Here is a 102,664-nt window from a genome sequence, read left to right as displayed (position 1 = left end):
GAAGTGAAACGCCGTAGCGCCGATGGTAGTGTGGGGTCTCCCCATGTGAGAGTAGGGAACTGCCAGGCATCAAATTTAGCGTGCTGATATGGCTCAGTTGGTAGAGCGCACCCTTGGTAAGGGTGAGGTCCCCAGTTCGACTCTGGGTATCAGCACCACTTTATACTTAGGTTAAAGTTCGGCATGAAGTAAAAGAATTTGTCTGGCGGCTTTAGCGCGGTGGTCCCACCTGACCCCATGCCGAACTCAGAAGTGAAACGCCGTAGCGCCGATGGTAGTGTGGGGTCTCCCCATGTGAGAGTAGGGAACTGCCAGACATCAAACAAGTGAAGAGGCCATCCGAAAGGATGGCCTTTTTGCGTTATGTTTCCCGGAAAAAGTCAGACCCGGTAAGCGAAGCGCCACCGGGCTAAGACACGTTTAATGGATCACTTGTGACAGGAAAGCCCGTGTACGTTCAGATTTAGGATGTGCGAAGAACTCATCCGGCGGTGCCTGCTCAACGATTTCCCCACGATCCATAAAGATCACCCGATCGGCCACGGTTCTGGCAAACCCCATTTCGTGCGTCACACACAGCATGGTCATCCCGGACTGCGCCAGTCCAATCATGGTATCCAGTACCTCTTTCACCATTTCCGGATCCAGGGCGGATGTCGGTTCATCAAACAGCATAATTTTCGGTTTCATACAGAGCGAACGGGCGATAGCCACGCGCTGCTGCTGACCGCCTGATATCTGGCCGGGAAATTTATTGGCGTGCTCTGCGATACGTACCCGTTCCAGGTAGTGCATCGCCAGTGCTTCAGCCTCCTTTTTAGGCATCTTTCGTACCCAAATTGGCGCAAGCGTACAGTTCTGCAGAACGGTCAGATGGGGAAACAGGTTAAAGTGCTGAAACACCATTCCCACTTCCTGGCGCACCCGTTCGATGTTACGAATATCTTCATTCAGCTCGACGCCATCAACAACAATGCGCCCCTGCTGATGTTCTTCAAGGTGGTTAATACAGCGAATGGTCGTGGATTTTCCGGATCCGGAAGGGCCACAAAGAACGATCCGTTCGCCCTGCTTAACCTTGAGGTTAATGTCTTTCAAAACATGAAACTGCCCGTACCATTTATTCACGTTTTCCAGCGTAATCATCGCGTCGGCAGGTGTCATAGTAATCTGGCTCATAATTTCCTCAGTGCGGTGTACGCCCGGTGTTAAAGCGCTTTTCCAGATGCTGGCTATAGCGCGACATGCTAAAACAAAAGATCCAGTAGATCAGAGCAGCGAAGACATATCCCTCGGTGGACATACCCAGCCAGGCAGGGTCAACGGTCGCCTGTTGCACGCTGCTAAAGAGATCGAACAGCCCGATGATGATCACCAGGCTGGTATCTTTGAAGAGGGCAATGATGGTATTGACCAGGCCCGGGATAACCAGCTTGAGTGCTTGTGGCAATATCACCAGTCCCTGCGTTTTCCAGTAGCCAAGTGCCAGTGATTCCGCCGCTTCGTACTGACCTTTCGGCAGAGCCTGCAGGCCCCCACGCACCACTTCCGCAACGTAAGCGGACTGGAAAAGGATGACCCCGACCAGGGCACGGATCAGTTTGTCTATCGTTGTCCCTTCTGCCATAAACAGCGGCAACATGACCGAAGACATAAACAGAACGGTGATAAGCGGTACGCCACGCCAGAATTCAATGAAAATAACGGAAAGCACACGTACGACAGGCATTTTTGAGCGCCGCCCAAGCGCGAGCAAAATACCCCATGGCAGTGCGCCGGCTATCCCAACGGACGCGATAATCAGCGTCAGCGTTAACCCACCCCACTGACGTGTTTCAACACGTTCCAGCCCCAGGAAGCCGCCATACAATAGCACCCAAACAATAATGGGATACACCACTGCCCAACAGGCAATATAACGGCCCCGATGAGGCAGTTTTTTCCAGAACATTACGGCGATGGAGAGCAGCCCGATGGCCAGTGCCAGATTAATCCGCCAGCGCTGTTCATGCGGATACAATCCATACATGAACTGGCCAAAACGCTCATGAATAAACACCCAGCAGGCCCCTGCTTTTGTGCAGTCTGTGCGAGTGGATCCCGACCAGTTAGCCTGTAAAAAAGCCCAGTTCAGCAGCGGTGGAATTAATTCCCACATAAGCCACAAACATACAATTGTCAGCAGGCTGTTACTCCAGCTGGAGAACAGATTCTTACGCGCCCAGAGAATTAAACGTCCGCCTGTCGAACTGGCAGGGCGCGAGGAGTGCGACAGTATCGCTTTTGTCATCATAGATCCTTAGCGCTCGACCAGTGCTATACGACGGTTATAGAGGTTCATCAGCAACGAAATCACCAGGCTGATGATCAGATAGACAGACATTGTGATGGCAATAGTTTCAATGGCCTGTCCGGTCTGGTTAAGCACGGTTCCGGCAAACAGCGACACCATATCGGGGTAACCAATGGCGGCCGCCAGCGATGAGTTTTTGACAATATTGAGATATTGACTGGTCAGCGGCGGAATGATGACCCGTAACGCTTGCGGAATAATGACCTGACGAAGCGTCACCGTATGGGGTAATCCCAGCGAGCGTGCCGCCTCGTGTTGTCCGTAAGGAACGGCCTGGATCCCCGCACGAATAATCTCGGCGATAAATGCAGAGGTATAAATCGAAAGCGCCAGCGTCAGTGCTGCCAGCTCAGGAATTAAAACCATTCCGCCCTGGAAGTTAAAGCCACGCAGCTGCGGAATATCCCAGTGAAGGGCGGCCCCAAACAGCCAGTGTGTCAGGAGTGGCAGACCAATGATAAGGATGGCGGCGGTTGGCCAGGTTTTACGAAGCTGCCCGGTTTTGAACTGATGCTTGCGGTTATAGCGGAACATGGCCGCTGAGAGAGCAAGCGCTATTACAAGGGCGGCAATGAAGGCATACAACCCTTCACCCGGCTGCGGAGAAGGAATATACAACCCGCGATTACTCAGGAAAAACAGATCAAGAGCGTCAATAGCCTGACGTGGCCCCGGCAGGTTGCGCAGCACGGCAAAATACCAGAAAAAGATCTGCAGCAGCGGCGGGATATTACGGAACGTCTCAATATAAAAAGTAGACAGTTTGCGTAGCAGCCAGTTTTCGGACAAACGTGCCAGACCAATAAAGAAGCCCAGTATGGAGGCAAAAACAATACAAAGTGCAGAGACCAGCAGCGTATTCAGTAAACCGACCACGAACACGCGTCCATACGTGTCGCCTTCCTGATAATCAATAAGGTGTTGAACAATGCCAAACCCCGCGCTGCGATCCAGAAAAGCAAAGCCGGAGGTAATACCGCGATTATTCAGGTTGGTTATAGTGTTATGGATGAGATACACGGCGATAAGAACAACCGCAATAATCGCAATAACCTGGAATAGCCAGGCGCGGACCGCGGGATGAGAAAAGGATAGCGATCCTTTTACGGCTGAGCGGCGATGGGACATAAAGAAACCTCGGTAACCATGACTCTGGGGCGGGCACTGCCTTAACAGTGCCCGTTACAGCAATGTCTTAACGTACTGGTGGCGCGTACTGAATACCGCCGTTGTTCCAGAGATTGTTCTGGCCGCGTTTGATCTTCAGAGGGCTTTCCGATCCCACGTTGCGCTCAAAGATCTCAGCGTAGTTACCCACCTGTTTGATGATGTTGTAAGCCCACTTGTTATCCAGCTTCAGATCCTTCCCGAAATCGCCCTCTGTTCCCAGCAGATGAGCCATATCCGGCGTGGACGGTTTAGCGGCTTTCTCGTCGACGTTTTTCGAGTTGATACCCATCTCTTCGGCATTCAGCATGGCAAACAGCGTCCAGCGAACAATGGAGAACCAGTCTTCATCGCCACGACGCACAACCGGTCCAAGAGGCTCCTTGGAGATCACTTCAGGCAGGACAATCCACTCCGCCGGGTTGCTCAGCTTAATACGCAAGGCGTACAGCTGTGACTGGTCAGAAGCCAGCGTGTCGCAACGACCGGATTCCAGCGCTTTGGCCGATTCATCGGAGCGATCGAATGTCACAGGGGTATATTTCATGTTATTTGCTTTGAAATAATCCGCGACGTTCAGCTCGGTATCGGTACCGGCCTGGATACAAACGGTCGCGCCATCCAGCTCTTTGGCGCTTTTCAGGCCCGCTTTATTGTGGGTCAGGAAACCGATACCGTCATAATATGTCACGCCAGTAAATGCCATTCCCATGCCTGCATCACGGGAGGAGGTCCAGGTGGTATTACGGGAAAGCATGTCAACTTCGCCAGACTGTAATGCAGTAAAACGTTCTTTCGCCGTCAGCGGGGTATATTTTACTTTACTGTCGTCACCGAAAACGGCGGCGGCGACACCGCGACAGACATCAACATCAATACCGGTAAATTTGCCGTTTGCATCGGCATAAGAGAAGCCAGGTAAACCGTCACTGATCCCACATTGAACAAACCCTTTCTTTTTAACGGCATCCAGTGTCGTACCCGCATGGGCCTGACCGGCTACAGCAAACAACATGCCCGCGGCGGCCAGGCTGGCTATCATCGTCTTTTTCATAATGCATCCTGTGTGGCGAAATTTATCGTTATAGAGGCGTTTTAAACGCTTTACCTGTCTGTGGCTTTGGCCAACGTTTATAAAGCAAACGTAATGCCAGGTTTTGCGCTCAACAAAATAGGTGACCAGTGAACGCATAATGCTGAGTGTAGACAGGGTTAAATAAAGAGAGCGCCCCGAAACGGTGCGAAATTACAACCTGTGCCACAAATCGGAGCAAAACTTTCAGCGGCTATACCTTAAAAAGAAGAGATAGTTTCTGGGGTGAATATTGGCAGGGTATTAAATGTAATTAATATGTGAAAATCATCACGATAGAATATGTAATTTAACGCTGTGCATTAAAAATATGTGACTGCCCGCAGAATGAAATAAACAGTCTAGGTAAAGACGGGGCTATTTTTTTACTTATCTGAAAACGCTGCACTCTTTAAAAGCAAAAGCGCGGACAGAGCCGCGCTTTCTACACACATGATACGTTCTGATGTTACTTCGTCAGAGCAACGATACCCAGCGTCAAACCTGCCACTGCGGCAGCACCACCGGCGATAGCACCTGCTGTTTCCCAGTTGTCCTGAGTGGTGCCTTTCATACAGGTATTGGTATGAACCAGTCGGCCTTGATCGTCGTATACCGGTACACATGGAGAGTCGTGCGCGCATCCAGCAAGCAGCGCAGCGAGTAGTGCAACGGAAATGAATCTTTTCATGATGTTACCTCAGTATTATTTCTCATTCGCTATACAGCCAGGAGGGCTATTAACGAACTGGAGACTATTTTACCACCGGGATAAGGCAACGTTGCACGGGGAATAATCTCAAATTATGTTGTTTGTAAAAATCGTGGAGAAAAGTCGCTGTCAGGATGAATTAATGGAGAAAATATGAAGACGTAACGCGGCGTTTTTACTTAATGCAAATGGTTAACTATTGATGCTGTGAGTATGACATATCTAATCCATTGTTTATGCTAAAAATAAAAAAGGCACCTGAGGTGCCTTTTTTGAGAAACATTACTCTTTATGTTTCGTAAACCGGCGCCGGACAACCACAAAGAAGACGGGCACGAAGAAAATTGCCAGAAGCGTTGCGGAAAGCATCCCTCCCATAACACCTGTCCCGACAGCATTTTGCGCGCCGCTCCCGGCTCCTCTGCTGATGACCAGTGGCATCACGCCAAGGATAAAGGCCAGCGACGTCATCAGGATCGGTCGAAGGCGCATTCTGGATGCTTCCAGTGTGGCTTCAATGATCCCTTTACCTTCTTTATCCATCAGATCCTTAGCAAACTCGACGATCAGAATGGCGTTTTTCGCCGACAGACCAATCGTTGTCAGCAGGCCGACCTGGAAATAGACATCATTATTTAACCCGCGAATCGATGCGGCGAGAAGCGCGCCCGTGACACCCAGCGGCACAACCAGCATGACCGAGAAGGGAATAGACCAGCTTTCATAAAGCGCAGCCAGGCACAGGAACACCACAATCAGTGAAATGGCGTACAGGGCAGGTGCCTGGTTACCAGACAGTCGTTCCTGATAAGACATTCCCGTCCAGTCATGGCCGATACCGGAAGGCAGTTTTGCGGCGAGGTTCTCCATCAAGGCCATCGCCTCACCGGTACTTTTACCCGGCGCGGACTCACCGAGGATCTCCATCGAAGGCATTCCGTTGTAGCGCTCCAGGCGAGGCGAGCCATACACCCAGTGCGAGCTGCTAAAGGAGGAGAACGGCACCATTTCACCATTCGCGCTGCGCACGTAGAGGTTGTTGATGTCCCCTGGCAACATACGGAAGTGAGCGTCGGCCTGGACGTACACTTTTTTCACGCGTCCATGATCGATAAAGTCGTTCACATAGGTTCCCCCCAATGCCGTCGAGATCGTCTGGTTGACGTCAGAGAGGCTGACGCCCAGCGCCTGTGCCTTCTCCTGATCGACATCCAGTTTGAACTGTGGGGTATCTTCCAGACCGTTAGGACGAACGCGAACCAGCAGATCGGGGTGCGCTTTCACCATGCCGAGCAGTTGATTACGCGCCTGGGTCAGTTGGGTATGCCCCAGGTTAGCTTGATCAATCAACTCAAAGTCAAAGCCCGTTGCGGTACCCAGCTCGATAATCGCAGGCAGGTTAAACGGGAACACGAGGCCATCTTTAATCTGACTAAAGGCCTTTGTCGCACGCCTTACGATCGCCTCAACGCTATTTTCTGCTCCGGGACGCGCTTCCCAGGGCTTCAGGCTAACGAACGCAATACCGGAGTTCTGACCCTGACCACTAAAGCTAAAGCCGTTCACGGTAAACACCGATTCGACGTTAGCCTTCTCGTTGTTGAGATAATAATTTTGAACCTGGTCAAGTACCTGCTGGGTACGCATCTGGGTGGCTCCGGCGGGGAGCTGGACCATAGTCATAAATACCCCCTGATCCTCTTCGGGCAGGAAGGAGGTGGGTAAGCGCAGGAACAGTACGGCCATACCACCGACGATGATGACGTATACCACCAGATAGCGCCCGGTCTTACGCAAAATGCCGCTTACGCTGTTGCTGTAATGCTCCACGCTCCGGTCAAAGAGCGCATTAAACCAGCCGAAGAAGCCACCTTTCTTTTCGTGGTGATCGCTGGAAACGGGCTTAAGCAAGGTGGCGCACAGTGCCGGTGTCAGAATCAGAGCGACCAGCACTGACAGCGCCATAGCCGAGACAATGGTCAGCGAGAACTGACGATAGATGGCTCCCGTTGAACCGCCAAAAAAGGCCATGGGGATAAAGACCGCCGAGAGCACCATGGCGATACCCACCAGTGCGCCCTGTATCTGCCCCATCGACTTCTGCGTCGCCTCTTTTGGCGGCAGCTTGTCCTCAACCATGACGCGTTCGACGTTCTCAACCACCACGATGGCGTCATCAACCAGCAGGCCAATCGCCAGCACCATACCGAACATGGTCAGGGTGTTTATGGAGAAACCGAACGCCGCCAGGATCGCAAACGTACCCAACAGCACGACCGGCACCGCAATTGTCGGGATAAGCGTCGCCCGAAGGTTTTGCAGGAAAAGATACATCACCAGGAAGACGAGAATGATCGCTTCGAACAGCGTTTTCACCACTTCGTGGATAGAGATCTTCACAAAAGGCGTGGTGTCATAGGGGTAGACTACTTTCAGCCCTTGCGGGAAGAACTGCTGGAGCTGGGCCAGTTTGCTCTTGATGGCGGCGGCCGTGTCCAGTGCGTTTGCACCGGTAGCCAGCTTAATCCCCAGGCCGGTTGCCGCTTGCCCGTTGATTTTGGTGACCATATTGTAGTTTTCGCCCCCCAGCTCAATGCGGGCCACATCTTTCAGATGAACCATGGAGCCGTCCTGGTTCACCTTGAGCGTCACGCGGCCAAACTCTTCCGGAGATTTCAGACGCGTTTGTGCAATGATCGAGGCGTTCAACTGCTGCCCCGGTACTGACGGCGTTCCGCCTAACTGGCCGGCCGCTATCTGGTCGTTCTGCGTTTTCAGCTGATTAATCACATCCAGTGGCGTCAGCTGGTATTTGTTCATCGCGTTGCTGTCGAGCCAGATGCGCATCGCATACTGGGCACCAAACAGCTGCACATCACCAACTCCCGTGGTGCGGCTAATGGCATCTTTCACGTTAGACGCGACATAGTCAGAGATGTCATCCTGCGTGAGGTCTTTGTTATCGGAAACAAAGCCTGCGACCAGCAGGAAGCTGCTGCTGGACTTCTCAACACCGATCCCTTGCTGCTGGACCTCTTGGGGGAGCAGAGGCATGGCGAGCTGCAGTTTGTTCTGCACCTGTACCTGCGCAATGTCCGGGTCTGTTCCAGACTGGAAGGTCAGCGTGATGGTGACATTACCTGCGGAATCGCTGGTGGATGACATATACATCAGGTTATCGATACCGTTCATGTTCTGTTCGATAACCTGCGTTACGGTATCCTGCACCGTTTGCGCATCAGCACCCGGATACGTTGCGGTGATAGCCACGGCGGGAGGGGCAATGGTCGGATACTGCGCAATGGGCAGTTTGAGAATGGCCAGCCCGCCTGCAATCATCAAAATGATGGCAAGCACCCAGGCGAAAACCGGCCGTTGGATAAAGAAATTAGCCATGTCGTCGTCCCTTAACCGGCTGGAGTCGTGGTGGTATCAGGCGTCGCGACGACGGTAGCGCCCGGTCTGACTTTTTGTAAGCCGCTGACAATGACGCGGTCGCCATTTTTCAGCCCTTCCGTCACCAGCCAGCGATCGCCAATCGCCTGAGGGGCAACGACGGTACGTGACTCAACCTGGTTTTTATCGTTAACCACCAGAACGGATGCATCACCGCGCGGCGTGCGGGTCACGCCTTGTTGTGGGACCAGAATCGCATCAGGCTGTGTACCTTCATCAATGCGGGCCCGGACAAACATGCCAGGCAACAGCAGGTGCTGTGGGTTTGGGAAAATCGCGCGCAAGGTGATAGAGCCGGTACTTTCGTCAACCGTGACATCCGAGAACTGCAGCGTACCTTTCAACGGGTAGGGCTGACCATTCTCCATCACCAGCTCAACGGTGCTGGTGGCCTCTCCTTTTTGCAGGCTCGTCTGCTTCAGACGCATAAAATCACTGCTGGACTGGGTGACGTCGACATACATCGGATCAAGCTGCTGAACCGTTGCCAGGGCTGCGGCTTGCCCGTTGGTCACCAGTGCGCCTTCGGTGACGCTGGATTTACCGATGCGACCCTCGACGGGAGACGTCACTTTGGTATAGGCAAGATTAATGCGCGCGCTTTCAACGCCTGCCTGTGCGGCAACGACGCTGGCATCTGCTTGCTGCGCTGTCGCCACGGCCTGGTCGTATTCCTGCTTGCTGACATACTGCGTGCCAACCAGCGTGAGATAGCGTTTTACCGTCAGGTGCGCAATGTTAGCCGCCGCCTGGGCCTTCGCGAGTTCACCTTTCGCGTTGTCATACGCGGCCTGATAGGTGGCAGGATCGATCTGATAAAGTGACTCACCGGCTTTTACATCACTTCCCTCTGTGAAGTTACGACGCAATATGATGCCGCTCACCTGAGGACGAACCTCCGCAACGCGAAAGGCATCTGTTCTGCCCGGGAGTTCGGTGGTGACAGCCAGAGGGGCGCTTTTCACAATATGCACGCTGACCTGAGGTGCCTGCGGATGCGGTGGTTGGTTTTCCTGACCATCGCATCCAGTGAGCAGTACCGCGCAGACAATAAAACCGGATAAGGGCAAACGTCTGAAATAATTCGTCATTACTGTTCCTTTAAATACCCATGAACCGATATTTGCCGTGAATCGGTAGCAGGGCAGAGGGATAAAAATAAAATGTAGGGCGTATAATAATGAGGGTAATTAATGTTTTTTAATTTATAAGTGCGAATGAACAGGCCTTAAGGCAAAAATCAGAATCAAACCTGGTGTTAGCGGGGATATAGTTCTGGCTGGTTAATCAGATAAATGGCATTTAACGTGGCTCAATTATTCATCTCATGAATTTAATTATATCTATGCATTTGTCTAAATTATTAATTAAGCGATTTGACTTTTTTTGTGCAAAATTAAAACGCAAAGTAGTGAATACTTTCGTGTACCTGATCTGTGTAAATATAAACCTTGTGAGTAACGAGTAGTCGTCTATGGCGCGTAAAAAGAAAGAAGAGGCTCAACAGACCCGTCAGCAGCTGATTGAAGCGGCTATTGGGCAATTTGCGACGCGGGGCGTGGCGAACACGACGCTGACGGATATCGCGGATGCAGCAAATGTTACACGGGGTGCCATCTATTGGCATTTTACCAGTAAATCAGAAATATTTAATGCCATCTGGGAACAGCAATTACCGTTTCGTGACATCATTCGTGACAGACTTTCTCTTTCTGCGGGCAGCGATCCTTTGTTAATGCTTCGTGAGCAATTTATTGCTGCGTTGCAATATATTGCACATGAGCCTCGGCAATGCGCTCTTTTGCAAATTTTGTATCATAAGTGTGAATTTAATAGCGATATGATTTCAGAGTGTGAAATCAGAAAACGTATTGGTTTTAATTATGAGTCTTTACGTACCACGTTGCAGGACTGTATTTCTCTGAACCTCATTTCGTCACAGGTAAATGTTGATCTGACCCTGATTGTTTTCCACGGTTTTTTCAGCGGAATCATTAAAAACTGGTTAATGAATAACAGCAGCTTTAATCTTTATCAGCAGGCTCCTGCGCTGGTTGATAGCATTCTGGCGACACTCCCTGTCGTGCGGGTGTCGCCTCATGAGGATGATTTTAGCTCAGCGCCAGGTAACATTTCCCCTTGCGCGCAGAGCGTTTCGATGGTCTGAGCACTGACCGGTTTGCCCAACAGATAGCCCTGAAGCGTGTTGCAGCCCAGCGCCGTCAAAAAGGTTTGCTGTGCTTCGGTTTCCACTCCTTCCGCCACGACTTTCAGATTTAGCGTTTTTGCCAGGGCCACAATCGCTGAGACAATGGTGGCGTCTTCGCTTTCACCGCTTAACTCTTTCACGAACGCTCTGTCGATTTTCAATTCACAGGCCGGCAGGCGCTTGAGATAAAGCAGGCTGGAGTAGCCGGTACCAAAATCATCAATGGACGCTTTCACGCCCGCGTCCGTCAGCTCTGTCAGCACGCGCACACTCTCATCCGGGTTGCTCATCGCCGTGGTTTCCGTCACTTCAAGGATCAGCATCTCCGGCGGTACGTTGTGACGTGTCAGGCAGTCGAGCACCGTTTTAACCAGTGAAGGTTGCTCAAACTGCAGTGTCGACAGGTTCACCGCCATCGACCAGTTTTGATGCCCCTGAAGGTGCCACTCCCGCAACTGACGGCAGGCCTCATTAAGCACCCAGTTACCAATCGGGATGATCAGCCCCGTTTTTTCCGCCAGCGGCAGGAACAGGTCTGGCGTCAGCAATCCCTGCTTCGGGTGTTGCCAGCGCAATAGCGCCTCGAACCCAAGGACAGGACCCGCCGGTGCGTGGAATTTTGGCTGATAAAGCAGGCGCAGTTCATTACGATCGATAGCCAGCCACAGATCGTTCATCAACTGGAGATGGGTCTGCGCCAGGGTGTTCATGGAGGGCTGGAAAAAGTGATAACCGTTTCGGCCCATGTGCTTCGTGTGGTACATCGCCGCATCGGCGTTAAACATCAGCTCGCGCTCGGTTTTACCATCGTGGGGATAGAGCGCGATACCAATGCTAAGGGTTACCACCAGTTCATAGGGATCCAGATTGAACGGGCTATCGATAGCGCGAACCAGCGAGTTGGCCAGCGAGGCCGCATCATCCGGACCTTCTCCTTCCGCCAGCAGAACAAACTCATCACCACCGATACGGGCAAGGGTGAACTGACCCTTCAGGGGCGTGAGCAGGCGCTGCGTCACGGCGACAAGCAGTCTGTCACCGACATCATGGCCGTACGCATCGTTGATGGTTTTAAACCCGTCGAGATCCATGAACATCAGTGCAAAATGGGTGCCTTCACGGTCAGCTTTGCTGATGGCCTGATCGAGTCGGTCCTCCAGCAAAACACGGTTCGGCAGACGCGTCAGCGTATCCTGCAAAGCCAGTTGAGCGAGTTCGCGGTTCGCTTCTGCAAGGGATGAGGCCAGAAGGGAGGTTCGTGCCTGAAGGCGGGCATCCAGCATCGAGACCAGCAGCGTGATCCCCAGTATGGAGAGTGCGACGACGCTGACCAGTACTGCCAGCCAGCTGCCGTTAATACCTTCATGGTGTGTCATGGTCGACATTGGAAACTGAGCGGCTTTCATCCCGGCATAGTGCATACCGGCAATGGCGATCCCCATCGTAACGGCGGCGGCAAAACGCATCAGCGACACCTGAGACGCTTCATGCCGCAAGCGGAACGTCAGCCATAATGCGGCGAGCGAAGCCGCAAGCGCAATGACAACCGAAATGGCCACCCATGTTTTGTCCCAGATAATACCGGGAGAGACTTCCAGCGCCGCCATGCCGGTGTAATGCATCGCCACAATGCCGCAGCCCATCACTAACGCACCGGGCAGCAGACGGCGCAAACGTAACTGCTCACAGCTAACGAGCCACAGTGCAAACAGTGACGAGCCCACGGCGATAACCATGGATAGCACCGTCAGGGTCGCGTTGTAGCGCATGCTCATGGAGAGGTCCATCGCCAGCATGCCGATAAAATGCATGGCCCACACGCCAATCCCCATGGCAATACCGCCGCCGGCCAGCCAGACGCGCGCAGCCACGCCCTGACTCCCGGCAACACGTGCAGCCATATTCAGCGCGGTATAGGCAGCAAGGATAGCAACAACAAAGGAGAGGACGACGAGGATATGGTTGTATTGGCTAACCAGCATGATCGGTTCTACTCGAGTGTGAAGTTACGCAGGCGCGGTTGAGAAGGGCGAGACATTATCATCGTAAGGTAACGGCTCAAAGGGATTTAAATCCCCGTTTTTAGTGGGTCATAACAGTGAGTTTAGCGACGTCAGGCGGTTAGTCGAGTTCTGAGCAGTTCACTAATTTTAGCGGATTTACGGAATTCATATTACGACACTTATCGGCTTCAGTGCTCATCAGTTCAATCCACTGCATCAGGAGCGCGTCGAAGAGGAAAACCGAGACAGCAAATACAACCAGCCACCAGTATTTACGAATCATGCGTGTCATTCCGGGTAAAGAGGTTCAGTGAGGTGGTGGAAATATACACGAAAAGTTGCGGTTTAAAAGGGGGATAAACGAAGGTTTACACAGCCTTGACGGTGACAGGCGCGGGCAATAAAAAAGGCGCATCCCCATGCCAGGTAGCGCCTTTTTAAACAAGCATTTCGCTAACCGAAATTAGTTCATGCCGTATTTTTTCAGTTTCTTACGCAGTGTACCACGGTTGATACCCATCATCAGGGCAGCGCGGGTTTGGTTACCGCGGGTGTATTGCATCACCATGTCCAACAGTGGCTGTTCAACTTCAGCCAGTACCAGCTCATACAGGTCATTAACATCCTGACCGTTCAGTTGAGCAAAATAGTTCTTCAGTGCCTGTTTAACCGAGTCACGCAGGGGCTTTTGAGTTACCTGATCCTGAGAGTTAACGGTAGAAACGGTCAGTACGTCAGAATTTACGCGTTGTTCGAACATAGTTCTGTCAGCTCTTTATTTCATTACGCAAGATTTTCGAAGTATGCCTCCAACGCCTCCAGCTGTACGCTGGCATCCTCTATGGCGTTGAATGTGCGCCGAAACTGGTCATTTGGAGCGTGCTCCTGGAGATACCAGGATACGTGTTTACGCGCAATTCGGTACCCTTTTGCCTGACCATAAAAGTCATGCAATTCCCGAACATGCGAACAAAGCAAGCGCTTTACCTCTGCCAGTGGCAGTGGGGCAAGCAACTCCCCAGTGTCCAGATAATGCTGGATTTCCCGAAAGATCCAGGGTCTTCCCTGAGCGGCACGTCCTATCATCAGAGCATCAGCTCCCGTATAGTCGAGCACAGCTCTGGCTTTAAGCGGGTCAGTAATGTCACCATTCGCGATAACCGGAATGGAAACTTTCTGCTTAACTGCCCGAATGCTGTCGTATTCAGCTTCACCATTGAACAAACAGGCGCGAGTGCGTCCATGGATGGTCAGGGCCTGAATGCCACAGTCTTCGGCCAGTTGGGCAATCTCTACACAGTTACGGTGTTCCGGCGACCAACCCGTGCGAATCTTCAACGTAACAGGAACGTCCACTGCGCTGACAACCGCGGTCAGGATAGACTTCACCTGGTCGGGGTATTGCAGAAGGGCTGAACCTGCAAGCTTGCGATTCACTTTCTTGGCCGGGCAACCCATATTGATATCAATAATCTGGGCGCCACTTTCCACGTTAATCCGCGCGGCATCTGCCATCTCTTCAGGCACGCTTCCGGCAATTTGCACGGTGCGAATACCTGGTTCATCAACGTGCACCATCCGAAGGCGGGACTTATCGCTTTCCCACACTTGTGGGTTAGACGACATCATCTCGGAAACGGTTAAACCTGCCCCCATCTCATAACACAGCGTCCTGAACGGCCGGTCGGTAATACCTGCCATTGGGGCTGCGATCAGGCGATTTCTGAGCTGGTAGTGTCCGATGCGCATGAGTTAAGAAATGACCATACTGTGACTGCAAGGCGGCGTATATTACGCATTTTTTGCATGAGATGAAAGGCCAAACTTTGAACAATCCACTGTTGTAGATCAAGGAATCGCCGCTCTGTCCTTCAGGTGAAAATTATAAACCTGTTAAATCATAAAGTTATGATGGAATGATTATTTTATAGCCGCTTACAATTTCCCGTAACTTCTCATCATTTCTGAATAAATGCATCACTTGAGCGGGATAATCTGCTGTTTTTAGCAGCAGATTATCCCGCTTGTTTGCGATCTGAGTCGCATTTTAGAACATGATCTGCATGCGAAAAATGCGCATTATTCGACGACTACGCGACCATGAAGGGGTTGTACCGGGCGGTTATTTTCGTGGTGCATCGTGTGGGAGAATTTCTCAAGCTGCTCTGCAGAGACGGTCAGCGGGTGCTTCAGTACAATCCAGGTTACCCCCTCTGAGCACGGCGGTGTGGTCAGCGAGCCGCTAAAGCGCCAGTACGTTTTATCTTTTGGAATCAGCTTGTTCAGATTGAGATCCTGCTTAATCGAGACGTTCTGTTCGGCCTGCTCAGGCATGACGCTCCACAGCTTATTCAGTTCCGGGTTTGCGGCCCCTTTATCGAACATAACCGCCACCACCGCCAGTTCACCGGCCGCGTTTTTGTGCACCAGATGCATTTCCATCGCAAATTTCTTGCCATGCACGGTATTTTCGCTCGGCGCGTGGAAATGGAACTGTTGCAGGGTCCAGGTTTGCTTATCGAGAGTAAGGGTATCGCGGGTTTCCGGCTTTTCACTTGCCTGAATGGTGTGGCCGTTGTTCGTCAGCGTCACAGGGCCATCAATGTAATGCGTTTGCAGCGGGGAAAGGTGCGCGTTCGCGGTGGATTCAATGTTGATGGGGGACTGGTTCATCCCGCTTTGACAGGTTTTGTAGGCCTCGTCCAGTTCGCCCCAGTGTTCCGGTGCACCTTCGCCTTCGTAGCTCCAGTGTGATGCGCAGGCTGAAGCCGAGATAATGCTCAGCGCGAAGAGCGCTGCCTTGCCAGTAAAGTGCGTCATAGTATTCTTCCGGTGAATTATTGTGGTTCAAACCATTTTTATCAATATGATTTGTGTGGGTATTTTACCGGAGAAGGGCACGGGAAGAGAGGATTATCGGAGGAAGAGAGGCGTGGTCAGATGACCACGCCAATGGCTTACTTTTTACGGCCCGTAATACGACACCACTCTTCTTTTTCGACCACCGGGTCGAGGGCGAAAAGATCGGCGTAGGCTTCGCAAACGCTGTCAGCCTGGCTTGCCAGGATCCCGGAAAGCCCCAGCAGACCGCCGTCAACGGGCAGCACGCTGATTAACGGGGCCAGTTCGCGTAATGGGCCGGCCAGAATGTTCGCCACCACCACATCGGCTTTCATGGCTTCTGGCTGCGCATCCGGCAGATACAGTTCAAGGCGGTCAGAAACGCCGTTGCGTTCAGCGTTATCACGGCTGGCCTGAATAGCCTGTGGATCGATATCGATCCCAATGGCTTTGGCCGCGCCCAGTTTCAGCGCCGCGATAGCGAGGATCCCGGATCCGCATCCGAAGTCGATCACCGTCTTGCCGTCCAGATCCAGACTGTCCAGCCACTGCAGGCACAGAGAAGTCGTCGGGTGAGTACCGGTCCCAAATGCCAGGCCCGGATCCAGCATCACGTTTACCGCGTTTTCATCCGGAACGTCACGCCAGCTCGGGCAGATCCACAGACGTTTACCGAACTGCATCGGGTGGAAGTTATCCATCCACTCACGTTCCCAGTCTTTGTCTTCCAGCTGTTCGATTTTGTGTGCAAAACCCGCACCCAGCAGCGGATGATTTTCCAGGATCGCGACAACCTCTTTCATGTCAGTTTCTGCATCAAACAGGCCAATAACGTCGGTATCACCCCACAGGCGGGTTTCGCCCGGCAGTGGCTCAAACACCGGCGTGTCATGCGTGTCCTGGAAGGTGATGGAGACCGAACCGGCTTCCATCAGCGCATCGCTTAGCTCTTCGGCGTTAGCGCCGGTTGTATTCAGTTTTAGTTGGATCCACGGCATGGCAAAACTCTTTATTTATCAGTAGAAATCGTAGCGGGCTGTGGGACAGGCTGACCGAAACGGTTCCCGACCACAAACGCCAGTAAACTTAACAGTAACGAAGGCACAATAGGATGGAAGCCCAGGTACTGAATTTTAAATGTAGCTAGCACGGCATACAGCACACCGCCGACAATCATGCCGCTCAGGGCACCGGCAGCGTTGGCGCGCTCCCAGTAGAGGCCCAATACCAGCGGCCACAGGAAGACGGCTTCAAGGCCGCCAAACGCCAGCAGGTTCAGCCAGATGATCATCTCCGGCGGACGCCATGCGGCTAACAGCAGCAGCGCGCCTAAAACGAGCGTAATCACCGCCGACATACGCTTCAGGCGTCGTTCATTTTGAACCTGCTCAGGACGCAGGTTCAGATAGAGATCTTTAATGATCGTAGCGGAACTCTGCAGTAGCTGGGCGTTAATGGTCGACATTATGGCGGCCATTGGCGCGGCGAGGAATATCCCCGCGGCAAAAGGCGGAAGCACTTTGACCATCAGGGTCGGGATCACCAAATCGGGAACCGTAAGGTCGGGGATAACCGCACGTCCTAACGCACCCGCCAGATGCATGCCGAACATCAGGATTGCAACAACGACCGTCCCGATAATAATACCCCGGTGAACGGCTTTGCTGTCTTTATATGAGATACAACGCACGGCGGTATGCGGCAGGCCAATAACACCAAAGCACACCAGCACCCAGAACGACGTCATAAATGTTGGCGAAAGGATATCATCCGCACCTTGTGGGGAAATCAGTTTCGGGTCAATCGCTTCCAGAGTTTCAACGGCATGGCTCAGACCACCTGCGGCGTGAACAATTCCCACCAGCAGAACGATTGTGCCAACGAGCATCACCATCCCCTGCAGCGTATCGTTCAGCACGCTGGCGCGAAATCCGCCAAACGCGGTATACAGCGCAATGCTCACCCCAAAGATGATAAGGCCCGTCTCATAGGGGATCCCTGCAGCGGTTTCCAGCAGACGTGCCCCGCCGATGAACTGCACCGTCATTGCACCAATAAACGCGACCAGCAGGCTTAAGCTTGCCAGCCACACCAGCAGACGGCTCTGGTAGCGCGCAAACAGCATATCGTTGAGCGTCACGGCGTTATAACGGCGTGCCAGAATGGCAAACTTTTTACCCAGTATACCCAGTGAGAGCCAGACGGCAGGCAGCTGAATCATTGCCAGCAGCACCCAGCCTAACCCGTATTTATAGGCTGCACCGGGGCCACCGATAAACGAGCTGGCGCTGATATAGGTGGCGGTAAGCGTCATGGCCAGCACGACACCGCCCATCGAGCGACTGCCGAGGAAATACTCATTCAGGAAAGTGCCGGTGGTTCTCTTACGCATTGCATAAACGGACAAACCAAACACGACCACCAGATACGCGACCAGCGGCAGAATGACTTCAAGCTGCATCATCATCCTCCAGCGGGATATCCCGGTAGATAAATTTCACCATTGCCCAGCACAGCAGGATAAAGACCAGCGGCACCAGCAGGCAGGCCATTTCGAACCAGTGAGGCAGGCCGGTAATGCCAATAGCCGAGTCAGGTAAGTAAGCGGTCACCAACCATGCGGCAAGATAGAGAAGGGTCAGCCACAGCGCCCATCGCGCTTCTTTATGGGCCTGAACAAAACGCTTGTCCATTTTTTGTCCCTTGTGGATGAATAAAGCGGGGATTGTACATGATGGGGCTTTCCGATCCCCAGAAATAAAAAAAGGCCGGATTATCCGGCCTTTTTGGCGTGACTGCGCGATTACTTCTCTTGCAGACCGAGTTTTTTCTCCAGATAGTGGATGTTAGTCCCACCATTCTGGAAGTGCTCGTCGCTCATGATACGCATCTGCAGTTCAACGTTGGTTTTGATACCGTCGATGATCAGCTCCTGCAGGGCGTTCTTCATGCGGGCAATTGCCACGTCACGGTTTTCGCCGTAGCAGATAAGCTTACCGATCATGGAGTCATAGTACGGGGGTACGGTGTAACCCGCGTAGATATGAGACTCCCAACGCACACCAAAGCCACCCGGCGCGTGGAAACGCGTGATTTTACCCGGGCTTGGCAGGAAGGTATTCGGGTCTTCGGCGTTGATACGGCATTCCACCGCATGGCCTTTGACCACAACTTCTTCCTGTTTGATGGACAGAGGCTGACCCGCAGCGATACGCAGCTGTTCTTTGATCAGGTCAACGCCGGTAATCATTTCGGTAACCGGGTGTTCTACCTGAATACGGGTGTTCATCTCAATGAAGTAGAACTCGCCGTTTTCGAACAGGAACTCGAAAGTACCCGCACCGCGATAGCCGATATCGACACAGGCTTTAGCACAACGCTCGCCGATGTAGCGACGCAGTTCCGGCGTAATGCCCGGTGCTGGCGCTTCTTCAACCACTTTCTGGTGACGACGCTGCATGGAGCAGTCACGTTCTGCCAGATAGATAGCGTTACCCTGACCGTCAGCCAGCACCTGAATTTCGATGTGGCGTGGGTTTTCAAGGTATTTTTCCATGTACACCATGTCATTGCTGAAAGCTGCTTTCGCTTCCGCTTTGGTCATGGAGATGGACTGAGCCAGTTCAGCATCGCTACGCACAACGCGCATACCGCGACCGCCGCCGCCGCCGGACGCCTTGATGATAACCGGATAGCCAATGCGTTTCGCATGAGCACGGTTAGCATCCATGTCGTCGGTCAGAGGACCGTCAGAGCCCGGTACGGTTGGAACACCGGCTTTTTTCATCGCGGTGATTGCGGACACTTTGTCGCCCATCAGGCGGATAGTGTCAGCTTTCGGGCCGATGAAGATAAAGCCAGAGCGCTCAACCTGCTCAGCAAAGTTGGCGTTCTCAGAGAGGAAGCCATAACCCGGATGAATTGCCACCGCGCCGGTGATTTCAGCGGCGCTGATGATAGCCGGGATGTTCAGATAGCTTTTTACGGACGGAGCCGGGCCAATACAGACCGTCTCATCCGCCAGCAATACGTGTTTTAAATCGCGATCCGCGCTTGAGTGCACAGCGACGGTCTTGATGCCCAGTTCTTTACAGGCACGAAGAATACGCAGTGCAATCTCGCCGCGGTTGGCGATAACAATTTTATCCAGCATGTTCGCCTCGTTACTCGATGACGACCAGCGGCTCGTCAAATTCAACCGGCTGACCACTTTCGACCAGAATCGCTTTCACAGTGCCTGATTTGTCTGCTTCGATCTGGTTCATCATTTTCATCGCTTCAACGATGCACAGGGTATCGCCTGCGTTGACTTTCTGACCCACTTCGATGAACGCTTTCGCATCCGGGCTCGGGGTGCGGTAGAAAGTACCAACCATTGGGGAACGTACGATGTGACCACTGATTTCTGCTGCAGCGGCAGGTGCGGCTTCAGCTGCTGGTGCAACGGCTGCGGAAAGCGCAGGCTGCTGCACTGGCGCAGCATAAGCCTGCTGCATTACCGGGAAGCTAGCGGCTGGGGCTGCACGGCTGATGCGTACAGACTCTTCGCCTTCAGAAATTTCCAGTTCGGAGATGCCTGATTCTTCAACCAGCTCGATCAGTTTTTTAATCTTACGAATATCCATGAGTGGGTTCCGTACTCTTGTTTAGTGTGATTGTGACAAGCGTTTTACCGCTGTCTGTAAAGCGTATGAATAGCCGTCAGCGCCCAGTCCGCAAATAACGCCAGCGGCGATATCTGATAGATAGGAATGGTGGCGGAACGGCTCTCGGGCGTGCACATTGCTTAGGTGGATCTCGATAAACGGGATACTCACTGCGAGCAGTGCGTCGCGAATAGCAACACTGGTGTGCGTAAACGCGGCCGGATTGATCAGGATATAGTCCACAGTGTCTTTAGCCTGATGAATACGGTCGATGATTGCGTACTCCGCGTTCGACTGAAAATGATCCAAATCCACATTCAGCGACGTTGCTTCCGTGCTCAGACGGTTAACAATTTCACTCAATGTTAGCGAGCCGTACTTCTCTGGCTCGCGGGTGCCGAGCATGTTCAGGTTCGGTCCGTTTAAAACTAAGATATGGAACTTATCAGCCATTGTGCCGCTATCTCCTGCGATTCTCCGGTAAAAAACAAAATATACCTTCGAAGCACGATTGTCACCTTTTCAGAGGCCTAAAACCGCTGTCGGGTAAACCAAAGTCGCACATTATAACGATTTCGTAGCATTTGGCAGCTAAATACTGGTCTTATCAGGGAAGATTATCAACCGCTATCCGAAAAAGATTCGCGGTTGACAGGGATTCTGCGGGAAAACGCACAGTTTCGCGAATTATCGCAACCACTGACGGAACTTCTTGTAACGCCATGCTAAAAGCGCCACAGCCAGCAGCGCGTAGAGTATGGGCTGCGGGGAGAGGATCTTCACCGACCACAGATAATGGATGGGAGCGAGGATCGCGACAAGATAGACGAAGTTGTGCAGCAGTTGCCAGCGCCTGCCCAATGTACGTTGTGCATATTGCGTTGATGTCAGTGCTAATGCCAGTAACACCAGCCAGCTCACGATACCTAACGTCAGGTACGGACGGGTGACCAGTTCGCGGCCCAGCAGTGCCAGGTTGTTAATGCCCAGTTCCAGCAAGGCGTAGCTGGTCAAATGGAGCGTCGCCCAGGCAAAACACCATAGTCCCAAAAGCCGGCGGGTGCGTATCAATAATGGCTGTTTAGCGTAGCGCGCTAACGGTGACACCAGCAAGGTCGCCAGTAAAAATTTCAGAGCCATCCGACCGGTAAAGTGCTGGATATCCTTTGCCGGATCAGCGCTAAAAAGCCCCTGGCTGGCGGCCCAGAATAACCAGATAAAAGGAAGCAACCCGGCTAAGTGCAACAGCACTTTCAGCCAGGTTATCTGTTTTGCCGTTAAACGCACTCAGAAGTTCTCCCGTAAATTAAGGCCACGGTAAAGCGACTCCACTTCATCAGCGTAGCCGTTAAACAGCAGTGTCGGCTGACGCTTCACATCCAGCGCGCCGCCGGAACCGATAAATCGCTCGGTGGCCTGTGACCAGCGGGGATGATCGACGTGCGGGTTCACATTGGCAAAAAAGCCATATTCGTCGGGCGCCGCCAGGTTCCAGGTCGTGGGGGGACGTTCGCGGGTGAGCTTAATGCTGACGATAGATTTAATCCCTTTAAAACCGTACTTCCACGGCACCGTTAAGCGAACAGGCGCACCGTTCTGCGGCGGGAGTGCTTTGCCGTAAACACCGACGGTCAGCAGCGTAAGAGGATGCATCGCTTCGTCGAGCCGTAACCCTTCGACATACGGATACGCAAGCCCACCGCCGATAAACCGATCTTTCTGGCCCGGCATCTCGTCCGGAGCGTAGCGCGTCTGGAAAGAGACATATTTTGCGTTGCTGGTGGGTTCAACCATCGCCAGCAGTTTATGCAACGGGAAGCCTACCCAGGGCACAACCATCGACCAGGCTTCCACGCAGCGCATGCGGTAGATACGCTCTTCCAGTGGAAAACGGGTGGTGAGATCGTGATGGTCCAGCGTCAGCGGTTTTGCCACTTCACCGTCGATTTTCAGCGTCCACGGATCGGTTTTCATACTCCCCGCGTTGGCCGCAGGATCGGCCTTATCGAGACCAAATTCGTAGAAATTGTTATAGCCGGTCACTTTGTCTTCCGGCGTGAGCGTCAGTGTGTTTTGCCACTGAGCGGGCTTCGTAAAGGTGAGTGGGGCGCCAGAAGGGGCTTTGGGGCGATCGTTACCTTTAAACCAGTCGAGCAGGTCGGCATGAGCCGCAGGGGAAAGCGTCAGTGCGGTGGCGCTGATGCCAAGCATTTTCAGGATTTGGCGGCGCTGTAACATAAAGACAGATTCAGACGTTACGTCGGCTTCCGTCAGTTTTCGGGTTTTCATGGCATCCTCCGTCATGCGTTTTTCTAAGCATGACGGAGGAGAGGGATTAGCGCGAATATGTCACGAAAATTTGAAGATTAGGCAATTTTCACCAGCGCGCGGCCGTGGAACTGGTTGTCCATGATCTTGCTGGCATATTCAGGCGCCTGGCTAAGCGTGATTTCGGTTGCGCTCTGAGTAAAGAACGTGTCCGGCAAATCGCGCTGCAGACGTTCCCAGGCTGCAATGCGGCGCGCCGCCGGGGTCATCACGGAATCAACACCCTGCAGGCGAACGTTACGCAGAATAAAGGGCATCACGGTGGTGGGCAGGGCAAAACCGCCCGCCAGACCACAGGCTGCCACGCAGCCGCCGTAGTTCATCTGCGCCAGCACTTTTGCCAGCACTTTGTCACCGACGGTATCTACCGCACCTGCCCAGAGCTGTTTTTCCAGTGGACGTGTTTCGGCAAACTCGTCGCGGCTCAGGATGCGATTAGCGCCGAGCTGACGCAAGTATGCATGGGTGCTCTCGCGCCCGGAAACTGCCGCAACCTGGTAACCCAGTTTGTGCAGCAATGTCACCGCCGTGCTGCCCACACCACCGCTGGCACCGGTCACGACGATCTCACCCGATTCAGGGCGAATACCTGCATCTTCCAGCGCCATCACGCACAGCATGGCGGTAAAGCCTGCGGTACCGATGATCATCGCTTTACGACCATCCAGGCCTTGTGGCATCGGCACCAGCCAGTCGCCTTTCACGCGCGCCTGTGTCGCCAGCCCACCCCAGTGATTTTCACCCACGCCCCAGCCCGTGAGCAGCACCTGCTGGCCGGCATGGAAGCGTGGATCTTCGCTCGCATGAACCCGGCCCGCAAAATCGATACCTGGCACCATAGGGAAATTTCGGATGATTTTACCCTTCCCGGTAATAGCCAGCGCATCTTTATAATTTAAACTGGACCAGTCGATGTCGACGGTCACTTCGCCTGCCGGCAGTCGGCTCTCTTCAACGGCCTGCACCGAGGCAAGCGTTTTGCCGTCCTGCTGTTCTAAGATCAAAGCCTGCATACAGGGTCCTCACGACTCAGATGATTGGAAAATAGCTCCTGAAGACTATACTCCCTCAGGGAAAAGCAATGCCGATTTAACGCAATAAATTGCCAGATACGCCAGGTTTGATAGTATGCCGCATTTGAAATGCAAGTTAGCGCTTACTCGCTACCCCCTCAACCCACGGAGTTATCTCAAGGATGCGATTAACGACGAAGTTCTCGGCTTTTATCACCTTACTGACGGGGCTAACCATTTTTGTCACGCTCCTTGGCTGTTCTCTGAGCTTTTATAACGCCATTCAGGACAAGCTGGTTAATCGGGTGCAGTCTGTCGCGTCGGTGATTGATAATCGTCTCCTCACCACCCCGCTGCCGGCGCTGTCCCGCGAGCTGGATGAGTTGATGGTGCCTGTCGATATTGTCCAAATCGACATTCTGCAGGGAAAGCATAACGTTTTAAGCCATGCCCGGCAGGACAGCTATCGGCCTGCGGGCGTGGTAAGCCAGTACCGGGAAGTGACGGTGCACTCCCTTAAAAACCCCGGCATGACCATAAACATGGTCTACCTCGATCCAATGGCCAGCTACTTCCGCTCAATGATGACCACCGCGCCGCTCACCGTCGCCGTCGCGTTTATTGTCCTGCTGATTTTCCTCGCGGTTCGCTGGCTGCGCCGTCAGCTCTCTGGTCAGGAACTGCTGGAGATGCGCTCCGTGCGTATACTGAACGGTGAACGCGGCCCGCAGGTGCGTGGCTCGATCCATGAATGGCCTGCACGTGCCAGCAGTGCGCTGGATACGCTGCTCTCAGAAATTCAGTTCGCCAGCGACCAGCGCAGCCGTATGGACACACTGATCCGCTCTTACGCTGCGCAGGATAATAAAACCGGGCTGAACAACCGTCTTTTCTTTGATAATCAACTGGCCACGTTGCTGGACGATCCGGAAAAAGTCGGGACGCACGGTGTTGTCATGATGATTCGCCTGCCCGATTTCGATCTGCTGCGCGACACCTGGGGACAGCGCGTGGCGGAAGAGAATCTCTTTACGCTGATCAACCTGCTCTCCACCTTTATTATGCGTTATCCGGGAGCGCTGCTGGCCCGTTATCACCGCAGCGACTTTGCCGTGCTGCTGCCTCACCGTACGCTGAAAGAGTCAGAAAGCATCGCCAGCCAGCTGCTGAAAGCGGTGGATGCGCTGCCGCAGAGCAAAATGCTCGACAGGGACGATATGGTTCATATGGGCATCTGTGCCTGGCGCGGCGGCCAGTCGACGGAACAGGTGATGGAACATGCTGAAGCGGCAACCCGCAACGCCGTGTTGCAGGGCGCTAACGGCTGGGCAGTATACGACGATTCGTTACCAGAAAAAGGGCGCGGCAATGTGCGCTGGAGAACGTTAATAGAGCAAATGCTCAGCCGCGGCGGGCCGCGCATTTATCAAAAACCGGCGGTGATGAAAAACGGGAACGTTCATCACCGTGAGCTGATGTGCCGTATTTTTGACGGTACGGAAGAGGTCATCTCCGCGGAATATTTGCCGATGGTGCTGCAGTTTGGGCTTTCTGAAGAGTATGACCGCCAGCAGATCACCCGACTCATGCCGTTTTTATCCTTCTGGCCCGAAGAAAACCTGGCGCTACAGGTTACCGTGGAGTCGTTAATTCGCCCGCGTTTTCAGCGCTGGTTGCGTGATACATTAATGCAATGCGAAAAATCGCAACGCAAACACATTATTTTTGAACTTGCTGAGGCGGATGTGGGTCAACACATCAGCCGGTTACGTCCGGTAGTACGGTTGATTAATGCGCTAGGTGCCCGTGTCGCGGTCACGCAGGCGGGTTTAACGCTGGTCAGTACTAACTGGATTAAGGAACTGGATGTGGAGTTATTAAAGCTGCATCCGGGGCTGGTAAGGAACATTGAAAAGCGCACGGAAAACCAGCTGCTGGTACAGAGTCTGGTAGAAGCGTGCAAGGGAACGCGAACACAAGTCTTTGCCACGGGCGTGCGCTCCAGAAGCGAATGGCAGATGTTGACAGAGCGCGGTGTGACGGGCGGTCAGGGGGATTTTTTTGCCTCCTCTCAGCCGCTTGACACCAATGTGAAAAAATATTTGCAAAGATACTCTGTTTGACCTGCCGTTTAATCCGTTTTCACGTAGAATATCGCGCCTGTAGCTTTGAGTATGACGAGCAAAAAGCCAGTGAACGACCTTTAGCGGGTTACAAATGTCAGTGAGGGACGCTACTGTGTACTCAGCCCTGAGGGAATCAGGGAAAGATTTGTAACATCAGGATACGTACTGCACAAATTTTCACCGCTGCAGATGATTTTTGCGCCTTGTCGCTGCTGCGTGTGGTTGGTAAAGTAAGCGGATTTTGTTTTCCGCCCCAGCTTTCAGGATTATCCCTTAGTATGTTGAAAAAATTTCGTGGCATGTTTTCCAATGACCTGTCCATTGACCTGGGTACCGCGAATACCCTTATTTACGTTAAAGGACAAGGCATCGTATTGAATGAGCCTTCCGTTGTGGCCATTCGTCAGGATCGTGCCGGCTCGCCGAAAAGCGTAGCCGCTGTGGGTCATGACGCGAAGCAGATGCTGGGACGTACCCCTGGCAACATCGCCGCAATCCGCCCAATGAAAGACGGCGTTATCGCTGACTTCTTCGTGACTGAAAAAATGCTTCAGCACTTCATCAAGCAGGTTCACAGCAACAGCTTCATGCGCCCAAGCCCGCGTGTTCTGGTGTGTGTGCCGGTTGGTGCCACCCAGGTTGAACGTCGCGCAATCCGTGAATCAGCCCAGGGTGCAGGCGCGCGTGAAGTGTTCCTGATTGAAGAGCCAATGGCGGCGGCAATCGGTGCGGGTCTGCCTGTTTCTGAAGCGACCGGTTCTATGGTGGTGGATATCGGTGGTGGTACCACTGAAGTGGCCGTTATCTCCCTGAACGGCGTGGTGTACTCCTCTTCCGTGCGTATCGGTGGCGATCGTTTCGACGAAGCCATCATTAATTATGTGCGTCGTAACTACGGTTCCCTGATCGGCGAAGCGACCGCTGAGCGTATCAAGCATGAAATCGGTTCCGCTTACCCGGGCGATGAAGTGCGTGAAATCGAAGTTCGCGGCCGTAACCTGGCTGAAGGTGTTCCACGCGGCTTTACCCTGAACTCCAACGAAATTCTGGAAGCGCTGCAGGAACCTCTGACCGGTATCGTGAGCGCAGTGATGGTTGCCCTGGAACAGTGCCCACCAGAACTGGCGTCTGATATCTCCGAGCGCGGTATGGTTCTGACCGGTGGTGGTGCGCTGCTGCGTAACCTCGACCGCCTGTTAATGGAAGAGACAGGTATTCCTGTCGTAGTTGCAGAAGATCCACTGACTTGCGTCGCCCGTGGTGGTGGCAAGGCGCTGGAAATGATCGACATGCACGGCGGCGACTTGTTCAGCGAAGAGTAGTCATTGTGAAAGGGTAGCGTATCGCTACCCTTTCTCTCTGACACGAGAATACGCATAGCCTATGAAGCCAATTTTTAGCCGTGGCCCATCGCTACAGTTTCGCCTCATTCTGGCGGTCCTGGTTGCGCTTGGGGTCATTATTGCCGATAGCCGCCTCGGTACGTTCAGTCAGATCAGAACGTACATGGATACCGCCGTCAGTCCTTTCTACTTTATTTCAAATGGTCCCCGTGAGTTGCTCGACTCCGTTTCTCAAACGTTGTCTTCACGTGACCAACTCGAACTCGAAAACCGGGCATTACGTCAGGAACTGCTGTTGAAAAACAGCGAGCTGCTGATGCTGGGACAATATAAGCAGGAAAACGCGCGTCTGCGTGAGCTGCTTGGCTCGCCGCTGCGTCAGGATGAGCAGAAGATGGTGACGCAGGTGATCTCCACCGTCAACGATCCCTACAGCGATCAGGTTGTGATCGACAAAGGAAGCGTGAACGGTGTGTATGAAGGTCAGCCTGTTATCAGTGATAAAGGCGTTGTAGGCCAGGTTGTTGCTGTGGCCAAACTGACCAGCCGCGTTCTGCTGATCTGCGATGCCACGCATGCGTTGCCGATTCAGGTACTGCGTAATGACATTCGCGTCATCGCGGCCGGTAACGGGTGTACCGACGATCTCCAGCTGGAACATCTGCCGGCTAACACGGACATTCGTGTGGGCGACGTTCTGGTGACGTCGGGTCTGGGTGGACGTTTCCCTGAAGGGTATCCGGTTGCGGTTGTCTCTTCGGTGAAGCTTGATACGCAGCGTGCCTATACCGTGATTCAGGCGCGTCCAACCGCGGGTTTACAGCGTCTTCGCTACCTGCTGCTGCTGTGGGGCGCCGACCGCAATGGTGCTAACCCCATGACGCCTGAAGATGTTCATCGCGTCGCGAATGAACGCCTGATGCAAATGATGCCGCAGGTTCTGCCGGCACCGGATGCCATGGGACCCCCTGCGCCAGTACCGGCCCCTGCTACGGGGCTAACGCAACCGCTGCCGGATGCACCGCCACCGCCTAAACTCTCCTCGGGAGGGCAGTAGTGGCAAGTTACCGTAGCCAGGGACGCTGGGTTATCTGGCTCTCATTTCTCATTGCGCTGTTACTGCAAATCATGCCCTGGCCGGACGACATTCTCGTTTTCCGGCCAAACTGGGTATTGCTCATTTTGCTCTACTGGATCCTTGCCCTGCCGCACCGCGTAAATGTCGGCACAGGTTTTGTGATGGGTGCCATACTGGATCTCATTAGTGGCTCTACGCTTGGCGTGCGCGCCTTGTCCATGAGTATTATTGCGTACCTCGTCGCACTTAAATTCCAGCTCTTTCGTAACCTCGCGCTCTGGCAACAGGCGCTGGTGGTGATGTTGTTGTCGCTTGCTGCGGATATCGTTGTTTTCTGGGCAGAGTTTTTAGTGATCAACGTCTCTTTCCGACCGGAAGTGTTCTGGAGTAGTGTAGTAAACGGTGTGCTCTGGCCGTGGCTGTTCCTGCTGATGCGTAAGGTTCGCCAGCAGTTTGCTGTGCAATAAAAGGTTTCTATGACGTCTCTATATCTTGCTTCTGGTTCTCCGCGTCGTCAGGAGTTGCTCACTCAGTTGGGCGTCTCCTTTGAACGCATTGTTACGGGCATCGAAGAGAAACGCGCTGAAGGCGAAAGTGCCCAGCAGTACGTTTCTCGACTGGCGCGTGAGAAAGCGCAGGCAGGCGTAGCGCAAACGCCGCGTGACTTGCCGGTGCTGGGGGCAGATACCATCGTTATTCTTAACGGTGTAGTGCTTGAGAAACCGCACGACGCTGAACATGCGGCGCGCATGCTGCGCAAAATGTCCGGACAAACACATCAGGTAATGACCGCCGTCGCGCTGGCGGACAGCCAGCACGTGCTGGATTGCCTGGTGGTGACGGACGTGACATTCAGAGTGCTTACCGACGACGAGATCGCCGCTTATATCACCAGCGGTGAACCGATGGATAAGGCAGGTGCATACGGTATTCAGGGGCTGGGTGGCTGTTTTGTCAGGAAGATTAATGGCAGCTATCACGCCGTAGTCGGCTTACCGCTGGTGGAAACGTATGAGTTGCTGAGCAATTTTAACTCACTGCGTGAGGGAAGGGATAATTATGACGGCTGAATTGTTGGTAAACGTAACGCCATCGGAAACCCGTGTGGCCTATATTGATGGTGGCATTCTTCAGGAAATTCATATTGAGCGTGAAGCGCGGCGCGGAATAGTAGGCAATATCTACAAAGGTCGTGTCAGTCGTGTACTACCGGGTATGCAGGCGGCTTTTGTAGATATTGGACTGGATAAGGCGGCATTTTTACATGCCTCCGACATTATGCCGCATACCGAGTGCGTCGCGGGCGAAGAGCAAAAGCAGTTTGCCGTGCGCGATATCTCCGAACTGGTGCGTCAGGGCCAGGATCTGATGGTGCAGGTCGTCAAAGATCCGCTGGGCACGAAAGGCGCCCGTCTGACGACCGACATTACCTTGCCTTCCCGTTATCTGGTCTTTATGCCTGGCGCGTCGCACGTGGGCGTTTCGCAGCGCATTGAGAGCGAAAGCGAGCGCGAGCGTCTTAAAAAAGTGGTCAGCGCTTACTGCGATGAACAGGGCGGGTTTATCATCCGTACCGCCGCAGAAGGGATCAGTGAAGACGATCTGGCGTCTGATGCGGCTTATCTCAAGCGCGTCTGGACCAAAGTCATGGAGCGTAAAAAACGCAACCAGACCCGCTACCAGCTTTACGGCGAACTGGCGCTTGCTCAGCGCGTCCTGCGTGATTTTGCCGATGCACAGCTCGACAGAATTCGCGTGGATTCCCGCCTGACCTATGAAGCACTGCTGGAATTTACCGCCGAATACATTCCCGAAATGCCTGGCCTGCTGGAGCATTACACGGGGCGTCAGCCTATCTTCGATCTCTATGACGTCGAAAATGAGATCCAGCGAGCGCTGGAACGCAAGGTTGAACTGAAGTCCGGCGGCTATCTGATCATCGATCAGACCGAAGCGATGACGACGGTGGATATCAACACCGGCGCGTTTGTCGGCCATCGCAACCTGGATGACACCATCTTTAATACCAACATCGAAGCCACGCAGGCCATCGCCCGCCAGCTTCGCCTGCGCAATCTGGGTGGCATTATCATCATCGACTTTATCGATATGAGTAATGAAGACCATCGCCGTCGTGTGCTGCACTCGCTGGAGCAGGCGCTGAGTAAAGATCGCGTGAAAACCAGCATCAACGGCTTCTCACAGCTGGGGCTGGTGGAAATGACGCGTAAGCGTACCCGCGAAAGCGTGGAGCACGTGCTGTGCAATGAATGCCCAACCTGCCACGGACGTGGCACAGTAAAGACGGTTGAGACCGTCTGCTACGAGATCATGCGTGAAATCGTTCGCGTTCATCATGCCTACGACTCCGATCGTTTTCTGGTCTATGCTTCCCCTGCGGTGGCTGAAGCGCTGAAAGGCGAAGAGTCGCACGCGCTGGCGGAAGTGGAAATCTTTGTCGGCAAACAGGTAAAAGTTCAAATCGAACCGCTCTATAACCAGGAGCAGTTTGACGTCGTGATGATGTAAGACGCGGTACGCCGCGTGACCAAAGCTGACAAGGAGAGATGAGTGAGGCGATTGCCGGGGATTTTATTGCTTACAGGGGCAACGCTGGTCGTGATTGTCGCGTTGCTCGTGAGCGGGCTGCGCCTCGTTTTACCGCATCTGGACAGCTGGCGTCCGCAGCTGCTGGCAAAAATCGAATCCACCACCGGTGTCCCGGTGGACGTGAGCCAGATAAGCGCCAGCTGGCAGAATTTTGGTCCGACGCTTGATGTCCGGGATATCAATGCCAGCCTGAAAGATGGCGGCTATCTGAAAATCAAACGCGTCACCCTGGCGCTGGATGTCTGGCAAAGCCTGCTCCATTTTCGCTGGCAGTTCCGCGATCTCACCTTTTATCAGCTTCAGTTTCTGACCAATACCCCGCTGTCCGGCGGCGATAGCAATCAGAGCCTTGAAACCAACCGCTTCAGCGATCTCTTCCTGCGTCAGTTCGATCATTTCGATCTGCGCGACAGCGAAGTGAGCTTTATTACCCTCTCCGGGCAGCGCGCTGAACTGGCGATCCCACAGCTGACCTGGCTTAACGGCAAAGAACGCCATCGCGCGGAAGGACAGGTGAATCTCTCCAGCCTGAACGGCCAGCATGGCGTGATGCAGGTTCGTATGGATCTGCGCGACGACGACGGTTTGTTAAATAACGGCAAGGTATGGCTGCAGGCCGACGACGTGGATGTTAAGCCGTGGCTCGGCGACTGGTTACAGCAAAATATGCAGCTGGAAACCGCCCGTTTTAGCCTTGAAGGCTGGATGACCCTGACGAAAGGGGAATTTGCCAGCGGCGATATCTGGCTTAAGCAGGGGGGCGCAAGCTGGAAGGGCGAAAAACAGCAGCATCAACTTTCGGTCGACAACCTCACCGCGCACGTGACGAAAGAGAAAGAGGGGTGGCAGTTTGCCATTCCGGACACACGCATCACCATGGATAACAAACCCTGGCCGCGCGGTGCTCTGACGCTGGCCTGGATGCCGGAACAGGATGTCGGTGGGGCGACCAGCAAACGCAGTGACGAGCTGCGTATTCGCGCCAGCAACCTTGATCTGGCCGCAATAGAAGGTCTGCGCTCGATGGCCGCCAAGCTCTCTCCGGACCTGGGGGAGATCTGGCTGGCAACGCAGCCAAGCGGAAAGATAGATTCGCTGGCGCTGGATATCCCGCTTCAGGCCACGGAAAAGACCCGTTTTCAGGCCGCATGGAAAGGTCTGGCCTGGAAGCAGTGGAAGATGTTACCGGGGGCGGAAAACTTCAGCGGTAAGCTGGAAGGGAGCGTTGAGAACGGCAGGCTAACGGTCGATATGCATGACGCCAGAATGCCTTACGAAACGGTCTTCCGTGCGCCGCTGGAAATTGAACAAGGCAATGCGGTGCTCAACTGGCTGCGTAACGATAAAGGCTTACAGCTGGATGGGCGCCATATCGATGTGAAAGCCAAAGCGGTGCATGCGCGTGGCGATTTCCGCTATCTGCAGCCTGAAGGTGAAGAGCCGTGGCTGGGTATTCTGGCCGGGATCAGCACTAACGACGGTTCTCAGGCCTGGCGCTACTTCCCCGAGAACCTGATGGGCAAAGCGCTGGTGGACTATCTGAGCGGCGCGATCCAGGGCGGTCAGGCGGATAATGCCACCCTGGTCTACGGCGGTAACCCGCATCTTTTCCCGTACAAGCACAATGAAGGTCAATTCCAGGTGCTGGTGCCGCTACACAACGCCACCTTCGCCTTCCAGCCGGGCTGGCCTGCGCTGAAAAATCTCGACATTGAACTTAATTTTATCAATGACGGATTATGGATGAAGGCAGACAACGTGGCGCTGGGCGGCGTAACGGCCAGTAACCTGACGGCAAACATTCCGGATTACTCAAAAGAGAAGCTTTTGATTGATGCCGACATTAACGGCCCCGGGAAAGCGGTCGGCCCCTATTTTGAAGACACGCCGCTGAAAGAGTCACTGGCAGCCACCCTTCAGCAGCTGCAGCTGGATGGCGATGTGAGTGCTCGCTTACATCTTGATATCCCGCTCGACGGTGAAATGACCACCGCCAAAGGCGACGTCCGTCTCAATAACAACAGCCTGTATATTAAGCCGCTTGAAAGCACCCTGAAGAACCTCAGCGGGCAGTTTAGCTTTGAGAACGGTAACCTGAAGAGCGAGCCGCTCACGGCCAGCTGGTTTAATCAGCCTGTGAATATTGATTTCTCGACCACCGAGGGCGAGAAAGCTTATCAGGTAGCCGTCAACCTGGACGGCAACTGGCAGCCATCGCGCATGGATGTTCTGCCGAAGCCGATTGAGGAGTCCGTTAACGGTGCAGTCTCCTGGAATGGCAAGGTGGCAATTGAACTGCCTTATCACGCCGGTGCGCGCTATAAAGTTGATATCACCGGCGATCTGAAAAACATTCAGAGCCAGTTGCCTGCACCGCTGGATAAATCGTCCGGTCAACCGCTGCCAATAAAGGTTAACGTCGATGGCAATCTTAACAGCTTCGCGCTGACCGGCAGTGCGGGTGAGAAAAACCATTTCAACAGCCGCTGGCTGCTTAACCGTAAGCTCACGCTCGACAGAGCCATCTGGACGACGGACAGCCGCACCACGCCGCCGCTGCCCGATCACACCGGCATTGAGCTTAATCTGCCGCCAATGGACGGGGCCGAGTGGCTGGCCCTGTTCCAGAAGGGCGTGGGCCAAAACGTTGATGAGGCTGCCCAGTTCCCGCAGAGCATTACTGTTCGTACGCCATCGCTGATGCTGGGTGGACAGCAGTGGAATAACCTGAGCATTGTTTCGCAGCCGACGGCGAACGGGTCAAAAGTCGAAGCCCAGGGGCGGGAGATCAATGGCACGTTGACCATGCGCGACAACGCGCCGTGGCAGGCGGCGATTCGCTATCTTTACTACAACCCGGCCACCGCGAGCGGAAAAGATCGTCCGTCAAATACGGCGCCGTTGAATAACCCAACCCGTATCGACTTCAGCGGCTGGCCCGATCTCCAGCTACGCTGTGCTGAGTGCTGGCTTTGGGGTCAAAAGTATGGCCGTATTGACGGCGATTTCGCCATTAAGGGGAATACGCTGAGCCTTGCGGGCGGACTTATCGACACCGGCTTTGGCCGTCTGAGGGCCGCCGGGGAGTGGGTTAATAACCCGGGCGAGCAGCGAACCTCTTTGAAGGGCGACATCAAGGGCAATAAACTGGATTCCGTGGCTAACTTCTTTGGCATCAGCACGCCGCTGCGGGGTTCATCATTTGACGTGAATTACGATCTCCACTGGCGTGCGGCACCGTGGACGCCGGATGAAGCCTCACTGAACGGCATTCTGAAAACCCGCTTTGGCAAGGGTGAGATTGCCGATGTGAGTACCGGGCATGCGGGCCAGATACTGCGTCTGTTGAGCTTTGATGCCCTGCTGCGTAAGCTGCGTTTCGACTTTAGCGATACCTTCAGCGAAGGTTTCTATTACGACTCCATCCGCAGTACGGCATGGATCAAAGACGGGGTGCTGCATACCGACGATACGCTGGTGGACGGCCTGGAAGCGGATATTGCGATGAAAGGCTCGGTCAACCTCGTGCGCCGCGAACTGGATATGGAAGCGGTGGTGGCACCTGAAATTTCTGCTACCGTCGGCGTCGCGGCGGCTTTTGTGGTGAACCCGATTGTCGGTGCGGCGGTGTTTGCCGCCAGTAAAGTGCTGGGGCCGCTGTGGAGCAAAGTCTCTATTCTGCGCTATCGCATCACCGGGCCGGTGGATAAACCGCAGATTAATGAAGTGTTGCGCCAGCCGCGCAAAGATGCACAGCAATGATTTGACGTGGGCAGGTAATTGCCTCACTCTCAATAAATACGATTTATATACCGCCACGGGCGGCAACGAACGAGTAGCAATACGATGAGTCTGAACCTGGTAAGTGAACATTTGCTCGCAGCGAACGGCCTGAGCCATCAGGACCTGTTCTCCATTCTTGGTCAACTAACCGAACGCCGTCTCGACTACGGCGATCTCTATTTCCAGTCGAGCTATCACGAATCCTGGGTTTTAGAAGACAGCATCATTAAAGATGGCTCTTATAATATTGACCAGGGTGTCGGTGTACGTGCCGTCAGCGGCGAGAAAACCGGTTTTGCTTATGCCGACCAGATTAGCCTGGCCGCACTGGAGCAGAGCGCGCTGGCTGCGCGGACTATCGTGCGCGAAACCGGTGACGGTCGCGTGAAGACGCTGGGCGAAGTGCAGCACTCTGCGCTCTATACCAGTATCGATCCCCTGCAGAGCATGAGCCGTGAAGAGAAACTGGATATCCTGCGTCGCGTGGATAAAGTCGCACGCGCTGCGGATAAACGCGTGCAGGAAGTTTCTGCCAGCCTGAGCGGTGTCTATGAACTGATCCTGGTCGCGGCGACAGACGGCACGCTGGCAGCGGATGTGCGTCCGCTGGTACGTCTTTCTGTCAGCGTGCAGGTTGAAGACGACGGTAAACGTGAGCGCGGTTCAAGCGGTGGCGGCGGTCGTTTTGGTTATGACTGGTTCCTGGGCGATGTTGACGGTGAAGCACGCGCTGACGCGTGGGCAAAAGAAGCCGTGCGCATGGCGCTGGTGAACCTGTCTGCCGTGGCGGCACCCGCCGGTACATTGCCGGTGGTACTTGGCGCAGGCTGGCCTGGCGTGCTGCTGCACGAAGCGGTGGGCCACGGTCTGGAAGGCGATTTTAACCGTCGCGGCACCTCCGTATTCAGCGGCCAGATGGGACAACGCGTCTCATCTGAACTCTGTACCGTGGTTGATGACGGCACGATGCAGGATCGCCGTGGCTCGATTTCAATCGACGATGAAGGTACGCCCGGGCAGTACAACGTGCTGATCGAAAATGGCGTACTGAAAGGCTACATGCAGGACAAACTCAACGCGCGTCTGATGGGCGTTGCGCCAACGGGCAACGGCCGTCGTGAATCCTACGCGCATCTGCCGATGCCGCGTATGACGAACACTTACATGTTGCCGGGTAAATCCACACCGCAGGAGATCATCGAGTCCGTTGATTACGGCATCTTCGCGCCAAACTTTGGTGGCGGTCAGGTAGATATCACCTCCGGTAAGTTCGTCTTCTCCACTTCAGAAGCGTATCTGATTGAGAAAGGCAAAGTGACCAAAGCGGTGAAGGGGGCGACCCTGATTGGCTCCGGTATTGAAGCCATGCAGCAAATCTCCATGGTCGGTAACGATCTGAAGCTGGATAACGGCGTTGGTGTTTGCGGTAAAGAGGGCCAGAGCCTGCCGGTTGGCGTCGGTCAGCCAACGCTGAAAGTGGATAACCTGACGGTGGGCGGCACCGCCTGACCTGAACCAATCTGAAAAATGGCGCGACTGTAAAAGTCGCGCCATTTTTTTTAACGTGCGTTACCCAGCGGGATTTCCGGGTCGGGCTCGTGCGTGATGCGGTTACGTAGGTCACGACGAATGATTTCAATCGACCAGAACCAGATCAAATGCCCCACGATCTCTGAGACGTGTTCGTACCAGGGCAGTTCGAACAGCGGGGGTGTCAGCCCCATCAGCGGGAAGGAGATCATGTGAACAAAAAGCTGCGCTAACGCACCCGCCAGTAAACCTTGCCAGAGTTTAATTTTCGGGAAGACTTCAGCAACTACACAATACCCTACAGCAAAGACGATAGAGAAAATAATATGTGTTACGCCGACCGCGTTAAATATATGTCCGGCAAAGGTATAAACCGCGGCGTTAGGGTCAGCAATGCCCAGCCAGTCGCGTAAAAATACATAAGGAGGATTTAAAAAATTGCGGGAACAATCAATCTGACCTGCGGCTCTTATTAATTGCTCCGGTCCGCATGCGCTGGTGAATAAATCGGTAGGGCTTCGCGGCGGAAGCGGCACCTCTGCTCCCCATTTTACGAAGGCGGAGACAATCCCTGCAATCAAACCAATGAACGCGGCGAGTCCATAGCGCCTGCGTGAAGGCGGTGTTTGTTCAAATATATTCATTTCTTTTCCTTGTTTAACGTCATCCTGAGAAATACATTTTATTATTCATATCGGTAACAAATTAATAACAGCCTGACTGTCAGACTGTTTATAAGGTAAGGCGCAGATGGCGGCAGTGTCAATTCGCTATTCCTGGCAGGGGTGAAGGAATATTCCTGAATGACGGTCTGTATCATCCTGGAATATTCACCACAAATATACTTTTGGGAAATTAAAGGTTATTCCTTTCGTCTTTCGCGCATTCCCTGAAACAACTCCGCTACGTCCACAAAATACTCGGTCAGATAGTTTATGCATACCTGAACCTTGAGCGGCAGTTTGTCTTTCTCGGTATACAACGCGTACACCGGACGCGGATCGGACTGATAGCGCGGGAAGAGGATCTCCAGTACACCGCTGTTGATCTCGTTGATCACCCACATTAACGGCACATACGCGATCCCGGCGCCGGCCACCAGCCAGCGCGAGATGGTCATCGGATCGTTGGTGACGAACCGTCCTTCCGGCAGCAGTCTGGTGGAAATCCCTTCCGGGGCAATCAGCTCAAATTCATTGTCGGGGCGAACGCTGTACTCCAGCCAGGAGTGGTTGGTGAGATCGGCAGGTTTCTCCGGCACCCCATACTGAGCCAGATAGCTTTTCGAGGCGCAGACCACCATTGGCATACTGCCCAGCCGCCGGGAGAAGAGGCTGGAGTCCTGCAATGCCCCCACGCGGATCACCACGTCCAGCCCGTCGGCAATCAGGTCCGGGGCGGGAATGCCCGTGACCAGATTGACGGTTAATCCCGGGTACTCTTTCAGCATGTCAGCGGTCATGGCGGCGAGAACATTTTGTGCCATAGTTGAAGAACAACCGATGCGCAGCGTACCGATAGGCGTGTTGTTGAAGGCGTAAAGTTGTTCGTGCACATCCTGTACTTCGAGCAGCATGCGGCGACAACCCTGATAGTAAATCTTACCCGCTTCCGTCAGCCCAATGCTGCGGGTGCTGCGGTTGAGTAGCTTGACCTGCAGCTCATCTTCCAGTTTGGACACGGTCTGGCTGATGGAAGAGACGCTCATCTGAAGCTGACGTGCAGCGGCGGTAAAAGAGCCAAGTTCAACCACTTTGGCAAAGACCGACATCCGTTTTAGACGTTCCATTGTTAACTCTGACTTAAAAGTGATTTAGATCACATATTATAGATAACAGTATAACAGTTACGTTAATATATTATTAATTACATAACGGCTGCGCCATTCTCGCCCGGCGTTTCTTGCTCTCCTGCGGTGGCGTGCGCTAAAAAAGTCTGAAGCCTGCACTCTCTCTAATCAAGGTCAACATGAGTCTGTTTCCCGTTATCGTGGTGTTCGGTTTGTCGTTCCCACCGATATTTTTCGAGCTTCTTTTATCACTGGCGATTTTCTGGCTGGTGCGCAAGGTGCTGGTCCCCACCGGGATCTACGATTTTGTCTGGCATCCTGCATTGTTCAATACCGCGCTGTATTGCTGCCTGTTTTACCTGATATCGCGCATGTTTGTCTGAGGTTGATGTGAAAACGCTAACAAGAAAAATCTCCCGCACTGCCATCACCATGGCGCTCGTTATCCTCGCGTTCATCGCTATTTTCCGCGCCTGGGTCTATTACACTGAATCACCGTGGACGCGTGATGCACGCTTTAGCGCCGATGTCGTGGCAATCGCCCCCGACGTGGCGGGTCTCATCACTGCGGTCAATGTCCACGATAACCAGCTGGTGAAAAAAGATCAGGTACTGTTCACCATCGACCAGCCGCGTTATCAGAAAGCGTTAGAAGAAGCCGAAGCGGATGTGGCCTATTATCAGGCGCTGGCTTCCGAGAAACGTCGTGAGGCAGGTCGCCGTAACCAACTGGGTGTTCAGGCGATGTCCCGCGAAGAGATTGACCAGTCCAATAACGTCCTGCAAACCGTGCTGCATCAGCTGGCCAAAGCGCAAGCGACGCGCGATCTTGCCCGGCTCGATCTTGAGCGCACCGTGATCCGCGCACCAGCCGATGGTTGGATCACCAACCTGAATGTTTATGCCGGGGAGTTTATCACCCGCGGCTCAACCGCCGTGGCGCTGGTTAAACAGAACTCCTTCTACGTGCTCGCCTATATGGAAGAGACCAAACTGGAAGGCGTGCGTCCGGGGTTCCGGGCTGAAATTACGCCGCTTGGCAGTAACCGAGTGCTGAAAGGTACCGTCGACAGCGTAGCCGCAGGGGTCACTAACTCCAGCAGCTCTAACGATACTAAAGGGATGGCGACGGTGGATTCCAACCTGGAATGGGTACGTCTGGCCCAGCGTGTGCCGGTGCGTATCCACCTGGATGAACAGCAGGGCAATCTGTGGCCTGCCGGGACCACAGCGACGGTGGTGATCACCGGTGAAAAAGACCGTGATGCCAGCCAGGACTCCATCTTCCGTAAAATTGCCCATCGCCTGCGCGAGTTTGGTTAATCGTTATGGGTATCTTTTCCATCGCCAGCCAGCACATTCGCTTCGCCGTTAAGCTGGCGTGTGCCATTGTGCTGGCGCTGTTTGTCGGCTTCCACTTTCAGCTGGAAACCCCCCGCTGGGCCGTACTGACGGCGGCGATTGTCGCGGCAGGGCCTGCCTTTGCTGCGGGCGGGGAACCTTACTCCGGGGCGATCCGCTACCGTGGGATGCTGCGCATCATCGGGACATTTATTGGTTGTTTCGCCGCACTGACCATCATCATATTGATGATCCGCACGCCGCTACTGATGCTGATGGTGTGCTGTATCTGGGCGGGCTTCTGCACCTGGCTCTCGTCGCTGGTGAAAGTGGAGAACTCCTACGCCTGGGGGCTGGCCGGTTATACCGCGCTGATTATTATCATCACCATTCAAAGCGAACCGCTGCTTGCCCCACAGTTTGCCGTGGAACGCTGCAGTGAGATTGTCATTGGTATTGTCAGTGCCATTGTCGCTGACCTGCTTTTCTCTCCTCGCTCCATTAAGCAGGAAGTGGATCGTGAACTGGATGCGCTGATTGTTGCTCAGTATCAGTTGATGCAGCTCTGTATTAAGCATGGTGACAGCGAAGAGGTGGATAAAGCCTGGAGCGCTCTGGTGCGCCGCACCACGGCGCTGGAAGGGATGCGCAGCAATCTGAACATGGAGTCTTCGCGCTGGGCCCGTGCCAACCGCCGCCTTAAAGCCATCAACACCGTCTCCTTAACGCTGATTACCCAAGCGTGTGAAACCTATCTGATCCAAAACACCCGCCCGGACGCGGTAACCGATACCTTCCGCGAGCTGTTTGCGGAGCCGGTGGAAACCGTGCAGGACGTACACAAACAGCTTAAACGCATGCGCCGGGTCATTGCCTGGACCGGGGATCGTGATACGCCAGTGACGATCTATACCTGGGTCGGGGCCGCGACGCGCTACCTGTTGCTGAAACGCGGTGTGATCAGTAACACCAAAATCAGCGCGGTGGAGGAAGAGGTGCTGCAGGGTGAAGTGGTGATCAAGGCAGAATCCGCCGAACGCCATCACGCGATGGTTAACTTCTGGCGAACAACGCTTGCCTGTATGCTCGGCACGCTGTTCTGGCTGTGGACCGGCTGGACCTCCGGCAGCGGCGCGATGGTGATGATCGCCGTCGTTACCGCGCTGGCGATGCGTCTTCCGAATCCGCGCATGGTGGCCATTGATTTCCTGTTCGGCACAATTGCTGCACTGCCGATTGGCGCGTTCTATTTTCTGGTGATCATTCCCTCGACCCAGCAGAGCATGTTACTGCTCTGTATTAGCCTCGCGGTGATGGCGTTCTTTATCGGAATCGAAGTGCAAAAACGTCGGCTGGGTTCATTGGGTGCCCTGGCCAGTACGATTAACATCATTGTGCTGGATAACCCGATGACCTTCCATTTCAGCCAGTTCTTAGACAGCGCTTTAGGTCAGCTGGTGGGTTGTTTCCTGGCGATGATGGTCATTCTGCTGGTGCGGGATAACTCTCAGGCACGGACGGGCCGCGTGCTGTTGAATCAGTTTGTCTCGGCTGCCGTGTCCTCCATGACCACCAATACCGCGCGTCGCAAAGAGAACCACCTGCCGGCGCTCTATCAGCAGCTGTTTTTACTGCTGAACAAGTTCCCGGGTGACATCGCCAAGTTCCGTCTCGCCTTGACCATGATTATCGCGCACCAGCGTTTGCGTAATGCCCCCGTGCCCATCAATGACGATCTGTCGGCTTTCCACCGCCAGCTGCGTCGGACGGCCGACCACGTGCTTTCCGCCTCCAGCGATGACAAACGACGTCGTTACTTTAAGCAACTGCTTGAAGAGCTGGATATCTACCAGGAGAAGCTGAAAGTCTGGGAAGCACCGCCTCAGGTGACAGAGCCGGTAGGACGGCTGGTGTTTATGCTGCATCGCTATCAGAACGCCCTTACGGATAACTGACTGAAGTAAAAAAGCCGACGCCAAAAGCGTCGGTTTTTTTGTGGCTATACTTATTCCAGCATGCTCTTACATTCAGGAAGGGAGGACACATGACAACCCAGGCGCTTCAGGATAATCACCTTTTTCAGACCGGTTATCTGGTCAACGGCATATGGAAAACGCTGGACACGACGTTTGATGTGCTGAACCCGGCTACCGGTGAGGTCATCGCCAGAGTAGCCAAAGCCGGCAAAGCAGAAACCGAAGACGCCATTGCCGCGGCGGCCAAAGCTTTCCCGGCATGGCGCGCCAAAACCGCGAAAGCGCGTTCGGCAATTCTCTACCGCTGGTACGAACTGATCATTGAGAACAAAAGCTGGCTCGGGCGTTTAATGACCACCGAACAGGGCAAGCCCCTGAAAGAAGCGGAAGGCGAGGTGGAATACGCCGCGAGTTTTATCCAGTGGTTCGCCGAAGAGGCCAAGCGCGCGAACGGCGAAATTATTCCACCGATCAAACCGGGCTCCCGCATCCTGGCGACCCGCGAGCCCATCGGCGTGGTCGCGGCGATTACGCCGTGGAACTTCCCGATGGCCATGCTCACCCGTAAATTAGGTCCGGCGCTGGCGGCAGGGTGTACCGGGGTAATCAAACCGGCAAATAACACACCTCTCAGCGCCTTCGCGCTGCTTACGCTGGCAAAACAGGCCGGCGTACCGGATGGGGTACTCAACGCCGTAGCCGGGAATACGCATGAAATCAGTGACGCGATTATGGCGAGCCATGAGGTGCGGAAAATCTCCTTTACCGGCTCGACTTCCGTCGGCAAAACGCTGGTGCGTAACGCCGCAGAAACCATGAAGAAAGTGTCGATGGAGCTGGGGGGCAATGCGCCGTATATCGTCTTTGAAGATGCGGATATCGAGGCTGCCGTTAAAGGGGCTATCGCCAATAAATTCCGCAATGCCGGCCAGGTCTGCGTCAGCGTTAACCGTTTCTATATTCAGGAAACCGTCTACGACAAATTTGTGAATAAGCTTGCCGATGCGGTGAATGCCCTGAAGGTCGGGAATGGTCTGGAAGAGGGCGTCATCGTGGGGCCGCTGATCGAATCCTCCGCCGTCGATAAGGTGCGTGAACACGTTGAAGATGCCGTGGCCCGGGGGGCGACCGTTCTGGCGGGCGGTAAACCCCATTCGCTTGGCGGCAATTTCTGGATGCCAACTGTCCTGGGCGATTGCCATGAAGGCATGAAACTGGCTGAAGAAGAGACGTTTGGGCCGGTTGCGGCCTGCTTCCGTTTTACCTCGGAAGATGAGGTTATCCAGCGTGCCAACAACACGCCATATGGCCTGGCGGCTTACTTCTATACCCAAAATCTGGCACGTGTCTTCCGCGTGTCGCAGGCCATCGAAAGCGGGATGATAGGAATTAACGAATGTGCCGTCTCCACAGAGCTGGGGCCGTTTGGTGGGGTAAAAGAGTCTGGCCTTGGGCGTGAAGGGTCCGTGCTGGGGCTGGAAGAGTATCTGGAAGTCAAAACCCTGCATATTGGGGGATTATAATAATCAGGGCGGCGAAGGCCGCTCGCCTGGACTGGGTGACTGGCAATGAAAACCTATACCTTTGATTTTGACGAGATCGACAGTCAGGATGACTTCTATCGTGAATTTATCCGGGTGTTTGATCTTGAACGGGAAAGCGTCACCAATCTGGACACGCTGTGGGACGTGGTGACCGGCAGCCTGCTGCCGTTACCGCTGGAAATTGAGTTTATCCATCTGCCTGAAAAGTTGCGTAGACGGTTTGGCGCACTCATTTTGCTGTTTGATGAAGCGGAAGAAGAGCTGGAAGGGCAGCTACGCTTCAACGCGCGCCATTGATCAAGCCATAAAAAAGCCCCTGACCAGAAGGCCAGGGGCAAGTCGTATGATGAGATACGACGAGGGTTTATTTATACAGTTGAGCCGTTGCATGCCAGTGGTCACCCTGGTTCAGCTCGGTGACGCGATAGCTGCTGGCGCCTGCTTTTTCAGCTTTAGCGGCCAGTGCCTGACGGATATCCATTGGAGAGCCGGTAACGGAGGTCACAGACACACTCCCCATAGACTGCAGATTCTGCGCCTGGTCAGCGTTCACTTGCTGTACGGCTGCACTTGCGCCGAAAGAGAGAACGGATGCCAGACCGAGGGTTGCGATGATGAATTTGGTTTTCATAGTTTTTGCTCCTGAATAGGGTTTTTGCTCAACGGCGAGAAGGGTTGAACTGCTATTTTTATGCCTGGTGCTGTTGAGTAGAGATTTTGGTCTTCAGTTATTACTAAAACTTATTTGTACAGCTCAGCGGTGGCGTGCCAGTGGTCACCTGAACGCGCTTCAATGATGCGATAAGATGACGCACCTTGTTCTTCCGCTTTTTTGTTCAGCATCTCATGCATGTCCATTGGAGACGTGCCGATTGCGCCCACGGAAACCGTACCGATTGCCTGGCGGGATTGTGCCTGCTCGGCATTGATAGCGTCAGCGGCGAAAGCACCGAATGACAGGACAGACAGGACGCTGAGCGCCGCTACAGTAGTTTTGATTTTCATGATTCTTTACCTCGTCGAATTTTTAGTGGGGTCTTTGTTTCGTGACCCTCATCACAAAATCAAGTATACACTAATAACGGTAAAAATTAATACCAGACTAATTGTTTCTGTTGTTATTACGTATTAACTAACCTGTTTTTTATAACCTAATGGCATAAAATTGTGCGTTTATTGTTCAATGGGGTGGCTGTATATCTAAGAAAATCATATGGATATCAGCTTTTGATTTTTTGTGCGATTTTTTGATTTATCATTCACCAAATGAATGTTAATGGGCGGTAAAAAGCACTATTTGTTAAAGTAAAGGGCGGGATAAAACAGGGGGAAACGCGGCAGAAGCAGAATGATCCCCGCAGCAGGACGCCACGGGGAGGGTAATCAGAGTTCCTGCTCGAACAGGTCCAGAATCGCTTCGTAGAGATCTTTCACTGAGAAGCCATTGGCGGGGGTAGTGAAGATGGTATCGTCACCCGCAATCGTCCCAAGGATGCCTTTGGGCTTACCCAGCGAGTCCAACATACGTGCAATCAACTGTGCAGCACCCGGGCTGGTATGGATCACAACAACGGCATCGTTGTAATCGATATCGAGAACCAGATTCTTTAACGGACTGGAGGTGGTTGGCACGCCAAGTTCTGCAGGCAGGCAGTAGACCATCTCCATTTTGGCGTTACGCGTACGTACCGCACCAAATTTGGTTAACATGCGGGAGACTTTCGACTGGTTGATGTTATCGAAGCCTTGTTCCTGTAAAGCCTGAACAATTTCTCCCTGAGAACTGAATATCTCTTCTTTGAGTAGCGCTTTAAACGCCTTCACTAAATCTTCTTGCTTAGACGAGCTTCGCATAAGTCACCCGGAATATGACGAAAGAAACAACATTATTATGCATGTGGATGAATTTTTATGCAAATTATCTGCCAGCGGTTAGGCTGAAATAATGTTATGAAAGGGAGTGATTTTATCAGATTTCGTTATCAGAAAACATGCCTGGGTCACGGCAAGCAAATAAGCTTAAAAGTAAATTAAATGTTATCAAAATGATGTTGTTTTGGTGGCGTGGCAGGGTGTATTGTAACCCCCTCTTAATTCGTTGTCGTCTGTCGTCAGATAGCCTTCTGGTGAGAGATAAAGTCGCGCGACCTCAAATTATTTAGTGACGAAAATTGTAATTAATTACCTGCTGAATTATGGTCGCCGCAACGGAGTTACAGATACTTAAGTTAACCATAATAAGGAGTTTAGGATGAAAGTCGCAGTCCTCGGCGCTGCTGGTGGTATCGGCCAGGCGCTTGCCCTACTACTGAAAACCCAACTGCCTTCAGGCTCAGAACTCTCCCTGTACGATATTGCTCCGGTAACCCCAGGTGTGGCGGTTGACCTGAGCCACATCCCGACAGCTGTGAAAATCAAAGGCTTCTCCGGTGAAGATGCTCGTCCTGCCCTGCAGGGCGCGGACGTGGTGCTGATCTCCGCTGGTGTGGCGCGTAAGCCAGGCATGGATCGTTCAGACCTGTTCAACGTCAACGCGGGTATTGTGAAAAACCTGGTGCAGCAGATTGCTGAAACCTGCCCGAAAGCGTGCATTGGTATCATCACTAACCCGGTGAACACCACGGTCGCTATCGCGGCAGAAGTGCTGAAAAAAGCCGGTGTTTACGATAAGAACAAACTGTTCGGCGTAACCACGCTGGACATCATCCGTTCCAACACCTTTGTGGCTGAACTGAAAGGCAAACAGCCTTCAGAAGTTGAAGTGCCGGTTATCGGCGGTCACTCTGGTGTCACCATTCTGCCTCTGCTGTCGCAGATCCCTGGTGTTAGCTTCACCGAGCAGGAAGTGGCTGACCTGACCAAACGCATCCAGAACGCGGGCACCGAAGTGGTGGAAGCGAAGGCGGGTGGCGGTTCTGCAACCCTGTCTATGGGTCAGGCGGCGGCACGTTTTGGTCTGTCACTGGTTCGTGCACTGCAGGGCGAGAAAGGCGTTGTTGAATGCGCGTATGTTGAAGGCGACGGAGAACACGCTCGTTTCTTCTCTCAGCCGCTGCTGCTGGGTAAAAACGGTATCGAAGAACATCAGCCGATTGGCAAGCTGAGCGCGTTTGAACAGAACGCGATGGAAGGCATGCTGGATACGCTGAAGAAAGATATCACTCTGGGCGAAGAGTTCGTTAACAAGTAAAACGGATGTCCCCATAGGCCGGGTAAGCCGTCATGCCGCCCGGCAAAAAAAACGGAGCAATGCGCTCCGTTTTTTTATGCCTGTCAGTTGGTGGCCGGGTATTCCTGAATCGTCACCTGCAGCGTCAGCTTCTTATCGTTACGCATGACTTCAACCGGGATGATAGAGCCAGGACGGATCTCCGCAACCTGATCCATGGTCTCCAGCGCCGATACCGCTGGTATGCCGTTGACCGACACGATGACATCATTAACCTGAATTCCCGCGTTAGCCGCCGGGCCGCCAGGCGACACTTCGTTGACCACGATGCCCTGAATCTGATCGATGCCACCGCCCTGCGAATGCATAGGCGCAATTTCACGACCGCCAATACCAATATAACCGCGGATCACACGGCCATCGCGGATCAATTTATCCATGATCTTGGTCGCCAGCTGGAATGGAATGGCGAACCCAATCCCTTCCGGCGTCTCACCGTCATTGCTTTTATCGAACGAGAGGGTATTGATACCCATCAGTTCGCCCAGCGAGTTGACCAGCGCACCGCCGGAGTTACCGTGGTTGATGGACGCATCGGTTTGCAGGAAGTTCTGCCGTCCCGACGGGTTGAGGCCAATGCGACCGGTGGCGCTGATAATCCCCTGGGTGATCGTCTGGCCCAGGTTATAAGGGTTACCGATAGCCAGCACGACGTCGCCAATATGAGGGGTTCGTTTACGGTTGATAGGAATAACCGGTAAACCGCCCGTGGCGTTGATCTTCAAAACAGCCAGGTCGGTCAGGCTATCCGAGCCCACCAGCAGGGCCTCAAACACGCGGCCATCCTGCAGGGCAACGATGATCTGGTCGGCATCGTTAATCACGTGTTTGTTGGTAATGATGTAGCCGCGCTCGTCCATAATTACCCCGGAGCCGAGAGTGCGGATCTCCAGCTGGTTATGGGCTGAGCTATTGAGGCCACGGTTATAAACGTTAACCACGGCAGGCGCGGCACGGCGAACGGCCTGGTTGTAGGTCGCAGGCGTTTCATCCGCACTGTCGAACTGAGGCGCCGACAGCTTATTGAACTGGCGTAAAGACGGCATGACGACCAGCAGCAGGCCGGCAACAATCAAACCGATGACAATTGAACGAAAGAGCTTTAAAAGCATGATGCGCGTGTCGTTAATAAAGGAACGATTTGCAGCATAACATGAGTTATCCGGACATCACACGCAGCGGTGATGTCCGGAATCGCAAATGCTTAGCGCAACAGAATATAGATAGACTCGTTGCCGCGCATAACCTGCAGGGCAATGACCGCCGGTTTGCTTTCCAGCACCTTGCGCAGTTCTGCGATGGATTGCACGCGATTGCGGTTCACGCCGATGATCACATCATCCTGATGCAATCCGGCCTGCGCGGCAGGGCTGCTCTTCTCGACGGTATCGACACTAATCCCTTTCGTCCCGTCTTTCAGCTGTCCATCGCTCAGCGTTGCCCCTTGCAGCGCCGGGGCGATAAGCTCCGCGCTGGCAGAGGATGAGGTGCTCTTATCAAGCGTCACTTCGACATCCAGCGGCTTACCATCACGAATCAGGCCTAACTTCACTTTGGCACCCGGTTCGGTGGTGGCAATACGCGAGCGCAGTTCCGCAAAGCTGCTCAGCGGTTTATCGTTCAGGCTGACAATCACATCGCCCGACTTCACGCCAGCTTTTGCCGAGCCGGAGTTTGGCAGCACTTCACTGACAAACGCACCGCGCTGCACATTGATGTTGAACGCTTTCGCGATGTCAGCGCTCATCTCCATCCCTTTGATGCCCAACAGCCCGCGTTTGACCTCACCGAACTGAATGAGCTGCTGCGCCAGCGTTTTGGCCATATTGCTGGGGATGGCAAAACCGATGCCGATACTGCCGCCGCCCGGCGCCAGGATAGCGGTGTTAATCCCAATCAGCTCGCCGTTGAGATTGAGCAATGCCCCGCCGGAGTTCCCTCGGTTGATTGAGGCATCGGTCTGGATAAAGTTTTCCAGACCTTCCAGATTCAGACCGCTGCGACCCAGCGCCGAGATTATCCCGGAGGTGGCGGTTTGCCCTAAACCAAACGGATTTCCCACGGCGACAGCAAAATCACCGACACGCAGTTTATCGGAGTCCGCAATGGCAATTTGAGTCAGATTGCTCGGGTTTTGCACCTGCAGCAGTGCGATGTCGCTCTGGTCATCGCCGCCAATCAGTTTGGCCTCAAACTCACGCCCATCGTTCAGCTGTACGCTGATTTTATCGGCCTGACTGATAACATGATTGTTGGTCAGAATATAACCTTTGGCCGCATCAATAATGACGCCAGAACCCAGACCTTCAAAAGGCTGCGCCTGCTGGTCGGGCGACTCATCGCCAAAATATTTTTTCAGTTCTTCAGGTACGCGTTGATTTTGTAATGCCGTGCCTTCTACCTGCACGCTCACTACCGCAGGCAGAACTTTTTCCAGCATTGGCGCAAGGCTTGGAATTGCCGCCTGGCCGGGTACCTGGGAAGGCAGGGCGGCAGATGCAGGGAAGGACGCCGAGAGAGATAACCCGACACTTAACGCTATAGCGCTCAACAGCTGGTTTTTTTTCTTCATCGATGCTGACTCTCGTAACCTGGAATAAAGGAAAAACGGCCCTAAAACACGTTGATGTTATTGAATTTTAAACCGCTGAACAATGAAGTGCTTACTCAATAATAGCTGGGGTCATGAAGAAAGGACGGGCGCAATAGCAGCGCCCGTAAAATAAATTCAGGTTGTGCGATTAATCGCGTTTTGCACCGCCGCGCAGCAGGCCAGACGCGCCATCTGAATAGTCGCGTGGCATCTGAACAGGGGCCTGATCGTTACCGGCTTCAGAGTCGGCCAGACGGTTACGGAATGGATTGGATTCCGCGGTCATTTCTGGCAGCAGGCTGCTGGAGCTTTTTGCCATATGTTGATAGAGCTGACGATAGTCGGTCGCCATGTTGTCCAGCAGCTCGGCGCTACGGGCAAAGTGGCTGACCAGCTCTTCACGATACTCTTCCAGTTCGGCTTTGTTCTTTTCCAGTTCGTACTGCAGTGACTGCTGCTGACGCAATTTGCGATTACCGAAACGCATGGCCACAGCACCAATGACGATGCCGACGACTAAACCGATTAGCGCATATTCCCAGGTCATGAACTTCTCCCGTTGTCTTGTTGTTCCGTAGGGTGTTGGCTCGGCTCCTGCCTGTGCCTGATATTGCCACTATAACCGCTATTTCCGCAGAAGTGGAATCCTGACGTATCATCGCGTAGTGTAGAACGGCCTTTTTTTCATCAGTCACGTCTGCTGGTGAGTATTATTTGAAGGAATAACAATACGTTTATGCAAAACCTGTCCCCTGCATCGCGATACCAACTTGCCCTAAATGAGGGTACACATCAGCCGGATGACGTTCAGCGTGAAGCGGTGAATCGTCTGGATACGATTTATCAGGAGCTCACGGCAAAACCTGCAGAGGGTGAACAGACCGGTGGGTTGAAGGCGGCTCTGGGGCGGTTGCTCGGAAAAAAAGAGCCACAGACTCATGCGCCGGTGCGCGGTTTGTATATGTGGGGCGGCGTCGGGCGCGGGAAAACCTGGCTGATGGACCTCTTTTATCTGAGCCTGCCGGGTACCCGTAAGCAGCGTCTGCATTTCCACCGCTTTATGCTGCGGGTTCATGAAGAGCTGACGGCACTGCAGGGCAAAAGCGATCCGCTGGAGATTGTGGCCGACAGGTTCAAGGCGGAAACGGACATACTCTGTTTTGACGAGTTTTTTGTCTCCGATATTACCGACGCCATGCTGCTGGGTGGCCTGATGAAAGCGCTGTTCGCGCGCGGGATAACGCTGGTGGCGACCTCGAATATCCCGCCGGATGAGCTTTACCGCAATGGCCTGCAGCGCGCGCGTTTCCTGCCCGCTATTGATGCCATCAAACAGCACTGCGACATCATGAATGTTGATGCCGGGGTGGATTACCGCCTGCGTACCTTAACTCAGGCGCATCTGTGGCTCTCTCCCTTAAACGATGAGACCACGCAGCAGATGGATAAACTGTGGCTGGCGCTGGCGGGGGCAAAACGGGCTCATGCCCCTGAGCTCGAGATTAACCATCGCCCGCTGCAAACCCTGGGTGTCGAAAATCAAACCCTGGCCGTCTCCTTTGCAACGCTCTGTGTGGATGCCCGCAGCCAGCATGACTACATCGCGCTCTCGCGTTTGTTCCATACCGTGATGCTGCTCAACGTGCCGGTCATGACGCCGCTGATGGAAAGCGAAGCGCGCCGCTTCATTGCGCTGGTCGATGAGTTCTATGAGCGTCACGTGAAGCTTGTGGTCAGCGCCGAGGTACCTTTATATGAGGTGTATAAAGGCGAGCGGCTGAAGTTTGAGTTCCAGCGCTGTCTGTCGCGCCTGCAGGAGATGCAAAGCGAGGAGTATCTTAAGCTTCAGCATATGCCATAAATGCGACCTTCTCCCTGTGGGAGAGGGGCTGGGGGTGAGGGCGGCAGACCGCAAAAACCTTACCCCCGAAAAACCCGCCTCGAATCACATTTAAGGGTCGATCTTTGACCTCAACTTCTCTATAATCTTGCGACCCCACGTTACGAGAAGGTTTTTTTCCCGAAACTTTCTATGTGTCGGCATTAGCTATTCGAAGGGGTAGGTTTGCCGGACTTTGTCGTGTGAACCTCAACTGACTAAACGTTTGGGTGTTCACCAACGTGTAACTTATTATTTGGGTAAGCTTTTAATGAAAACTTTTACAGCTAAACCAGAAACCGTTCAGCGCGACTGGTATGTTGTTGACGCGACCGGTAAAACTCTGGGCCGTCTGGCTACTGAACTGGCTCGTCGCCTGCGCGGTAAGCATAAAGCGGAATACACTCCGCACGTTGATACGGGTGATTACATCATCGTTCTGAACGCAGATAAAGTTGCTGTAACCGGCAACAAGCGTACAGACAAAATGTACTACCATCACACTGGCCACATCGGTGGTATCAAAGAAGCGACCTTTGAAGAGATGATTGCTCGCCGTCCTGAGCGTGTGATTGAAATCGCGGTTAAAGGCATGCTGCCAAAAGGCCCGCTGGGTCGTGCTATGTTCCGTAAACTGAAAGTTTACGCAGGTAACGAGCACAACCACGCGGCACAGCAACCGCAAGTTCTTGACATCTAATCGGGATTATAGGCAATGGCTGAAAATCAATACTACGGCACTGGTCGCCGCAAAAGTTCCGCAGCTCGCGTGTTCATCAAACCGGGCAGTGGTAAAATCGTAATCAACCAACGTTCTCTGGAACAGTACTTCGGTCGTGAAACTGCCCGCATGGTAGTTCGCCAGCCGCTGGAACTGGTTGATATGGTAGAAAAACTGGATCTGTACATCACCGTTAAAGGTGGTGGTATCTCCGGTCAGGCAGGTGCGATCCGTCACGGTATCACCCGCGCTCTGATGGAGTACGACGAATCCCTGCGTTCTGAACTGCGTAAAGCTGGCTTCGTTACTCGTGACGCTCGTCAGGTTGAACGTAAGAAAGTGGGTCTGCGTAAAGCACGTCGTCGTCCACAGTTCTCCAAACGTTAATCCTTTTCTGCTTACGCAGAAACGATTGGCGAAAAACCCGCTTCGGCGGGTTTTTTTTTATGGATAATGTGCAGGTTATCCACAGCATCACTGCATATATCTTCTCTTTTTCCACATTTCCAGAATCCCCTCACCACAAAGCCATCAAAATCTGGTAAACTATCATCCAATTTTCTGCCCAAATATCGGTGAATACTCGTTTTTTGTTCGATTCTTGAACAATGTGTTTTCTCTGGGATGGGCGATACAACATCTGGCTGGCCCTGTTTGGGCTGGTAGCAGTAAAAATTCTGAATATACCTGGAGGTTTTCATGGCTGTCGCTGCCAACAAACGTTCGGTAATGACGCTGTTTTCTGGTCCTACTGACATTTATAGCCATCAGGTTCGTATCGTGCTGGCCGAGAAGGGTGTCAGTTTTGAGATCGAGCATGTGGAAAAGGATAACCCGCCTCAGGATCTGATCGATCTCAACCCGAGCCAAAGCGTACCGACGCTGGTGGATCGCGAGCTGACCCTGTGGGAATCCCGTATCATTATGGAATATCTGGATGAGCGTTTCCCGCATCCACCACTGATGCCTGTTTACCCTGTTGCACGTGGTGAAAGCCGCCTGTACATGCAGCGTATCGAAAAAGACTGGTACACGCTGATGAACGTTATCGTCAACGGTTCCTCTGCTGAAGCAGACGCTGCACGTAAGCAACTGCGTGAAGAGCTGCTGGCGATTGCCCCTGTGTTTGGTCAGAAACCATTCTTCCTGAGCGATGAGTTCAGCCTGGTAGATTGCTACCTGGCGCCGTTGCTGTGGCGTCTGCCAACCCTGGGCGTAGAGTTCAGCGGTCCGGGCGCGAAAGAGCTGAAGGGCTACATGACTCGCGTATTTGAACGCGATTCTTTCCTGGCATCTTTAACTGAACCGGAACGTGAAATGCGTCTCGGCCGAGGCTAATGACTGTGGAAATGTCACAACTTACCCCACGCCGTCCGTATCTGCTGCGCGCCTTCTATGAATGGCTGCTGGATAACCAGCTCACGCCGCACCTGGTTGTGGATGTGACGTTGCCGGGCGTGCAGGTTCCTATGGAATATGCACGTGACGGGCAGATCGTACTGAACATCGCGCCGCGCGCGGTGGGTAACCTTGAACTGGCCAACGACGAAGTGCGCTTTAACGCGCGTTTCGGCGGTGTGCCGCGTCAGGTTTCTGTACCGCTGGCTGCGGTGCTGGCGATTTATGCGCGTGAAAACGGTGCAGGCACCATGTTTGAGCCGGAAGCGGCTTATGACGAGGATGTTGTCGGCCTGAATGACGAAAACGGCGCTTCGGAAAACGAAAGCGAAACGCTGATGTCGGTCATTGAGGGGGACAAGCCCGATCACAATGACGATCCTGATGACGATCCGCCGCCGCGCGGAGGCCGTCCGGCACTGCGCGTTGTGAAGTAGTAAAAGCATTTTTATCGACTATCCAGTTAGTTATTCAGACTAGCTGGATTTTTTTATGTCTTTTTATGTCAAAACGTTTAATAAAGTAAATTATATACATCCCTTCTTTTTTGCCTGCCCCCACCGTTCGGATAATTTCAAGCTATATCTCCGCTGAATATAATATGTCGTTTTAAAGCTATATGCACTCTTATAAATAAATATCACTTATTGATAACGTTATTCTAAATCCATAAATTAATTTTTCTAAATTGCTTGTATTTATAAAGATTATATTATCTACGCATGCTCTCAAGCATGACGATAAACAGTATGGGGTAAATTTATTTATCCCTGCTGTATTTAATATTGCAATTACTCATATGTTAAGGAATAACAAGTGAAAAAGGTTTTACTCGCTACTGCGCTCTCTCTGTGTGTGACATCCGCTTTTGCGGCTAACCCGACTGCCGTTCTGAAAGTCAAAGGTACGCTGACTAATTCAGCCTGTACGCCTCAGTTAAGCAACGGCGGAACGGTTGACTACGGCACAGTTAGTTTGGGTGGTTTAAGCTCAACGGCAGTTAACCAGCTGGGCCAGAAAGACATCGATCTGACTATTACCTGCACCGCAGCAACAAAAGTGTCCTGGAATATGATTGACGATCGCGCTGATTCTAACGCGAAACTCACCGTTGAGAATGGCATGTTTGGTGGTGGTTCTAATTCGTCTGAAAGCCAGACTTACGGTGTAGGTAAAACAACAGGTACAACACCAGTGAACATCGGAACATACTCGCTGTTCGTTAAAACTGACAGCGTAATGGCTGACGGCGCTAAAGTTGACCCAATTTACCAGCAGAATGCTACGGGTAACTGGTCGAAGAGCACCAACGGTACAACTCAGGGCGATAACTATCGTGATTTCACCGTTGCGACTGTTGGCACCCTGGCTCCACTGGCGTTCCAGACCGCAACCTTCCCACTGGTGACCTCTCTGGCGATCCAGGATACCACCACGCTGGCGATCACTGATGACACCCAGCTTGATGGTCAGGTGACTATCAGCCTGCGTTATCTGTAAGACTTTTAATCGAGTAAACGTAATTTAATTAACCGGAGAGTAAATGCGCTGCATTTACTCTCTTTTTAACGGCGCGATAAACATGGACTGTTCTGTTGTTGCTTTCAAGGAGATATTATTATGCATTGTTTAAAATCCACTTTATTTAACACGCTTATTACTGCCGCGTTATTATCTGCCAGTGTTGCTGTACATGCAGAAGGCATGGTGCCTGAAACCAGTCTGTTAATCATTGATGAAGCAACGCACAGTGGAACCATTAACGTCAAGAATACCGATTCGCATCCTTCACTTTTATATACAAATGTCGTTGACCTGCCGGACGATACCGGTCTTAAGCTTATTGCAACGCAGCCGGTGGTACGTCTTGAGCCAGGTCAGACGCAGCAGCTGCGCTTTATTCTTCAGAACAAACAGCCATTGGATGTAGAGCATTATAAACGCGTCACATTCGACGGTATTCCGCCTAAAAACGATGATAAAAAAATAAAGATTGGCATTAACATTCGCCAGGATATCCCCGTGCTTATTCGTCCGACATCCCTGGGAGTGGTCACTGATGCCTGGAAGTTCCTGAAGTGGTCCTCAAACGGCACATCCGTCACCGTGAACAATCCCAGCAAATATGTGGTCCGTCTTGGGCAGAACGTAATGCTGCTGCCTTCAGGTGTGAGTGCCTCTCTGTCCAAAACCTACATTCTTCCTGGCGAAACGCTAACGGCTGATATGAGTAAGAAAGTCAGCGGTGACAGCAGCGTTAAGTTTTTCCCGGCCAGTCGCTATGGCGTTGAGGTACCGAGCTTTACGTCGGAATTAAATAAATAAAATAGGGATATGACGGTGAGTAAACAAAGCCGCCTTGCACTTTGTGTCCGCGCCATTCTTTGCGGCACATTACCTCTGGTGTTACTTGATTCAACATCCGTACTGGCGAGGGAGGTCACCTTCGACACGGGGATAATGCAAACGCTGGGGTTGAATAAAGATCTCAACCATTACTTCGCAGAAGCACCACGCTTTTTACCCGGAACCCACTCCGTTTCGGTGAAGGTAAACGGGAAAGAGCGAGGAATGGCTGCAGTTCGTTTCAACAAAGACGGCATGCTTTGCTTTGATAACGATCTCATGGAGTTTGCTGGGCTGATGCCTGTGTCAATAAAGTCCGGTGAGGAGTGTCATGATATTCGGGATAACTATCCTAAAGCCGTCATCAACGCCTTGCCTAACCAGGAGGCCGTTGAACTCTATCTGCCAGCTGAAGCGCTGAACAGTCTGTCGTCGGATATCAAAAACTTCCAGCATGGCGGAACGGCGGCGCTGCTGAACTATTCATTGTTCAGCACCCATAACGACTATGGTGACGATGACAGCAGCCGCTACTCTCAGGCCAGCCTGGAAGCCGGATTCAACACGATGGACTGGGCGCTGCGCAGCCGTTATATCCTGACGGATGACGACGGTAGCCGAAATGCCGAAAGCATTTACACCTATGCAGAGCATGTCTTTACCGCGCAAAAAATGACGATGCAGGTGGGTGAAATCAACGCCATGTCCAACGTGTTGAGCGGGGTGCCGATTACCGGCGTTCAGTTTATGCCGACCAGCGGTCTGGCGAGAGCAAGCTCTGGCGTGAGCGTTTCCGGTATTGCCCAGTCTTCCCAGGCACGTGTCGAAATCCGCCAGAACGGTCAACTGGTCTTCAGTACCCTTGTGCCAGCCGGCCCCTTCACGCTGGATGACGTGCCCGTGGTTCGCAACAATGTAGATCTGGACGTCTCGGTGGTGGAATCCGACGGCGCGACTAACCGTTTCATCGTCCCGGCGTCTCAGGTAAGGGCGCGCAACCTTTCACGCCCGCAGGGTCTAACCCTTTCTGTAGGTCAGGTGCGCAGCATCGACAGCGACTATAACGATCCGCTGGTGATGAACATCTCTGACGGCTGGCGTGTCTCTCCGTGGATGAATCTCCTGGCTTCAGGTGCCGCTGCGGAAAACTATCAGGCGGCAGGCGGCAGGACAGAGTTCCTGATAAGCGATGACTGGACCCTTTCAACGGGTGCGGCAGTCAGCAATGCGAGCTTTGCTGACAGCAGCAGCGGGGTAAAAACCGAGCTGCAAAGTGATTACATCCTGAACGAGTACGTCGGTTTTTCAGGCAGTGCGACGCATTACAGCGGAGAGTATCGCGAACTGGCTGATGCGATGGACGATGATTATCAGGGATATGACAACACCTATTCCGGCAACGTTCGCTTCTCCTCCCCTCTGGCGGGGGTGTTTAGCGCAGGGTTCAACTACAACCAGACCAGCGGTGACGGTGAAGATTCACGTTACCTCTTGCTGTCATGGGGCAAGACCTTTACGTACGCGTCAGTATCCATGAACTGGCAAAGTGCGGTCGGTAATGTCGATGACGATCAGGACAATGAGATGTTCTACGTCAACGTGAGCATCCCGCTCGGCGGCAGTCAGTCCATCAGTACCTATATGCGTAAACAGGGTGATAGCACCTCCTATGGCGCGTCTAACAGCGGCTCGCTGGGAGACAATACGAACTATTACATCTCAGCCGATCGCGATCAGGATTCGAAAGACAACAGCTTCAACGGCAACATCAACACTAACCTGCGCTATACGCAACTGAGCGTGGGGGGCGGAACCAGTGGGGATAATCAGCGGAACTACAATGCGACATTGTCGGGTGGCGTGGCCATGCATAAAGAGGGTGTGACTTTCTCGCCGTATACGATTCAGGACACCTTCGCGATTGCCAGACTGAGCGAGAAGAAGAGCGGCGTTGAAATCTCCACTCCGCAAGGTACCGTCTGGACCGATCCATGGGGCCAGGCCGTGGTACCTTCACTCAACGAATGGCATAACTCCCGCATAGAAATTGATGCTAATAAGCTGCCGCAGAGTATGACGCTGGCTAACGGCACGAAATATATTGCCGCAGGCCATGCCTCGGTCAGCGAGATTGATTTCAAAGTACTCAACAGCCGCCGCGTCATGCTAAGCGTTAAGCAGGCTGACGGTCAGCCCCTGAGTAAAGGGATCTCGATTGTTGATGAGAAAGGTAACTATATCGTGACCACGGTTGATGATGGCCACGTCTTTATTAACGATGCCGATCAGCTGAGTGCGCTCTACGCGCTAGACGGTGACAATAACCGACTGTGTAAGATTGATTACACCCTGGCTGATAAGCGTGACGAAAATGCCTTCTATGAAGAAGTGAACGGAGTCTGCCGATGAACAGTCGACACTTATCGGGCTTAGTGGCCTTGCTGATGCTCGGTGTGACAGGAATAACCCATGCTGAAGAGTGCCAGCTCAGTCTCTCACAGCCGGTGGTGGATTATCATGAGATGCGCCGGGATACGATCGAAACGACGCAGCAGGACTGGCATAAAATGGCCGATCGTGACATCACGGTAAACGTTTTCTGCCCTCAGTCTCAGCAGATGGCGGTGATACTGCGCGGTACAGCGGGAGATAAGGGGCGGTTTCTTTTTGGGCAGTCCGGCGGTGTCGCAGTCAAAATTGACAACATGACCGTCGATGGCAAAAGTTACACCGTGGGTAAAACGGTCGATCAGCTGAATTTTACGCCGGAAAACGGTACACCGACGCCGTTCTATCTGCGTAATAACGAGGCGGTGATTGCGCTTGAGAATAACCAGGTCCCTTCCGGCCAGCAGATGAGTTTCAACGTAACGCTCTCACCGGTTCTCAACGAAAGCGCGTTCAGCCATCTGACAGATCAAACTACGCTGGAAAGTGATTTGACCTGGAGCTTATTGACGAAGTAACCCTTCTTTTTGCGGCACCACAGAAAAGCGGAGCTGCAGGGGGAAAATCAACGGCGGTTAACCGCATAAAAAAAGCCGGATGGTATTTGCCATCCGGCTTATTTTTTTACACTTCCAGGTAGTTCAGAATACCGTCAGCGGCTTTACGGCCTTCGGCAATCGCGGTAACGACCAGGTCGGAACCGCGAACGATATCACCGCCAGCAAAGATTTTCGGGTTGCTGGTCTGGAACGCGTTTTCGTTGCCTTCCGGCGCAATAACACGACCCTGAGAGTCCAGCTCTACGCTGTGCTTCGCCAGCCACTCCATGCTGTGAGGACGGAAACCGAACGCCATTACTACGGCATCGGCCGGGATCACATGCTCGGAGCCTGCCACGATCTCTGCGCGACGACGACCTTTCGCATCCGGTGCACCCATCTCAGTGCGCGCCATTTTCACGCCGCTCACTTTGCCGTTGGCATTCACTTCAATACCCAGAGGCTGGATGTTGAACTGGAATTCCACGCCCTCTTCACGCGCGTTTTTCACTTCGCGTTTAGAGCCCGGCATGTTCTCTTCGTCACGACGGTAGGCGCAGATCACGTGTGCCGCATTCTGGCGAATGGAGGTACGCACGCAGTCCATCGCGGTATCACCCCCGCCCAGCACCACCACGCGTTTGCCTTCCATGCTGACATACGGCTCATCGGCGGTTTCGCCATAGCCCATGATCTGTTTGGTATTGGCAATCAGGAACGGCAGTGCGTCGAATACGCCCGGCGCATCTTCGTTTTCCAGACCACCGCGCATGGACTGATAGGTTCCCACGCCCAGGAAGACGGCGTCGTAATCCTTCAGCAGGTCGTCGAGCTGCACGTCGCGACCGACTTCCACGTTCAGTTTGAACTCAATACCCATACCGGTGAAGATTTCACGGCGGCGGGTCATGACCTCTTTTTCCAGCTTGAAGGCCGGAATACCGAAGGTCAGCAGACCGCCGATTTCCGGATGGCGGTCAAAGACCACCGCCTTCACGCCGTTACGGGTCAGAACGTCCGCACAGGCCAGGCCCGCCGGGCCCGCACCGATGATCGCCACACGCTTGTCGGTTTGCTTAACGCCGGTCATATCCGGACGCCAGCCCATTTCGAAGGCTTTATCGTTGATATAGCGTTCGATATTACCGATGGTCACCGCGCCAAATTCGTCGTTCAGCGTACAGGAACCTTCACACAGACGGTCCTGAGGACACACGCGGCCGCACACTTCCGGCAGGGTGTTTGTCTGGTGAGACAGCTCGGCAGCTTCAAAAATACGTCCTTCGTTGGCCAGTTTCAGCCAGTTCGGGATGTAGTTATGGACCGGACATTTCCATTCGCAGTAAGGGTTACCGCAGGACAGGCAGCGGTCTGCCTGTGCTTTGGCCTGGCCTTCTGAAAACGGCTCATAGATTTCTACAAATTCAATTTTACGGATCTTCAGCGGTTTCTTTGGCGGATCAACACGCTGCAGGTCGATAAACTGGTATACGTTCTGGCTCATCTGAATTCCTTACTGCGCCTGCACACGCAGCTCTGCTGCGCTACGACTACGGTGACCCAACAGGGCTTTAACATCGCTGGACTTCGGTTTAACCAGCGCGAATTTCGCAGAGAACGCCGGCCAGTTGGCCAGGATCTCTTCGCCGCGCGAAGAACCGGTATGCTGCACGTGTTCGGTAATCAAACCGCGCAGGTGTTCTTCGTGGATAGCCAGCGTTTCAACGTCCAGCACTTCCACCAGTTCAGGGTTCACGCGTTTGCGGAACTCACCGTCTTCATCCAGGACGTAAGCAAAACCGCCCGTCATGCCTGCGCCAAAGTTCACGCCGGTTTTACCCAGGACGCACACAATCCCGCCCGTCATGTATTCACAACCGTTATCACCGATACCTTCAACCACGGTGATGGCACCGGAGTTACGTACGGCGAAACGTTCACCTGCACGACCCGCTGCAAACAGACGACCACCGGTCGCGCCGTACAGACAGGTGTTACCGATGATGCTGGCATCGCAGCTACGGAAGGCAGAACCGACCGGCGGACGCACCGCCAGCAGACCACCCGCCATGCCTTTACCGACGTAGTCGTTGGCATCACCGGTCAGATACAGTTCAACGCCGCCGGCGTTCCACACGCCGAAGCTCTGACCCGCGGTACCGCTGAAGTGTGCGGTAATCGGGTCGGCCGCCAGGCCCTGGTCACCGTGCGTTTGCGCGATGTAACCGGAAAGCGATGCACCGACAGAACGGTCAGTGTTGCGAATATCAAACCAGAACGTTTTGCTCTGCTTGTCATCCACATACGGCTTCGCTTGCTGCAGCAGCTGCGCGTTCAGCACGCCATTGTCGAACGGCGGGTTATTCTCGGTGCAGTAGACCGCTTTGCCAGGATGTGGCTCGGCAGTTTCCAGCAACTTAGACAGCTCAAGCTTCTGCTGTTTGGCTGTGAAACCTTCCAGCTCTTTGAGCAGGTCGGTACGGCCAATCAGATCCACCAGGCGTTTCACGCCCAGCTGTGCCATCAGCTCACGGGTTTCGCGGGCGATGAAATCAAAGTAGTTCGTCACTTTGAACGGCAGGCCGTGGTAATGGTTCTTACGCAGCTTCTCGTCCTGGGTTGCAACACCGGTTGCACAGTTGTTCAGGTGGCAAATACGCAGGTATTTACAGCCGAGCGCGACCATAGGGCCCGTGCCGAAACCAAAGCTTTCCGCACCCAGAATCGCCGCCTTGATGATGTCGAGGCCGGTTTTCAGGCCGCCATCCACCTGCAGACGGATCTTATGACGCAGACCGTTAGCCACCAGCGCCTGCTGGGTTTCCACCAGGCCAAGCTCCCACGGACAGCCCGCGTATTTTACGGAGGAGAGTGGGCTTGCCCCGGTACCACCGTCATAACCGGCGATGGTGATCAGGTCCGCATAGGCTTTTGCCACACCGGTCGCGATGGTGCCAACGCCCGGTTCGGAAACCAGCTTCACGGAGATCATCGCTTTCGGGTTGACCTGTTTCAGGTCGAAAATCAGCTGCGCCAGATCCTCGATAGAATAAATATCGTGATGTGGTGGCGGCGAAATCAGCGTCACACCAGGTACGGAGTAGCGTAATTTGGCGATATACGGCGTGACTTTATCACCCGGTAACTGGCCGCCTTCGCCCGGTTTTGCACCCTGAGCGACTTTAATCTGAATCACGTCGGCGTTAACCAGATACGCTGGCGTGACGCCAAAGCGACCGGATGCAACCTGCTTGATACGTGAGACTTTGTTGGTGCCATAACGGGCAGGGTCTTCACCACCTTCACCGGAGTTTGAATTGCCGCCGATGCTGTTCATCGCTTCAGCCAGCGCTTCGTGAGCTTCCGGGCTGAGCGCACCGATGGACATTGCCGCGGTGTCAAAGCGTTTAAACAGTTCAGTGGCAGGCTCAACGTCGTCAATGCTGACGGCTTCATCACCCGGGTTCAGCGCCAGCAGGTCGCGCAGCGTCGCCGCCGGACGGCTGTTCACCAGTTCAGCATACTGCTGGTAATCGCTGTACTCGCCGCTCTGAACGGCCTGTTGCAGCGTACGCACCACGTCCGGGTTATAAGCGTGATATTCACCGCCGTGGACATACTTCAGCAGGCCACCTTGATCCAGCGGCTTACGTGCCAGCCAGGCGCGTTTCGACAGGTTCATCAGATCCTGCTGGAAGTCAGCGAATCCGGCACCGCCGATACGGCTGATAACACCCTGGAAGCAAAGTGTCGCCACGTCGTCATGCAGACCGACCGCTTCAAACAGCTTCGAGCAGCGGTAGGAGGCGATGGTCGAGATGCCCATTTTGGACATAATTTTGTACAGGCCTTTGTTGATGCCGTTACGGTAGTTCAGCATCACCGTGCGGTAATCTTTGTCGATAGCACGGGTATCCACGAGACGCGCCAGCGTTTCGTAGGCCAGGTACGGGTAAATAGCCGTCGCACCAAAGCCTAACAGCACGGCAAAGTGGTGCGGATCGCGGGCGCTGGCGGTTTCAACAATGATGTTGGCGTCGCAGCGCAGGCTCTTATCGACCAGACGCGTCTGGATAGCACCTACCGCCATTGGAGCCGGTACCGGCAGACGGTTTTTCGCAATATTGCGGTCAGAGAGCACCAGCAGAACGGTACCGTTACGCACCATCTGTTCCGCTTTGTCACACAGCGCGTTCACCGTCTCTTCGAGGGTCACTTCGGTCACGTCGAAAGTGATATCGAGCGTGTCGGCGCGGTAGTGATCCTCTTTCAGGGTGGTGAGCTGTTTGAAATCAGAGTACAGCAGGATCGGCGATTTAAAGGTCAGGCGGTGCGCCTGGCCTTCAGCTTCGCAGAAGACGTTCATCTCGCGACCAATGCTGGTGGCCAGTGACATCACGTGTGCTTCACGCAGCGGATCGATTGGCGGGTTGGTCACCTGCGCAAACTGCTGACGGAAGTAATCATAAATGATGCGTGGCTGGCTGGAGAGCACGGCAAACGGGGTATCGTCACCCATGGAGCCGACCGCTTCCTGGCCATTTTCACCGAGTACGCGGATCACGGAATCCAGCTCTTCGGCGCTGTAGTTAAACTGTTTCTGGAAGCTGGCGAGCGTATCGTCGTCCAGCTCACGACTGCCCACTTCTTCATCCGGCAGATCTTCGAATGGCACCAGGCGACGAACGTTTTTCTCCATCCACTCTTTGTACGGATGGCGGCTCTTCAGATCGTTATCGGTTTCAGCAGAGTGCAGAATGCGCCCACCGCGGGTGTCGATAACCATCAGCTCGCCCGGGCCAACGCGGCCTTTCTCAACCACTTCGTCAGGCTGGTAATCCCAGATACCGACTTCAGAGGCGCAGGTGATGAGCTTATCTTTGGTGATGACGTAGCGTGCCGGACGCAGACCGTTACGGTCCAGGTTACAGGCAGCAAAGCGACCGTCGGACATAACGATGCCCGCCGGGCCATCCCACGGCTCCATGTGCATGGAGTTAAAGTCGAAGAACGCGCGCAGCTCTGGATCCATATCCGGGTTGTTCTGCCATGCCGGTGGCACGAGCAGACGCATGGCGCGCACGATATCCATACCGCCTGCCAGCAGCAGCTCCAGCATGTTATCCATGGAGCTGGAGTCAGAGCCGGTTTCGTTAACGAACGGCGCGGCATCATGCAGGTCAGGGATCAGTGGCGTCTGGAACTTATAGGTACGAGCACGCGCCCACTGGCGGTTACCGGTAATGGTATTGATCTCGCCGTTGTGCGCCAGGTAGCGGAACGGCTGTGCCAGCGGCCAGCGAGGGACGGTGTTGGTGGAGAAGCGCTGGTGGAAGAGGCAGATGGCCGATTCCAGACGCAGGTCCGCCAGGTCCAGGTAGAAGCGCGGCAGGTCAGCCGGCATACACAGACCTTTATAGATGTTCACCAGGTTAGAGAGGCTACAGACGTAGAACTCTTTGTCATCCTGGAGACGTTTTTCAATGCGACGACGGGCGATAAACAGACGGCGTTCCATATCACGCGGACGCCAGCCCGCAGGGGCATTAACAAAAATCTGTTCAATTCGAGGCAGCGAGGAGAGGGCGATTTCGCCGAGTACCCCTTCGTTGGTTGGCACATCGCGCCAGCCAACAATAGACAGGGTTTCACGTTGAAGTTCTTCTTCGACGATGCGGCGTGAGGCGGCAGCTTTTTCAGGATCCTGATTCAGGAACAGCATACCGACAGCGTAGTTTTTGGCTAAACGCCAGCCGCGCTCTTCCGCAACGATACGGAAGAAACGATCCGGTTTTTGCAGCAGCAGACCGCAACCGTCGCCGGTTTTACCATCAGCAAGGATGGCACCACGGTGCTGCATGCGGGCCAGTGCGTGAATAGCAGTACGCACTACCTTGTGGCTAGGTTCGCCTTCTATGTGGGCGATCAGGCCGAAACCACAGTTATCCTTCTCAAGGGATTTATCGTACAACATATCAGTGAACCTCCCCAGGCTCGTCGGGCTTCCCACTGAACCGTGGCGCACAGGCACAGAAAGAGCATGGCGACGGGGTTTGCGTTTCATACGCGTACCTCGCATTCGCCCTCTTTTTCATCCTTTCGCGCAGGTAAACAAGTTTGAGGACTTGCTTCAGAGGGAATCTCAATTACTGCATAAATATGATGAGCAGGCTGCTCATCCAGAAAGCTTCCAGCGGATTTCCAACTTATCGGGAATTGGTACACAGGTCAAATGGCAATCTTATTTATACAAAAATGTGCTAAAGCGTAGTTAACTATTTGTATATAAAAGAAATTCAACTCTATTTACAACGTTTGTAAGCTGTGGCGAGACGCAGCGGAGTGTGATCTGACTCACTATATGAAAGCGGTATTATCGATGTAGCGTGCTGAATAGCCGTTTTTTAGCAGAATAATTCTCTACGATGAAATGCAAACCCGCATAAAGTCACTGTTTTTCAGTGCTGGCGCTATAAGTGAAAAAAACAATCAGAACATAAGGAAAAGTAATCACAACTGGCGTGAATGAAATTGCAGTAATCCTGAGTATTTATTCATAGAGGTAAAGGCCGTCCAGGGCGATTGATCCAGGTCATCGCCGACAGAGGCTAAAAATGGCAGGCTTGTCCCCTTTCTTTGGGACGGTCTATCAGATTATGCAGTTACAGAAATTAGTCAACATGTTTGGTGGGGATCTTTTGCAGCGTTATGGGCAAAAGGTTCACAAGCTGACGCTGCATGGCGGTTTTAGCTGCCCGAACCGTGACGGGACGATCGGGCGCGGGGGCTGTACTTTCTGTAATGTGGCGTCTTTTGCTGACGAAGCGCAGCAGCATCGTTCTATCGTCGAACAGCTGTCCCATCAGGCGAGTCTGGTCAACCGTGCGAAACAGTATCTGGCCTATTTCCAGGCCTACACCAGCACATGGGCGGAAGTACAGGTCTTGCGTTCCATGTATCAGCAGGCGGTAAGTCAGGCCAGTATCGTAGGGCTGTGTGTGGGCACCCGCCCGGACTGCGTGCCGGAAGCGGTACTGGACCTGCTCAGCGAGTACAAGGAGCAGGGGTATGAGATCTGGCTGGAGCTGGGCCTGCAAAGTGCGCACGACAAAACTCTGCACCGCATCAACCGTGGACATGATTTTGCCTGTTACCAGCGCACCACACGTCTCGCGCGTGAGCGTGGGCTAAAGGTGTGCTCGCACCTGATTGTCGGCCTGCCAGGCGAAGGGCAGCAGCACGGTCTTGAGACACTGGAAAAGGTGGTCGAGACCGGTGTGGACGGAATTAAGCTGCATCCACTGCACATCGTGAAGGGCAGTATCATGGCCAAAGCCTGGGAAGCCGGGCGCTTAACCGGTATTGAGCTTGATGCGTATACGATGACGGCGGGGGAGATGATTCGGCACACCCCGCCGGAGATTGTCTACCACCGCATCTCCGCCAGCGCCCGCCGTCCAACGCTTCTTGCACCGCTCTGGTGTGAGAACCGCTGGACGGGGATGGTGGAAATCGACCGTTATCTGCAAGATCACGGCGTACAGGGATCGGCGCTTGGTCGCCCCTGGGTTCCCCGCTTACCGGCGACGACCGCCTAACAGGCTCCCCAGCATGCCGCGTACAATCTGATTCGTGACCTGACGCGCTGCACTTTTCGCCATGGTCTGCACGACGCCATCGCGTTTGCCGCCGCGTGGTCCGGTTGTACCAAACAGGATATCCTTAAGCCCGCCCAGGATGCCGTCGTCCACGGCAACAGACTGGCCTTTGGCGGCAGGCGCGTCCTGGGATTCGGTGGTGGCCTGTACCCCTTTTTGCAGCATCTCGAATGCCGACTCGCGATCCACGTCGTCCTCATACTTACCATACAGCGGGGAGCGGTTAATCAGGCCGTTGCGTTCATCGTCCGTCACGGGCCCCATCCGGGAGCAAGGGGCAATCACCATTGCGCGCTCCACAACGGACGGGCTGCCTTTTGCATCCAGGAAAGAGATAAGCGCTTCACCGGTGCCCAACGCCTGGATGGCCGCTTCGGTATCAAATGCCGGGTTCGCTCGCATGGTTTGCGCGGCGGCTTTGACGGCCTTCTGATCTTTCGGCGTAAAGGCGCGCAGGGCATGCTGTACGCGGTTACCAAGCTGTCCTAGCACGTTGTCAGGAATATCGGACGGGTTTTGCGAAACAAACCAGACGCCGACGCCTTTAGAGCGGATCAGGCGGATCACCTGTTCAATCTTATCCAGCAGAACCTGTGGCGCATCGTTAAACAGCAGGTGCGCTTCGTCGAAGAAGAAGACCAGCTTGGGCTTGTCGAGATCGCCGGCTTCAGGTAACTGCTCGTACAGTTCAGAGAGCATCCACAGCAGGCTGGCGGCGTAGAGCTTCGGCATCTGGTAGAGCTTCTCTGAGCTCAGAATATTGATGATGCCTTTCCCGTTGCTGTCGGTGCGCATCCAGTCCTTGATATCCAGCATCGGTTCGCCAAAGAAATGTTCGGCACCCTGTTGCTCCAGGGTCAGTAACCCGCGCTGGATGGCCCCGACTGAGGCGCTGCTGATATTACCGTACTGGTTCTGGAACGATTTGGCGTTATCACCGATGTACTGGGTAATGGCCCGCAGATCTTTGAAATCAAGCAGCAGCAGACCCTGGTCGTCGGCAATACGGAAGATGATGTTCAGCACACCGGACTGCACGTCGTTGAGGTTGAGCAGACGAGCCAGCAGCAGCGGACCGAGATCGGAGACGGTTGCACGTACCGGGTGACCTTTCTCACCAAAGATATCCCATAACACGACCGGATTGTTGTGCGGTGTCCAGTCCGTGATGCCGATATTTTTGAGTCGGTCGAGCAGTTTTTCGGACGGAGTGCCTTCCTGAGCCACACCGGTTAAATCGCCTTTTACATCGGCCATAAAGACCGGTACGCCAATCTCTGAAAGCGACTCTGCCAGCTTCTGCAGGGTCACGGTTTTCCCCGTCCCGGTGGCCCCGGTGATGAGACCGTGGCGGTTGGCCATCGCGGGCAGTAAAAACAGCTCTTTGTCCAGCGTGCGGGCAATTAACAATGGTGTACTCATAATGCGCTTCCTCTCTTAGTCCTCGGTCGAGTATAGGCAACCTGACGGCAAAATGGCTGAGTAAATTGCTGACTTTGCGGCGCATTATCCAGCGCGGACTATGCTTTTGCATACGGTTCACAAAATTTTGGAAAACTATGTCCAGATTCTTCTTTAACGATCGCAAACAGCTGGTCAACGACGCCATCGAAGGCATACTGATTTCGGCACCACACGCTAATCTCGTCAAACTTGATATCGACCCGGCCATTCGGGTGGTGGCGCGCAGCGACTGGGATAAAAGCCGGGTGGCGGTCATTTCAGGCGGTGGCTCTGGTCACGAACCTGCACACGCCGGGTTTGTCGGCAAAGGGATGCTCACGGCAGCGGTGTGCGGGGATCTTTTTGCTTCGCCGAGCGTTGATGCGGTGCTGAACGCCATTGTGGCGGTAACGGGCGATCGGGGTTGTCTGCTGATCGTGAAAAATTACACCGGCGACCGGCTTAATTTCGGCCTGGCGGCAGAAAAAGCCAAGCGCTATGGCCTGAAGGTCGAGATGGTCATTGTCGCCGATGATATTGCCCTGCCGGATAACAAGCAGCCGCGCGGTATCGCCGGTACGGCACTGGTTCATAAAATCGCGGGCTATGCGGCAGAGCATGGCAAATCACTGACCGAGGTGCGCGATATCGCGCAGCAGGCTTGCGATAATCTCTGGAGCCTGGGCGTGGCAATGCAAACCTGTAACCTGCCGGGCAGCGATGATGAAGAGGGGCGGATCAAGCAGGGGCACGTGGAGCTGGGGCTCGGGATCCACGGGGAGCCTGGTGCCTCGGTTGTCGATACGCAAAACAGCAAAGCCATCATCGAGACGCTGGTCGAGCCGCTCAAAGCGCAGGCCGGTAACGGGCGTTTTGCGGTGCTTATCAATAACCTCGGCGGCGTGTCGGCGCTGGAGATGGCGTTGCTCACCAAAGAGCTCGCCCACTCGGCGCTGAAAGAGAATATCGCTTATCTGATTGGTCCGGTACCGCTGGTGAGTGCCCTGGATATGAAAGGCTTTTCGCTGACGTTGCTGAAGCTTAACGATCTGTTCGAAAAAGCTCTCCATGAAGAGGTGGAGACGTTGGGCTGGCAGAAGCCGGTGGCGTTTGCGCCGCTGCGCGTGCAGGAACATAGCGCGATCCATGACCGCGTGGAATATACCGCCTCGGACAATCCACGGGTCGCAGAGATCGTCTCCACGGTCACGCAGACGCTGATCCAGCTGGAAAACCGCCTCAATGCGCTGGATGCCAAAGTGGGTGATGGCGATACGGGCTCTACCTTTGCGCAAGGGGCGCGGGATATTGCGCAGCGTCTGGAGAAGAAACAGCTTCCGCTAAATGATGTGTCGACGCTGTTGCTGCTGGTTGGCGAGCGGCTGGCAACGGTTATGGGGGGCTCAAGCGGTGTGCTGATGTCGATCTTTTTTACCGCTGCCGGGCAGACGTTGCACGACGGTCAGCCGTTGCCGGAAGCACTCTTAAGCGGGCTGGCGCAGATGAAGCAGTATGGTGGGGCAGATCTTGGCGATCGCACCTTGATCGATGCCCTGCAACCGGCGCTGGAGGCATTGCAGAAAGGCGACCTTCAGGCTGCTGCGCAGGCTGCGAACGCGGGCGCTGAGGCGACAGCGAATATGGTGAAAGCGGGTGCTGGACGTTCGTCGTATGTCAACAAAGAGAACCTGGAGGGGGTGACCGACCCGGGGGCCGTGGCGGTAGCAGAGGTGTTCAAGGCAATGACCGCAGCAAAACGGTAGCGTTTTGAGTATTACACCCTCTCCCGACGGGAGAGGGTGGCGATGCGTGCAATCAGGCCGCACGCATCCCGCGAGTTCACATCAAAAATCCGCTTTCAACACCACGCGATAACGGGCTTTACCGTCACGCACATGCTGGATAGCTTCGTTGATTTTAGACATCGGATACAGTTCGGTGGTGGGCGCCACTTTAGTGCGTCCGGCAAACTTCATCAGTTTGCGCAATTCGAACGGCGTACCGGTTGCTGAACCGGAGACGCTGCGATCCCCCCCGATCAGCGTAAACGCAGGCACCGGCAGCGGTTTCATCACTGCACCGACGGTGTGGAAGTTACCGCCGTGGGCCAGCGCTTCAAAGTACGGTTGCCAGTCGAGATCGACGTTAACGGTATTGATGATCAGATCAAACTGACCTGCCAGCGATTTAAGCGCTTGCGGATCGCGGCTGTTGACTACCTTATCCGCCCCCATCGCCAGCACTTCTTTCTCTTTGGCCGCGTTCGAGCTAAACGCCGTGACTTCACAGCCCATCGCGTGCAGCAGTTTAATTGCGATATGGCCCAGACCACCAATCCCGATGACACCCACACGGCTGGTGGCGGTGACATGATGCATCAGCAGCGGTTTGAATACGGTGATACCGCCGCACAGCAGCGGACCGGCAGATTCGATATCAATGCTGTCCGGCAGGGGAATAACCCATTGCCAGTCGGCACGCAGTTTATCGGCGAAACCGCCTTTGTTCAGAATGGTAGGGACTGCGCCTTCGAGGCAGTTAATTTGGTTACCGCTGATACAGGCATCGCAGTGACCACAGCTGCGCGCCGTCCAGCCAATACCCACGCGCTGGCCGACCTTCAGCCCTTTGTCCTGTGCGGCGCTACCGAGCGCCACAACGCGGCCAATGACTTCGTGGCCGGCAATCAGTGGATACTGTGAGAAGCCCCATTCATTGTCGATCATGGAGAGATCGGAGTGGCAGATCCCGCAGTAATCAACCTGCACTTCGACGTCTTCTGCTTTTAGGTCGCCCGCATCGTATTCGTACAGCTCAAGTTCTGCACCCGCCTGCGGTGCGGCGTAGCTTTTTATCTTCGACATCGTGTTTCCCCCGTTATGGTGTGAACTGAGAGTGTAGAGCATTCAGTTTACAGTCGCTTAACAGAAGAGGGCAGGAATGCCCTTTACAGAGTTTTCAGCATCCTGACTTCGCAATCGACGTGGCCGGTACAGCCCAGCGGCGCATCAATATGCGTAAAGCCCAGATGTTCATACAGGCCAATGGCCTCTTTGAGGAAGGCGGTTGTTTCCAGGTAACAGCGTTTAAAACCCTGAGTACGCGCATGTTCAAGGGCGATAAGCGCCAGCTTTTTCGCCAGCCCTTGCCCGCGTACCGACGGCAGAAAATACATTTTTTGCAGTTCGCAGATATCCGGCTCGCTGCAGCTTAAAGGCGCCACGCCACCGCCGCCCACCACCTGGCCGTTCTGCTCAATAACCCAATAGGCGTAGCCCGGCTGGCTGTACAACTGAAACAGCTCATCCAGATTCGGGTCGGCAACGGTATAGCCTTTGTCGGCGGTCAGGCCATACTCTGCGGAAACCGTTCGGATAACGGCGGCAATAGCCGGGTTGTCCTGCTCAGTGATCCGACGCATCGTCGTCGCGACGGGGGTAATCACGCTCATAGTCTTACTCATTACAAAAATTGACACACAACTGCTGTTAATAGCACCGCAGTAAAGGGAGCGCAAGCGAGGAGTTTTCAGGAAGGATACCCCTTACGCCCTGAAGCGTAAGGGGTAAAAGCATTACAGGGCTGCAATAACCGCCTGCTGCTCGATCAGTTTGGTCTTAGCATCGGCGAAGGCAACCAGACGCTCACGTTCTTTCGCGATAACCGCTTCCGGCGCACGGGCAACAAAGCCTTCATTCGCCAGTTTGCTTTCGATTTTGCCAATTTCCACATCGACCTTAGCCACTTCTTTTGCCAGACGAGCCAGCTCAGCGTCTTTGTCGATAAGACCTGCCATCGGGATCAGCAGCTCGGCGCCGTCGATGATTTTGGTCACGGATACCGGACCTTTGTCATCCGCAGGCAGCACGGTGATGCTTTCCAGACGCGCCATGGTTTTCAGAAAGGTGTTGTTCTCGGTGACACGGCGAACAGCAGCCTCACTGCAACCGCGCAGCAGCAGCTCCAGAGGTTTACCCGGGGCGATGTTCATTTCGGCACGGATATTACGTACCGCCACGATCGCCTGTTTCAGCCATTCGGTATCGGCTGACGCCGCTTCATCGACCTTCGCTGCATCGAATTCCGGGAACGGCTGCAGCATGATGGTGTCGGCGTTGATGCCGGCAATCACTTTCACACGCTGCCAGATGGTTTCGGTGATGAATGGAATAATCGGGTGCGCCAGACGCAGCAGACCTTCCAGAACGGTAATCAGCGTGTTGCGCGTACCGCGCAGTTCCGCGTCAGAACCGCCGTTCATTACCGGTTTTGCCAGCTCAAGGTACCAGTCACAGAACTGGTTCCAGGTGAATTCATACAGAATGCCCGCCGCGATATCGAAGCGGTAACTGTCCAGCGCTTCGCGGAAGGCTTTCACCGTCTGGTTGAACTCTGCCAGGATCCAGCGATCGGCCAGAGACAGGGTCATCTCGCCGCCGTTGAAGCCGCAATCCTGATCTTCGGTGTTCATCAGCACGAAGCGGCTGGCGTTCCACAGCTTGTTACAGAAGTTACGGTAACCTTCCAGGCGCTTCATGTCCCAGTTGATGTCACGACCGGTTGAAGCCAGTGCCGCCAGAGTGAAACGCAGGGCGTCAGTACCGTGAGGTTCGATCCCATTCGGGAACTGTTTCTCAGTACGCTTGCGGATCTTCTCTGCCAGCTGCGGTTGCATCATGTTGCCGGTACGTTTTTCCAGCAGCTCTTCGAGGGAGATACCGTCAACCATGTCCAGCGGGTCGATAACGTTACCCTTGGACTTGGACATCTTCTGGCCTTCGTCGTCACGAATCAGACCGGTCATGTAGACGGTATGGAACGGAACCTGTGGCTTGCCGTTTTCATCTTTGATGAAGTGCATGGTCATCATGATCATGCGGGCGATCCAGAAGAAGATGATGTCGAAGCCGGACACCATCACGCTGGTTGGGTGGAACTGACGCAGCGCGTCGGTGTTCTCCGGCCAGCCCAGCGTGGAGAAGGTCCACAGTGCGGAGGAGAACCAGGTGTCCAGTACGTCTTCGTCCTGACGCAGGGCGACATCGGCACTCAGGTTGTTTTCCTGACGAACTTCATCTTCGCTGCGGCCAACATAGACGTTGCCTTCGCTGTCGTACCAGGCCGGGATACGGTGGCCCCACCACAGCTGACGGGAGATACACCAGTCCTGAATATCACGCATCCAGGAGAAGTACATGTTTTCATACTGCTTCGGCACGAACTGGATGTCGCCGTTCTCAACCGCTTCAACAGCCGGTTTCGCCAGCACGTCGGCGCGCACGTACCACTGGTCGGTCAGCATTGGCTCGATAACAACACCACCACGGTCACCGTACGGCACGGTCAGATCGTGAGGTTTGATCTCTTCCAGCAGGCCGAGTGCATCCACTGCAGCGACAATCGCTTTACGCGCGGCAAAACGTTCCATTTTCTGGAATTCAGCCGGAATGTCGCTGGAGTAAACGTCGGATTCGTTACCTTTGGTGTCATACACTTCCGCGCTTTCACGGATATCACCGTCGAACGTCAGAATGTTGATCATTGGCAGGGCGTGACGACGGCCCACTTCGTAGTCGTTGAAGTCGTGTGCCGGGGTGATTTTCACACAGCCGGTGCCTTTTTCCATGTCGGCGTGTTCATCGCCCACAACGGGAATGCGGCGGTTAACCAGTGGCAGCACCACGAATTTGCCAATCAGATCTTTATAACGCGGATCTTCCGGGTTAACGGCCACGCCGGTATCGCCCAGCAGGGTTTCCGGACGGGTGGTCGCTACCACCAGGTAATCTTTACCGTCTGCCGTTTTAGCGCCGTCGGCCAGCGGATAGCGGATATGCCACATGGAGCCTTTAGACTCACGGTTTTCCACTTCCAGGTCGGAGATAGCGGTGCGCAGTTTAGGGTCCCAGTTTACCAGGCGCTTGCCACGGTAAATCAGGTCTTCTTTGTACAGACGGACAAACACTTCTTTAACGGCGTTGGAAAGGCCTTCGTCCATGGTGAAGCGCTCGCGCTCCCAGTCCACGGAGTTGCCAAGACGGCGCATCTGACGGGTGATGGTACCGCCGGATTCTGCTTTCCACTGCCAGATTTTATCGATGAACGCGTCGCGACCGTAGTCGTGGCGGGTTTTACCTTCTTCAGCGGCAATTTTACGCTCAACCACCATCTGGGTCGCGATACCCGCGTGGTCAGTCCCCGCCTGCCACAGGGTGTTTTTGCCCTGCATGCGCTGGTAGCGGATCATGGTATCCATGATGGTCTGCTGGAAGGCATGACCCATATGCAAACTGCCGGTGACGTTCGGCGGTGGGATCATGATGCAGAAGGACTCTTTGCTTTCATCGCCGTTAGGCTTGAAATAGCCCTGCTGTTCCCAGTGCTCGTAAAGCGGCTGTTCGATATCGCGTGGGTTATATGTCTTTTCCATTATTTCCAGGTTGCCGTATTCAGGTTAAAACCAGCCAGGCGGTACGCTTTATAGCGTTCGCGCGCCAGTTGTTTCAAAGATTCTTCGTAAGGGACAAAGTCTACCACTTCTGTGAAAGCGGTGGCAAAATCTGCAAAATCTATCCGCAGGCTAATCAGAATATCGCGCGCGCTGCTGTTGCGCTTTTGCGGCCAGGCAATCTCTACCGGTGCGCCGCCACGAGGGCCTTCGCCAGACAGATTATGCGGAACAAAACTCTCCGGCGGGCGTGCCCAGAGTGCTTCGTCAAGGCGGATGGCCTGCTGCTCATCTTCGCAGGCAATCAAAACGCGTTTACCTGCGCGCCAACGTTCTGCGGCAATTTCACACACCAGCTGTTCAACTGCGCTGAGGCCGTCCTGATGGGTGTCGTTGTCCAGAAGGTAGAACGTTGCATTCTTCATATATGGGGCTTCTTGTTGTGGATTTAAATGCAAGGCCGGGCTGACCCGGCCTACAAACGGCATCTTTCCGTAGGCCCGGTAAGCGTAGCGCTACCGGGCATCTGACGGCAATTACTCTTCGCCGTTAAAACCCGCACGATTGAGCAGGAACTGCGACAGTAACGCGACCGGACGACCGGTTGCGCCTTTGGCCTTACCGGAACGCCAGGCGGTACCTGCGATATCCAGATGCGCCCAGTTGTACTTACGGGTAAAGCGCGCCAGGAAGCAGCCCGCAGTAATTGCCCCGCCAGGACGACCGCCGATGTTCGCCATATCGGCGAAATTAGACTCCAGCTGTTCCTGGTACTCGTCACCCAGCGGCAGACGCCATGCGCGGTCACCGGCCTGTTCGGACGCGCCAATTAGCTCGTGCGCCAGAGGATTGTGGTTCGACATCAGCCCGGTGATGTGATGACCCAGCGCAATCACACAGGCACCGGTCAGCGTGGCCACGTCAATGACCGCTTCAGGCTCGAAGCGCTCAACGTAGGTCAGCACGTCGCACAGCACCAGACGGCCCTCGGCGTCGGTGTTCAGCACTTCAACGGTCTGGCCGGACATGGTCGTCAGAACGTCACCCGGACGGTACGCACGACCGCCAGGCATGTTTTCACAGCCCGCCAGCACGCCAATGACGTTTATCGGCAGCTGAAGTTCCGCCACCATACGCATCACGCCATACACTGCTGCTGCACCACACATGTCGTACTTCATCTCGTCCATGCCTTCGGCAGGCTTGATGGAGATACCGCCGGAATCGAAGGTCAGACCCTTACCAACCAGCACAATCGGACGCGCATCTTCAGACGGGTTACCTTTGTACTCGATAACCGACATCAGCGACTCATTCTGGGAGCCGTTGCCGACTGCCAGATAGGAGTGCATTCCCAGCTCTTTCATCTGCTGTTCGCCGATGACGCGGGTGATGACATTTTTACTGTAGGCGTCAGCCAACTGACGTGCCTGAGAGGCCAGATACGCTGCGTTACAGATGTTAGGCGGCATATTGCCCAGATCTTTTGCGGCTTTAATCCCGGCAGCAATCGCCAGGCCGTGCTGAATAGCGCGTTCACCGCTGGTCAGCTCGCGACGGGTCGGTACGTTAAAGACCATCTTACGCAGCGGACGACGTGGCTCGCTTTTGTTGGTTTTCAGCTGATCGAAACTGTACAGGCTCTCTTTTGCCGTTTCGACCGCCTGACGCACTTTCCAGTAGGTGTTACGGCCTTTGACGTGCAGCTCGGTCAGGAAGCAAACGGCTTCCATTGAGCCGGTATCATTCAGCGTATTAATCGTTTTCTGAATAACCTGCTTATACTGACGTTCATCCAGCTCGCGCTCTTTACCGCAGCCAATCAGCAGAATACGTTCAGACAGTACGTTTGGAACATGGTGCAGTAACAGCGTCTGCCCAGGTTTGCCTTCCAGTTCGCCACGGCGCAGCAGGGCGCTGATGTAGCCATCACTGATCTTATCGAGTTGCTCGGCGATCGGGGAGAGTCGGCGTGGTTCAAAGACGCCCACAACGATGCAGGCACTCCGCTGTTTCTCCGGGCTACCGCTTTTTACACTGAACTCCATGCACTACGCTCCTGAATCTTAAAGACAACAGCGGCTGCTACAGATAGAATTGAAACCTTTCGTAACTCATGTCCGCTGTTGTGGTGACTTCGTGTTAATCTTACGTTACTACGGTTTCGACACGTCAGAAAAAGTCCTGAAGCGTGAATCCGCCGGATGTTTTAATCTTAGCGATGATTTCGACGACTCAAGAGAATAAATGACGTTTAAGCCATGAAACAAGCGATTTTCCAGCAAAGAGACGGGTTTTTACGGGCGTATTTAAAGTGATAATCATAAGATATCTGGTGCGGGAGACGCTCAAAAGCCAGCTGGCGATCCTCTTCATCCTGCTGCTGATTTTTTTCTGTCAGAAGCTGGTCAGGATCCTCGGTGCGGCCGTTGACGGCGAAATTCCTACGAATCTGGTGCTTTCCCTGCTTGGTTTAGGGATCCCGGAAATGGCGCAGCTTATCCTGCCGCTAAGTCTTTTCCTCGGTCTGCTCATGACGCTCGGCAAGCTTTATACCGAGAGTGAAATCACCGTGATGCACGCCTGCGGCTTGAGTAAAGCCGTACTGGTGAAAGCCGCTATGGTTCTGGCGCTTTTCACAGGTATCGTTGCGGCGGTGAATGTGATGTGGGCGGGCCCAACGTCTTCCCGTCACCAGGATGAAGTGCTGGCAGAAGCCAAAGCAAACCCGGGTATGGCCGCACTGGCGCAGGGCCAGTTCCAGCAGGCGACGGACGGGAATTCTGTTCTCTTTATCGAAAGCGTGGATGGTAGCCGCTTTAACGATGTGTTCCTTGCGCAGCTCCGCACCAAAGGGAATGCCCGTCCTTCCGTCGTGGTGGCCGATTCGGGTCAACTGTCACAGCGTAAAGATGGCTCTCAGGTAGTGACGCTGAATAAAGGCACGCGCTTCGAAGGCACTGCGATGCTGCGCGATTTCCGCATCACCGATTTCCAGAACTACCAGGCCATTATTGGTCACCAGACCGTGGCGCTCGATCCAAGTGATACCGAGCAAATGGATATGCGTACCCTGTTCAATACGGACAACAACCGTGCGCGTGCCGAACTGCACTGGCGTATCACGCTAGTATTCGCCGTATTTATGATGGCTCTGATGGTCGTTCCGCTGAGTGTGGTTAACCCACGTCAGGGACGCGTGCTGTCAATGTTGCCAGCCATGCTGCTGTACCTGGTGTTCTTCCTGTTGCAGACCTCAATTAAGTCTAACGGTGGTAAAGGTAAAATTGACCCGTTCGTCTGGACCTGGGTGGTCAATGGTCTGTATCTGCTGCTGGCGGTGGGACTCAACCTGTGGGATACGGTGCCTGTGCGCCGCATTCGTGCCCGCTTCTCGCGTAAAGGAGCCCTCTAATGCAGGCGTTTGGCGTTCTTGACCGCTATATCGGTAAAACTATTTTTTCCACCATCATGATGACGTTGTTCATGCTGGTGTCGCTCTCCGGCATTATCAAATTTGTCGATCAGTTGAAAAAAGCCGGGCAGGGGAGCTATGACGCGCTGGGTGCGGGCATGTATACCCTGCTCAGCGTGCCAAAAGATGTGCAGATCTTCTTCCCGATGGCGGCCCTGCTGGGTGCGCTGTTGGGCTTAGGGATGCTGGCACAGCGCAGTGAACTGGTTGTTATGCAGGCTTCGGGCTTCACCCGTATGCAGGTTGCGCTGTCGGTGATGAAAACCGCGATCCCGCTGGTGCTGTTGACCATGGCAATTGGCGAGTGGGTGGCACCGCAGGGTGAGCAGATGGCGCGTAACTATCGTGCGCAGGCGATGTACGGTGGCTCATTGCTCTCAACGCAGCAAGGGTTGTGGGCAAAAGATGGTGACAGCTTCGTCTATATCGAACGTGTGAAGGGCGATGACGAACTGGGGGGCGTGAGTATTTACACCTTCAATAACGATCGTCGTTTGCTCTCCGTGCGTCACGCCTCTTCGGCCAAGTTTGACGCCGAGCATAAGCAATGGCGGTTGTCGCAGGTGGATGAGTCAGACCTGACCGATCCAAAACAGATCTCCGGCTCTCAGACGGTGTCGGGCATGTGGAAAACCAAACTCACGCCGGACAAACTCGGCGTGGTGGCGCTGGATCCTGACGCTCTCTCCATCAGTGGTTTGCACAACTACGTGAAATACCTGAAGTCGAGCGGACAGGACGCCGGACGTTATCAGCTCAACATGTGGAGCAAAATCTTCCAGCCGTTGTCCGTGGCGGTGATGATGCTGATGGCACTGTCGTTTATCTTTGGCCCGTTGCGTAGCGTGCCGATGGGCGTGCGCGTGGTGACCGGGATCAGCTTCGGCTTTGTGTTCTACGTTCTCGATCAGATCTTCGGCCCGCTGACGCTGGTTTATGGTATTCCGCCTGTTATCGGCGCGCTGCTGCCGAGTGCCAGCTTCTTCCTGATCAGCCTCTGGCTGATGCTGAAACGCTCCTGACAGACCTCTCCTCGCTTCCGGAGAACCGGAAGCGAGGCTAATCTCCTGTTTCACCCCGCACTTTTTCTCACAACCTTCAACGCCCCGCCGCGAATTTGAGTATTATTGAGCGATAAAGTCGTGAAGGGATCCTCTATGAAGCAAATTCGAATGCTGGCCCAGTACTACGTCGATCTGATGATGAAGCTTGGGCTGGTGCGTTTCTCCATGCTGCTGGCACTGGCGCTGGTCGTTCTGGCCATTGTCGTGCAGATGGCCGTAACCATGGTTCTACACGGTCAGGTCGAGAGTATCGACGTGATCCGCTCCATCTTCTTTGGCTTGCTGATTACACCCTGGGCGGTCTATTTCCTCTCCGTGGTGGTTGAACAACTGGAGGAGTCCCGTCAGCGCCTGTCAAAACTGGTCGATAAACTGGAAGAGATGCGCGATCGCGATCTGAAGCTCAACGTTCAGCTAAAGGATAATATCGCCCAACTGAACCAGGAGATTTCGGATCGTGAGAAGGCGGAGGCTGAACGCCAGGCGACGCTGGAGCAGCTGAAAATCGAAATGAAAGAGCGCGAGGTGACGCAGATCCAGCTTGAGCAGCAATCCTCTTTCCTGCGCTCGTTCCTTGATGCATCACCGGATCTGGTTTTCTACCGTAATGAAGACAAAGAGTTTTCCGGCTGTAACCGGGCGATGGAACTGCTGACCGGGAAGAGCGAGAAGCAGCTGATTCACCTGAAGCCGCAGGACGTATACTCCGAAGAGGCGGCCGCCAAAGTGATGGAGACGGACGAAAAAGTGTTCCGTCATAACGTTTCGCTGACCTATGAACAGTGGCTGGATTACCCGGACGGGCGCAAAGCCTGCTTTGAGATCCGTAAGGTGCCGTACTACGACCGCGTGGGGAAACGCCACGGTCTGATGGGGTTTGGCCGTGATATCACCGAGCGTAAGCGCTATCAGGATGCCCTTGAACGTGCCAGCCGCGATAAAACCACCTTCATCTCCACCATCAGCCATGAACTGCGTACGCCACTTAACGGAATTGTCGGCCTGAGCCGCATTCTGCTGGACACCGATCTCACCGCAGAACAGGAAAAATACCTTAAAACCATCCATGTCTCAGCGGTCACGCTGGGGAATATCTTCAACGATATTATCGATATGGATAAGATGGAACGCCGCAAAGTGCAGCTTGATAACCAGCCGGTTGATTTCACCGGTTTCCTTGCCGATCTGGAAAACCTGTCGGGTTTGCAGGCGCAGCAGAAGGGGCTGAGCTTTGTCATGGATCCCACGCTGCCGCTGCCGCACAAGGTGGTTACCGACGGCACGCGTCTGCGCCAGATCCTGTGGAACCTTATCAGCAATGCGGTCAAATTTACCCAGAAGGGGCAGGTCTCGGTACGTATTCGCTATGACCAGGGCGACATGCTGCACTTTGAGGTAGAAGACTCCGGCATTGGTATTCCGCAGGAAGAGCAGGACAAAATCTTTGCGATGTACTATCAGGTGAAGGACAGCAACGGTGGCAAGCCCGCTACCGGCACGGGAATTGGTCTGGCGGTGTCTAAACGCCTTGCGAAGAGCATGGGCGGTGATATTACCGTCGCCAGCCATCCGGGCAAAGGCTCAACCTTCACGCTGACGGTGCACGCGCCGGCGGTGGCGGAAGAGGTGGAAGATACCTTCGAAAACGACGATATGCCGCTGCCTGCGCTGCATGTCCTGCTGGTGGAAGATATTGAGCTTAACGTAATTGTCGCACGCTCTGTCCTGGAAAAACTGGGCAACAGCGTGGATGTGGCGATGACCGGTAAAGCCGCGCTGGAGATGTTTAAGCCGGGTGAATATGATCTCGTTCTGCTGGATATTCAGTTGCCGGATATGACCGGGCTGGATATTTCCCGTGAACTGACGAGCCAGTACGCTGCCGACGAACTGCCGCCGCTGGTGGCGTTGACGGCGAACGTGCTGAAAGATAAAAAAGAGTACCTCGATGCCGGTATGGATGATGTACTTAGCAAGCCGCTGGCGGTGCCTGCCCTGACCGCCATGATCAAGAAGTTCTGGGATACCCATGATGAAGAGGAGAACACCATGACGTCTGTGGATAGCGCGAAAGCCCAAACGATACTCGATACCGCGATGCTGGAGCAGTACATCGATCTGGTTGGTCCAAAACTGATTACCGACGGTCTGGCGGTATTTGAAAAAATGATGCCGGGCTATCTGAGCGTGCTGGAGTCAAATCTGACAGCGCGGGATCAGAAAGGCATTGTGGAAGAAGGGCATAAAATCAAAGGTGCGGCCGGCTCGGTCGGCTTACGTCACCTGCAGCAGCTGGGACAACAGATTCAGTCACCTGATTTACCTGCCTGGGAAGATAACGTAGGTGATTGGGTTGAAGAGATGAAACAAGAGTGGCAGAACGATGTGGCGGTGCTTAAAGCCTGGGTGGACGCCAGAAAAAAATGACCCCGGCTTAACCGGGGTGCGCGAATACTGCGCCAACACCAGGGAAATTGTGGCTGCGCCTGTTTTTTGTGTTGTTTTCGTATGGACGCCGCCTGAAAATTTAGGCTGCACGCAAATAAGATAGCAAATCTTAAATGGTTTGTTACAGGAATCAGTGAAATGTGTGAAGCATAGCGTTTTAATCAAAATTAATTATGTGCTTCAGCGAGTTGCAGAGAAGGATCGTCATGATGAAAAAGATTGGTGTCGTACTGAGCGGATGTGGCGTTTACGATGGTTCTGAGATACACGAAGCCGTCATCACATTGCTGGCCCTGGCAAGAGAGGGGGCTGAAGTCATTTGCTTCGCGCCAGATAAAAATCAGGCTGATGTCATTAATCATCTGACCGGGGAGCCGATGGCGGAAACCCGTAACGTCCTGATTGAAGCCGCGCGTATTGCGCGTGGCGAAATTCATCCTCTGATTCAGGCGGACGCGGCAGAGCTTGATGCGTTAATTGTGCCGGGCGGGTTTGGGGCGGCTAAAAACCTCAGCACGTTTGCCACGCAAGGCGCAGGGTGTCAGGTTGATCCGGATTTAAAAGCGTTATCACAGGCCATGCATGCGGCGGGTAAACCGCAGGGCTTTATCTGCATCGCTCCGGCCATGCTTCCCACAATTTTTGATTTCCCGCTGCGCCTGACCATCGGGACCGATATTGATACAGCGGAAATCATCGAGGAGATGGGGGGCGAGCACATCCCTTGTCCGGTGGATGACATTGTGGTGGATGAAGATAATAAAATCGTCACCACACCCGCGTATATGCTGGCGCAGACTATCGCGGAAGCCGCTTCAGGCATTGAAAAACTGGTGGCCAGAGTGCTGGTGCTGACTGAATGAGGCGTCAATTCGCCGCAGGCGCCTGGGTAAAACGTATTCTTTGGCGTGCCGTGCTGGTGCTGGCGGTGTTCTGGGGCGGCGGACTGGCATTATTCAGCATTCTGCCGGTTCCGTTTTCTGCCGTGATGGTTGAGCGTCAGCTGAGCGCGTGGTTCACCGGTGACTTCAGCTATGTTGCCCACTCTGACTGGGTGAGCACAGATGAAATCTCCCCGTGGATGGGGCTGGCGGTGATAGCGGCGGAGGATCAGAAATTCCCGGAGCACTGGGGGTTTGACGTGGCGGCAATCGAGAAAGCGCTCGCCCATAATGAACGCCATGAAAACCGTGTGCGCGGCGCATCGACGCTGTCACAACAGACGGCCAAAAACCTGTTTTTGTGGGATGGCCGCAGCTGGGTGCGAAAAGGGCTGGAAGCCGGATTGACCCTGGGGATGGAAACGGTCTGGAGCAAGAAACGTATTCTAACGGTCTATCTGAACATTGCCGAGTTTGGTGATGGCGTGTTTGGTGTCGAAGCCGCGTCGCAGCGATATTTCAATAAACCTGCCAGCCGGCTGAGCCTCTCTGAAGCTGCGCTGTTGGCCGCGGTCTTGCCTAACCCAATTCGCTTTAAAGCTGATGCACCCTCAGGCTATGTGCGAAACCGACAGGCGTGGATCATGCGCCAGATGCGGCAGCTGGGAGGGGAAGGGTTTATGGCGAGAAATAAATTGATGTAAGGCGGGTAAGCGTAGCGCTACCCGCCATGAAAGAGGGGTTAGTCTTCGTCAAACCCGGCGTTAAACAGCGCAATCACCGCCGCCAGCGCTTCCTCTTCCTGTGGACCGGTAGCTTCAACTTCAATCTGGCGACCTTTGGCGGAGTCCAGCATCAGCAGCGCAATCACGCTGTTCGCTTCCGCCTCGGTACCTTCATCGTTACGCAGCAGAACTTCTGCATCGAAACCCTGCATCAGCTCAAACAGTTTCATCGCCGGACGTGCATGCATGCCCAGCTTATTGGTGATCTCAACGGTTTGTTTTACGGTCATGTTTTACGTTTTTCCAGCGTGCGATGACGGGACTGAACGTTCTTTCCGCGTGAGCGGAAATAGTCGGCCAGCTGTTCGGCGATATAGACCGAACGATGTTTACCGCCGGTACAGCCAATCGCCACGGTCAGGTAGCTACGGTTGTTTGTCTCCAGCATAGGTAACCATAGCTCAAGGTAGCTTCGCGTCTGGTAGATAAAATTGTGAACTTCTGTGTGTCTGTCGAGGAAGGCCGCGACGGGCTTATCGAGACCGGTCATTGGACGCAGCTTCGGATCCCAGTGCGGGTTCGGCAGGAAGCGCACGTCGAAAACATAATCCGCATCGATAGGAATACCGTGCTTAAAGCCGAATGACTCGAACACCATCGTCAGTTCACGCTCGCGTTTGCCCAGTAAACGGGTACGCAGCATTTCCGCCAGCTCATGCACGGACATTTCGGACGTATCGACAATCAGGTCAGCACGGGAACGCAGCGGTTCCAGCAGATCGCTCTCTTCGTCGATAGCACTTTCCAGCGAGAGGTTCTTGCTGGAAAGCGGGTGCAAACGACGGGTATCGCTGTAGCGACGGATCAGAGTATTGCGGTCTGCATCGAGGAACAGCAGCTGAGGCGAGAATGAATCAGGCAGGTTGCTCATTGCCTGTTCAAAGATTTCTGGCGATTCAGGCATGTTACGAACGTCGATACTGACGGCGGCAGAGATTTGCCTCTCCGCAAGCGTGCGTGCCAGGTCGGGCAACAGCACGACCGGCAGGTTATCTACGCAGTAAAACCCCATGTCTTCCAGCGCGCGCAGGGCCACGGATTTCCCGGACCCTGAACGGCCACTGACAATCATCAGCACCATGTTCCGTTTCTCCTCAGGACAACAGATGTGAAGGCCATCTCCTGGTTATGCATCATCCTGATTGCCTTCTGCTTCAGTGATAATTTGATATAGCTCTTCATCACTTTGGGCTGCGCGCAGTCGACGGCAAATGGTTTTATCGGCCAGGCGTTTTGCGACCAGCGAAAGCGTATGCAAATGGGTTTTCGTCTGGTCGGCAGGCACCAGCAGCGCGAAGAGGAGATCGACGGGCTGATTATCGATGGCATCGAAGGCGATAGGCGTCTCCAGCTGCACAAACACACCGACGGCACGCAGGGTGTCCTCTTCCAGTTTGCCGTGCGGGATCGCGATGCCGTTGCCGATGCCGGTACTGCCCATTTTTTCACGGGTCAGGATCGCTTCGAACACGACCTGCGGCGGCAGGCCCAGCTGTTTTGCGGCCAGTTCACTGATGATCTCCAGCGCACGTTTTTTGCTCTGGCAGTGAACAGCACTGCGCGTACATTCCTGGTTAAGGACATTGCTCAGTTGAAGAGCGGAATCGTTGTTCATCATAATTTCACCTAAGCGCTAACTGTACAAACGGCCTGTTGTGTTTCACAACAGGCCTTCCTGCACCCGTTAACTGCCCGGACAATTAGTGTTGTTTCAGTTTGTCTTTATGTTTATTGAGCTGTCGTGCAAGCTTATCAATCAAGCCGTCGATAGCAGCGTACATGTCTTGCCCTTCCGCACTGGCATGGAGCTCACCCCCGTTGACATGCAGGGTCGCATCCGAGATATGAGTCACTTTCTCCACTTTCAATACAACATAGACCTGGTTGATCCTTTCGAAATACTGCTCGAGTTTCGCGAATTTAGCATTCACAAAATCACGTAAAGCCTCAGTAATCTCGACGTTATGTCCTGTGATATTGAGCTGCATAGTGTCTTCCTTATCGGTTGTGTCAGACCAGCTGTTTACGCTGGTTAGACGGCGGAATGGATAAAGACTCTCGATACTTCGCAACAGTTCGGCGTGCCACCATAATACCCTGGTCGGACAGTATGGTGGTTAACTTACTGTCGCTCAGTGGCTTCGCGGGGTTCTCCGCGGCGATCAACTTCTTCACCAGGGCGCGAATGGCCGTTGACGACGCTTCGCCGCCGCCCTCGGTATTCACATGGCTGGAGAAGAAATACTTAAGCTCAAAAATACCGCGTGGGCTGTGCAGATACTTCTGCGTGGTCACGCGGGAAATGGTTGATTCATGCATCTCGACGGCCTGGGCGATATCCGCCAGCACCATCGGTTTCATATACTCTTCGCCCTGCTCAAAGAACGCCTGCTGCTGTTCGACAATACAGCGGCTTACGCGGAGCAGCGTATCATTTCGGCTCTCCAGACTTTTGATCAACCATCGCGCTTCCTGCAAATTGCTACGAATGTATTGATTATCGGAGTCGTTACGCACGCTGGTGCACATGGAGGCATACTGCTGGTTGATTTGCAGGCGAGGGATGCTGTCTGAGTTCAGTTCAACGACCCAGCGGTCATTGTGTTTTCTGACCAGCACATCCGGGATGACGTACTCGGGTTCGCTGGTCTGAATGGACTGACCGGGGCGCGGATCGAGGGACTGAATCAGATTGACCGCCTCTTTCAGCACCTCTTCTTTCAGGCGCGTGACGCGCATCAGGCTGCGGAAATCGTGGTTGGCCAGAAGATCCAGATGGTCGCTGATGATCAAGCGGGCTTCATCAAGCCATGGCGTCTCTTTGCTGAACTGAGAAAGTTGGATAAGCAGGCAGTCGCGCAGATCTTTTGCGGCCACCCCAACCGGATCGAAACGCTGAATGCGCTTCAGAACGGCTTCTATCTCCTCGAGTTCAATCTCTTCGTCACCCATGCTTTCCAGAATTTCGTCCAGCGTGACGGTCAGATAACCGGTGTCATCCACGGCATCGACAATGGATGTCGCGATCGCGCGGTCGGTATCGGAGAAGGGGGTAAGTTCCACCTGCCACATCAGGTAATCCTGCAGTGACTGGGTAGTTTCACCCTGATAAACCGGTAGCTCATCGTCCTGGTAGTCTGCACGCGTACCGGAAGGGGTTCCGGCGGTGTAGATTTCATCCCAGCTGGCATCCAGCGGAAGCTCGTCCGGCATCTCTTTTTGTTCGAGCGCATCGGCGGTGTCGAGTGCTTCAGTATCCTGCGACTGCTGGGTATCTACCTCTTCATGAAGATCGGCTTGCTCCAGCAACGGATTGCTATCCAGCGCTTGCTGGAGCTCCTGCTGGAGTTCTAAGGTGGACAGTTGCAACAGGCGAATCGCCTGCTGTAGCTGCGGCGTCATCGCCAGTTGTTGGCTGAGCCGTAATTGCAAACCTTGCTTCATGTTCAGAGCATTTTTCTCCGGTTCGGCGTTACATTACCTCTACCCTATCAGAGTCTGAAGTCTTCCCCAAGGTAGACACGCTTAACATGATCATCTTCGAGGATCTGCTGCGGCGTACCGTGGGCGATCAGATTGCCCTGGCTCACGATGTATGCGCGTTCGCACACGGCCAGCGTTTCACGGACGTTATGGTCAGTGATCAGTACGCCAAGCCCGCTGTCGCGCAGATGCTCAATGATACGTTTAATGTCGATAACGGAGATGGGGTCAACGCCTGCAAACGGTTCATCCAGAAGGATAAATTTCGGGTTTGCAGCCAGCGCACGCGCAATCTCAACGCGACGGCGTTCACCGCCGGACAGCGCCTGACCGAGGCTATCGCGCAGATGTTCGATATGGAACTCTTCCATCAGCTCGTTAGCCCGGTCCTGACGCTGTTCGCTGGTCAGATCGTCACGAATTTGCAGGACGGCCATCAGGTTATCGAAGACGCTCAGGCGGCGGAAAATGGAGGCTTCCTGCGGCAGATAGCCGATACCGCGACGCGCACGCGCATGCAGCGGCAGAAGACTGATATCTTCATCATCAATGACGATGTTGCCCGCATCGCGCGACACAATGCCAACGACCATGTAGAAGGTTGTGGTCTTGCCCGCACCGTTAGGGCCAAGCAGGCCTACAATTTCGCCGGAGTTGACGGTCAGACTGACATCTTCTACGACACGGCGGCCCTTATAGGCCTTCGCGAGATTTTTTGCAGTTAATGTTGCCATAACGAATTAGTTACTCTTCTTCTGTGCCGGGGCCTGACCCTTACCTTTGTCCTGCAGCTGCGACGGAACCAGCACGGTGGTTACGCGTTTGCCTTTCTCGCTGGAGGCCTGCATTTTTTGCTCTTTCACCAGATAGGTGATCTGGTCGCCGGTGATGTTGCTGTCCAGCTGTTCCAGATAAGCGTTACCGGTCAGGATGACCAGGTCCTTCGCCAGCTCATAGTGCATATGCGTGGCGCGACCTTTCACGGGTTTGCCGTTATCCTGCATCTGGTAGAAGGTTGCCGGGTTGCCATAGCCATCAATGATCTCTTTGCCTTGCTCGCCACCGGGACGGGTAACGACCACTTTATCGGCGTTGATTTTGATGGTGCCCTGGGTCATGACGACGTTACCGGTAAAGGTAACGACATTGCCTTGCATATCAAGCGACTGCGTGTCCGACTCGATATGGATAGGCTGGTCAGTATCGCCCGTTACAGCAAGCGCGGGAAGACTGGTCGCCAGCATCGCACTGGCGATAATTACTTTAAGGCTTAGTTTGTTTGTTTTGAATTTCATAGGAGGTTCTAACCTTTTCAATCAGCTCGGCGTTTTTGCTGCGTAAGTTCCCGCGCATTCTTAAACCGCTGGAATTAAATGTTGTGCCATACAGTGTGACCAGATCCTGCGACGTCACGTCCTGGGTCACGAGGTTGATCTGTGCATTATCCGTCGTGATTTTGCGCAGTTGTGAGTCAGCGGTCAGGGCGTTGACTTCAACGTGGCCATACAGATAAAGCATACGGTCATTCGTCAGTTTTGCCCGGTCAGATTTAATCGACCACGTCGGCACTTTGTCTTTATCAAACGTGGTCATGACAGGCTGGGTAAACCACGAAATACCGTCATCTGAAAAATATTCAACATGCTGGGCAATCAGGCGATAGTTCAGCGCACCTTCCGGGCTGTAGACCACGGTGTCACTGTGATCGCTTTTATAGGTTGGCTCGCTCGTATTGACCACTTCCGTCTGCGTATCGTCGCGATCGGCAAGGTTCACGCCAATCAATACCAGTGCGACAAGCGAAAGCAGAATGATAACCCAACGTCTGGTTTTACTCATATCGATTGCCCTTTGGCCTCATCAAGCTTGCCCTGCGCCAGCAAAAGCAGATCGCAGACTTCACGTACGGCACCACGGCCACCGTTAATATGGGTGACATAGTCAGCGCGCGGGATCAGCAGCGGATGCGCATCGGCCACGGCGATACTCAGACCGACTTCAGCCATCACCGGCCAGTCAATCAGATCGTCCCCGACATAGGCCACGTTTTCCGGCGCGACAGCCAGTTTACCCAGTAAATCGTTGAACGCCGCCATCTTATCGGACTGACCCTGATACAGATGGGTAATGCCTAACGTTTCACAACGGTCTTCTACCAGTTTAGCTTTCCGACCGGTGATGATGGCAACGTCGATGCCTGATGTGAGGGCACAACGAATACCGTAGCCATCGCGAACGTTAAACGCTTTCAGCTCTTCACCATTATTGCCCATGTAAATCAGGCCATCAGAGAGTACCCCATCCACATCCAGGATGAGCAGGCGAATATTTTCCGCCTTTGCCATCATATGGGTACTGACCGGACCATAACAGGTTGCAAGGGATGCACCCGCATTACTCATTGTCTTATCCTTCATTACACTACGCCTGCGCGCAGCAGATCATGCATATGTACCACACCCAGCAACTGGTCGCCATCGGCAACCATCACTGAGGTGATATGACGGGACTGCATCAGGTTCAGCACATCCACCGCCAGCGTACCCGGACGAACATGGATACCGCCGGACGTCATCACATCAGCGATGCCCAGCGTGCGAACATCAACACCCATGTCGAACACGCGGCGCAGGTCGCCATCGGTGAAGATCCCCTGGATCTTCATCAGGTCGTCGCACACAACCGTCATACCCAGATTCTTGCGGGTGATCTCCAGCAGCGCATCGCGCAGGGAGGCCTCTTTACTGACGTGAGGGATCTCATCGCCAGTGTGCATAATATCGTTAACCCGCAGCAGAAGCTTACGCCCGAGCGCGCCACCTGGGTGGGAAAGCGCGAAATCTTCCGGGGTAAAACCGCGGGCTTCCAGCAACGCAACGGCAAGCGCATCGCCCATGACCAGCGCAGCGGTCGTGCTGGACGTTGGAGCAAGACCCAGCGGGCAGGCTTCTTTAGGCACTTTCACGCACAGGTGAATATCCGCCGCGCGCGCCATGCTACTTTCCGGGCGGCTGGTCATGCAAATAAGCGGAACCCGCAGTCGCTTCAGCACGGGGATCAGCGCCAGGATCTCATTAGACTCACCGGAGTTCGACAGCGCGATAACGATATCCTGCGGCGTTACCATGCCCAGATCGCCGTGCGCGGCTTCCCCCGGGTGTACAAAGAAGGAAGAGGTTCCGGTGCTGGCAAACGTTGCCGCCATTTTGCGCCCAATGTGACCGGACTTGCCCATGCCCATCACCACGACTTTACCGGCACAGTAGAACATCTTCTCACATGCCAGACTAAAATCCTGATTAATGTACTGATCTAACTGCGCCAGACCTTCACGTTCAATCTCCAGAACCTCTTTGCCTGCTTTCTGAAAGTCAAAACCCGGCTGCAATTCTATTTGCGACATAATGCGTTTCCGTTTACCCAGAGAGAAGAGGCGAAAGCCAGTACAGCATCGCCATCCATACGATAAATCCACCCGTCAGCAGCGCCCCTGCGCCTTTGCCGATCTGTCGTTGCCGCCGCCAGCAGAGCAGGGCAAAAATGACGCTGACCAGCAACATCACCCCGTAATCGCGTGAGAATGCCAGGGGGTTAAAAGGCCCGGGCGTTATCAGGGCCGGCAGGCCCATCACGATGGCGATATTAAAAATGTTTGAACCGATAATATTGCCTATGGCAATGTCATCTTCACCTTTACGTGCCCCTGCGATAGCGGTGGCCAGTTCTGGCAGACTGGTGCCAATGGCAATGACCGTCAGGCCAATGGTGAGCTCACTCATGGCGAAATAGTTCGCCAGCACCGTGGCGTTATCGACGACCATGCGCGTGGCCATCGGCATGATGATCAGCGCGACGCCGAGCCACAGCAGCGCCACGGGCAGCGTGCCTTCACGCGGCAGTTCGGCGACCTGCTCTCGCGTCAGGCTGTCCTGGCCCTGTTTTTCTGCCAGACGGGCGATTTTAACACTATACAATAGCCAGATAACGGCCAGCGCCAGCAAGAAAATGCCGTCACCGTAGCTCAGTACGCCATCATAAAATACGCACCCTGCCAGCAGGCTTACGATTAACATTAGCGGCAATTCACGGCGCAGAACATCAGAATGCACGCGAAATGGATGGAGCAGGGCCGCCAGGCCAAGAATCAGTAAGATATTGACGATGTTGGAACCAATCGCGGTGCCGACGGCAAGGTCTAACTGACCGTGCAGTGATGCCGTGACAGAGACGATGATTTCAGGAAGCGAGGTTCCGACACTGACCACGGTCATCCCGATGACGACAGGCGGTACGCCAGTCAGGCGGCACAGGATAGATGCAGCAAATACCAAACGGTCAGCACTGTAGACCACCAAAAGTAAACCAATTATTAACAGTGCTGTTGCTAAAAGCATCAAAAGTCCTTTTTTCAGGTATACTCGTCGGTCCATCGCGCAGGAATGGAATGGCAGGACTGCATACAGTCTGAGGCGTAACGAATTCCTAATTTTGACTTTATGCGCCGGAAAAGTAAAACAAATGCCAGCTTTCGCTAACCTCAACGGCTAATATTCTGTAAAAATGCTGAGTTTAGGGCTGATTCAGTCTGCATGCTTAACGTGAGCAGGGTAAGAAAGGAACCATAAATGAGCCAAACTATGGCGAATTTAGTTGATGTCCGGGGTGTGAGTTTTTCTCGCGCCAACAGATTGATATTCGATGATATTTCGTTGACCGTACCGCGTGGCAAGATCACTGCCATCATGGGGCCGTCCGGGATCGGTAAAACGACCCTGCTGCGCCTTATTGGTGGCCAGATCCCACCCGATAGCGGTGAAATCCTCTTTGACGGCGAAAACATCCCGGAGATGTCACGATCGCGCCTGTATACTGTTCGTAAACGCATGAGTATGCTTTTCCAGTCGGGAGCGTTGTTCACGGACATGAACGTCTTTGATAACGTGGCCTATCCGCTGCGCGAGCACACCCGTCTGCCGGCAGAGCTGCTGAAAAGTACGGTGATGATGAAGCTTGAGGCCGTGGGGCTGCGAGGGGCTGCAAAACTGATGCCCTCAGAGCTGTCCGGCGGTATGGCACGCCGCGCCGCGCTGGCACGCGCCATCGCCTTAGAACCCGATTTAATCATGTTCGACGAACCGTTCGTCGGGCAGGACCCTATCACGATGGGCGTGCTGGTGAAGCTCATCTCTGAACTGAACAGCGCACTCGGCGTAACCTGCATAGTGGTTTCTCACGATGTACCGGAAGTGTTGAGCATCGCCGACTATGCCTACATTGTGGCAGACAAAAGGATCGTCGCGCATGGCAGCGCTCAGGCGTTGCAGGAAAACTGCGATCCGCGTGTACGGCAGTTCCTCGACGGCATTGCGGATGGGCCTGTGCCGTTCCGCTACCCGGCGGGCGACTATCGTGACGATTTACTGGGAATAGGGAGTTAAGCCACTGATGCTGTTAAATGCATTGGCCGCTCTTGGACACCGTGGCATAAAAACCATCAGGACGTTCGGGCGTGCCGGATTGATGTTGTTCAACGCGCTGGTCGGCAAGCCGGAATTTCGTAAGCATGCACCGCTACTGGTGCGGCAGCTCTATAATGTCGGCGTGCTGTCGATGCTCATCATCATTGTCTCCGGTCTGTTTATCGGCATGGTGTTGGGGCTGCAGGGCTACCTCGTTCTGACGACCTACAGCGCCGAAACCAGCCTCGGCATGCTGGTGGCGCTGTCGCTGCTGCGTGAACTGGGGCCGGTGGTGGCGGCGCTGTTGTTCGCCGGGCGTGCAGGGTCAGCATTGACCGCTGAAATTGGCCTGATGCGTGCGACCGAGCAGCTTTCCAGCATGGAGATGATGGCGGTCGACCCGCTGCGTCGCGTGATCTCGCCACGCTTCTGGGCGGGGGTGATTTCCTTACCGCTCCTGACAATTCTCTTTGTCGCCGTGGGTATCTGGGGCGGCTCGCTGGTTGGCGTTCACTGGAAGGGCATCGATGCGGGCTTCTTCTGGTCGGCCATGCAGGATGCCATCGATCTGCGGATGGATCTGGTTAACTGTCTGATTAAAAGCGTGGTATTTGCCATTACGGTCACCTGGATCGCCTTGTTCAATGGCTATGATGCGATCCCGACTTCGGCGGGCATCAGCCGTGCAACTACACGTACTGTCGTACATTCGTCGCTGGCCGTACTGGGTCTGGATTTTGTGCTCACCGCACTGATGTTTGGGAATTGAGTTCATGCAAACGAGAAAAAATGAAATTTGGGTCGGCGTGTTCCTGTTACTGGCGTTGCTGGCCGCGCTGTTTATCTGCCTGAGAGCGGCGGATATCACGTCTGTGCGCACCGAGCCGACTTATCGCATTTATGCGACCTTTGATAACATCGGCGGGCTGAAGGCGCGCTCGCCGGTACGTATAGGCGGGGTGGTCATCGGGCGCGTCTCTGACATTACGCTTGATGAGAAAACCTATCTGCCGCGCGTGTCGATGGATATTGAAGAGCGTTACAACCATATCCCGGACACCAGCTCGCTTTCTATCCGCACGTCCGGCCTCCTGGGTGAGCAATATCTGGCGCTTAACGTCGGTTTTGAAGACCCGGAGCTGGGAACGACTATCCTTAAAGACGGTAGCGTAATCCAGGATACGAAGTCCGCGATGGTACTGGAGGATATGATTGGTCAGTTCCTTTATAACAGTAAAGGAGATGATAAGAAGTCCGACGCTGCCCCTGCGCAGAGCGAAGATCCTGCCAGTGTCGCACCGACACCAGGCACGACGAATTAATTTCAGGAGAAGTCATTCATGTTTAAACGACTGTTAATGGTTGCCATGCTGGTCATTGCCCCTCTCACCGCGGCGCATGCTGCGGATCAGAGTAACCCGTACAAACTGATGGATGAGGCTGCGAAGAAGACCTTCGACCGGCTTAAAAACGAACAGCCGAAAATTCGTTCCAATCCTGATTATCTGCGCGACGTGGTTGATCAAGAGCTGCTGCCGTACGTGCAGATCAAATATGCGGGTGCGTTGGTTCTGGGCCGTTATTACAAAGACGCGACCCCGGCGCAGCGCGACGCCTATTTCGCCGCGTTCCGTGAATACCTGAAACAGGCTTACGGTCAGGCACTGGCGATGTATCACGGTCAGACCTATCAGATTGCGCCAGAGCAGCCGCTGGGCGACGCGACTATCATTCCTATCCGCGTCACGATTATCGATCCTAACGGCCGTCCGCCAGTGCGCCTGGACTTCCAGTGGCGTAAAAACAGCCAGACCGGTCACTGGCAGGCCTATGACATGATTGCGGAAGGGGTGAGCATGATCACCACTAAACAGAACGAGTGGAGTGACCTGCTGCGCACCAAAGGCATTGATGGCCTGACCGCACAGCTACAGTCTATCTCGCGTCAGAAAATCTCTCTGGACGAGAAGAAGTAATGTCGGATCAACTGAGCTGGTCGCGTGAGGGTGAGACGTTGAAGCTGACGGGTGAACTCGACCAGGATCTGCTGAACCCGCTCTGGGACAAACGTTTTGAAGCGATGCAGGGCGTGACGGTTATCGATCTGAGCGGCATTTCACGGGTGGACACGGCAGGCGTCGCGCTGCTGGCCCATCTTGTTGCCGTGGGGAAAAAGCAGGGGACAAGCGTTACGCTGCACGCGGCGAGCGATAATGTGGTCACCCTGGCCCAGCTCTATAATCTCCCTCAGGACGTACTGCCTCGTTAATATTTTCAGTGCGTTACTTCTGAAAGCCCTGGCAGATTCATCGTCGGGGCTTTTTGCTTGTTTAAGACGACGCCACTTTGCTCTAAGATGTTGGGCTTGTTTTCACTATCAGATGATTAAGAACCCATGGAAAATCATGAAATCCAGACAGTGCTGATGAATGCACTCTCCCTTCAGGAAGCCCACGTCACTGGCGATGGCAGTCACTTCCAGGTTATTGCTGTGGGTGAGATGTTCGACGGTATGAGCCGTGTGAAGAAACAGCAGGCTGTATACGCGCCGCTGATGGAATACATTGCGGATAACCGCATCCACGCCCTGTCGATCAAAGCGTTTACCCCTCAAGAGTGGGCACGCGATCGCAAACTAAACGGTTTTTGAGTTGTGGGCGACACGCCCGCAGCACGGTTGAATTTATAAGAGAGCACACAATGGATAAATTTCGTGTACAGGGGCCAACGCGTCTCCAGGGCGAAGTCACAATTTCTGGCGCAAAAAATGCCGCGCTGCCCATCCTCTTTGCTGCGCTGCTCGCGGAAGAGCCGGTAGAAATTCAGAACGTACCGAAGCTGAAAGATATCGACACCACCATGAAGTTGCTCAGCCAGCTGGGCACCAAAGTTGAGCGTAACGGTTCCGTCTGGATCGACGCCAGCAACGTAAACAACTTCTCTGCACCTTACGATCTGGTGAAAACCATGCGTGCATCCATCTGGGCGCTTGGCCCGCTGGTGGCACGTTTTGGTCAGGGTCAGGTTTCCCTGCCGGGTGGCTGCGCAATCGGCGCACGTCCGGTTGATCTGCACATCTTTGGCCTGGAGAAACTGGGCGCCGAGATCAAACTCGAAGAAGGTTATGTTAAAGCGTCTGTGAATGGCCGCCTGAAAGGTGCGCACATTGTCATGGACAAAGTGAGCGTTGGTGCCACCGTCACCATCATGTCTGCGGCAACGCTGGCAGAAGGTACTACCATCATCGAAAACGCCGCGCGTGAACCGGAGATTGTGGATACCGCGAACTTCCTCGTGGCGCTGGGTGCGAAGATCACCGGCCAGGGCACCGACCGTATCACCATCGAAGGCGTTGAGCGTCTGGGCGGCGGCGTGTACCGCGTCCTGCCAGACCGTATCGAAACCGGGACGTTCCTGGTTGCTGCCGCGATTTCAGGCGGGAAAATTACCTGCCGCAACGCGCAGCCAGATACCCTGGATGCGGTGCTGGCGAAACTGCGTGACGCAGGCGCTGATATCGAAATCGGTGAAGACTGGATCAGCCTGGACATGCACGGCAACCGTCCAAAAGCGGTAAACGTGCGTACAGCTCCGCATCCTGCTTTCCCGACCGATATGCAGGCGCAGTTCACCCTGTTAAACCTGGTGGCGGAAGGGACGGGGTTCATTACCGAGACCATCTTTGAAAATCGCTTTATGCACGTACCGGAACTGATCCGTATGGGCGCACATGCTGAGATCGAGAGTAATACCGTGATTTGCCACGGCGTTGAGAAACTGTCTGGTGCTCAGGTGATGGCAACCGATCTGCGTGCATCTGCAAGCCTGGTGCTGGCGGGTTGTATTGCGGAAGGGACGACGGTCGTTGATCGTATTTATCACATCGATCGTGGCTATGAACGTATCGAAGATAAACTGCGCGCGCTGGGTGCGAATATCGAGCGTGTGAAGGGCGAGTAATCGTTCCGGCAGCCCCCTGCCAGAAATGACCGGGGGGTTGCTGTTCCTGTCAAAAAAACCGCTATTCCTGCGGGTCTTTCTTCACTTTCCTCTGGCGGATCATGCGCGATCTGTCGATAAATTCATGGGTAATGGGATCGTGGTAACGCGAAGGCCAGATCACCCACGGATGCGTATCCAGCGCCGTCGCAATGATCAACTCTCCCTTCGGCCAGGGGCGCGTCAGGGCATTTGCCAGGGTTGAAGAACTCAGGCCATGGCGGCGAGATTCCGCAGCCAGTGATGTGCCTTTTTTGCGCAGTGCCGCAATGATATCTGCTGTGTGCCAGTCGATAAATTTCGTGTCCATAACGCTGTCCTTAAGTTCGGATTCACTTACGCCATTTCGTCTGAAACGACTGGCCTTACTATACCCATTTCAATTTCTTGTTCTAAAAAGTTCGCGTTACTGGTAGGGATATTCAGAATAAGGCATGGCTTTATTCATGCGGTCTGTAAACCGGTGCGTTTACGTGAAAGAGGAATATACAGGTGTGTACTGGAATCTCCCCGCGAGGTCCGCGGGGAGGGGAGAGCAGGATTAACGGTCGCGCTGAACGGCGATATGGGCAAGACCAATGAGCGCATCGCGCCATGGGCTGTCCGGGATGACCTGAAGTGCGGCGATGGCTTTATCCGCCTCTTCTTCGGCACGCTGACGTGTCCAGTCCAGCGATCCGCAAATGGCCATTGTTTCCAGCACGGGTTCCAGAAGATGACGACCATTTCCCTGCTCGATCGCTTCACGAATCATTTTCGCCTGGTCGGCTGACCCGTTGCGCATCGCATGGAGTAGCGGCAGCGTCGGTTTGCCTTCGTTCAGGTCATCACCCACGTTTTTGCCGAGCGTTTCGCCGTCTGCACTGTAATCCAGCAAATCATCAATCAGCTGGAATGCGGTACCCAGATAACGGCCATAGTCCTGCAGCCCTTTTTCCTGGGCTTCGCTACAGCCAGCCAGAATGCCGGAACACTGTGCAGCCGCTTCAAACAGGCGCGCAGTTTTGCTGTAAATCACGCGCATGTAGTTTTCTTCGGTGATGTCAGGGTCGTTGACGTTCATCAGCTGAAGCACTTCGCCCTCAGCAATCACGTTAACGGCTTCAGACATGACCTCCAGCACTTTCAGCGAACCCAGGCTGGTCATCATCTGGAAGGCACGGGTATAGATAAAATCCCCCACCAGGACGCTGGCAGCATTGCCAAAGGCGGCGTTGGCGGTGGCTTTACCCCGGCGCATGTCTGATTCATCCACAACATCATCATGAAGAAGCGTCGCAGTGTGAATAAATTCGATCAGTGCCGCGATCGTGACGTGAGCATTTCCCTGATAGCCGACGGCTCGGGCAGCCAGGATGGCAATCATCGGGCGAATGCGTTTACCGCCGCCGCTGACGATGTAATAGCCCAACTGATTGATCAGCTGAACGTCAGAATTGAGTTGCTCCAGGATTGCTGCATTCACACCCGCCATATCTTGCGCGGTTAACTCGTTGATTTTTTCTAAATTCATCGCAAAAGCCGGGCTTTTTATCCTGTTTATCCCATCTTCAATGGGGTAACGAAGGGTTAGGTTTATCAATAGTAGTGCTGATTGTACTGAAAAAACGGCTCAGATAAACGTTACCTTACGCGTTGTGTTTTTTTTCTTCATGTATTGATGGTAGCACTTGTCAAAGGCTCGCGTTTTGCGTAATATTCGCGCCCTATTGTGAATATTTATAGCGCACTCTGATTCATACGAGGATGTGCGCGGAAGCGGAGTTTATATGTACGCGGTTTTCCAAAGTGGTGGTAAACAACACCGAGTAAGCGAAGGTCAGACCGTTCGCCTGGAAAAGCTGGACATCGCAACTGGCGAATCTGTTGAGTTCGCAGAAGTTCTGATGATCGCAAACGGTGAAGAAGTCAAAATCGGCGTTCCTTTCGTTGATGGCGGCGTTATCAAAGCTGAAGTTGTTGCTCACGGTCGTGGCGAGAAAGTTAAAATCGTTAAGTTTCGTCGTCGTAAACACTACCGTAAGCAGCAGGGCCACCGTCAGTGGTTCACTGATGTGAAAATTACTGGCATCAGCGCCTAAGACCTGAGGAGAGATTTAAATGGCACATAAAAAGGCTGGCGGCTCCACACGTAACGGTCGCGATTCAGAAGCTAAACGCCTGGGCGTTAAGCGTTTCGGTGGCGAATCCGTTCTGGCGGGTAGCATCATTGTTCGTCAACGTGGCACCAAATTCCACGCTGGCAACAACGTAGGTTGCGGTCGTGACCACACTCTGTTTGCTAAAGCAGACGGTAAAGTGAAATTTGAAGTTAAAGGCCCGAACAACCGTAAATACATCAGCATCGTTGCTGAGTAAGGTTTTCTCGGTCCGGTAACGGATTAAAGCCCCGCAACCTGTTGCGGGGCTTTTTACATTGGAAACCCGGTAATTTTTTCTGTAGGGAAAACGGGCATGAAGCAGCAGGCCGGCATTGGTATTCTTTTGGCGCTCACGACCGCAATGTGCTGGGGTGCGCTGCCAATTGCAATGAAGCAGGTACTGGAAGTGATGGAGCCGCCAACGGTGGTGTTTTATCGCTTTCTGATGGCAAGTATCGGCCTTGGGGCCATCCTCGCGATCAAAGGTAAGCTTCCGCCGTTGCGTATCTTCCGTAAACCGCGCTGGCTGGTGTTGCTGGCTATCGCGACGGGCGGCCTGTTCGGTAACTTCATACTGTTCAGTTCTTCCCTGCAGTATCTTAGCCCCACGGCGTCGCAGGTGATTGGTCAGCTTTCACCGGTCGGCATGATGGTCGCCAGCGTCTTTATCCTCAAGGAGAAGATGCGTGGCACGCAAATTATCGGGGCGAGCATGTTGCTCTGTGGTCTGGTGATGTTCTTCAACACCAGTCTGATAGAGATTTTTACCCGACTGACGGATTACACCTGGGGTGTGATCTTCGGTGTGGGAGCAGCAACGGTTTGGGTGAGTTATGGCGTCGCGCAAAAGGTGTTATTGCGTCGTTTGGCCTCACAGCAGATCCTCTTTTTGCTGTACACTTTGTGTACAATAGCATTATTGCCGTTAGCAAAACCGGGTGTGATTACCCAGCTTAGCGACTGGCAACTGGCGTGCCTCATTTTTTGTGGGCTGAACACGCTGGTCGGTTATGGCGCGCTGGCCGAAGCGATGGCGCGCTGGCAGGCAGCACAGGTGAGCGCACTCATTACGCTTACCCCGCTGTTTACGCTGTTATTTTCAGATTTGTTATCAATGGCCTGGCCCGATGTCTTCGCCAGACCGATGCTCAACATGTTGGGCTATCTCGGTGCGTTTGTCGTGGTTGCGGGCGCGATGTATTCCGCCATTGGTCATCGTCTTTGGGGGCGTTGGCGCAAAAATGAAGCGGTCGTAGTAGTCCCCCGCTCAGGCGAATGAGTTACGGAGAGTAAAATGAAGTTTGTTGATGAAGCGACAATCCTGGTCGTGGCAGGTGATGGCGGCAATGGTTGCGTGAGCTTCCGCCGTGAGAAATATATTCCACGTGGCGGTCCTGATGGCGGTGATGGCGGGGACGGCGGTGACGTGTGGCTGGAGGCGGATGAGAACCTCAACACGCTGATCGACTACCGTTTCGAAAAATCCTTCCGCGCTGAGCGTGGTCAGAACGGTCAAAGCCGTGACTGTACGGGCAAACGCGGTAAAGACGTGACCATTAAGGTTCCGGTTGGTACGCGTGTGATTGACCAGGGGACGGGCGAAACCATGGGCGATATGACCAAACACGGTCAGCGTCTGATGGTGGCGAAAGGCGGCTGGCACGGTCTGGGTAACAGCCGTTTCAAATCGTCCGTTAACCGTACCCCGCGTCAGAAAACGATGGGTACGCCGGGCGACAAGCGCGATCTGCAGCTGGAGCTGATGCTTCTGGCCGATGTCGGGATGCTGGGTATGCCAAACGCCGGTAAATCGACGTTTATTCGTGCGGTCTCTGCAGCCAAGCCAAAAGTGGCGGATTATCCGTTTACCACGCTGGTACCAAGCCTGGGCGTTGTCCGTATGGATAACGAGAAGAGCTTTGTGGTTGCTGATATCCCGGGTCTGATTGAAGGTGCTGCAGAAGGTGCCGGTCTGGGGATCCGCTTCCTGAAACACCTTGAGCGCTGCCGCGTACTGCTGCATCTCATCGATATCGATCCAATCGACGGTTCCGATCCGGTAGAAAATGCCCGCATCATTATCGGCGAGCTGGAAAAATACAGCGAAAAACTGGCGAACAAGCCGCGCTGGCTGGTCTTTAACAAGATCGATTTGATGGATAAAGCCGAAGCGGAAGCGAAAGCGAAAGCCATTGCTGAAGCGATGGGCTGGGAAGATAAATACTACCTGATCTCCGCGGCAAGCCAGGTTGGCGTGAAAGATCTGTGCTGGGATGTGATGACCTTTATCATCGAGAACCCGGTTGTTCAGGCTGAAGAAGCGAAACAGCCAGAAAAAGTCGAATTCATGTGGGATGACTACCACCGCCAACAGCTCGAAGAGCTGGAAGTGGAAGAGGAAGAAGACTGGGACGACGACTGGGATGAAGACGACGAAGAAGGTGTCGAGTTCATCTACAAGCACTAATCGCAGTTTAAAGCCCCCGGAAGGGGGCTTTTTTATTGCAGGCTGGACGGCAACCAGCAGCTGGCGATTAAGCCGCCCTCAGCACCATTCTCCAGCGTCAGCTTGCCGTGGTGGAGCTGCACGATACGTTGCACAATGCTCAGCCCCAGGCCGCTGCCACCGTAGCGCTGGTCAAGACGACGGAACGGTTCAGTAATCGACTGGCGGTGCGCTTCATCTATTCCCGGCCCCTGATCGATAACGCTGACCTGTGTCCCCCCGTCAACGTCGGCCAGAGTCACGCGAATCGTTGTGCCTGACGGACTGTAGCGCCCGGCGTTCTCAAGCAGATTGCGCAGCATCAAACGCAGAAGTACCGCATCACCCTGCACCGTGAGCGGGCTTTTGTCCGGCCATATCACCGTATGCTCTTTGGCTTCATGTCCAAGACCGAGCGGCATGATGATATCGTCTGTCCAGTTGACGGTTTCATAGTGACCGCTCGCCATCGCCTGTCCGGCACGGGACAACATCAGCAGTTGCTCAACCGTGTGCATCAGCTGATCGATACGGGTAATTAACGTTGTGGCCTGTGGAGAGCCAGACTGTGCCATCAGTTCCAGATGCAGTCTGATCCCCGCAAGCGGCGTTCGCAGCTCGTGAGCGGCGTCCGCGGTGAAGAGACGTTCCTGTTGAATGGTGTGATCCAAACGGGCGAGGAGCTGGTTGAGCGAGGTTGTGACGGCACCAATTTCTTCCATGTCGGAATAGACAGGGAGCGGGGTTAAGTTATCCGCCGAGCGGTTCGCCAGGCTGACGCGCAGTTGATTCAGCGGCCGGGTTATCCAGGTGACCGCCCAGAATGAGAAGCACAGCGTAAAACCGACCATCACCAGAGAGGGGACCAGCAGCGAGGCAATCGCTTCACGGATCTCTTTCTCGACATGATTATTGCGCGATTTCGCCGAGAGCGTTTCGTTGACCAGAAAACCAATCTGTTCACGGCTTTCATGCCAGAGCCAGATCACGCTTATCAGCTGGAAAAATAACAGAATGACCGCCAGCAGAACCATTAATCGCCGACGCATGCTGTTCATTTCTGGCTCTCCAGACGGTAGCCTACGCCACGGACAGTTTTAATCCGGTCTTTACCCAGTTTGCGACGCAGATTGTGAATATGCACTTCGAGGGTATTTGAGCCCGGATCGTCCTGCCAGGAATAAATGTCCTGCTGCAGGGTTTCGCGGTGTACCGTTTGTCCGCTGCGCATAATCAGGCGCGTCAGCAGCGCAAACTCTTTAGGGGTTACTTCAACCGGCAGGGACTGGCAGAGCACCTGCTGGGTTTGCAGATTCAGCGTAATATCGCCGTCAGTCAGTAGGTTATCGCTGTGTCCCTGATAACGACGAATCAACGCCCGTACCCGCGCCTGAAGCTCCGCAAGGGCAAACGGTTTCACCAGGTAATCATCAGCGCCAGAATCGAGGCCGTTGATACGATCTTCGATGGCATCCCGTGCCGTCAGGATCAATACCGGATTGGCGATACCCCGGCGGCGCCACTGGCTTAGCTGCGTAGCGCCGTCTTTATCCGGTAAGCCTAAATCGAGGATCACCAGACTGTATTCGCCGCTCTGGATCAGGGCATCCGCCTCAGCCGCCGTGGCGGCGCAGTCGAGGGCATATCCTTCATTGGCCAGCGCCAGAGCCAGCCCTTCCTGCAATAACAGATCGTCTTCAACTATGAGTAGTTTCATCGCTAGTTATTCTGGTAGATGTCCTTATAAAGCCTGCTTTCGAAGCGAACCAGTGGAATACGACGATTACGCTGGTCGGTCGGTTCGACGGCATAGCCGGAAAGATACTGCACGAATGCCATGCGTTGCCCGCTGGCGGTAGTGATGAAGCCTGCAAGGTTATAAACCCCCTGCAGTGAACCTGTCTTGGCTGAAACTTTTCCGTCCACCCCGGCCGCATGAAGGCCGGCACGGTACTGAAGCGAACCGTCATGCCCGGCAAGTGGCAGCATCGAAATAAAGTTTAGCTCAGTGTCATGTTGTGCAATGTACTGAAGTACTTGCATCATCGTTGCCGGGGAGATCAAATTATGCCGCGATAACCCGGAGCCATCGACGGCAATGGTGTTGCCAAGATCGATCCCCGCCTGTTGGCGCAGGATCTGACGTACGGCGTCGGAACCCGCACGCCAGGTTCCTGGCACGCCGAAACGCGCGTGACCAATCATGCGGAACACCGTGTCAGCAATCATGTTGTCAGACTTTTTCAGCATAATCCGTAGCAAATCGTGCAGCGGCGCAGATTGTTTGCTGGCGATGACCGTACCGGGTTGATTAACCTGCGTCTGGCGCAGCAGGGTACCGGAATAGGTTATTCCCGCCTGCTTCAGTTCATCCTTGAGAATGGCACCCGCATAGCTTGCGCCATCCTGTATCGCAAAGGCCAGCGGCAATGGGTCGGCGCGCTGTGTCAGGCACCCGGTCAGCGTGAAGCGGTTAAGATCGCCTGGCACCACGTCCAGCTCGCAATACTGCGCATCCGGGGAGCCTTTTGCGAGGGTACGAACCTGGCTGAACATCGTCACCGGGTAGTAAGACGCCACGCGAATAAACGCTAAGTCATCAGGTTTTGGCGCGCTGTAAAGTGAAATGGAGAAGCAGTTACGATCCACAATCGCGGCGGCTGGCGGAGCGCTAAAGCACTGCGTCATGTCGTTCCACGGCCATCCTGGCGCTTTATCGTGGCTGGCAAAAATAGAGGTGTCGATTAACACATTGCCATCAATCTTCTGCACGCCAGATTTTTTCAGCGACGCGACCATGTTGCGGATATCCTGGCGTTTAA

The 102,664-nt window shown here is 54.0% G+C and carries 96 protein-coding genes, 1 tRNA gene and 1 rRNA gene (1 of these 98 only partly in view); 44 read left to right on the top strand and 54 right to left on the bottom strand.

What is annotated here, in order from left to right; translation table 11 throughout:
• The first annotated feature begins 82 nt into the window (after positions 1-82).
• A tRNA-Thr gene (locus JTA15_RS15425) sits at positions 83-158 on the top strand.
• 43 nt (positions 159-201) lie between these two features.
• Positions 202-317 (top strand): 5S ribosomal RNA (gene rrf / locus JTA15_RS15420).
• A 103-nt stretch (positions 318-420) separates the two neighbouring features.
• On the opposite strand, the gene JTA15_RS15415 is transcribed toward rrf, so the two are convergent.
• From JTA15_RS15415 to JTA15_RS15385, 7 genes are all read right to left on the bottom strand, one after another.
• Positions 421-1,179: an amino acid ABC transporter ATP-binding protein gene (locus JTA15_RS15415; protein WP_134179604.1), complete on the bottom strand. Its 759-nt coding sequence runs from the start codon at positions 1,177-1,179 to the stop codon at positions 421-423.
• Positions 1,180-1,186: 7 nt separating this feature from the next.
• Complete coding sequence (locus tag JTA15_RS15410) at positions 1,187-2,290, bottom strand: amino acid ABC transporter permease (protein ID WP_219372469.1); 1,104 nt, start codon at positions 2,288-2,290, stop codon at positions 1,187-1,189.
• Between the two features lie 9 nt (positions 2,291-2,299).
• Positions 2,300-3,481, bottom strand: coding sequence for an amino acid ABC transporter permease (locus JTA15_RS15405; protein WP_014171878.1), 1,182 nt, complete (start codon positions 3,479-3,481; stop codon positions 2,300-2,302).
• A 67-nt stretch (positions 3,482-3,548) separates the two neighbouring features.
• Positions 3,549-4,574: an amino acid ABC transporter substrate-binding protein gene (locus tag JTA15_RS15400; protein ID WP_014171877.1), complete on the bottom strand. Its 1,026-nt coding sequence runs from the start codon at positions 4,572-4,574 to the stop codon at positions 3,549-3,551.
• Between the two features lie 487 nt (positions 4,575-5,061).
• Positions 5,062-5,283: a lipoprotein gene (locus tag JTA15_RS15395; protein ID WP_008502867.1), complete on the bottom strand. Its 222-nt coding sequence runs from the start codon at positions 5,281-5,283 to the stop codon at positions 5,062-5,064.
• A 303-nt stretch (positions 5,284-5,586) separates the two neighbouring features.
• Positions 5,587-8,700, bottom strand: coding sequence for an efflux RND transporter permease subunit (locus JTA15_RS15390; protein ID WP_032680175.1), 3,114 nt, complete (start codon positions 8,698-8,700; stop codon positions 5,587-5,589).
• An 11-nt stretch (positions 8,701-8,711) separates the two neighbouring features.
• Positions 8,712-9,851, bottom strand: coding sequence for an efflux RND transporter periplasmic adaptor subunit (locus tag JTA15_RS15385; RefSeq protein WP_025202897.1), 1,140 nt, complete (start codon positions 9,849-9,851; stop codon positions 8,712-8,714).
• Positions 9,852-10,234: 383 nt separating this feature from the next.
• Between JTA15_RS15385 and envR the strand changes: the two genes are divergently transcribed.
• The gene (gene envR, locus JTA15_RS15380) at positions 10,235-10,927 is read left to right on the top strand and encodes an acrEF/envCD operon transcriptional regulator (protein ID WP_072031459.1); all 693 of its coding nucleotides are present in this window, start codon (positions 10,235-10,237) and stop codon (positions 10,925-10,927) included.
• Here envR and JTA15_RS15375 read toward each other — a convergent pair.
• From JTA15_RS15375 to JTA15_RS15310, 14 genes are all read right to left on the bottom strand, one after another.
• Positions 10,858-12,951, bottom strand: a complete 2,094-nt coding sequence (locus JTA15_RS15375; RefSeq protein WP_014171873.1) for a bifunctional diguanylate cyclase/phosphodiesterase — start codon at positions 12,949-12,951, stop codon at positions 10,858-10,860. The two genes, envR and JTA15_RS15375, sit on opposite strands and share 70 nt — an antisense overlap.
• A 139-nt stretch (positions 12,952-13,090) precedes the next feature.
• Complete coding sequence (locus tag JTA15_RS15370; protein ID WP_020883498.1) at positions 13,091-13,255, bottom strand: DUF2556 family protein; 165 nt, start codon at positions 13,253-13,255, stop codon at positions 13,091-13,093.
• 180 nt (positions 13,256-13,435) lie between these two features.
• Positions 13,436-13,732 carry a DNA-binding transcriptional regulator Fis gene (gene fis / locus JTA15_RS15365; RefSeq protein ID WP_000462905.1) on the bottom strand — a complete coding sequence of 99 codons (297 nt, stop codon included), beginning with the start codon at positions 13,730-13,732 and terminating at the stop codon, positions 13,436-13,438.
• Between the two features lie 23 nt (positions 13,733-13,755).
• Complete coding sequence (dusB, locus tag JTA15_RS15360; RefSeq protein WP_014171871.1) at positions 13,756-14,721, bottom strand: tRNA dihydrouridine synthase DusB; 966 nt, start codon at positions 14,719-14,721, stop codon at positions 13,756-13,758.
• A gap of 330 nt (positions 14,722-15,051) precedes the next feature.
• A complete protein-coding gene (locus JTA15_RS15355; protein WP_020883499.1) occupies positions 15,052-15,792 on the bottom strand; it encodes a carbonic anhydrase in 741 nt (246 codons plus the stop codon).
• A gap of 137 nt (positions 15,793-15,929) precedes the next feature.
• The gene (gene prmA / locus JTA15_RS15350; RefSeq protein WP_014171869.1) at positions 15,930-16,811 is read right to left on the bottom strand and encodes a 50S ribosomal protein L11 methyltransferase; all 882 of its coding nucleotides are present in this window, start codon (positions 16,809-16,811) and stop codon (positions 15,930-15,932) included.
• Between the two features lie 11 nt (positions 16,812-16,822).
• Positions 16,823-18,274: a sodium/pantothenate symporter gene (gene panF, locus JTA15_RS15345; RefSeq protein WP_020883501.1), complete on the bottom strand. Its 1,452-nt coding sequence runs from the start codon at positions 18,272-18,274 to the stop codon at positions 16,823-16,825.
• The gene (locus JTA15_RS15340; RefSeq protein WP_006178860.1) at positions 18,264-18,506 is read right to left on the bottom strand and encodes a YhdT family protein; all 243 of its coding nucleotides are present in this window, start codon (positions 18,504-18,506) and stop codon (positions 18,264-18,266) included. The genes panF and JTA15_RS15340 overlap by 11 nt, the downstream gene beginning before the upstream one ends.
• A gap of 110 nt (positions 18,507-18,616) precedes the next feature.
• A complete protein-coding gene (gene accC / locus JTA15_RS15335) occupies positions 18,617-19,966 on the bottom strand; it encodes an acetyl-CoA carboxylase biotin carboxylase subunit (RefSeq protein WP_020883502.1) in 1,350 nt (449 codons plus the stop codon).
• A 10-nt stretch (positions 19,967-19,976) separates the two neighbouring features.
• A complete protein-coding gene (gene accB, locus JTA15_RS15330; RefSeq protein WP_014171866.1) occupies positions 19,977-20,438 on the bottom strand; it encodes an acetyl-CoA carboxylase biotin carboxyl carrier protein in 462 nt (153 codons plus the stop codon).
• Positions 20,439-20,459: 21 nt separating this feature from the next.
• Positions 20,460-20,912, bottom strand: coding sequence for a type II 3-dehydroquinate dehydratase (gene aroQ, locus JTA15_RS15325; RefSeq protein WP_014171865.1), 453 nt, complete (start codon positions 20,910-20,912; stop codon positions 20,460-20,462).
• Positions 20,913-21,146: 234 nt separating this feature from the next.
• Positions 21,147-21,746, bottom strand: a complete 600-nt coding sequence (gene msrQ / locus JTA15_RS15320; RefSeq protein WP_014171864.1) for a protein-methionine-sulfoxide reductase heme-binding subunit MsrQ — start codon at positions 21,744-21,746, stop codon at positions 21,147-21,149.
• Positions 21,747-22,748 carry a protein-methionine-sulfoxide reductase catalytic subunit MsrP gene (gene msrP / locus JTA15_RS15315; protein ID WP_219372468.1) on the bottom strand — a complete coding sequence of 334 codons (1,002 nt, stop codon included), beginning with the start codon at positions 22,746-22,748 and terminating at the stop codon, positions 21,747-21,749.
• 77 nt (positions 22,749-22,825) lie between these two features.
• Entirely contained in the window at positions 22,826-23,800 is a 975-nt protein-coding gene (locus JTA15_RS15310; RefSeq protein WP_020883505.1) for an MDR family oxidoreductase, read from the bottom strand.
• Between the two features lie 182 nt (positions 23,801-23,982).
• Between JTA15_RS15310 and csrD the strand changes: the two genes are divergently transcribed.
• The 8 genes from csrD to tldD all read left to right on the top strand — a co-directional run bounded on the left by csrD (position 23,983) and on the right by tldD (position 36,249).
• Entirely contained in the window at positions 23,983-25,923 is a 1,941-nt protein-coding gene (gene csrD, locus JTA15_RS15305) for an RNase E specificity factor CsrD (protein ID WP_014171861.1), read from the top strand.
• Positions 25,924-26,204: 281 nt separating this feature from the next.
• Entirely contained in the window at positions 26,205-27,248 is a 1,044-nt protein-coding gene (gene mreB / locus JTA15_RS15300) for a rod shape-determining protein MreB (RefSeq protein ID WP_000913396.1), read from the top strand.
• A gap of 61 nt (positions 27,249-27,309) precedes the next feature.
• Positions 27,310-28,326 carry a rod shape-determining protein MreC gene (gene mreC, locus JTA15_RS15295; RefSeq protein ID WP_014171860.1) on the top strand — a complete coding sequence of 339 codons (1,017 nt, stop codon included), beginning with the start codon at positions 27,310-27,312 and terminating at the stop codon, positions 28,324-28,326.
• Positions 28,326-28,814 carry a rod shape-determining protein MreD gene (gene mreD / locus JTA15_RS15290; RefSeq protein WP_014071997.1) on the top strand — a complete coding sequence of 163 codons (489 nt, stop codon included), beginning with the start codon at positions 28,326-28,328 and terminating at the stop codon, positions 28,812-28,814. The genes mreC and mreD overlap by 1 nt, the downstream gene beginning before the upstream one ends.
• A 9-nt stretch (positions 28,815-28,823) precedes the next feature.
• Complete coding sequence (locus JTA15_RS15285; RefSeq protein ID WP_219372467.1) at positions 28,824-29,417, top strand: nucleoside triphosphate pyrophosphatase; 594 nt, start codon at positions 28,824-28,826, stop codon at positions 29,415-29,417.
• Positions 29,407-30,876, top strand: a complete 1,470-nt coding sequence (gene rng, locus JTA15_RS15280; RefSeq protein WP_014885432.1) for a ribonuclease G — start codon at positions 29,407-29,409, stop codon at positions 30,874-30,876. The genes JTA15_RS15285 and rng overlap by 11 nt, the downstream gene beginning before the upstream one ends.
• 42 nt (positions 30,877-30,918) lie before the next feature.
• A complete protein-coding gene (gene yhdP / locus JTA15_RS15275) occupies positions 30,919-34,719 on the top strand; it encodes an AsmA2 domain-containing protein YhdP (RefSeq protein WP_219372466.1) in 3,801 nt (1,266 codons plus the stop codon).
• Positions 34,720-34,803: 84 nt separating this feature from the next.
• On the top strand, positions 34,804-36,249 hold the full coding sequence (gene tldD / locus JTA15_RS15270; RefSeq protein WP_014171856.1) for a metalloprotease TldD: 1,446 nt from the start codon (positions 34,804-34,806) through the stop codon (positions 36,247-36,249).
• A gap of 50 nt (positions 36,250-36,299) precedes the next feature.
• Here tldD and JTA15_RS15265 read toward each other — a convergent pair whose 3' ends face one another.
• Together JTA15_RS15265 and aaeR are read right to left on the bottom strand one after the other, a co-directional pair.
• Positions 36,300-36,914: a YagU family protein gene (locus tag JTA15_RS15265; protein WP_020883508.1), complete on the bottom strand. Its 615-nt coding sequence runs from the start codon at positions 36,912-36,914 to the stop codon at positions 36,300-36,302.
• Positions 36,915-37,132: 218 nt separating this feature from the next.
• Positions 37,133-38,059: an HTH-type transcriptional activator AaeR gene (gene aaeR, locus JTA15_RS15260; RefSeq protein WP_014171854.1), complete on the bottom strand. Its 927-nt coding sequence runs from the start codon at positions 38,057-38,059 to the stop codon at positions 37,133-37,135.
• Positions 38,060-38,238: 179 nt separating this feature from the next.
• Here aaeR and aaeX point away from each other — a divergent pair, with 179 nt between their 5' ends.
• From aaeX to JTA15_RS15235, 5 genes are all read left to right on the top strand, one after another.
• Positions 38,239-38,442 (top strand): p-hydroxybenzoic acid efflux pump operon protein AaeX, encoded by a 204-nt coding sequence (gene aaeX, locus JTA15_RS15255; protein ID WP_003860416.1) that lies wholly within the window; start codon positions 38,239-38,241, stop codon positions 38,440-38,442.
• A 7-nt stretch (positions 38,443-38,449) separates the two neighbouring features.
• Positions 38,450-39,382, top strand: coding sequence for a p-hydroxybenzoic acid efflux pump subunit AaeA (aaeA, locus tag JTA15_RS15250; protein WP_020883509.1), 933 nt, complete (start codon positions 38,450-38,452; stop codon positions 39,380-39,382).
• Between the two features lie 5 nt (positions 39,383-39,387).
• Entirely contained in the window at positions 39,388-41,355 is a 1,968-nt protein-coding gene (gene aaeB, locus JTA15_RS15245; RefSeq protein WP_014171852.1) for a p-hydroxybenzoic acid efflux pump subunit AaeB, read from the top strand.
• Between the two features lie 89 nt (positions 41,356-41,444).
• Positions 41,445-42,899 carry an NAD-dependent succinate-semialdehyde dehydrogenase gene (locus tag JTA15_RS15240; RefSeq protein WP_020883510.1) on the top strand — a complete coding sequence of 485 codons (1,455 nt, stop codon included), beginning with the start codon at positions 41,445-41,447 and terminating at the stop codon, positions 42,897-42,899.
• Between the two features lie 45 nt (positions 42,900-42,944).
• Complete coding sequence (locus JTA15_RS15235; RefSeq protein ID WP_014171850.1) at positions 42,945-43,217, top strand: barstar family protein; 273 nt, start codon at positions 42,945-42,947, stop codon at positions 43,215-43,217.
• Between the two features lie 67 nt (positions 43,218-43,284).
• Here JTA15_RS15235 and yhcN (JTA15_RS15230) read toward each other — a convergent pair whose 3' ends face one another.
• From yhcN (JTA15_RS15230) to argR, 3 genes are all read right to left on the bottom strand, one after another.
• Positions 43,285-43,551 (bottom strand): peroxide/acid stress response protein YhcN, encoded by a 267-nt coding sequence (gene yhcN / locus JTA15_RS15230; RefSeq protein ID WP_014171849.1) that lies wholly within the window; start codon positions 43,549-43,551, stop codon positions 43,285-43,287.
• A 110-nt stretch (positions 43,552-43,661) separates the two neighbouring features.
• A complete protein-coding gene (gene yhcN / locus JTA15_RS15225) occupies positions 43,662-43,925 on the bottom strand; it encodes a peroxide/acid stress response protein YhcN (protein WP_014171848.1) in 264 nt (87 codons plus the stop codon).
• A 378-nt stretch (positions 43,926-44,303) separates the two neighbouring features.
• Positions 44,304-44,774 carry a transcriptional regulator ArgR gene (gene argR, locus JTA15_RS15220; protein ID WP_014171847.1) on the bottom strand — a complete coding sequence of 157 codons (471 nt, stop codon included), beginning with the start codon at positions 44,772-44,774 and terminating at the stop codon, positions 44,304-44,306.
• Positions 44,775-45,171: 397 nt separating this feature from the next.
• Between argR and mdh the strand changes: the two genes are divergently transcribed.
• Positions 45,172-46,110: a malate dehydrogenase gene (gene mdh, locus JTA15_RS15215; RefSeq protein ID WP_014171846.1), complete on the top strand. Its 939-nt coding sequence runs from the start codon at positions 45,172-45,174 to the stop codon at positions 46,108-46,110.
• Between the two features lie 83 nt (positions 46,111-46,193).
• Here mdh and degS read toward each other — a convergent pair whose 3' ends face one another.
• The 3 genes from degS to zapG form a co-directional block, all read right to left on the bottom strand.
• Positions 46,194-47,261 (bottom strand): outer membrane-stress sensor serine endopeptidase DegS, encoded by a 1,068-nt coding sequence (degS, locus tag JTA15_RS15210; protein WP_014171845.1) that lies wholly within the window; start codon positions 47,259-47,261, stop codon positions 46,194-46,196.
• 92 nt (positions 47,262-47,353) lie between these two features.
• Positions 47,354-48,721: a serine endoprotease DegQ gene (gene degQ, locus JTA15_RS15205; RefSeq protein WP_014171844.1), complete on the bottom strand. Its 1,368-nt coding sequence runs from the start codon at positions 48,719-48,721 to the stop codon at positions 47,354-47,356.
• A 169-nt stretch (positions 48,722-48,890) separates the two neighbouring features.
• Positions 48,891-49,289, bottom strand: coding sequence for a Z-ring associated protein ZapG (gene zapG / locus JTA15_RS15200; RefSeq protein WP_014171843.1), 399 nt, complete (start codon positions 49,287-49,289; stop codon positions 48,891-48,893).
• Positions 49,290-49,478: 189 nt separating this feature from the next.
• Between zapG and zapE the strand changes: the two genes are divergently transcribed.
• The 3 genes from zapE (at position 49,479) to rpsI (ending at position 51,729) form a co-directional block, all read left to right on the top strand.
• On the top strand, positions 49,479-50,603 hold the full coding sequence (gene zapE, locus JTA15_RS15195) for a cell division protein ZapE (RefSeq protein ID WP_106503527.1): 1,125 nt from the start codon (positions 49,479-49,481) through the stop codon (positions 50,601-50,603).
• 289 nt (positions 50,604-50,892) lie between these two features.
• Positions 50,893-51,321 (top strand): 50S ribosomal protein L13, encoded by a 429-nt coding sequence (rplM, locus tag JTA15_RS15190; protein WP_003860434.1) that lies wholly within the window; start codon positions 50,893-50,895, stop codon positions 51,319-51,321.
• A 15-nt stretch (positions 51,322-51,336) separates the two neighbouring features.
• Positions 51,337-51,729 carry a 30S ribosomal protein S9 gene (rpsI, locus tag JTA15_RS15185; protein WP_003860436.1) on the top strand — a complete coding sequence of 131 codons (393 nt, stop codon included), beginning with the start codon at positions 51,337-51,339 and terminating at the stop codon, positions 51,727-51,729.
• 11 nt (positions 51,730-51,740) lie between these two features.
• On the opposite strand, the gene JTA15_RS15180 is transcribed toward rpsI, so the two are convergent.
• Positions 51,741-52,043, bottom strand: a complete 303-nt coding sequence (locus JTA15_RS15180; protein ID WP_136342246.1) for a hypothetical protein — start codon at positions 52,041-52,043, stop codon at positions 51,741-51,743.
• Between JTA15_RS15180 and sspA the strand changes: the two genes are divergently transcribed.
• From sspA to JTA15_RS15150, 6 genes are all read left to right on the top strand, one after another.
• Positions 52,042-52,680 carry a stringent starvation protein SspA gene (gene sspA, locus JTA15_RS15175; protein WP_025202909.1) on the top strand — a complete coding sequence of 213 codons (639 nt, stop codon included), beginning with the start codon at positions 52,042-52,044 and terminating at the stop codon, positions 52,678-52,680. The genes JTA15_RS15180 and sspA overlap by 2 nt on opposite strands.
• A gap of 5 nt (positions 52,681-52,685) precedes the next feature.
• Entirely contained in the window at positions 52,686-53,177 is a 492-nt protein-coding gene (gene sspB / locus JTA15_RS15170) for a ClpXP protease specificity-enhancing factor (RefSeq protein ID WP_025202910.1), read from the top strand.
• A 379-nt stretch (positions 53,178-53,556) separates the two neighbouring features.
• Positions 53,557-54,240: a DUF1120 domain-containing protein gene (locus JTA15_RS15165; RefSeq protein ID WP_020883513.1), complete on the top strand. Its 684-nt coding sequence runs from the start codon at positions 53,557-53,559 to the stop codon at positions 54,238-54,240.
• A 120-nt stretch (positions 54,241-54,360) separates the two neighbouring features.
• Positions 54,361-55,065, top strand: a complete 705-nt coding sequence (locus JTA15_RS15160) for a fimbria/pilus chaperone family protein (RefSeq protein ID WP_059305676.1) — start codon at positions 54,361-54,363, stop codon at positions 55,063-55,065.
• Positions 55,066-55,074: 9 nt separating this feature from the next.
• A complete protein-coding gene (locus JTA15_RS15155) occupies positions 55,075-57,495 on the top strand; it encodes a fimbrial biogenesis outer membrane usher protein (RefSeq protein WP_219372465.1) in 2,421 nt (806 codons plus the stop codon).
• The gene (locus JTA15_RS15150) at positions 57,492-58,052 is read left to right on the top strand and encodes a hypothetical protein (RefSeq protein ID WP_032680188.1); all 561 of its coding nucleotides are present in this window, start codon (positions 57,492-57,494) and stop codon (positions 58,050-58,052) included. The genes JTA15_RS15155 and JTA15_RS15150 overlap by 4 nt, the downstream gene beginning before the upstream one ends.
• Positions 58,053-58,158: 106 nt before the next feature.
• Here the strand turns inward: JTA15_RS15150 and JTA15_RS15145 are convergent, their stop codons facing one another.
• Complete coding sequence (locus JTA15_RS15145; RefSeq protein ID WP_014171835.1) at positions 58,159-59,577, bottom strand: glutamate synthase small subunit; 1,419 nt, start codon at positions 59,575-59,577, stop codon at positions 58,159-58,161.
• 9 nt (positions 59,578-59,586) lie between these two features.
• Positions 59,587-64,047, bottom strand: coding sequence for a glutamate synthase large subunit (gltB, locus tag JTA15_RS15140; protein WP_196087936.1), 4,461 nt, complete (start codon positions 64,045-64,047; stop codon positions 59,587-59,589).
• Between the two features lie 682 nt (positions 64,048-64,729).
• On the opposite strand from gltB, the gene JTA15_RS15135 reads away from it, so the two are divergent.
• Entirely contained in the window at positions 64,730-65,671 is a 942-nt protein-coding gene (locus JTA15_RS15135) for a TIGR01212 family radical SAM protein (protein ID WP_219372464.1), read from the top strand.
• Here JTA15_RS15135 and JTA15_RS15130 read toward each other — a convergent pair.
• Entirely contained in the window at positions 65,651-67,153 is a 1,503-nt protein-coding gene (locus JTA15_RS15130) for a helicase HerA-like C-terminal domain-containing protein (protein ID WP_025202916.1), read from the bottom strand. The genes JTA15_RS15135 and JTA15_RS15130 overlap by 21 nt on opposite strands.
• A gap of 137 nt (positions 67,154-67,290) precedes the next feature.
• Here JTA15_RS15130 and JTA15_RS15125 point away from each other — a divergent pair, with 137 nt between their 5' ends.
• Positions 67,291-68,937: a dihydroxyacetone kinase subunit DhaK gene (locus tag JTA15_RS15125; protein WP_219372463.1), complete on the top strand. Its 1,647-nt coding sequence runs from the start codon at positions 67,291-67,293 to the stop codon at positions 68,935-68,937.
• Positions 68,938-69,018: 81 nt separating this feature from the next.
• On the opposite strand, the gene JTA15_RS15120 is transcribed toward JTA15_RS15125, so the two are convergent.
• The 5 genes from JTA15_RS15120 to pepA all read right to left on the bottom strand — a co-directional run bounded on the left by JTA15_RS15120 (position 69,019) and on the right by pepA (position 75,670).
• Positions 69,019-70,038, bottom strand: coding sequence for an NAD(P)-dependent alcohol dehydrogenase (locus tag JTA15_RS15120; protein ID WP_219372462.1), 1,020 nt, complete (start codon positions 70,036-70,038; stop codon positions 69,019-69,021).
• Between the two features lie 83 nt (positions 70,039-70,121).
• Positions 70,122-70,625, bottom strand: a complete 504-nt coding sequence (locus tag JTA15_RS15115; RefSeq protein ID WP_020883521.1) for a GNAT family N-acetyltransferase — start codon at positions 70,623-70,625, stop codon at positions 70,122-70,124.
• A 123-nt stretch (positions 70,626-70,748) separates the two neighbouring features.
• Entirely contained in the window at positions 70,749-73,604 is a 2,856-nt protein-coding gene (locus tag JTA15_RS15110) for a valine--tRNA ligase (protein ID WP_047743782.1), read from the bottom strand.
• A complete protein-coding gene (holC, locus tag JTA15_RS15105; protein ID WP_008502815.1) occupies positions 73,604-74,047 on the bottom strand; it encodes a DNA polymerase III subunit chi in 444 nt (147 codons plus the stop codon). Before holC ends, JTA15_RS15110 begins: the two co-directional genes overlap by 1 nt.
• A gap of 111 nt (positions 74,048-74,158) precedes the next feature.
• Entirely contained in the window at positions 74,159-75,670 is a 1,512-nt protein-coding gene (gene pepA, locus JTA15_RS15100) for a leucyl aminopeptidase (RefSeq protein ID WP_014171826.1), read from the bottom strand.
• Positions 75,671-75,936: 266 nt separating this feature from the next.
• Between pepA and lptF the strand changes: the two genes are divergently transcribed.
• The 5 genes from lptF to mtgA all read left to right on the top strand — a co-directional run bounded on the left by lptF (position 75,937) and on the right by mtgA (position 82,194).
• The gene (gene lptF / locus JTA15_RS15095) at positions 75,937-77,037 is read left to right on the top strand and encodes an LPS export ABC transporter permease LptF (protein ID WP_014171825.1); all 1,101 of its coding nucleotides are present in this window, start codon (positions 75,937-75,939) and stop codon (positions 77,035-77,037) included.
• Complete coding sequence (gene lptG, locus JTA15_RS15090) at positions 77,037-78,119, top strand: LPS export ABC transporter permease LptG (RefSeq protein ID WP_014171824.1); 1,083 nt, start codon at positions 77,037-77,039, stop codon at positions 78,117-78,119. Before lptF ends, lptG begins: the two co-directional genes overlap by 1 nt.
• 135 nt (positions 78,120-78,254) lie before the next feature.
• Entirely contained in the window at positions 78,255-80,588 is a 2,334-nt protein-coding gene (gene arcB, locus JTA15_RS15085) for an aerobic respiration two-component sensor histidine kinase ArcB (protein WP_032679053.1), read from the top strand.
• Positions 80,589-80,818: 230 nt separating this feature from the next.
• The gene (gene elbB / locus JTA15_RS15080) at positions 80,819-81,472 is read left to right on the top strand and encodes an isoprenoid biosynthesis glyoxalase ElbB (protein WP_219373261.1); all 654 of its coding nucleotides are present in this window, start codon (positions 80,819-80,821) and stop codon (positions 81,470-81,472) included.
• Positions 81,469-82,194 (top strand): monofunctional biosynthetic peptidoglycan transglycosylase, encoded by a 726-nt coding sequence (gene mtgA / locus JTA15_RS15075; RefSeq protein WP_014171821.1) that lies wholly within the window; start codon positions 81,469-81,471, stop codon positions 82,192-82,194. Before elbB ends, mtgA begins: the two co-directional genes overlap by 4 nt.
• Before the next feature lie 38 nt (positions 82,195-82,232).
• Here mtgA and npr read toward each other — a convergent pair whose 3' ends face one another.
• From npr to JTA15_RS15020, 11 genes are all read right to left on the bottom strand, one after another.
• Positions 82,233-82,505: a PTS phosphocarrier protein NPr gene (npr, locus tag JTA15_RS15070; RefSeq protein WP_003861872.1), complete on the bottom strand. Its 273-nt coding sequence runs from the start codon at positions 82,503-82,505 to the stop codon at positions 82,233-82,235.
• The gene (rapZ, locus tag JTA15_RS15065; RefSeq protein WP_014171820.1) at positions 82,502-83,356 is read right to left on the bottom strand and encodes an RNase adapter RapZ; all 855 of its coding nucleotides are present in this window, start codon (positions 83,354-83,356) and stop codon (positions 82,502-82,504) included. Before rapZ ends, npr begins: the two co-directional genes overlap by 4 nt.
• Before the next feature lie 45 nt (positions 83,357-83,401).
• A complete protein-coding gene (gene ptsN / locus JTA15_RS15060; RefSeq protein WP_014171819.1) occupies positions 83,402-83,893 on the bottom strand; it encodes a PTS IIA-like nitrogen regulatory protein PtsN in 492 nt (163 codons plus the stop codon).
• A gap of 82 nt (positions 83,894-83,975) precedes the next feature.
• Positions 83,976-84,263 (bottom strand): ribosome hibernation promoting factor, encoded by a 288-nt coding sequence (gene hpf, locus JTA15_RS15055; RefSeq protein ID WP_014171818.1) that lies wholly within the window; start codon positions 84,261-84,263, stop codon positions 83,976-83,978.
• 22 nt (positions 84,264-84,285) lie between these two features.
• The gene (rpoN, locus tag JTA15_RS15050; RefSeq protein WP_014171817.1) at positions 84,286-85,719 is read right to left on the bottom strand and encodes an RNA polymerase factor sigma-54; all 1,434 of its coding nucleotides are present in this window, start codon (positions 85,717-85,719) and stop codon (positions 84,286-84,288) included.
• A 47-nt stretch (positions 85,720-85,766) separates the two neighbouring features.
• On the bottom strand, positions 85,767-86,492 hold the full coding sequence (gene lptB / locus JTA15_RS15045) for an LPS export ABC transporter ATP-binding protein (RefSeq protein ID WP_014171816.1): 726 nt from the start codon (positions 86,490-86,492) through the stop codon (positions 85,767-85,769).
• Between the two features lie 6 nt (positions 86,493-86,498).
• Positions 86,499-87,053: a lipopolysaccharide ABC transporter substrate-binding protein LptA gene (lptA, locus tag JTA15_RS15040; protein WP_020883526.1), complete on the bottom strand. Its 555-nt coding sequence runs from the start codon at positions 87,051-87,053 to the stop codon at positions 86,499-86,501.
• Entirely contained in the window at positions 87,022-87,597 is a 576-nt protein-coding gene (gene lptC, locus JTA15_RS15035) for an LPS export ABC transporter periplasmic protein LptC (protein WP_219372461.1), read from the bottom strand. Before lptC ends, lptA begins: the two co-directional genes overlap by 32 nt.
• Entirely contained in the window at positions 87,594-88,160 is a 567-nt protein-coding gene (gene kdsC, locus JTA15_RS15030; RefSeq protein ID WP_014171813.1) for a 3-deoxy-manno-octulosonate-8-phosphatase KdsC, read from the bottom strand. The genes lptC and kdsC overlap by 4 nt, the downstream gene beginning before the upstream one ends.
• A 14-nt stretch (positions 88,161-88,174) precedes the next feature.
• Entirely contained in the window at positions 88,175-89,161 is a 987-nt protein-coding gene (gene kdsD / locus JTA15_RS15025) for an arabinose-5-phosphate isomerase KdsD (protein ID WP_219372460.1), read from the bottom strand.
• A gap of 13 nt (positions 89,162-89,174) precedes the next feature.
• On the bottom strand, positions 89,175-90,152 hold the full coding sequence (locus JTA15_RS15020) for a calcium/sodium antiporter (protein WP_020883528.1): 978 nt from the start codon (positions 90,150-90,152) through the stop codon (positions 89,175-89,177).
• 231 nt (positions 90,153-90,383) lie between these two features.
• Here JTA15_RS15020 and mlaF point away from each other — a divergent pair, with 231 nt between their 5' ends.
• The 7 genes from mlaF to murA all read left to right on the top strand — a co-directional run bounded on the left by mlaF (position 90,384) and on the right by murA (position 95,177).
• Entirely contained in the window at positions 90,384-91,196 is an 813-nt protein-coding gene (mlaF, locus tag JTA15_RS15015) for a phospholipid ABC transporter ATP-binding protein MlaF (protein ID WP_219372459.1), read from the top strand.
• Between the two features lie 7 nt (positions 91,197-91,203).
• Positions 91,204-91,986 (top strand): lipid asymmetry maintenance ABC transporter permease subunit MlaE, encoded by a 783-nt coding sequence (gene mlaE, locus JTA15_RS15010; RefSeq protein WP_010436044.1) that lies wholly within the window; start codon positions 91,204-91,206, stop codon positions 91,984-91,986.
• 4 nt (positions 91,987-91,990) lie between these two features.
• Entirely contained in the window at positions 91,991-92,539 is a 549-nt protein-coding gene (mlaD, locus tag JTA15_RS15005; protein ID WP_025202923.1) for an outer membrane lipid asymmetry maintenance protein MlaD, read from the top strand.
• A gap of 18 nt (positions 92,540-92,557) precedes the next feature.
• The gene (mlaC, locus tag JTA15_RS15000; protein ID WP_014171807.1) at positions 92,558-93,193 is read left to right on the top strand and encodes a phospholipid-binding protein MlaC; all 636 of its coding nucleotides are present in this window, start codon (positions 92,558-92,560) and stop codon (positions 93,191-93,193) included.
• Entirely contained in the window at positions 93,193-93,486 is a 294-nt protein-coding gene (gene mlaB / locus JTA15_RS14995; RefSeq protein ID WP_014171806.1) for a lipid asymmetry maintenance protein MlaB, read from the top strand. The genes mlaC and mlaB overlap by 1 nt, the downstream gene beginning before the upstream one ends.
• Positions 93,487-93,612: 126 nt before the next feature.
• Positions 93,613-93,867: a BolA family iron metabolism protein IbaG gene (gene ibaG, locus JTA15_RS14990; RefSeq protein ID WP_008501458.1), complete on the top strand. Its 255-nt coding sequence runs from the start codon at positions 93,613-93,615 to the stop codon at positions 93,865-93,867.
• A gap of 50 nt (positions 93,868-93,917) precedes the next feature.
• Positions 93,918-95,177 carry a UDP-N-acetylglucosamine 1-carboxyvinyltransferase gene (murA, locus tag JTA15_RS14985; protein ID WP_020883531.1) on the top strand — a complete coding sequence of 420 codons (1,260 nt, stop codon included), beginning with the start codon at positions 93,918-93,920 and terminating at the stop codon, positions 95,175-95,177.
• Positions 95,178-95,238: 61 nt separating this feature from the next.
• Here murA and sfsB read toward each other — a convergent pair whose 3' ends face one another.
• On the bottom strand, positions 95,239-95,526 hold the full coding sequence (gene sfsB / locus JTA15_RS14980) for a DNA-binding transcriptional regulator SfsB (RefSeq protein WP_014171802.1): 288 nt from the start codon (positions 95,524-95,526) through the stop codon (positions 95,239-95,241).
• A 231-nt stretch (positions 95,527-95,757) separates the two neighbouring features.
• Positions 95,758-96,729, bottom strand: coding sequence for an octaprenyl diphosphate synthase (ispB, locus tag JTA15_RS14975; protein ID WP_020883532.1), 972 nt, complete (start codon positions 96,727-96,729; stop codon positions 95,758-95,760).
• Positions 96,730-96,985: 256 nt separating this feature from the next.
• Here ispB and rplU point away from each other — a divergent pair, with 256 nt between their 5' ends.
• The 4 genes from rplU to cgtA all read left to right on the top strand — a co-directional run bounded on the left by rplU (position 96,986) and on the right by cgtA (position 99,824).
• On the top strand, positions 96,986-97,297 hold the full coding sequence (gene rplU / locus JTA15_RS14970) for a 50S ribosomal protein L21 (RefSeq protein WP_003025032.1): 312 nt from the start codon (positions 96,986-96,988) through the stop codon (positions 97,295-97,297).
• A gap of 19 nt (positions 97,298-97,316) precedes the next feature.
• Entirely contained in the window at positions 97,317-97,574 is a 258-nt protein-coding gene (rpmA, locus tag JTA15_RS14965) for a 50S ribosomal protein L27 (protein ID WP_004385076.1), read from the top strand.
• Positions 97,575-97,670: 96 nt separating this feature from the next.
• On the top strand, positions 97,671-98,636 hold the full coding sequence (locus JTA15_RS14960; RefSeq protein WP_219372458.1) for a DMT family transporter: 966 nt from the start codon (positions 97,671-97,673) through the stop codon (positions 98,634-98,636).
• A 15-nt stretch (positions 98,637-98,651) separates the two neighbouring features.
• Positions 98,652-99,824: an Obg family GTPase CgtA gene (gene cgtA, locus JTA15_RS14955; protein ID WP_014171797.1), complete on the top strand. Its 1,173-nt coding sequence runs from the start codon at positions 98,652-98,654 to the stop codon at positions 99,822-99,824.
• Between the two features lie 32 nt (positions 99,825-99,856).
• Here cgtA and pmrB read toward each other — a convergent pair whose 3' ends face one another.
• The 3 genes in view from pmrB to dacB are tightly spaced (at most 2 nt apart) and all read right to left on the bottom strand, a layout consistent with a single transcriptional unit that may run on beyond the window.
• Positions 99,857-100,900 carry a two-component system sensor histidine kinase PmrB gene (pmrB, locus tag JTA15_RS14950; protein ID WP_014171796.1) on the bottom strand — a complete coding sequence of 348 codons (1,044 nt, stop codon included), beginning with the start codon at positions 100,898-100,900 and terminating at the stop codon, positions 99,857-99,859.
• Entirely contained in the window at positions 100,897-101,559 is a 663-nt protein-coding gene (gene pmrA, locus JTA15_RS14945; protein WP_014171795.1) for a two-component system response regulator PmrA, read from the bottom strand. The genes pmrB and pmrA overlap by 4 nt, the downstream gene beginning before the upstream one ends.
• A gap of 2 nt (positions 101,560-101,561) precedes the next feature.
• On the bottom strand, positions 101,562-102,664 hold the 3' portion of the coding sequence (gene dacB, locus JTA15_RS14940; protein WP_219372457.1) for a serine-type D-Ala-D-Ala carboxypeptidase. Its footprint extends 331 nt past the window's final position; only the last 1,103 of its 1,434 coding nucleotides appear in the window; the start codon falls outside the window, past its right edge; it ends in the stop codon at positions 101,562-101,564.

Origin of the sequence: Enterobacter sp. BIDMC 29 (genome assembly GCF_019378755.1) — a bacterium.
GTDB lineage: Bacteria > Pseudomonadota > Gammaproteobacteria > Enterobacterales > Enterobacteriaceae > Enterobacter > Enterobacter ludwigii.
The sequence above is the reverse complement of the archived record's forward strand: the minus strand, read 5'-3'. Positions and strand labels throughout refer to the sequence as shown.

Coding starts and splice junctions, on each gene's coding strand:
- rpoN (WP_014171817.1), bottom strand. CDS start 85,719: ATGAAGCAAGGTTTGCAATTACGGCTCAGCCAACAACTGGCGATGACG.
- zapE (WP_106503527.1), top strand. CDS start 49,479: ATGCAAAACCTGTCCCCTGCATCGCGATACCAACTTGCCCTAAATGAG.
- hpf (WP_014171818.1), bottom strand. CDS start 84,263: ATGCAGCTCAATATCACAGGACATAACGTCGAGATTACTGAGGCTTTA.
- JTA15_RS15110 (WP_047743782.1), bottom strand. CDS start 73,604: ATGGAAAAGACATATAACCCACGCGATATCGAACAGCCGCTTTACGAG.
- JTA15_RS15135 (WP_219372464.1), top strand. CDS start 64,730: ATGCAGTTACAGAAATTAGTCAACATGTTTGGTGGGGATCTTTTGCAG.
- JTA15_RS15120 (WP_219372462.1), bottom strand. CDS start 70,038: ATGTCGAAGATAAAAAGCTACGCCGCACCGCAGGCGGGTGCAGAACTT.
- JTA15_RS15385 (WP_025202897.1), bottom strand. CDS start 9,851: ATGACGAATTATTTCAGACGTTTGCCCTTATCCGGTTTTATTGTCTGC.
- zapG (WP_014171843.1), bottom strand. CDS start 49,289: ATGACCTGGGAATATGCGCTAATCGGTTTAGTCGTCGGCATCGTCATT.
- lptA (WP_020883526.1), bottom strand. CDS start 87,053: ATGAAATTCAAAACAAACAAACTAAGCCTTAAAGTAATTATCGCCAGT.
- aaeB (WP_014171852.1), top strand. CDS start 39,388: ATGGGTATCTTTTCCATCGCCAGCCAGCACATTCGCTTCGCCGTTAAG.
- JTA15_RS15400 (WP_014171877.1), bottom strand. CDS start 4,574: ATGAAAAAGACGATGATAGCCAGCCTGGCCGCCGCGGGCATGTTGTTT.
- msrP (WP_219372468.1), bottom strand. CDS start 22,748: ATGAAAACCCGAAAACTGACGGAAGCCGACGTAACGTCTGAATCTGTC.
- mlaE (WP_010436044.1), top strand. CDS start 91,204: ATGCTGTTAAATGCATTGGCCGCTCTTGGACACCGTGGCATAAAAACC.
- lptB (WP_014171816.1), bottom strand. CDS start 86,492: ATGGCAACATTAACTGCAAAAAATCTCGCGAAGGCCTATAAGGGCCGC.
- murA (WP_020883531.1), top strand. CDS start 93,918: ATGGATAAATTTCGTGTACAGGGGCCAACGCGTCTCCAGGGCGAAGTC.
- csrD (WP_014171861.1), top strand. CDS start 23,983: ATGCGATTAACGACGAAGTTCTCGGCTTTTATCACCTTACTGACGGGG.
- JTA15_RS15395 (WP_008502867.1), bottom strand. CDS start 5,283: ATGAAAAGATTCATTTCCGTTGCACTACTCGCTGCGCTGCTTGCTGGA.
- elbB (WP_219373261.1), top strand. CDS start 80,819: ATGAAAAAGATTGGTGTCGTACTGAGCGGATGTGGCGTTTACGATGGT.
- panF (WP_020883501.1), bottom strand. CDS start 18,274: ATGCAGCTTGAAGTCATTCTGCCGCTGGTCGCGTATCTGGTGGTCGTG.
- pmrA (WP_014171795.1), bottom strand. CDS start 101,559: ATGAAACTACTCATAGTTGAAGACGATCTGTTATTGCAGGAAGGGCTG.
- JTA15_RS15390 (WP_032680175.1), bottom strand. CDS start 8,700: ATGGCTAATTTCTTTATCCAACGGCCGGTTTTCGCCTGGGTGCTTGCC.
- degQ (WP_014171844.1), bottom strand. CDS start 48,721: ATGAAGAAAAAAAACCAGCTGTTGAGCGCTATAGCGTTAAGTGTCGGG.
- pepA (WP_014171826.1), bottom strand. CDS start 75,670: ATGGAGTTCAGTGTAAAAAGCGGTAGCCCGGAGAAACAGCGGAGTGCC.
- rplU (WP_003025032.1), top strand. CDS start 96,986: ATGTACGCGGTTTTCCAAAGTGGTGGTAAACAACACCGAGTAAGCGAA.
- aaeR (WP_014171854.1), bottom strand. CDS start 38,059: ATGGAACGTCTAAAACGGATGTCGGTCTTTGCCAAAGTGGTTGAACTT.
- rng (WP_014885432.1), top strand. CDS start 29,407: ATGACGGCTGAATTGTTGGTAAACGTAACGCCATCGGAAACCCGTGTG.
- npr (WP_003861872.1), bottom strand. CDS start 82,505: ATGACCGTAAAACAAACCGTTGAGATCACCAATAAGCTGGGCATGCAT.
- JTA15_RS15115 (WP_020883521.1), bottom strand. CDS start 70,625: ATGAGCGTGATTACCCCCGTCGCGACGACGATGCGTCGGATCACTGAG.
- fis (WP_000462905.1), bottom strand. CDS start 13,732: ATGTTCGAACAACGCGTAAATTCTGACGTACTGACCGTTTCTACCGTT.
- mreC (WP_014171860.1), top strand. CDS start 27,310: ATGAAGCCAATTTTTAGCCGTGGCCCATCGCTACAGTTTCGCCTCATT.
- JTA15_RS15370 (WP_020883498.1), bottom strand. CDS start 13,255: ATGATTCGTAAATACTGGTGGCTGGTTGTATTTGCTGTCTCGGTTTTC.
- holC (WP_008502815.1), bottom strand. CDS start 74,047: ATGAAGAATGCAACGTTCTACCTTCTGGACAACGACACCCATCAGGAC.
- ptsN (WP_014171819.1), bottom strand. CDS start 83,893: ATGATGAACAACGATTCCGCTCTTCAACTGAGCAATGTCCTTAACCAG.
- degS (WP_014171845.1), bottom strand. CDS start 47,261: ATGCTTTTAAAGCTCTTTCGTTCAATTGTCATCGGTTTGATTGTTGCC.
- pmrB (WP_014171796.1), bottom strand. CDS start 100,900: ATGAACAGCATGCGTCGGCGATTAATGGTTCTGCTGGCGGTCATTCTG.
- JTA15_RS15150 (WP_032680188.1), top strand. CDS start 57,492: ATGAACAGTCGACACTTATCGGGCTTAGTGGCCTTGCTGATGCTCGGT.
- rplM (WP_003860434.1), top strand. CDS start 50,893: ATGAAAACTTTTACAGCTAAACCAGAAACCGTTCAGCGCGACTGGTAT.
- JTA15_RS15020 (WP_020883528.1), bottom strand. CDS start 90,152: ATGCTTTTAGCAACAGCACTGTTAATAATTGGTTTACTTTTGGTGGTC.
- ispB (WP_020883532.1), bottom strand. CDS start 96,729: ATGAATTTAGAAAAAATCAACGAGTTAACCGCGCAAGATATGGCGGGT.
- JTA15_RS15410 (WP_219372469.1), bottom strand. CDS start 2,290: ATGACAAAAGCGATACTGTCGCACTCCTCGCGCCCTGCCAGTTCGACA.
- cgtA (WP_014171797.1), top strand. CDS start 98,652: ATGAAGTTTGTTGATGAAGCGACAATCCTGGTCGTGGCAGGTGATGGC.
- lptC (WP_219372461.1), bottom strand. CDS start 87,597: ATGAGTAAAACCAGACGTTGGGTTATCATTCTGCTTTCGCTTGTCGCA.
- envR (WP_072031459.1), top strand. CDS start 10,235: ATGGCGCGTAAAAAGAAAGAAGAGGCTCAACAGACCCGTCAGCAGCTG.
- JTA15_RS15285 (WP_219372467.1), top strand. CDS start 28,824: ATGACGTCTCTATATCTTGCTTCTGGTTCTCCGCGTCGTCAGGAGTTG.
- ibaG (WP_008501458.1), top strand. CDS start 93,613: ATGGAAAATCATGAAATCCAGACAGTGCTGATGAATGCACTCTCCCTT.
- kdsC (WP_014171813.1), bottom strand. CDS start 88,160: ATGAGTAATGCGGGTGCATCCCTTGCAACCTGTTATGGTCCGGTCAGT.
- tldD (WP_014171856.1), top strand. CDS start 34,804: ATGAGTCTGAACCTGGTAAGTGAACATTTGCTCGCAGCGAACGGCCTG.
- JTA15_RS15355 (WP_020883499.1), bottom strand. CDS start 15,792: ATGACGCACTTTACTGGCAAGGCAGCGCTCTTCGCGCTGAGCATTATC.
- JTA15_RS15310 (WP_020883505.1), bottom strand. CDS start 23,800: ATGCAGGCTTTGATCTTAGAACAGCAGGACGGCAAAACGCTTGCCTCG.
- yhcN (WP_014171848.1), bottom strand. CDS start 43,925: ATGAAAATCAAAACTACTGTAGCGGCGCTCAGCGTCCTGTCTGTCCTG.
- aroQ (WP_014171865.1), bottom strand. CDS start 20,912: ATGGCTGATAAGTTCCATATCTTAGTTTTAAACGGACCGAACCTGAAC.
- rpsI (WP_003860436.1), top strand. CDS start 51,337: ATGGCTGAAAATCAATACTACGGCACTGGTCGCCGCAAAAGTTCCGCA.
- sfsB (WP_014171802.1), bottom strand. CDS start 95,526: ATGGACACGAAATTTATCGACTGGCACACAGCAGATATCATTGCGGCA.
- mlaC (WP_014171807.1), top strand. CDS start 92,558: ATGTTTAAACGACTGTTAATGGTTGCCATGCTGGTCATTGCCCCTCTC.
- yhcN (WP_014171849.1), bottom strand. CDS start 43,551: ATGAAAACCAAATTCATCATCGCAACCCTCGGTCTGGCATCCGTTCTC.
- prmA (WP_014171869.1), bottom strand. CDS start 16,811: ATGCCGTGGATCCAACTAAAACTGAATACAACCGGCGCTAACGCCGAA.
- mreB (WP_000913396.1), top strand. CDS start 26,205: ATGTTGAAAAAATTTCGTGGCATGTTTTCCAATGACCTGTCCATTGAC.
- JTA15_RS15180 (WP_136342246.1), bottom strand. CDS start 52,043: ATGAAAACCTCCAGGTATATTCAGAATTTTTACTGCTACCAGCCCAAA.
- JTA15_RS14960 (WP_219372458.1), top strand. CDS start 97,671: ATGAAGCAGCAGGCCGGCATTGGTATTCTTTTGGCGCTCACGACCGCA.
- JTA15_RS15125 (WP_219372463.1), top strand. CDS start 67,291: ATGTCCAGATTCTTCTTTAACGATCGCAAACAGCTGGTCAACGACGCC.
- rapZ (WP_014171820.1), bottom strand. CDS start 83,356: ATGGTGCTGATGATTGTCAGTGGCCGTTCAGGGTCCGGGAAATCCGTG.
- rpmA (WP_004385076.1), top strand. CDS start 97,317: ATGGCACATAAAAAGGCTGGCGGCTCCACACGTAACGGTCGCGATTCA.
- JTA15_RS15375 (WP_014171873.1), bottom strand. CDS start 12,951: ATGCTGGTTAGCCAATACAACCATATCCTCGTCGTCCTCTCCTTTGTT.
- mdh (WP_014171846.1), top strand. CDS start 45,172: ATGAAAGTCGCAGTCCTCGGCGCTGCTGGTGGTATCGGCCAGGCGCTT.
- JTA15_RS15130 (WP_025202916.1), bottom strand. CDS start 67,153: ATGAGTACACCATTGTTAATTGCCCGCACGCTGGACAAAGAGCTGTTT.
- arcB (WP_032679053.1), top strand. CDS start 78,255: ATGAAGCAAATTCGAATGCTGGCCCAGTACTACGTCGATCTGATGATG.
- mlaF (WP_219372459.1), top strand. CDS start 90,384: ATGAGCCAAACTATGGCGAATTTAGTTGATGTCCGGGGTGTGAGTTTT.
- JTA15_RS15340 (WP_006178860.1), bottom strand. CDS start 18,506: ATGGACAAGCGTTTTGTTCAGGCCCATAAAGAAGCGCGATGGGCGCTG.
- kdsD (WP_219372460.1), bottom strand. CDS start 89,161: ATGTCGCAAATAGAATTGCAGCCGGGTTTTGACTTTCAGAAAGCAGGC.
- JTA15_RS15415 (WP_134179604.1), bottom strand. CDS start 1,179: ATGAGCCAGATTACTATGACACCTGCCGACGCGATGATTACGCTGGAA.
- JTA15_RS15265 (WP_020883508.1), bottom strand. CDS start 36,914: ATGAATATATTTGAACAAACACCGCCTTCACGCAGGCGCTATGGACTC.
- gltB (WP_196087936.1), bottom strand. CDS start 64,047: ATGTTGTACGATAAATCCCTTGAGAAGGATAACTGTGGTTTCGGCCTG.
- sspA (WP_025202909.1), top strand. CDS start 52,042: ATGGCTGTCGCTGCCAACAAACGTTCGGTAATGACGCTGTTTTCTGGT.
- JTA15_RS15235 (WP_014171850.1), top strand. CDS start 42,945: ATGAAAACCTATACCTTTGATTTTGACGAGATCGACAGTCAGGATGAC.
- JTA15_RS15405 (WP_014171878.1), bottom strand. CDS start 3,481: ATGTCCCATCGCCGCTCAGCCGTAAAAGGATCGCTATCCTTTTCTCAT.
- mlaB (WP_014171806.1), top strand. CDS start 93,193: ATGTCGGATCAACTGAGCTGGTCGCGTGAGGGTGAGACGTTGAAGCTG.
- lptG (WP_014171824.1), top strand. CDS start 77,037: ATGCAGGCGTTTGGCGTTCTTGACCGCTATATCGGTAAAACTATTTTT.
- mlaD (WP_025202923.1), top strand. CDS start 91,991: ATGCAAACGAGAAAAAATGAAATTTGGGTCGGCGTGTTCCTGTTACTG.
- mtgA (WP_014171821.1), top strand. CDS start 81,469: ATGAGGCGTCAATTCGCCGCAGGCGCCTGGGTAAAACGTATTCTTTGG.
- aaeX (WP_003860416.1), top strand. CDS start 38,239: ATGAGTCTGTTTCCCGTTATCGTGGTGTTCGGTTTGTCGTTCCCACCG.
- argR (WP_014171847.1), bottom strand. CDS start 44,774: ATGCGAAGCTCGTCTAAGCAAGAAGATTTAGTGAAGGCGTTTAAAGCG.
- JTA15_RS15160 (WP_059305676.1), top strand. CDS start 54,361: ATGCATTGTTTAAAATCCACTTTATTTAACACGCTTATTACTGCCGCG.
- JTA15_RS15240 (WP_020883510.1), top strand. CDS start 41,445: ATGACAACCCAGGCGCTTCAGGATAATCACCTTTTTCAGACCGGTTAT.
- accB (WP_014171866.1), bottom strand. CDS start 20,438: ATGGATATTCGTAAGATTAAAAAACTGATCGAGCTGGTTGAAGAATCA.
- JTA15_RS15145 (WP_014171835.1), bottom strand. CDS start 59,577: ATGAGCCAGAACGTATACCAGTTTATCGACCTGCAGCGTGTTGATCCG.
- JTA15_RS15155 (WP_219372465.1), top strand. CDS start 55,075: ATGACGGTGAGTAAACAAAGCCGCCTTGCACTTTGTGTCCGCGCCATT.
- dusB (WP_014171871.1), bottom strand. CDS start 14,721: ATGCGCATCGGACACTACCAGCTCAGAAATCGCCTGATCGCAGCCCCA.
- accC (WP_020883502.1), bottom strand. CDS start 19,966: ATGCTGGATAAAATTGTTATCGCCAACCGCGGCGAGATTGCACTGCGT.